A 115,343-nucleotide genomic window follows, 5' to 3' on the forward strand; every position below is an offset into this window, starting at 1 on the left:
ATCACGTGGAAACTCCCTGCCTTTCGGACGCTTGACTATGAACGGGTTGTCGTCCCATTGCCCGTTCTTGGGCTGGATGTCATGCAGTAAGGGGGCTGGGGGTGAGGGCATGAAACATGTTGCCAACCGAATGAACCATTACATATAGCCTAGCGCCAATTAACGAGTTAGCGAATGCCAATGCACACTTGATAGATGAAATACCAGGCGATTGGCTGTGGGCCAATAAGATCATGGGCTGCTTGTTTAAGCTGATCAAAGCCAAGCTCTTGCTCGGTTAGAGTGCCATTTTTAAGATGATAGTGATAGCCGCTGCTCAGAATTAGGTCGATAAAGCGCTGCGCAGCGCCATATTCGCAATGATGCAGCGTCAGTTCTAGCGTATGTTGAAAGAGGCCACTTGCCTGCATCCGCTGGCGATGCTGCTTATCCCAGCCTGGATGGTCTGCTGGGGTGGCGCGACGTTCAATCAGTTGCTCAAAACGCTGATCGACCTGCTGGAAAATCTGATCGAGTTCCCAATGAATCGTTGGCGGCCAATGATAGTCGTAGGCAGCAAAAACACCGCCGGGTCGCAGAATACGGGCAATTTCGGCCAAAGTTGAGTTTGGTTCCATCCAATGTAGGGCTTGGGCACAGGTCACAATATCGGCACTACTCGAATCGATGCCTGTTTGATGGCCAACTCCAGCCTGATAGCTGATGCAGGAATCGGCTGCGAGCTTGCTGATAGCCACGTTGCGCATATCAGCACTCGGCTCGATGCCAATCACCCGCTCAGCACGTTCAGCCCAGATTATCGTTGAGCGCCCAGTACCACAGCCCAAATCCACGACCAACGCTGGGCGAGGCGTATGGCTGAGCTGCGTCAAAAGATCGACAAGGACAACTGGTGCTGTCGGACGAGCTTGATCATAACGGCTCGCTTCATCAACCCAGACTATGCTCGAATCAGTCATTGAAAGCCCTCTTTGAACATTGATCTACGAAGCGCGATTGATTTTGGGCTATCTCGCTAAGTTCCCATTGGATCAGGCCCGATTTTTAACGTAGAGTTTTTTAACCACGAAGCGCACGAAGAGCGCGTAACGTTGAACTTGAGCAATTTCCCCCAAGTACAATAGCCAACAGCCAAGAGCCAAGAGCTTCAGCCTTCGTGATCTTCGCGTTCTTCGCGGTTTCAATTCTTCGTGTCCTTCGTGCGCTTCGTGGATCGGTTTTTTACATCCGTTCGGGAGCGGCGATTGAGAGCAAACTTAGGCCGTTGCGTAAGGCTTGGGCCGTAGCTGCCACGATATGGCCGCGCGCAACCCGCAATTCGGGCGTTTCGGCTTTGAGCACCGAGCATGCATCGTAGAAAGCCGAGAAGGCGCGAGCGGTGGCATACAGCCAATCGGCTACCACAAATGGCGCATAACGTGCAGCTGCTTCTTCAATAATTTGCGGCAAACGGGCTAACTCTTTGAGCAAGCCAGTTTCGGCAGGGTGGCTTAGCAAGCTACCATCGTAGCTGGCGGGCAACTCGCCAAAATCGCGCAAAATCGAGCAGCAGCGGGCATGCATATATTGCAAATAGGGCGAACTATTGCCCTCAAAGGCCAACATGCGATCCCAATCGACGGTGATATTGCGCTTGGTATCTTGGTACAAATCGTTGTACATCACTGCGCCAACCCCAACTTGCTCAGCCACATGATCAATCAAATCGGCGGTAAGTTGGGTTTTACCTTCGCTCATTTTTTGCTCAATCAGCGCCTTGGCCCGGTTGCGGGCTTCATCAAGCAAGGTTTCGAGGTAAATCATATTGCCCTTGCGGGTGGAAAGTGGCTGACCCTGCGCATCAAAGACCGTGCCAAACGAAATATGAATTAATTCAGCATCGGTATAGCCCAAGGCTTTGCTAATGGCAAAAGTTTGGCGAAAATGCAATTCTTGGGGCTGGCCCACGATATAAATCATTGCATCGGGATTATAGGTTTGCTCGCGATATTTGATCGTAGCAATATCGCGGGTAATGTAGAGCGTGCCACCATCGGAGCGCTGAATCAAAAAGGTTGGTAATTTTTTGCCGCGATGGTCGGGCAAATCTTTGACAATAATTGCTTTGCCATCACGCTCAGCAAGCTCGCTCTCGCCTGCATCGCTGATGATTTCATCCAGCATATCTTTGTAAAAACTTTCGCCATGCTGCACATCAAATTGCACGCCCAAGCGATCATAATTGGGCTGATTGGCGGTTTTGGTCAGATCAACCATCCATTGCCACAGCTCAATCGCTTGGGGATCGCCTTGCTCTAATTTGAGCGACCAAGCCCGCGCTTCATCGTCTAAATCAACCTCAGCATCGGGATCATAATCGGCATCATCGGGATTTGCACCCTTCATCAGCAAATTGTAACGTTTGTATTGCTCTTCGATTGCCGCCAAAACGGCTTCGCCTTCGCCTTCGGGCTTGCCAAAGCGAATCGTCGCGGCAATATTAACCCCGAATTGCTTGCCGTAATCGCCCAGGTGATTATCGCGAATCACTTCGTAGCCAAGCCGTTGGTAGAGATTGGCAATTGCTTGGCCGATGATGGTTGAGCGAATATGGCCAACGTGCATGCGTTTGGCGATGTTGGGCGATGAATATTCGACAATCACTTTGCGCTGATTGCCTTTGCTGCTGCTGCCGTAGGTTGCGCCGCCAGCCTGAACATCGGCCAATACGGCTTTGGCAAAAGCTTGGGGATTGAGATTGAAATTAACATATGGGCCAGAAACCGTTGCGCTAGCCACCAAACTATCGGGCGCAAATTGCAGCGCGGCGGCTAATTCTTGGGCAACTTGAGCCGGATTGCTGCCACGGGTTTTGGCAGAACGAAAACATGGCAACGCTAAATCAGCCTGCACGCCAGCAGCTTTGGGAGCGCCTAAATCAATATCGGCAGCGTTAATTAAATTGGTGGCAAGCAAGGCCTCGCGAATGGCTTGCTCGAAGCGAGCAAAGGTATACATTTTTAAAACTCCAATTGGTTAATTGCTAGCGGCAGTATAGCCGAAAAGACCTATTTTAGCCGATCAAAAAGCACCCATCGTCGTCGATGAGTGCGCGCAGAAAAAGCTGCTGGATGCTATCGACTAGACCAAATATTGCTTAAACCAAGCCAGCGTTTCAGCCCACGCTGCTTGGGCAGCCTCTGCATTATACCGCTGACCAGTATCATTATGAAAAGCGTGATTTACGCCAGAATAGATTTCTTTGCGATAGACTTTATTATTCTGCTGCATTGCTGCTTCAACATCGGCCACAGTGCTGGTAATGCGATCATCATCTTCGGCGTAAATCGCCAAGACTGGCGCATTGATTTTGGGAATTTCGCTGCTTGGCACTGGCGGGCCGTAGAAGGGCACGGCGGCTTTTAATTCGGGCATGCCTGCTGCGACCAACCACGTAACCCCGCCGCCAAAGCAAAAACCAACCATACCAACCTTGCTGGTATCGGCAAAAGCTTGGGTTTTGAGATACTCGACCCCAGCCTTGAAATCGGCCACATGGCGCTCTGGTGGCGCACCGCTCAGCAAACCGGGCACGCTATCGGCATCGGTAATGCTGGCCGTGCCACCTTCGCGCGAAAGCAAATCGAGCGCCAAGCCAACATAGCCAGCCTTGGCGACGCGCCGCGCGACATCTTGAATATGTGGCGTAAGCCCACGGTTTTCGTGGCAGACCAACACGACCGGAAACGGGCCAGCACCAACTGGCTGAGCCAAATAGGCCATTAATTGGGCATCGCCGCCAGCAAACTCGACCATTGCCGCTTTGACCGCCGGATCATTTTCGGCAACGCTGTTGGGCACGCTGCCCGTGGTGCTAGCAGTAGTTGGAGTAGCTTCAAGCGCAGCGGCAGCGGTTGCAGTTGGGGCAGTGGTGGGGTTTGGCGCACTCGTCGCAGTTGCAGGCGTAGCGGGATCACCACAGGCAGCCAATAATTGGGTGGCGACCACAAGCCCGGTAATGCCTGCGATCTTCTTCAAGGCCTGTCGCCGCGTCAGCAACCCTTCCTGATAATCTTCGACGAACTCATCAACCAAATACTGTTGTAAATGATTCATCGGGCATCCTCATACACTAAATGCTTGCCATATCTCAGTCTACGCTTGTTTTGGTCCCAACGGATGGCTGCAAAGATGAGGATTTATTAATTTCATTTACTTTTTTAGCATTTAGAAGTTCCCTCACCCCTAACCCCCTCTCCCACTGAACGCGGGCGAGGGGGAGCCGACCGTTTTTCACCATGAATTGTGGTAAAACCACCATGAAAAAGCCCCTCGCTCATCGAATGGGCGAGGGGCTTGGGGTGAGGGGCTATATGACATTTAAATCTGAAAGGTGTTGACAAGCTCGATATTGCGTTCGCGTAGCAGCGTTTCGACTTCGCCTGCTTGGTCGGCATTATCATTATCGATTGCCAAAATCGTTTCGCCATCTTTGAGAGCTTGCTCATAGGAAGCGGCTAAATCGTTGCCAAGGCCAATTTGGCTGAACGCGCCAAGCACACCGCCAGCTGCTGCGCCAGCAACAGTCGAGCCAAGAATCCCCGCGCCCAAGGCAGGCCCGATGCCAGGAATTGCAAATGACATTAAGCCAGCCACAACCCCCACAACGCTACCAGCAGTTACGCCCGCAGCCGCTCCAGCAGCCACATCAGTGCGATCTTTTTCGGCTTCGACGGTTTGTTCCGAGGCATACAACACCCCAATATCATCGGGCTTAACTTGGGCTTGTTGCAATTGGGCCATCAGACCATCAAGCGCGGTGCGATCTGTCAAAATACCCATAACGCGATAGCGGGCCATGATTCAATCTCCTTGTAGTAAAAGCTACGTTCGTTGTTGGCAAGGGCTATGCCATGGCTCAAATGAGCCTGCTTAAATTTGTTATCATGGGTGTATGAAACGTTGTTTATGCGCATGCTGGCTGCTTGTATTGCTTGCCAGCCAACCACAATCGGCTCAGGCTCACGCTCTTGATCAGCTTTTTCAAGATATGCGGGTGCAGGTTCAGCCAACCCAAATTGTGCTGACTGTTCACTTAATCGCTGGCCCATTAATTACGCCACGCTTGTGGGAACAGCTCGACGCTGATAATTCGCATACGCTTGATCAAACAGAAATTGAGCGCTGGTGTACTGAATTTAATCGCAATTTGGAGCTGGGTTTTGATCAACAGCCACTGCAATTAAGCCTTTACGAAATAAGTGAATTTCCGATTAACAAAGCCGATTTTATTGGCTCAAATGCGACGAACCTGACCTGGACAGTTCAAGCGCCGCTTGGCACAATCACGACAGGCGCGCATCAACTCAACCTCAAATCGAATAATTACCACGATATTAGCGTGGTTGATTGGAGCAAAACGCGGGGGCGGGCGGGAATTGTGGCCCAAGAAGCCAGCAGCATGGATTTGCACAGCGCGCAGTTTCCCATTAAATGGCCGAGCGCTTTTCGGAGCGATGGCGCGATTGCCTTGCCAAGCGCCGAACCAACAGCAGCCCAAACCCAACCAAACTCAAGCCTTGTGGCTCGTTTGCAAACTGGCGATAGCTCGTTTGGCTTAATCGCGGCAACGCTTGGGCTAGCCTTTGGCTTTGGGGCGGCCCACGCCTTGCAACCTGGCCATGGCAAAACCTTGGTTGCCGCCTATTTGGTCGGCAGTCGCGGCACAATTCGCCAAGCAACCATGCTTGGGGCAATCGTTACGCTGACGCATACCGCAAGCGTTTTTGCGCTGGGCGGCTTGATGTTGCTGTTCAGTGCCTGGGTTACCCCGGAACGCTTTGTGCCAATTCTCACCTTGATCTCTGGGGTTTTAGTGGCTGGTTTGGGCGTGCGCATGCTCTGGGAACGGGTGCACGCCCTCCGTTCTGGCAACCAAGGCCATGCTCATGGTGGGCTTTTTCACAGCCATGCCGATGGCGCAGCAGGCCATAGCCATGTGAGCAACCGCAAATTGCTGGGCTTGGGCATTTCGGGCGGTTTGGTGCCGTGCCCAGAAGCCTTGGTAATTATGATTGTAGCGGCGACGCTTGGGCGGATTGGCCTTGGCTTTGCCATGATTATTTCGTTTAGCGCAGGCTTGGCAGCAGTATTAATTGGGATTGGGATTGTGCTTGTGACACTTGGCTCACGGTTGATCAAACTGAGCCAGCCAGAAGCGCGCTGGGTGCGTTGGTTGCCAATCGCTAGCGCTGGCGTGGTGACATTGCTTGGGATTGGGCTTATGCTACAAACATTCTAAATTTCTAGCAGGAGCATTGTATGGCGTTGATTGTTGTGGTTGGGGGAGCCGACACTGGGCGCGCTCCGATGGGTGCTGTCTTGTTGCGCCGTTTGTTGCTGGAAACGCACCCAACATGGCAAATTGAATCAGCAGGCGTTTTGGGCCACGATGGCGATACGTGGCAACCAGAGGCCCGCATGGCCTTGGAGCACCTCAATGCCACACCGCCGGCTCACACTGCCCGCTCGCTCAGCCCAGCACTTGCAATGCAGGCCGATTTGTTGCTGGCAGTTGATCGCGGGGTTGGGCGGGCCTTGGAGCTGCAATACCCTGATGGGCGTTGGCAAGCGCTGCCCGATTTGGCCGAATCGGCGCGCGAGGTGCTTGATCCATTTCGCATGACGCTTGATGCATGGCTGATTTATGGCCGTGAGCTTGAGCATCAATTGAAAGTTTCGTTAAGCAAAATTATCGCCTATTGCCAAGGCGAAACGCTTGCGCCAAGCAATGCTCCCGTTAGTGTTGAAGCAGTAACCCAGCCAATCGCCAGCCCTGTCGAGCTTGGCTCCGAGGTGCATCCGGCCTATCGACGCTTGCATATTTTGGCCTTTGGCATTGCAGGCATTCCCGAAGTGGTTGATTGGGCCAAGGCGCGGAATAGTTTACGCGAGGCCATGCAAAGCTTCGCCAATCATCTCGCTGCCAGTGCTGGCCCCAGCGATTTGCGGCCTGCGGCGTTGGCAATGCTGGGCGGGGTTTTGGGCGCTGGCAGCGATCCACTCAGCAGCAATCAATTGGTCATTTTGCGCGAAATTGTTGGGCGGGTGGCCCAAACCCTCGATCCCCAAGATTTGGCTGGTTTAGCAGGAGCAATCGGGCGGTGGCAGAGCTAATTCCGCTAACAATTAATGGCATCGATAGCCAAGCCAGCGTGCAGCTAAGCGCCACCAATTGGAACGAATGGGCGGTGGTTAATTTGGCGTGTCCGGCGCAAGCCAATGTGCGCCATGCTACGCTAGCGATTGGCAACGAGAATTTGGGAGTACCCAATGTTAGCCCATTCGACCCAACTTGGCGCTGGGCATGGCAGCCGCGTGGGCAGGCGGGCACAGTCTATGGCAGCTTGCAGATTGAGTTCGCTGATGGCTCGGTTCAACAGCAAACATTTCAATTTGAGTTGCAACCGCATTTACTTGATGTTGAATTGTGGCAAGCCTTATTGCACGATCTCAGCAAAGTCGCTCGCTCGTTGGCGCTACGGATTGGCAGCCCCAGTTTTGCCCAAGCGGTGATTGTGCCGCTGCTGCCGCATGATTCAAGCCCATTTTTAGAAGCGTTGAATTTAATTAACCAAAGCAGCCAGCAAGCCAGCCAGATTGTGCGCCAGTTGCAACGCCACGCCAAATCGACGCTCGATCAGCAGCAGCAGGCTACTGATTTGGGTGCGGCTCAGCAATTTAAGCTTGATCAATTGGCCCAGCCCAGCGCCAATTATCAAATGCTCGAACCCTATGGCCCGCTGCCAGCCCAAGTGCAGGCTGAGCATGCTCGCGCCTCGTTCGATTTGCCAGAGCATCGCTGGTTGGTTGGCCTGATCGAACAAATTGAACGCCGTTTGCGTCAGTTGCGCCGCCTTGCCGCCGAGCAACGCCAAATTGACTTGAGTGCGCTGCAAACCACAATCGAACAGCGGCTTACAAGCTTGCGTCAATTACGCCAAGCAGCGCCGTTGGCAGGCTTACAAGCGCGCCAGCAGCCAGTCCAAAGCCAATTGATCAATCGTGATCCGCGCTATCGGCCCATTCGTCAATTGGCCCACAGCTTGCACGAACAACCCTTGCTGACCTTGGAAGTTGGCAGTTTGGCGCTGCCTTTGGCCGATGTGCCAAGTTTATATGAACAATGGTGTGCCTTGCAGGTCGCACAGCTACTGGCCCAATTTGGCACGGTTGAAGCCCAACAATTGCTGAATGAGGATTCGCAACGCGAACGCTGGGTGCTGGGGTTGAATCCGACTACGCCATTGTTGAGCGTGCGCATTGGCCCGCAGCTTTGGCATTTGCGCTATCAAGCCCGCTTCACTGCCCAGCCCGATCGTGATGGCTTGTATAGCCTTGATCGCTACCTGCGGATTCCTGATTTGGTGCTGCAAACCACGACCGCGCGCGGCAAACAGCTGTTGGTGCTTGATGCCAAATATCGGCGTGCGCCCGACCAGCGCGTGCCGCAAAGCGCACTCGATGACGTGTATGCCTATCGTGGCAGCCTTGGCTATGCTGGGCAGCCATGTGTGCTCGCCGCTGCGGTGCTCTATCCGCAACAAACGAGCGAAGAATTTGGCCCGATTGCGGCGCTTGGCCTTACACCAAACAATAACGCTCATGTATCGCGCTGGTTGGAGCATTGGCTCAATCAGCTGCATCAATAAAGGAATTAATCATGCCAGTTTATGAATATGTGTGTTCGCAGTGCCAAGGGCGTTTTGCCCGCCTCGTGCGGGGTTTTAGCGATCCCAGCGATTTGCAATGCCCGCGTTGTGCGAGCAAAGCGGTCAGTCGGGCGATTTCACGGGTTGCAGTGGTGCGCAGCGAAGATGCCCGTTTGGATGCAATGGCCGACTCGTCGATGTTCAACGATCTTGATGAAAACGACCCGCGTTCAGTTGCCCGTTGGGCCAAGAAAATGGGCCGCGAGCTTGGCGACGACCTCGGTGGCGATTGGAACGAAATGGTCGATCAGATGATCGACGAAGAAATGGGCGGCGAAGGTGAGGGCAAAACTGGCGGCGCGGCCAGCAACGATTTGGGTTGGGGCTAGGCTATTCCCCTCACCCCCCAGCCCCCTCTCCCACTGAACGCGGGCGAGGGGGAGCATGCGTGGTGCACCAAGAAATTGGGAGAGAACCACGCGGTTAAAGCCCCTCACCCGTTGGACGGGCGAGGGGTTGGGGTGAGGGGATCTTAACAACCTACCCTTGTAAGCCAGCCCCCGCTCCCACGAAAACGTGGGAGCGGGGGAGCAGCGCGTTTTCATCACGATTTCGGCGAAAACCACCAAACCAAAAAGCCCCTCGCCCATTGGATGGGAGAGGGGTTGGGGTGAGGGGATCTTAACAACCTACCCTTGAAAGATCGTCCACACAGCTCGATCGAAGAGGTTGGGGTGAGGGAGCTTCCTCAACTTATTGGCGTTTGATAACGTCTAAATCGCCATGGCAACCTGTGTACATTCCCCCTTCTGGGCTAAGCATGGTATTATTGCCTGAGGATTGGCGGCAGTGCAGTGGGCAGTGTTTCGCCTACAATTACATGACAAGTTAGGTGCTATATGTTTCGACGACTCTTCGGTGGTGAAGAACGCTCCGAACAAGAAATTAAACAAGAAGAAAAAAAGATTGAACAAAGTGTTCAAAAGACCAAAAGTGGCTTTTTTGGTCGTATTACAGCTATGTTCCGCAGCGAAGATCCCATTACCGACGAGCTGTGGGATGAGCTAGAAGAACTGTTGATTGCTGGCGATGTCGGGGCCGAAAACGCCTTGAAAATCGTCGAACGCGTGCGCGAACGCTGCGAAAAGAAGGGCTTGAAGTTTGCCAGCGAAGCCCGTTCGTTGCTCAAAAGCGAGTTGGTCAACCGCCTCGACGTTGATACGCCGCAATACTCCGAGCGCTCAACCAAGCCATATGTGATTTTGGTGGTTGGGGTCAACGGGGTTGGTAAAACCACCTTGATCGCCAAGTTGTCGAATCGCTACAAGGCGATGGGCAAAAATGTCATTTTGGCTGCTGCCGATACCTTCCGCGCCGCCGCAATCGACCAATTGCAACATTGGGCTGATCGGGTTGGCGTGCCGGTGATTAGCCAACAACCAGGCGCAGACCCAGGCGCAGTTGCCTACGATGCCACCCAAGCAACCTACAATCAACAAGCAGATGTCTTGATTATCGATACTGCTGGGCGCTTGCAAAGCAAGCACAACTTGATGAAAGAGCTTGAAAAAATCTCGAACGTGGTCAAAAAGCGCTGGCAATATGCACCCCACGAGGTGCTATTGGTGCTCGATGCTACGACCGGCCAAAACGGCTTGATTCAGGCCCGCGCCTTTACCCAAGCAGCCCAAGTGACCCACTTGGCCTTGACTAAGCTTGATGGCACGGCCAAGGGCGGCATCGCCTTCGCGATTGTCCAAGAAATCGAGCGCCCAATTAAATATATTGGCACTGGCGAAACGATCAACGATTTAGCCTTATTCGATGGTGAATCATTCGTTAATGCGCTCTTCGAGGAGGAATAACATGGCAAAATTGTTATGCCCCGCGTGTAAAAAAGCTCTCAAACTCAGCCCTGTAATGCGGGTTGGTGCACAAGTTGGCTGTGTCAACTGCGATAACGTGCTCAAGATCGTTAGTCGTAATCCTGATAAGATTGAGGTAGTTGCTGAATCAGCAACCCACAATGCTGATAGCAAACCAGAATCCTATGCCTAAGTGGACATTGACTCACATTCGTCAGATGCTCCTGATCGGCCTGTTAGCGCCATTGCTAACAGGCTGTTTGCTGATGGCCGGACGCAATGAGCAAGCGACGATCACCGCCGATCTCGGCTCGCAAAATGTTGAGTTTGTTAGCAGCGATACCAACGGCGAAGCGGTGCTGCAAGCGCTCGATATTGGCTCGCAGCCAATGTTGCTCGATGTGACGTTTAACGCCAAAGTCGATAGCGGCGAATTGGTGATCGAGGTCTTGAGCGGTGAACAGGCCAATGTGGCATTTACGTTGGTGGCTTCAGCAGAGGGCAGCAGCCAGCGTGGCATTGTGATGAGCAATGATGTTGGCGATTTGCAATATCGCGTGAAGTCGACCAACGCGCGCAATGGCAGCTATCGAATCAGCTATCAGCCGCCACCAACACCGACCTTTACGCCAACGCCATCGCCAACCTGGACACCCACGCCAAGCGAAACGCCAACCGTGGAGCCAACAGCGGAGGTTACAGCCACGCCATGATCGCCAATTCACGGATCAAATTAATTGGTTTGGTGGCCTTGGGTGCGTTACTCGGCGCAATTGGGGCCTTTATGGCCTATCAAGCGCGGGCGCTTGCACCCAGCCCTGAGCAACTTAAGCCCTATGTTTGGGCGGTGGTGGCCGTGCCGCTTGGCAGCTTTCTTGGCAGTTTGCTTGGTCAATGGCGCTTGTATCGGCCTTTTGCTGGCTGGTTGGTGCTGACTTATGTGCTCAGTTTGTTTGCTGCTGCCCGCCTCGAACGGATCTTTGTTGGCCAAGAGGCTGCCGTAGCCAATGGCCATGCCAGCTATTTAATTTTAGCGATTATCTTGCAAAGTTTCGGTGCATTGCTGGTAGCATGGCGGTTAAGCGCTGTTGCTCCTGCTGCGCCAACTGCTTAGCGCCCTAAGGAGGCGATGAATTTCATGAAAGGTTTAGTTCTGAGTGGTGGTAAAGGCACACGCCTCCGCCCAATCACCTATACCAGCGCCAAGCAATTAGTGCCGGTTGCCAACAAGCCTGTGCTTTTTCGGGTTATCGAAGCCTTACGCGATGCTAATATCGACGAAATTGGGATTGTGATTGGCGATACTGGCAATGAAGTGCGCAACGCTGTGGGCAATGGCTCACGCTGGGGCGTAAAAATCGAATATATTCCCCAAGAAGCGCCGCTCGGTTTGGCGCATGCGGTCAAAATTAGCCGTCCGTTTATTGGCGACGATAAATTTGCGCTCTTTTTGGGCGATAACTGTATCGAGGGCGGAGTCAGTTCGTTGGTTTCTGGCTTTGCAACCGCCGATTACAACTCGCAAATTGTGCTTAAGCAAGTGGCTAACCCACAGCAATATGGCGTGGCCGAATTGCGCCACGATGGCTCGATTGAGCGCTTGACTGAAAAACCCCGCCAACCACGCTCAGACCTTGCTTTGGTCGGCATTTATATGTTCGACCAGCATATTTGGGAAGCGGTCGAGGCGATTAAGCCTTCGTGGCGCGGCGAGCTTGAAATTACCGATGCAATTCAATGGCTGATCGAGCATAATTACCATGTTCATGCCCACATTCATCAAGGCTGGTGGATCGATACTGGCAAGCGCGCCGATATGCTCGATGCAAATCGCTTGATCCTTGAAGAAATTACGCCGCATGTTTCAGGCTTTGTCGATCGCGATTCGCAATTGGTTGGCAAGGTAACGATTGAAAAAGGCGCGCAAATTATCAATAGCGTCATTCGCGGGCCAGCGATTATTGGCGAAGATACGCGAGTTGTAAACTCATACGTTGGACCGTTTACCTCGATCTATCATCATTGTACGATTGAGGAAAGCGAAATTGAGCACTCGATTGTGTTGGAAAATAGCGAAATTATTCGCCTGCCCAACCGCATCGAAGATAGCTTGATTGGGCGCAACGTCAAGCTGCATACCTCGCCAATGAAGCCCAAAGCCTACCGCCTCATGCTCGGCGATAACTCCGACGTGGGACTTTTGTAAAAGGATGAAGGATGAATTATGAGGGATGAAACGCTGCAATTACTATTTCATAATTCATAATTCTCATGCTCGGCGATAACTCCGACGTGGAACATTTGTAAAAGGATGAATTATGAGGGATGAAACGCTGCAATTACTATTTCATAATTCATAATTCTCATGCTCGGTGATAACTCCGACGTGGAACATTTGTAAAAGGATGAATTATGAGGGATGAAACGCTGCAATTACTATTTCATAATTCATCCTTCATCCCTCATAATTAAACATTATGGCTGATAAATTCCGACAAGCAGAATTACATTATCGACGTGGATTATCACTTGAACATGCGGGGCGCATTGCTGAGGCTGTTGAGGAATATCGACAGGCTTTGCAAGAAAATCCGCAGCTTCGGGCTGCCCATGTGGCTTTGGCAAAATATTATTTACGCAATGGCTTAATGGCCAAAGCTGCCGATGCTTGGCATGCAGTCGTGGCTATCGAGCCAGATTACGAAGGATTAACTAATTATTCCACGGTCTTGATCGAGCTAAAACAATATCACGAAGCACGGCGAATTTTGCGCTTGTGCGTCGATCTGTTTCCGCTTGATACCTTTGTAACCTATGAATTGGCCTATATTGATTTTGCTGAGGGTTTATATCAACAAGCGCTTGATCAATTGCTCGATGTTCGGCCAATTTATAATGATGAATGGGAATTTCACGAACTGATCGGTCGTTGCCAAATTAAGTTGCAGCTGTATGATGCAGCCTTGGCCAGCTTTGGCCGCGCCATTCTGTTAGTCGAGGATGATGAGCAGATCGAGCAGTTGCAAGATTTGGGCAGCGTTGCCCGCCGCCATCAAGAATTTGCCATGGTCAGCAACGAAAAAGATGCTTGGTATGCAACTCACGGCCTAATTTGCCTTGGCAGCAACATTGACGATGGCCTAAATATCAAGCCGCAAGCTGCATTTGCTTGGTCGTTCGCGGCGATTGCCACAACCTTGCAACGCGCAGCAGCCCTGGCCGAAGGCCATATTTGGCGCTGCGACCAAGTACTGGCGCTTGATAGTCAAAGCAAACCGCTGGCCCAAGCCTTGGCTCAGCTTTTACACCGCCCCTATATTCAAAAAATTAGCGACCCCGAAAAAAACACCTTGGTGGTGATGGCTGAATTTAACCAAAGCGCCATGCTTGAGGCAATCGCCGAGCAAATCGATGGGCCGCATAGCATTTTTGCCCTGAGCATGAGCAGCACCCCCGAATTGCTCGATGACGTGCCCGATTTGATTGGCTTGCCGATTCAAAAGCCCAGCCTGCCATGGCCCAGCCAAGCAGCAGCAGTCGCAAACGCCAGCCAAGAACTGCTCGCGGCTCTCGCCCAAACTCAGCCAGAGCCAAATCGCGAACAGCAAGTTGAGTATTATCGCGAGCACCACCGCCTAATTAGCCTGAACGACTAACCGTCAGCAAGGTTATGTCGTCTGCTTGCTCGGCATCGCCCACAAAGGCTTCAATTGCTTGCCAAACACAGGTCAGCAAGGATTGAGCATCGTGGAAATCGCCAGTTTTAAGCACTTTGGTCAAGGCTGCATCATCAAAAACCTCGCCCGCCAGATTAAAGGCCTCAGTCGCGCCATCGGTAAAGCCCAAGAAAAATTCATCGGCAGCAAGGATGGTACTTTTAGCCTTATACGGCAGATCTTCCATAATCCCCAAGGGCAAGCCAGTGCCTTCCAAATAGCGCAACGTACGGCTGGTACGATTGATAATAATCGGCGGATTGTGGCCTGCATTCACATAAGCCAATTCGCCAGTATGTGGGTCGAACGAGGCAAAAAACAGCGTCGTGAACATATTGCTTGCACCGTGTTCACGCGAAATGTAGTTGTTGGTCACGTTGATTGCGGCAATCAATAAGGCCAACGAATCGGGGGCAATCTCAGGCCGCGCGGCCAAAGCTTGAGCGTTCGAGTGCAATAATGAGCGGGTAAGCGCCACAAAGAGCGCTGCTGGCACGCCCTTACCACAAGCATCAGCAACTACCAAGCCAATTTTGTCGCCGCCCAGCTTGATCACATCGTAAAAATCGCCACCAACCTCTAAGGCTCCTTGATTGAAGGCCACAATTTGCCAGTTTTCTGGTTGGGGAATGCTTGGCGGCAAGAAAAAGCGCTGAATATCGCGGGCAATCGCCAACTCGCGCTCAATCCGTTCGAGGCGTAAAAGCTCTTGCTGGGCCGATTTAAGTTCTTCGTAGGCGCTGGCTAGCTCGATATTTTTCTTTTCTAGCCCGCCGAGCATTTGGGCGTTGGCTTGGCGCAGACGGCTAGTGCCACCGCGCAGCAAGGCCATGGCCGTGGTCGGGTTGGCATGCATCAAGGTCACAAACTCAGCCTCGGTGATGCGCAGCAAGGTTGCGGCAGTGCGTGCGCGCACGCTGGCAGCACGAGGGCTATTGTCGATCAAGGCCATCTCGCCCAAAATTGCCCCAGGCCGACAGCGTTCGAGCAAAATGGTTTCGGTCGCCAGCGCCTTGATCACATCAACATCGCCAGCCATCACAATATAGCAATCGTCGCCGCTATCGCCTTCGCTAAACAAGGTTTCGCCTGGCGCTAAACGCACATGTTCGGCGCTTTGAACTAAATTGTGAATTGTGGCTTGATTGACCTCGTGAAATAAAGGCAGTTGCTCCAAAAACTCAACCAATGGTGCAATACTCGCTTCGGTTGAAGCTTTTTTGGTTACGATCAGGGTGTTCCAACCAGTCGCAAGATCGTGCTGGTAGGTGATTGAATCGGCCATTTCGCGCACCAAAAACACGCCCAAGCCACCAACTTGGCGATCGTGAATGTTGGCAAACAAATCAGGCGGATCAGCATCATCAGGGTCGAAGGGATGGCCGCGATCAAGAATTCGAATTGCCAGCTCGCCATTTTCGAGGGTGCTGTGCAATTGCAAGGGGCCACCTTGCTCGGCATAACTATATTTGATGATATTGGTGACAATTTCTTCAATCACTAAGCCCAGCACAAAGGCTTGTTCGCTTGTGAGGGCAAAGTCGGTTTCGATCTCGGTGGTGTAATCGGTGAGGGCTGCGAGGTTTTCCCAACGGGCATCAATCTCAATGCTGCGCGCTTCAGATATAGCCATAGACACACCTTGGATAGCTATCAGCAATAGGCTATCATAAAAAACAGGCCCATACCTGCTGGTTTCAACAGGTATGGCGATTATCGCCCGATGTAGGGCTTTTAGCAAGCAGGATTTTATGCAACAAGGTTTATTCCCTCATCCAACCCAGCTAGACAGGCCAAGGGAGCGAGGAGGCTTTTAGTTAGCTCATGGTTCGCCTCCCTTCCGTCCCTCCACCGGAGGGAAACGCCGGGGGCTTTAATCCCCCAGCACCCCCTAAAATTCATTTCGTGGTAATTGTAACTTTACGGATTCAACCAAGGATGCTCAAAAGAGGGTCGCAATGGTTCAGAACCAGCCAATCATGTCAAAATCACCGAGCCAAAAGATCATCCCCATTCAGGGTGCTAAAACGAGGCGCGGGTTGCTTGGCTTGCTGCTAAGTGGTTGGCCGATTGGTTGCAATTGGCTGCTGGCGCGTTGAGCTTGAAACAATTGCCAGCCATCAGCTTGGGGTGCAAAAAAGTAGAGCACTTGCTCGTTCCAACCAGCCATCAGCGCTTGGTGGGGCAACACTTGGTTTTGGCCTTCTGGGTTGATGATGAGGGCGTTTGACTGTTCAGTGCCGTTGAGTGCCAGCCAATCATCTGCCGCCCAAACACTTTGCTCGCAACTATTGACTGAGAGCGCACTCAATACGCCGTTGCGCCAATAACTTGGTTGATCGTTGTTGCACAGCAGCATGGCTTGGCCAGTTGGGCTTAATGAAACGCGACTAGCATTGATGCCTTCAATTTGCTGCACCTCGCCGCTGCCTTGCCAACGATAAACAGTTGGCACGCCATCACGCGGCTGATCGGCATAAACCAATGTTCCAGCATGAAGCTCTGCATCGATCGCCATGGCCTGAGCCAGCGGCGTAAGCGTACCAGTGCTGGCATCAAACAGGATGAAACTGGCACGTCCTTCTGGCTGGCTATTAAATTGAGTAATTAATTGTTGGTCAAGCCAGCCAACAACTTGCGCACCCACCGCCAACGGATCGGCAGTAATCGGCGTGAAGCTTGCATCGGCAAAGCGATAGACATACACAGTTGGATTGCCCCAGCCACCGCCAGTGCCAAAGCTGCTGGCCGAAGCAAAGGCCAAATAGTCGCTATTGGGCGATAACACCAGATAGACTTCTAAATCAGGGGTGTTGGTCAAGCGTTGGGCTGCGCCAGTTGCCACATCAACCGCATATAGATCAACCTGATCTTCGTGGGCCGAAGCCAAGAACAGGGTTTTGCCATCGCGTGACCACACTGGAGCGTTATCAGTCAAGGCACTTTGGCGGCCCAAGATTGGCGTTTGATCAGCTGCCACAGCAGGCAGCAAATTAAGCAAACGGCGCGGATTTTGCTCATCAACCCCAACAAGCCACAACTCTGCCAGCTCAAGTTGCTCGGTTTTGGGCTGGCTGTCGTTGACGATAATAATCGCCAATTGCTTGCCATCGGGCGAAGCTGACCATGGCAAATAGGTATTGGGTTGGGTTGGATTAGCTAATTGATAGGTGGTGCCGGCCAAACTGATGGCCCCAATACTGCCATCAGCAGGCAGGTCAAAAATAACTGAGCCAGTGCTAATTGCTGGCTCGGCAGTATAATCGGCAATCGTTGCGGTTGGGCGTTCGGGCAATGAGCTAGCGGGTAGGGCTTGGCTCGGCATTGGGCTTGGTTGGGTCGCAGGTTGGGTGGCACAAGCAGCCAGAAATAGCCCCAACCCAAGGATTTGGGCGAGTAGTCGCATCGGTCGTTCCTCCTCAATTGGTTGGGTAATACGTCTATTGTAGCCAAAATCGCCCAAATTACCCTGATGATCGATTGAAAATTGGCTGATACTTCGCCTACAATACCAAGAGCAATCGATGTAACGATCAAGGAGTGTGTATGGCTTCACATCTGGTCAATGGGGTTCATTACTACTACGAAGAGCGTGGCACTGGCGATCAAGTAATTTTCTTCGGCCATGGCTTAATGTATCACTGGCGAATTTTCGAGCCGCAAATGGAATATTTCGCCGCCAAAGGCTATCGCTGTATCGCGATCGATTGGCGCGGCCAAGGGCAAACTGAGGGCGGCGGCACGCCCGACGACTATTCAATGTATCGTTTGGGCGATGATGCCTATCAATTGTTGAGCGATTTGGGCATCAAGCAGGTGCATTGGGTCGGGGTTTCGATGGGCGGCATGATTGGCCTGCGGCTCTATCCCAAACATCCCGAACTTTTTCTCTCGTTGAGCCTGATCGATTCATCAGCTGGCGATGCGCCCGAATTGCTCGATGCCTATCGCCAAATGGCCGATGGCTATATCGCCTATGGCTTGATTGAACCCTTGAAAGAGGGCTTGGATGCAGTGTTTTATACCAGCAAAATGGCCGAGCGCCACCCGCAAGTGCAGAGCTATTGGCATGCCTATTGGACAAATGCCGACCGCGAATCGCTGTATAAAGCAATTATTCCCGTGATCGAGCGCGACGATGTGACCAATACCATCAGCCAAATTAGCGTGCCAACCCTGATTGTGGTTGGGGTTGAGGATATGTCTACGCCGCCAGCCAAAAGCGAAATCATGCAGCAATTGATTCCGAATGCCCAATTGCGCTATATCGACGATGCCAGCCATATGTCGGTCTTGGAGCGCCCAGAAGCGATCACCGCAGCACTCGCTGAATTTATTGGCTAAAAAAGCGAAGGCCACAAACCTTGACGCTTTGTGGCCTTCGTTTTAATTTAAGCGTTTAAAATCGTCTGCATCCATGGCAGATGCTCGGCATAATGGTCACAGGTATCACCAACAATCCAACCAATAATTGGCGCATCGTTGGTTGAGCCAGCTTGAAACTCACGATGGGGGCGCAACAAATCCTGATCGCTCAACTGAGCAATCCGCGCGACAAGGGCTTCGTGGTTGGCTGCGAGGGTGGCATAAACCTCGGCAAGCGGTAAATCGTGGTGGCGTTGGTACAGAACCTGGTTAACTGTCTCGAAGCCTTGTTGCCACACTGCTTCGTCAATATCGATGCTACCCCAGCGCGATTCTGCATTTATCAACCCTAGGATGCTTTTTTCCCAGAGCGCAATATGAATTGCATGATCTTTGATCGTCCAGCCTGCTGCATCGGCTGGTTCGGTCATTTGCTCGGGGCTTAAACCAGCCAAAAATGTTTGCAGTTCTTGCCAATTAGCAGCGATGCGGGCTTGTAATTGTTTCGCCGTTAGCGGAGCTTGAACCTCAGATTGGCTCATCGTTCCTTCCTTCCAATAAAGCACTTATAGGCGATTAGCGCGAATCTACCAAGCAGTGGATTCGCCTTGAGCCTAGCTAGCGGGCTAAAATATCGCGCATCCAGGCTTCATGTTCAGGGTAGTGCTCGAAGGTGTTGCCAACCATCCAGCCAATAATTGGGTCATTGTTGGTTGAGCCAGCTTGAAACTCATGATGGGGGCGCAGCAAATCGCGATCGCTAAATTCAGCAATTCGCGCCACGACTGCTTGGTGGTTTGTTTCGAGGGTTTTGTACACTTCATCAATCGATAGATCTTGGTAGCGTTGTTGCAGAATGCGGTTAATCGCATCAGAACCTTGTTGCCAAACCGCTTCGTCGATGCCGAAGCTAGCAGCGCGTGACTCTGAATTCAACAAGGCCAACAGGCTGTTTTCCCACAGCGCAATGTGAATTGCATGATCTTTGATCGTCCAGCCTTGGGCATCGGTCGGGCCGCTCAGTTGTTCGGGGGTTAATTCACGCAGAAATACCTGGAATGCTTGCCAAGCAGCGGCGATCCGTGCTTGGAGATTGGCCACCGTGATCTCAGCTTGATCGTCAATTTGGCTCATCGTTCATTCCTTCCAAATAAACACCACTCTTAAGCTTAAATTAAGCATACCAGCATTTGGCTTAATTACCTCATTCTCGAGCACGAATAAGCTAAACGAGAAGGATGAACTATGAAGGATGAATTATGAAGGATGAAGGTTTAGGCTATCGGGGTACTGGCTCATTGGGTTGGCAACCAGGTGCATGCCCTCACCCCAACCCCTCTCCCACGTGGCGGGCGAGGGGCTTTAATGTTGTGGTTTTTGTGCAATGCGTCGGTAAAAACCGGTGCTCCCCTCGCCCGCGTTGAGTGGGAGAGGGGCTAGGGGGTGAGGGAATAATGCTTATAGCCAAAAGCCCATAGCCCATAGCCCCATCTTCGTGCTCTTTGTGCTCTTCGCGGTTCCGATCCTTCGTGATCTTCGTGCTCTTCGTGGATCAAACAGTGATCTTCGAGCCAGCCAAATCAGTGTATGATAGATTACCTATTATCGAGGTGGAACAGCGAGCATGTGGGATTCGATCGTTCAGGCATTCAATAGTGCAGTTACCCAACTTGAGGCCAATGTGTATTGGCTAACCTTGAGCTATTTGTTCTTAAGCGAGTTTGGCGCACCGCTGCCGATTCCGGGCAATTTTGTGTTGGTTGCAAGTGGCTACTTGCTTGGCCGCCAAAACGAGATTCCAATTTTGCTGATGGCGCTGGCAATTTTGGCCTTAGTGCCAGGTGCAACCACTATGTTTTGGATTGGGCGACGCGGCGGTTTGCCCTTGCTCAATCGGATTGGCCCAAAAATCGGCTTATCCCAACGCCGCCGCGATCGGATTGTTGGTTGGCTTGAGCGCAGAGCAGTGCTTGGGCTGATTATGATTCGGGTCTTGCCAACCTTTCGCTTAGGCACAACCATCATTCCTGGAGCGCTCGGCATGCCATGGCCCCGCTATGCGCTTGGCATGGGCTGCGGCTTAGTCGCATGGGTCATAACCTATATGGGTTTGGGCTATGCAATCGGGCTATTAAGTTAATTTTTGGGCGTTCCGGCGCTCTTGTGGAGTACGACACTGCTATGAAGAGACTATTGACCCTAGGATTATTGGCTGTTTTGCTCACAGCATGTAGCCTCGGCTCCACACCAACTCCAACCAGCGAGCCAACCACGCCACCAATTCAGGTTCCCCAAGGTGGAACCCTAACGATTCGCACGGCCCAAGATATTGCAACTTTGCACCCGTGGAAGCCAACAACCCACGCCGAGGCCCAAATGCTTGGCTTGCTCTATCGCGGCCTCACCAAGCTCGATCAGGATTTGGCTCCGCAGCCAGATGTTGCCAGCAGTTGGCAAAGCGATAGCATCGGTCAAACGTTGACCATGACCTTGCGCAGCGATATTCGTTGGCACGACGATACGCCATTAACTGCCGCCGACGCAGCGTGGACAATTAGCGCAATGCAAAGCATTAGCCCAACCACGCCATTGTTGGTCGATCTTCAGGGCTTAGTGAGCGCTGTAACTGCGCCCGATACAACAACCTTAGTTATTACGTTGCGCGAGCCATATGCGCCGTTACTCTCGGCTTTGAGCATGCCGATTTTGCCCAAGCACCTGTTTGGCCAATTAAGCCCAGTTGAGCTTGATCAACTTAATCTTTTAACGCAGCCAATTGGCAGTGGCCCGTTTATGTTCGAGGAACGCACAGCAGGCTCGGCAATTAGCCTGATTCGCAATAATCAGTATGTCGATGGCGTGCCCTATCTCGATCGAGTGGCGTTTGTGGTTGCGCCCGATGCCGAAGTTGCCCGCGATGCTGTGCGCGATGGCGATTTGCTGGCGGCGGAATTGCCATGGGAGCAAAGTCAGGGCTTGGGTTCGGCGGTCAACGCAGGCAATTATCCTGAAAACGGCTTTTATTATTTGGCCTTCAATATGCGCGAAGGCCGTATTTTTAGCGACATGCGGGTGCGCCAAGCCTTGGCATTAAGCCTTGATCTGAACACAATTGTCGAAACAGCAGGCCCTTCAGCCCAAGCAATTTTGAGCGATCATTTGCCCGGCACATGGGTTGCACCAACTGGCGAATTGCCCAGCCGCAACCTCGATAAAGCCCGCGAATTGCTCGACCAAGCTGGCTGGGTGCTACCCGAAGGCGCAACAATTCGCGCCTCGAATGGGATTACGCTTTCGATGGCGTTGTATGTGCGCGGCGACGATCAACGCCGGATTGAGGTTGCCGAACGGATTGCCGCTGCCGCCAGCCCAATTGGCTTTAATCTGGTGGTTACGCCAGCAGATTTCGAGAGCGTGATTCGCTCGAAATTGGTTACGCCCTTCGATTTTGATTTGGCCTTGATGAGTTGGGGCAATAGTCGGGTTGGGGGCGCGCCATCGTACACCGCCTATGATCCTGATAATTTTTCGCTGTTTCATTCGAGCCAAATTTATCAAGGCGTTGCCGACGGACGGCCAGGCTTACGCAATTATGGCGCGTTTCGCAACCCCAGTTTTGATAGTTTATCGACTGCCGCGCGCGCAATCTACGACACTGAGCGCCGCCGCGAACTCTATCAACAAACCAATGCCATCATTCAAAGCGAATATCCCTATGTGTTTCTGTGGGCCGATCGCATGCCCGTGGCTTTGGCCAAAAATGTGCGTTCAACCCAAGGCGAAATTCGCCTGAACACGGCCAATTGGCTCTACAACGTGCAACATTGGTATCTTGAGCAATAATAATGGATGCTGCAATCGCCACATTCAGCAACCAACTAATCGCCAGCGCGCTGGCTGCGGTCGAGCCACAGCCAGCAGTTTTAAAGGCTTTGGATTGGGATGGTACGCAACTGCGCTGTGGCGCTTGGCAGTGGTCTGGCACAGGCCGAATCATTGTGCTGGGCGCTGGCAAGGCAGGTGCGCCAATGGCCGCCGCCGTCGAACAATTGCTTGGCAATCGCATCGCTGCTGGTTTGGTGGTGGTCAAAGATGCACATCGTGGTAATGTTGCGCTTAATCATATCGAACTGCTTGAATCCAGCCACCCAACGCCTGATCAACGCGGGCTGAAGGCAGCGCAACAGGTCGAACGTTTGCTCAAGCAAGCCCAAGCAGATGATTTGGTGCTGGCGCTGATTTCGGGCGGTGCGTCGGCGCTCTTGCCAGCACCAGCAGGCAACATTAGCCTAGCCGATTTACAACAGCTAACCCAGCTATTGCTCGCTTGCGGCGCGCCAATCGAGCACATCAATTTGGTGCGCAAGCATTGCGATCGCTTGAAGGGCGGGCAATTTGCGGCCTTGGCCCAACCGGCGAGCCTGTTGAGCATGGTTATTTCCGATGTGGTTGGCTCGCCGTTGAGCAGCATTGCCTCAGGCTTGAGTGTGCCCGATTCCGGCAGTTTTGCTGAGGCATGGGCCATGCTCGAACACTATCAATTGCAACAGCATGTGGCGGCGAGCATTCGCGACTATCTGCAAGCTGGCATTCGCGGGGTGGTTCCAGCTCATCCCAATGGCAGCGAGCCATGGTGGCCAAGGGTGCAAACCTCGATTGTGGCGCGCAACGAAACGGCCCAAGCGGCGGTCAAGCAATTGGCTCAAGCTCAAGGCTGGCAGGTCATTCACGATCAGCAGCCGATTATTGACGAAGCCCAAGAGGTTGGGGCAGCGCTGGGCCAACGCTTGCGCCACCTAGCTGCATCGGCCCAACAACCAACACTCTACCTTGCTGGCGGCGAAACCACAGTTAATTTGGCTGGCATTCAAGCCCACGCACGCGGCGGGCGCAACGCCGAATTAGCGCTCGCAGCAGCCTTAGCGCTCGACGGCTGCCCAAATTGCCAACTAATTGCCTTGGCAACCGATGGCGGCGATGGCTCAAGCCCAGCCGCCGGAGCAATTGCCAATGGTCAAAGCATCGCCCAAGCGCGCAGATTGGGGCTTGAGCCACAAGCTTTTTTGGCCAACCACGATAGCTATGGCTTTTGGCAAGCGCTAGGCAGCGCAATCGACATTGGGCCAACCCTGACCAACGTTAACGATCTGGTTATTGGTTTGGTCTGGTAGCTACAACACTGCCAAGGCTTGGGCCAAATCGGCAATCAAATCGTCGCGGTGTTCCAAGCCGACTGAGAGCCGCAACAAGGCTGGCGAGGTTGGCGAGTCGGGGCCTTCGAGCGTGGCGCGATGTTCGATTAAGCTTTCGGGGCCGCCAAGGCTAGTCGCACGCGTCCATAATTGCACTTGAGCCGCCACCGCAAGCGCTTCAGCAGCCCCGCCAATCACCTCGAACGAGACCATGCCGCCCATCAAGAGCATTTGGCGTTGGGCCAATTCAAATTGGGGATGACTCTTCAAGCCAGGATAATGCACAACCTGCACCTTCGGATGCTGCTCCAACCACTCGGCCACGGCCAAAGCATTGGCACAATGGCCTTGCAACCGATAGGCCAAGCTTTGCATGCCGCGCAAAATCAGCCAACACTCAAATGGCGAGGGCACGGCTCCGGCCAGCACATGAATTTGCTTAATTTTTTGCCACCATGACGTGGCAATTTTGGTAATTAATGCCCCGCCCAGCACATCGCTATGGCCGCCAAGATATTTGGTGGTTGAATGTAGCACCAAATCCACGCCCAAATCGAAGGGCCGCTGGCCAAGTGGCGTGGCCCACGTATTATCGCAAACTACCAAGGCTCCAGCAGCGTGGGCCAAACTGCTGACCGCCGCTAAATCGGTGAGCCGCAAGCTTGGGTTGGATGGCGTTTCGAGCCAAACCAAAGCCGGAGCTGGCTCCAGCGCTGCTTGCACCGCCGCCAAGTCGGTCATATCAACAAATTGAGTATCGAGGTGGGCAAAAACTTGACGCGCCAAGTTGGCAGTGCCGTTGTAGCAATCGCGGGGCAGCAACAAGCGCTGGCCAGGAGCCAAATGTTGCAACACCGCCGCTGTGGCTGCCGAGCCAGAGGCAAAGGCCGCTGCTTCAACGCCACCTTCAAGCGCAGCCAACGCTTGCTCCAAGGCTTGGCGGGTAGGGTTGCCAAAACGAGTGTATAAAAAACCATGCGGCAAACTACCATCAGCCGCTCGTTCGAAGGTGCTGGCCAGATGAATTGGCGGCGTTACAGCACTGGTCGCAGCATCAACGCTACGACCAGCATGAATCAACAATGTTTCAGGTTTCATAGTTTTCTCAGCGCAAAGGAATAACCGGAACAGCGGTCGGCGCAACTGGCTCGATATAGTTTGGCTCGCTATCTTGGAAGTAGAGGGCGCGGCCTAACAAGCCAATTTTGACCGTTTGATTGGGATCGTTGGGGTGTAACTCAAGCCGCCCGCGCTCGAAATATTGCACCGTGTGCACCGTGCGATCTTCGGGCAACACTTCTTGCAATTCTTCGCTAATTGGCCAGCCAAGCAAATCGATGCCGCCATTGGCTTCCCAAAATTCAAGGAACAAGCCACGCAAGCCTTGCTGGGTCGCTTCGCTATAACGCAAGCCAGGCCGATTGGCGAAAAATTGTTGGTTGGGAAAATCGCGATTTTTGGTAAACTCAACCCCAACCCGCCCAGGCTGCACCTCGTATTTGGTCCCTTGATGCTCAGGCCACCATTCAAGCCGCGCGCGCTCAAACCATTGGAACTGACGGCCATTCTCCTCAAGCAAGCCACTAATTGGCCGCCCAAAAATTGGCTCGCCGCCGTTTTTAACCCAATATGGCAAAAAGAGCGGGTCGATCTCAGCGGCATAACTTGGCAAGGAATTTAATCCATCAACCCCATAAAAACGTTGGCCTTCGAGCGCTGCCGCTTCATTATCCAACGAACGATTGGATTGCAATTGCACGCTGTTGAGCAAGGGTTGCAAGGTTGGTTGAGCGTTATTATTGCCGCCAAAAAGATTAAACAGATTGATGTTATTGCCGCTTGCCAGCAATAAAACCAAGAAAATAATTAAGATAATTGCCACCCCAAAGCCCAAGGCTTGCGCGGTCATGCCTTGGGGAGCAACCGCCTCGTCCTCTTGAATAATCGCCGAAGGCACCTCTTCCGGTTCGGGATCTGGCTCAAGATCGTTCTCAAATTCCAGCACATCGGTTGGGGGAGTGCGGTCGCTCATGGGCAATTCCTCATGCTTGATGTTTAGCCCGCAAACGCTCGGCTAAATCGGCAAATGCTGCGTGATCGGTTGGGTTTGGTCGCCATAATTTCACAATTCCATCGCCTTCCCAGCGTGGAATCACATGGACATGATAGTAAAACACTTCTTGCCCAGAGGCTGGACGCGAATTTTGCAACACATTGATGCCAGCAGGATTGAGCGTTTGCAACAATAATTGAGCAACAGTTTGCACCATTCGCGCCACGGCTGCCACATCTTCTGGCGTAGTATCGAAAATATCGGTGCCAAAGCGCTTGGGAATAACCAAGGTATGGCCTTGCGAGGCAGGATTAATATCTAAAAATGCCAACGTTCGATCATCTTCGGCCACTTTATGGCAGGGCAACTCGCCACGCACGATTTTGCTAAATACGTCATCCATCCAATCAGCCTCCAAAACTACGCTTCATTCTTGATTCCTAGTTTTGCTAATTTTTGTTGGCGCAAGCCGAGCACTGCCTCAACATCCCAGGTGTTGATGACTTGCTGGTTGCTGACCCCGCCCCGGCGTGCAGTTACAACTCCATAAAAAAGATTGTTGAAGCCAGCCGTGGCGTGGGCATCGGTATTGATGCTGATGTTACAGCCTGCTGCCAGCGCTGCCCGCACATGCACCGCATCGAGATCAAGCCGCTCTGGGCCTGCATTCACTTCCAAGACCGTGCCGGTTGCTGCTGCCGCCGCAATAATTTGCGCCATATCGTAATCGGCTCCAGCGCGGCCATTCAAAATGCGGCCAGTTGGGTGGCCAATGATCGTCACATAAGGATTATTGATTGCGCGCAGCATGCGGGCGGTCGATTCGGCGCGGGCTTGGCGCAACGCCACATGCGGCGAGGCCACGACTAAATCTAATTTGGCAAGCACCTCGTCGGGCAAGGCCAAGCTACCATCGGGCAAAATATCGACTTCGCAGCTTTGCAACAAGCGAAAATCATGGCCTTCGGCGGCTAATTGCTGGTTCAGCTCATCGATTTCGGCCCGTTGGGCCAGCAAGCGCTCGCCATCAAGCCCGCCAGTTACGCCCAAATAGGCGCTATGATCAGCGACCGCCATATAGCGATAGCCTTTGGCAATGCCCGCCAGCACCATTTCACGCAGGCTTGCGCCGCCATCGCTCCAAGTTGTATGCCAATGGACATCGCTGATGATCGCGCTTTGTTCCAGCAGCGTTGGCAATTGCTTGGCTTGAGCAAGCGCAATTTCGCCCCAGCCTTCGCGCAATTCAGGCGTGATCCAATCCAAACCTAATGCTTGATAGAGTGCCGCTTCATCGGCAAAAGCTGGCAAATTGCTTGGGTCAAGTTGCCAATTCTGCGCCTCAGCCAATTGGTTCAGGTCGGCAACATGGTTGGCTGAGCCAGTCCAATAGACCAAGGCACTGCCCCATTGGTTTGGCTCAACCGCCACAACCCATGCATTCATGCCATTGTGCAGCAAGAGTTGGATACCATGGGCGCTGGGCGTGGCTTGGGCAACTTGGGGCAATGCGCCAATTGCGGCGTAGGTTGCAGCCGCATCAAGTGTTGCCACCACAAAATTCAAATCGCCAACGCTGGCCTGATAGCGGCGGGTTGAGCCAACGACTTGGGCAGCGCTAACGCTCGGCAATTCGGCCAAAGCAGCGCTCAATTCTTCGGCGACTGGCACGGCATCGACCAAACGTAAGCGCAGCACTTGGTTTTGCAATGCTTCAAGGGCACTTAGCACCTTGGCCGCGCTTTTGGCCCCAAAGCCCTTGATTTTGGCCAAGCGCCCATCTTGGGCTGCCGAGAACAAGGCCTCAAGATCCTGAATCCCTTCATCGCGAAAGAGGCGGGCAGCGGTTTTGGGGCCAATTTCGGGCACGCGCAAAATCTGCAACAAGCCAGGCGGCACTTTCTCCAAGAGCTGATCGGCCAAGGCTGAATGGCCATGATCGAGCAATTCGCCAATGATTGCGGCGCTAGCCTCGCCAATATTCGGCAGGCTGGTTAACGAGCCTTGTTCGCGCAGGCTGGCAAGGCTGGTGGTTTGGGCGGCAAGTGTATCGCTGGCGCGGCGATAGGCCGCCAACCGAAAACGATTTTCGCCGATCACTTCCAACGCATCGGCAATATCGGCAAAGACTTGGGCAATTGCTTGGTTGCTAAGCATAGTTCGGCTGTGCTCACGCTGAAAAAAAGAAAAAGAGCAGGAGTAGATCAAAACGTTGTTTGATTATAGCATGGTCACCTCAGGCTGAGACGTTCGATTATGGCATAGCTTTCGGCCAAGGGGTTGATGATCACCACCCTTCCGTCCCGCCTCAAGGCGGGAGACACAGGGGGTTTTCATCCCCCTGTACCCCCTAAAGGACGTGATTTGGCAAGTAGGCATCCATTGATGAACCAACCATGCACTGGTTCGAACCAGAGAGCCAGGAATAACCAAACGAACTTCCCCGCTGGGCAACTGCTGGAATCCAATTTCGGGCAACTTGCCCAATTGAGCAACGCGAATTTTTGGCCATTTTGCCCTATAATGAACAAACTCAACTGGGCTATCATGCACAGTGGCTAGGTGTCAGTGAAGGAGCATTCAGGCTATGCCAGTCACAAAAGAAGAAATTTTAGAAAAAATTGCTGAACAACGAGTCCAGTTTATTAATCTCCAATTTACTGACATTGTTGGGATTATTAAAAATGTGACGATTCCTGTTTCGCAAATTCACCAAGCCCTCGACCACGGCGTGTGGTTCGATGGTTCGTCGATCGAAGGCTTTGCCCGCATTGCTGAAAGCGATATGTATTTGGTGCCCGACCTCAACACCTACGCGGTGATTCCGTGGGAAAGCACCGGCGATTATATTACGGCGCGCTTTATTTGCGATGTGTTTACGCCCGATGACCAACCATTTGCTGGCGACCCGCGCCATGTGCTCAAACGAACCTTAGCTCAAGCAGCAGAATTGGGCTTTATCTACAACACTGGGCCAGAATTAGAGTTTTTCTTGTTTAAGCCTGGGCCAAACGGCGAGTTAGTGCCAATTCCGCACGATGCTGCTGGTTATTTTGATGTTTCAACCGATTATGCAACCCACATTCGCCGCCAGATGGTTGCTTCGTTGCAAACCTTTGGGATTAAAGTTGAGGCCAGCCATCACGAGGTGGCAATTGGCCAGCATGAAATTGATTTTGAGTATGGCGATGCCTTAACTATGGCCGACCATACGGTGACATTTCGCACGGTGTTGAAGGCAATTGCCCAATTGAACGGCCTGCATGCCACTTTTATGCCCAAACCAATTGCTGGTATCAACGGGTCGGGCATGCACGTGCACCAGAGTTTGTCATCGATCGTGACGGGGCGCAACGAGTTCCATGATCATGAAACCAACAATTTATCGGTGTTGGCGCAGCATTTTACCGCTGGCTTGCTCGACCACGCTTTGGGCATGACCGCCGTGCTTGCGCCGTTGGTTAATTCGTACAAGCGGTTGGTGCCTGGCTACGAAGCGCCAATTTATGTCAGCTGGGGCCGCACCAATCGCTCGGCGCTTGTGCGCATTCCACGCATCAGCGCAGGCCGCTCGAACCAAGCAACCCGCATCGAATTGCGCTGCCCAGATCCATCGGCCAACCCCTATTTGGCCTTCTCGGTCATGTTGGCGGCAGGTTTAGATGGGATTAAACGCAAGCTCATGCCACCACCCTCAGCCGAAGAAGATCTGTATCATGTTGACCCGATAGCGCGGGGCTTGAAAACCTTGCCCGTCTCGCTGGGCGAGGCCTTGGAAGAATTAAAGCGCGATAGTGTGATTCAAGAAGCCTTGGGCGAGCACATTTATGAGCGCTATATCGAGGCCAAAACCCAAGAATGGGATGCCTACCGCCGCCACGTCTCGCAATGGGAGCTTGACCGCTACCTGCCAATTTATTAGCAGTTGGGGGTTGGTTGTTAGGGTCGGGGATTGGTTTATTGTTAACCGCGAAGAGCGCGAAGAACACGAAGGACGAGGCTATGGGCTTTTGGCTATCGAAACGATTGATGAAATTTTCAACGAATCCCCGATTGTCAAAAGCCTATAGCCTCGTCCGCTCTGCGCCTCTGCGTTTATACCTTCAACCGGAATCCTTGTGTTCTCTACTCTCTATTCTTAGTTACTCTTCATCCCTCATAATTCATCCTTCATAATTCATCCTTCATCCCTAATGTTCTATGCTCTATGTTCTTGGGTTACTCTTCCTCGTCGAATACGCCGCTGAGTTTGCCGACGGCCCCGCCATGTTCGCGGCGGCTGGCCTCGCCAAATTGCTCGCGCCGAAAGACGATTTGGCCTTCGAGCATGGTCAACATTACTTGGCCACGCATTTCTTGGCCCATCAAGGGAGTATTTTTGCCCTTTGAAGCCAACGACTCTGGCGTAACCCTCCAAAGCGCCGCAGGATCAAAAATCGTCAGCGTTGCAGGATCGTCTGGCCCCAACGAAATTGGCAGCACATCGATAATCGCCGCTGGGCCAATCGTCATGCGTGCAATCAATTCGACAATATCGATCTGCATGGTTTGCACCAAGGTCAACACCATCGGCAAGGCCAGTTCCAAGCCTGTGTAGCCTGGGGCGGCAAAGCCATATTCGCATTCTTTATCAACGTGGGTATGCGGGGCGTGGTCGGTTGCGACGGCATCGATTGTTCCATCGCGCAAGCCTGCAATCAAGGCGGCCACGTCTTCGCTGGCGCGCAACGGTGGGCTAACGCGGGTGCGGGTGTCGTAGGGCGCTAATTGCGACGGATCGTAAGGGCCTTTGCCATCCCATGGCTCCATATTGCCGAGCACCCAGCGATCGGTCATGGTCAGGTGGTGCGGCGTGACTTCGGCGGTTACGCGCACGCCGCGCGCCTTGGCAGCCCGAATCAATTCTACGCCGCCGGCAGTGCTAACGTGGCAAATATGCAAGCGTCCGCCAGTTTCTTCGGCCAAGGCAATATCACGGGCGATCATCACTTCTTCGCCAGCAGCAGGCCAACCGCTCAAGCCCAAACGAGTTGCAACCGCGCCCTCGTTCATCGGCGCGCCGCGCACAATGCTCAAATCTTCGCAGTGGTTCATCACCGGGCGGCCAGTCATTTTGCTATACAGCAATGCTTGGCGCATGATGTGAGCATCCCAAACTGGCGAACCATCATCACTAAAGCCATGTGCGCCAGCTTCGGCCAACTCGATCAGTGGTGCAAGCACCTTGCCTTCGCGGCCAAGGGTTACCGCGCCGATTGGCAGCACATGAATTGGCCCATGGCGGGCGGCAATATCAAATTGTTGGCGAATCAGCGGAGCCGAATCGAGCGCAGGATTGGTGTTGGGCATTGGGCAAATCGTCGTATAGCCGCCACGCACCGCCGCATCCATGCCGGTGGCAATCGTTTCTTTGCCCTCGAAGCCTGGTTCGCGCAAGTGGGTGTGAATATCGATAAAGCCAGGGGTCACAAAACAGCCAGAGGCATCGATAAACTCAACATCATCGCCATACGAATCGGGAGCCATGGCCAACTCGATGACCTCGCGCACCCGATTGTTTTCCAGCACCAAATCCCCGACGGTCGCAGTTTTGCGGGCTGGATCGATGATACAGCCGTTTTTGATCACAATCCGTGACATGTAGAACTCCACTGATTGGGCGCTTATTCGTTTGGCGTACCGCTGCCCATTTTATCGCGGGCCTCGTTGCGACTTAGAATTTCGCCACTTGATTCTTGCGATTTTTCGCCTAGCCAGCCAAGCCAGACCAAGCCACCATTGAAGGCTAGCCCAAACAAGAGCATAAACCAACTTGGCAATGGCCCGACGGCAGCCCGATCATACACCTCAGCAAACGATCGGGCAATTGTCGGATGGATGCCAACTTTGGTGACCCAACTCAAAGCCAAGAGGGCAAAAATCCACACATAATTGCGCCGCAAGCGCCGACTCATGGCTTCGATGACGCTGATGTTAAAGTGCGGCTCCATTAAATCTTGGGCCAAGAGTTCGCGCCAATGCGGCCCGCCGCTATCGCTATCTGGCTCGGGCGCAAGCATATCGGCGAAGAATTCGGTTTCCATCACCCGCACCCGCGTACGCCACAAATCGTAAAAGCGATAGCGCCGCGCCTCGATAAACAAGAAAAACATAATCAACAGCGAATTAAGCAGAATCATCACCGGGGTATTGCTGGCGCTGCTGAAGGCAAACGAAAGCGTCGCCCCAGTTGTCAGCACTGCCCAATTGGTCGTGCCATCGAGCCGCACCCGCCAGGTGTTGGCACGCGACAATTCGCCGCGATACAAGTGAACCAAGGCGGTGTTAAATTCGTTTGGCGTGAGTGGTCGGGTAATCGGCAGCGGCGCACGGGGCATTGGTGCGGCTGTGGTAACCCGTGGGCCACGCATGCTTGGTGGCTCCGTCGGGCTGGGCGGAATAAAGGTTGGGCGTTGCATAGCCAGTACCTTTTTGCATAAGAACATAGAACAAAGAGCATAGAACAACGTTTGGCTATGCTCTTTTTGCTCGGCGGATCAATAATCAATCCTCTGATCGCTATGTTCTATGTTCTATGCTCTTTGTTCTTCTAATAACGATCAAGAATTTTTGAAAGTTCGTAGAGCTTGGCATCAAGCACTTTGGGATTTGCCAGCACTTCATCATAGGGCGTGACGGTTAATTTGCGTGATTGCACGCCAACCAAACCGCCGTTCTTGCCAGATAGCAAAAACTCGACCGCGCCCGACCCAAGCCGCGTCGCCAAGGTACGATCAAAGGCCGATGGCGAGCCGCCGCGCTGAATATGGCCCAAAATTGTGGCCCGCGTGCGGAAGCTAAAGCTAAAGCCGCTTTCCTCTGCATCGATCTGGTTAATTTGGTCTTGGATGGTTTGGGCGTTTAGGTGCGCGCCTTCAGCAGCCACAATCACACAGTTGGTTTTGCCTTTGCGAAACGAACGCTTGATCACTTCGACCACATCTTCAATCGTTGTATCGGGAATTTCGGGAATTAAGATCGCCTCAGCGCCGCCAGCCAAGCCGCCCATCAAGGCCAAATAGCCAGAGTGGCGACCCATAGTTTCGATGATAAAAGCGCGTTGGTGCGATGAAGCAGTATCTTTAATTTTATCGATCGCTTCAAGCACCGTGTTGAGCGCCGTATCTGCGCCGATGCTCATATCGGTGCCATACATATCGTTATCGATCGTGCCTGGCAAGCAGATGGTTGGCAAGCCATGTTCGGCGGTCAGAGCAGCGGCCCCGCGCAACGAACCATCGCCGCCAATCACCACCAAGCCTTCGATCCCATGCCAACGTAAATTCTCAATTGCTTTTTCGCGACCTGCGGGAGTCATAAATTCGGGCGAGCGAGCGGTGAGCAGCATCGTGCCGCCACGTTGAATAATCCCGCCCACATCTTTATATTCAAGTCGCCGCATATCATTTTGAATCAGGCCAGCATAGCCTCGATACACGCCAAACACTTCACAGCCTGCATGGAGCGCAGTCCGCGTTACAGCACGGATTGCGGGATTCATTCCTGGGGAGTCGCCACCACTGGTTAAAACGGCAATGCGATGCATGATCAAACCTCATTGAAGTTATTATGCTTGAAGCGGCGACATTGCCGTCGATGGCAGCCTTGCCATGCAGTTCAAAACACTTTTCGTAAAATCCACCAGACCAAGATCACACTCGCCACCAGAAACCCCAGAAAACCTAGCCCACTTACTGGAACGACAATGACGATTGAAGTTCGCCGGATTACAACCCACAAAACAATTGCGATTGCTACCCACAGGAGTAGCCGATTGGTTGACGATTTTCGCATATGTGCCTCGGCCTTGGTGCGCCCCATTATACCAAGAAGCGACTATTTCGGTGCTAATTGATTTCAGGGGTATCATGGCATTGTTCAATCCAAATAGCAAGCATTTTCGTAGGGATGGGTTAGAACAAAGAACATAGAACATAGAGCATAGACGAGCTACATTTTTTTAACGCAGAGGCGCAGAAATGGGAAGCTATAGGATGATGACTATTTGTAATGGTACATCAGGTTAACCACCGCCTGATCCCCTCACCCCAACCCCTCTCCCACGTGGCGGGCGAGGGGCTTTAATCCCGTGGGTCTGCCACACGGTGTGGTGAAAACGGGTGCTCCCCCTCGCCCGCGTTTTCGTGGGAGAGGGGGCTGGGGGGGTGAGGGAACGCGGTTGCCAATCCAATGAACCATTACAGCTATTGCCTAGCGGAACGATTTTTAGGATTTTTATGACCTATAGCCCAAAGCCCATAGCCATCTTTCCCTCTGCGCCTCTGCGTTAAATTTTGGACTTCTGATATTTTTTGATTTTTGACTTTTGCTTTCTGACTTTTACAAAGGGGTTTTCGCATGGAATCGTCGCTTGATCGTTCGCAGCCGCGCTCGGCCCAAACCGCGCTCTGGCTTGGGATTGTGTTTAGTTTTGCTTTTACGGCGCTAATTTGGTGGGCAGGCCAGCGCTTGCACGCCATCGAAAAGCTGCCAGACCAAGGCGCAAGCTGGTATTATTGGCAATTGCCCAATCCAACGCTGTGGTCGCGGGTTACCGCGTGGGGCGGCTATTTATTGCATCAAGTGACGATTTGGGCCGCAATTTATTATGCCCAAACCCGGGTTAAAAAATATACCAACGGCTTGCAAGCAATCAATTGGTTTGCCCTTGGCGCAAATGCGCTGTTTATTGTGTTGCACTTTATTCAGACCCATTTTTGGTATGATGGCCTAGCCCAAGATGTTTCGATCTTCAGCTCGCAAGGCTCAGTAATTGTCATGCTGGTCTGGATTTTGTTGATGGAAAATAGCCGCCGCGGCTTGTTTATGGGCAAACGTGCGCCAATTAGCAAAGAAATTGGCCGTGCTGCCCGTCAATATCATGGCTATGTCTTCTCGTGGGCAGCTATTTACACCTTCTGGTATCACCCAATGGAAACCAGCAGTGGCCACTTGGTGGGCTTCGTGTATATGTTCTTCCTGTTGCTCCAAGGCAGCCTGTTTCTGACCCGCATTCACGTCAATCGCTGGTGGATGTTGACTCAAGAGGTGATGGTGTTGTTTCACGGCGCGATGGTGGCCTTCGTGCAAGCTGGCCCAACTGGCTTCTGGCCAATGTTCTTCTTTGGCTTCTTCGGCATTTTCGTCATTACCCAAATGCATGGCTTGGGCTTGAGCAAAGCTTGGCGCTGGCTGCTTGGTGGCGCTTATCTCGCCTTAGTTATCGGCATTTACACGTGGCGCGGCTGGAACAAAATCGATGAAATTGTGCGTATTCCAGTGATTGAATATGCCTTAGTTGCCGTATTGGCGTTGTTGATTTGGCTCGTGCTGCAAGCTGCCAAGCTCTTTACCCGCCGCAAAGCCGTTTTAGTTAGCGACGAACAAAGAGCATAGAACATAGAGCATAGAGGAAAATTTAACGCAGCGGCCCAGAGCACCAAAGGATGAAGGATGAGGGATGAAGGATGAACTTGATCCATGGGTGGCTAAAACAGCTTCGCGATCTTCGTGCCCTTCGTGGTTTCATTCTTCGTGCGCTTCGTGGATCACAATAAACTGACCGGATCGACATCGATCGTCCAGCCGGCGGGAATTTTCAAAGCGTGTAATAAATCGGTTGGGTCGGGCAAACGCACCAAAATATGCCAGCGATACAAATCGCGCACTTTTTGCAAAAAGGCAGGCGACGGCCCAATAATCGCCCAATCGCGGATGCGCCGTCGCTCTAGCTCCTCGCGTAGCTGCGTATCGAATTCGCGCACCACCCGCTCAACGGTTTTGCTCGATGGCGATTGGGTCATAAAGCGAATCAGGCGGCTAAATGGCGGGTAGTGGGCTGTGCGGCGAAAGGCAATTTCTTCGCGATAAAATTGGCGATAATCGTGCTGCGCCGCTGCCTGAATTGCATAATGTTCAGGATTATAACTTTGGATAATTACCTGTCCACCACCAGCCCGCCGTCCAGCCCGCCCAGCCACTTGGGCCAATAATTGAAAGGTGCGCTCGCCCGAGCGAAAATCGGGCAAATTCAAGGCCGTATCGGCGGTAATGACCCCAACCAAGGTCACCAACGGCAAATCAAAACCTTTGGCAACCATCTGGGTTCCCACCAAAATATCGGCTTCGTGCTGGGTAAATTGGTTGAGCAAGGCTTCGTGCGAGCCTTTGCGCCCAGTCACATCGCGATCCCAGCGCATTACCCTCGCTTCAGGATAGAGCAATTTGACTTCTTCGACCACTCGTTGCGTGCCAACCCCAAAATCGCGAATGCGGGTGCTAAAACAGCTTGGGCAGTTGCGCGGAACCCAATCGACGTGGCCACAATAATGGCAGCGCAACGTCGGCGGCGCATTCGGCTCGCCCTCGGTTCCGTGCACCGCCAACGCTACGGCGCAACGCGGGCACTGAATCGTCGTGCCACAATCACGGCACATTACAAACGAAGCGATGCCGCGCCGATTCAAAAATAAAATGGTTTGTTCGCGTTTTTCCAGCGTGCGCTGAATCGCGCTTTGCAACGGGCGGCTAAACATCGACCTCACGCCGGCCTTGAGTTCGCTGCGCATATCGACGATCTGCACTGGCGGCATGGGAATCGGATCAGCTTTGGTTACACCCGCTACGGTTTTGCGCCCAACCCGTTCGTGCAATTCCAGCACTTCGTATTTGTTGATTTGCACGGCGTAGGCACTTTCTAATGATGGAGTGGCGCTGCCCAAAATCAGCACAGCGCCAGCCAATTCTGCCAACTTCACCGCCAAATCGCGGGCGTGATAATAGGGCGTGGCTTCGTGTTTAAACGAATGCTCGTGCTCTTCGTCAACAATAATTAATTGCAATTTACCCAGCGGCGACCAAATTGCCGAACGCGAGCCAATCGCCACTTGGGCAGCGCCACGTCGCAAGCGCCGCCATTCGTCGTAGCGCTCGCCAACGCTCAGTTCCGAGTGCAGCACCGCCAATTGCTCGGGAAAGCGCGCCGCAAACCGCCGCACCAATTGCGTGGTTAGGGCAATTTCTGGCACCAACACCAAAGCTTGGCCACCATTGCGCAAGGCACGGCCAATCGCCCGCAAATAGAGCTCGGTTTTGCCGCTGCCAGTTACGCCATGCAACAAGATTGGTTTGGCCTTACCAGTTCGCGCCGCCAAATCTTGAGCTTCGACAATTTGCCGCCAACCCCGTTCTTGCTCAAGCGTCAGTTCTGGCGGAAACTCCAACGGTGGAATGCGGCCAAGCAGCGGGTCGCGCCGCACTTCAACTTGCTCAAGCTGAATCAAATTACGCAAGGCCAAGCTGCGTAGATGGCTCAAGGTTGCGCCAACATCACGTAACTCTGGCAACAGCACCGTTTCGCCATCAAGCGCTTGCTCCAAAATTGCTTGATAAATTGCCGCCAAACGGGGTGCTTTGCTCAATTCGGCCAAGGCTTCAGCGGGGTTGATGCTGGTTGATTGCACGCTCCATTCGCGTTTTGGTTTGGCCGCTGGCCGCGAAACCAAACTGCCCAGCGCAATCAAGCCTCGTTCATGGAGTTCGGTATAACTGCGACGCAGATCAGCGTCCGAGCCACGCAAATCGACTCGCAGCTGGCGTTCGCTTTGCTCGCCAACTCGCCGCAGATGAAACAAAATCGCCCGTTCGCGCTCATCGAGCACGCCAAGCTCAATCTTCTGGCCTTGCTCGGTTGGCCGCCACGTGCGCTCAATTTCTTGCTTCACGCCAGGCGGCATAGTCAATTGCACCGCCTCCCACAGGCGCACCGCTTGGGTTTGGCTAAACCATTGAGCCAAGGCCAATTGAGCGGGCGCGGCAATCGCTTCGGGGTCGGCGTGTTCAAGAATATCGCGTACCACAAAGCCTTGGGGCCGTTGGGTCATAAATTCTAAAACGACACCCTGCACCCGCCGCGGCCCAAGCGGAACCCACACCAACGCTCCAACGCTCAACGGTCGGAGTTGCGGCGGCACAGCATAGGTCAAAATCGCCTCAGGATTATCGGGCAAATAGGCATTGAGAGCAACGTGGGCATACATAGCAGTGGGCTTGCTTCCTTCACACAAAACAGCGCAAATCTATCATAGCACATCCTTGCTAGCCCAAATTTAATTAAGGATGAAGGATGAATTATGAGGGATGAAAACAAAAGTCAAAAGTCAAAAGTCAGAAGTCAAAAAGTGATCAGGAGTCAGTTGTCAGGGGCTAGGGATCAGGCTGTAAGAACAGAGAGATTAGGGATTGGGCTTTTAGCTATTGGAACATCATCAAGCAAATCTGTGGCAATCTGTGGCTAAAAGATGATTATTCGTGAAATTCGTGGAATTCGTGGCTAAAAAACATTCTTCGCGCTCTTCGCGTTCTTCGCGGTTTCGTCTTTCGTGGATCACGTGCTTAACGCAGAGGCGCAGAGCAACGATGGCTGTAGGCTTTGGGCTAGCGGAGTTTTGTTTGAAATACGCTAATTATTCCCATAGCCAATAGACTAGAGCCTATAGCCACATCCCCTCTTGTGCGCTTAATTCAGTCATGAGGCGGTACAATCAACTTGGATTAATTGGCATAATTGGAGCGATCAAGGAGGAAGTAATGCTCGACGATCAAACACAGATTCGCCAATTGGTAACAACATGGATCGAAGCAACCGAAGCCGGCGACGTAAGCAAAATCTTGCCTTTGTTGGATGATGAGGTGATTTTTTTGGTCGCAGGCCAAGCCCCAATGCGCGGCAAACAGGCCTTCGCCGCCGCTTCAGCAGGCTTAAGCCAATTCAAACTCAAGATCTCGTTTGAAATTCAAGAGATTAAACTTAATGGCAAATGGGCCACCTGCTGGAACCAACTGCGGGTGCAGATTCAGCCAGCCAATGGTCAAGCGCCAATCATTCGGGCAGGCGATAGCTTTTCGTTGTGGCAAAAGCATGCCCATGGTTGGCTCTTGCTGCGCGATGCGAATATGCTCCAAACATTAAAAGAGGATTGACCATGTACATCCCCAAACATTTTGCCGAGCCACGCCGCGAAGTATTGCACGAATTAATCCAGCGCCAACCCTTGGCAACAATTATTACCCTCAATCAAAACGGCATCAACGCCAATCACATTCCGCTCTATCTCGACCCGCAGGCTGGCGAGTTTGGCACGCTCTACGGCCATGTGGCGCGTGCTAATAGCATCTGGCAGGAACATACTTCGCAACACGAAATCTTGGCAATTTTCCATGGCACCGATAGCTACATCACGCCAAGTTGGTATGCTAGCAAAGCCCAAACTGGCAAGGTTGTGCCAACTTGGAATTATGCTGTGGCCCATGCCTATGGCCCTTTACAAGTCATCGACGATCCACAATGGCTGCGCCAACAACTCGAACAGCTGACCAAGCACAATGAAGCTTCATTTGAACATCAATGGCAAGTTGACGATGCGCCGCACGAATATACCGAAGCCTTGCTCAAGGCGATTGTTGGCATCGCGATTCCAATCAGCCGCTTGCTGGGCAAATGGAAGGTTAGCCAAAATCAGCCTCATGCCAATCAACAAAGCGTGATTGCAGGCTTAGAGGCCAGCAACGAACCCACGGCATCGGCAATGATTGAGCTGATCAAACAACGTCAATCATCGTGACGCTGCGCTAGGCTGATTAATGTAAGCTGCTGTGGACTGTTAGACCATTGCTTGAGGCTACTTAGCAGATTAATTCGTGCTTGATTCATTGACCCACTGCGCTTTTGAGCACTTGGGTCTTTAATGTAGAATTCTTTTTACCAAGGAGTATGACTATGCCTCAACGCGTATGGCTCCGCCGCTGGGCAAAATTCCAAGCACTCGGCTTGTCCGCCGCAATCTTAGCCGCCTGTGGTACGAGCACACCCGAAGATCGCACAATTGCCCTCGCAACTGTTCCACCAACTGCAACCGCCACAACCGCACCAACCGATGTGCCTGCAACCGCCACAACCGCCGCTGCAACCAGCGTGCCCAGCGTGCCACCCAAAACCATAACCGTCGAGCCAACTCCAAGCCCAACCTTTACCCCAGAACAAGCCGAACTCGAACGCCGCTTTCGGGCGGCGGTTAGCGATGCAGAAATTGCCGAAGCCAGCGAAATTTCCGATCAACTGACAATTATCGATGCCAATAATAGCAACCTTGTGCGCGATGAAGCCACAGGTCGGGTGTTGGTTGCAACCTGGACCTCGTGGAATGGCTATGATGGCTTGGTCGGCCAAGAAACCACAACGACCCGCGAAACATGGGTCAGCGTCGTGCCCGAAATGCAAAATTTCTGCAAAGCCTATACCGCAACCGCTGATGTGCCATTGACCCTGCGCTTGGAGCAATTGCTCGGCTTGCCCGCCAATAATGGCAAAAATCGGATTGTTCACTTGTGGGTTCCGACCGAAGATCTCTTTCGCCCAAGCCCTGACCCAGAAATTACTGATAGCGTTGCTCAACTAGAAATGCCTGAAGCAAGTGCATTTCCATCGCAACAAGATTATGAATTTAGCCGCGATTGGTTCAATCTTCAGCGCAGCCTCTCGTATGATGCCAAAAATGGCTATCCTTGGACCCGCCTTGGCTATACCTATGATTGGGGCAATCCAGAGAGTGAGGTTGGGTTGAGCGAGTTTGTTGTTTGGGCCAAAACAACCGTCAAAGTGGAGAGTGTTACCCAGAACGAGGCCTATTGCCAGCCCTAATTTCCAGCCAAGCCCGCCGTTGGATCAGCCCAACCCGATCCAACGGCGGATTTAAGTTTAGACAGCTACATCGCGGCGCTCAAACAGTTTGACCGCAGCAAAACCACAGAGCACAATCACGCTGCCCAAGACCAAAAATGGCAAATAGTGAAAGCCATGTTTGAGCGGTTGGTTGTAATCGGCATAATAGAATGGCGAAAGTTTTTGCAACGGCACGAGCCAATCGATCACGCTGGCCAGCGAATTCGCAAAATAGCCAATTACTGCCAAAATCGTGGCCACCGCCATGCTCAAGGCCCGCTTGCCTGTTGCCGCGCCAATCAGCAAGGCGATTGCCCCAAAGCACAGCGCCATCAAGCTCATGTTGAATGAGGCTGCGCCAAGTTCGCTAGCGCCAATTTGCATATCCAGCAGCAGCACACCAAGCCACAAGCTGAGCCACGTAATCAGGCCCATCGCCAACGAGAGTACGCACAGAGCAGCAAAGCTTTGCCAAACAATCGTTGAACGCCGAATAGGATGGGCCAAAATCAGGTCGAGCGTGCGGGCTTCTTCCTCGCCAGCAATCACCCGCGAGCCAAGCCCGATTGTAAAAATCATGACGATCAGCGGCAGCATAAAGCCAAATAAGCGGCCTTGAATATAGCCTGCTGGCGTGGTCAAATTGGCAACATCGGTTACCCCAAACGCCGCCAACATCTCCTTGGGCATGGCTTCCATAGCTTTGGCAAGCTGCTGGCTGGTTTCTGGGTTGTTCATCGCTGGGTAAAAGCCAATCAACACAGCCACTAACATGATAATGCCCAAGCCCCACCACAGCAGCGAGCGCCGCCGTTCGTAGATGGTTTTGCTAAAAATATTACGCAACATCGCTCACCTCGCCTTTGTAGTAAGCCAAGAAAATATCTTCCAAATCGGTGGCTTGGCTGACTAAATCGCGCAATTCAAATTGGGCTGCGGTTTTGATCAACTGGTCAATCGAGCCAGTTACCGCGCAATGCACCTGGTTACCAAGCACTTGCAAATCGTCGATATTCGGAATATGGGCAAACGCACTAGGCTCAACTGGCTGAGCAAAATAGAGATCAAGTGTGCGCCGTGCCCGCGCCTTGAGCGCTTTGACGGTATCAATTGCCAATAATTTACCAGCGCGAATAATTCCGACCCGATCGCAAATATGCTCAACTTCCGACATCACATGCGACGAGAGAAAAACCGTGCGCCCAGAATTTTTGGCTTCGAGCACCAATTGATAAAAGGTTTGTTGCACCAACGGATCAAGCCCGCTCGTCGGTTCATCGAGAATTAACAGCTCTGGCTGGCCCATAAATGCTTGCACCAAACCAACTTTTTGCTTATTGCCCTTGGATAAGCTGCGAATTGGCCGTTTTAAATCCAGCTCAAGGCGCTCGGCCAGTTGTTTGATTGCCATTTGGCTGACATTACCACGCAGCTGGGCAAAATACTCCAGCATTTCTCGGCCCGTCATTTTCTCATACATCACCAATTCGCCAGGCAAATAGCTAATTTTTTGGTGAATCGCCAGCGAATCGCGCTGCGAATCAAGGCCAAAAATCTGTGCACTGCCGCTGGTTGGCCGAATAAAATCCAAAATCGTTCGAATGGTCGTGGTTTTGCCTGCACCGTTTGGCCCCAAATAGCCAAATACTTCCCCTTGCACCACCTGCAAATTTAAGTCATCAATGCCGCGATTTTTGCCATAGGTTTTGCAAAGGTTCGTGGTTTGAACAACCGTGGTCATGGTCATTCCTTTCGTTCGTTGCGCCATTTTTCAATCAGCAACGGTAATTCACGCTCAAAAAAAGCATACAGATCGTGCATTTCGCGCAGCCGTGCGCCCTCGTGACCCTCAGGATCGCTTAATAACGCCAAGCCTTGGTTTGCCAGCTCGCGAAACGCCCCAACCGCTTGAAATTGTTGGGCCAGCAAATCGGCCCATGTGCCTTCGCGAATCTCAAAATAATCGCGTCGTTCGCCTGGAATTGTAGTTTTGTTGATCAGGCCAATGTGCAGCAACCAGCGGGTCATGGTGCTAATCGAGCCTTTGCTAGCGTTCAACACCTGCGCCAGCTCAGTTGCATTTTGCTGCGGCGGATCGCAAACCAATAACCAGCCCATAATTCGACCAGCCATGCGCGGAATACCCCCAGCTTTTTCGTAAAAAACCGCAATCCGTTCTGCATAGGCCAAACGTGCTTGTACATTATCCATAGCGCTACTCGATTCTGTTCAGTACTGATTGAATAGAATCTAGCACGTTCAGTAAGTTCAGTCAATACTGAACTGATTGAATATGATACGTGGTCTAAAACAAAAGGTTGCAAACTACTTGACGAAGCGCAAACGATTTGATAATTTAGCAATTGTGCAATCGTTTATGTGAGGCCTCGATTATGCATGACCATAATCACGACGGAATTAATCCGGCCATGGTTGAGCGTGGGCGGCAAATGCTCCACGACGACGAGAGCTATTTTTTGATGGCCGAAACCTTTCGGGCCTTGGCTGATTCGACGCGAGTAAAAATTGTTGGTTGTTTGCTGGAACAAGAGCTGTGTACCGCTGATCTGGCGGCGATTCTAAATTATTCCGAGTCGGCGGTTTCGCAACATTTGCGCGTGCTCCGCCAATTACGCTTGGTCAAGCAACGCCGCGAGGGCAAATTGGTTTTTTATAGCCTCGACGACGACCATGTGCGGGTGCTGGTGCTGGTTTGTCTGAATCATATTCGCCATGGCTCAACCACAGATCCATCGGTTGCGCCAATTTTAGCTGTGTTGGAGGAAGAACGATGAGCGGACATCACGACCACGGACATCATCACCATCATAGCGTGCCCGCCGATGCTGGTGGCCGCCTGATTTTGGCCTTAGTCATTACCTTTGGCTTTGTTGGGGTTGAAATTGTGGCTGGTTTGTGGGCCAATAGTTTGGCACTGCTCACCGACGCTGCCCACAACGCCAGCGATGTGCTGGCCTTGCTGCTTAGCTGGATTGCGCTGTGGCTCACGCGCCGTCCTGCTCACGCCCGCAAAACGTTTGGCTACCATCGCGCTGGCATTTTGGCAGCCTTCGTCAATTCGTTGACCTTGGTTGGCATCGCCTTGGGTATTGGCTGGGAGGCGATCGAGCGCTTGCAAAACCCGCTAGAAGTTGATGCGCCGATTATGATTGGGGTTTCGTTGATTGCGGTGTTGGTCAATGCTGGCACAGCGTGGCTGGTGTATCGGGGCAGCGAAAACGACCTCAATCTGCGCAGCGCTTTTGTGCACTTGATGGGCGATGTGCTCTCAACGATTGGCGCAACGATTGCCGGAGCAATCATCTTCTTTACCAATTGGCGCTGGCTTGATCCGCTAGTTTCGGTGTTGATTGCAGGCTTTATCATCTGGCATGCTTGGCAAATTCTGCGCGATTCGATTGATGTGTTGTTGGAAGCAACGCCACGCGATATTGATGTCGACAAAGTGGTTAGCGATTTGCAAACCATTCCTGGGGTACAGGCGATTCACGATTTGCATATTTGGAGCATCACTGCCAGCATGCGCGCGCTCTCGGCTCACGTTGTGACCAACCAACAAGATCCACAGCGCAGCCCACAATTGATTAACGCAATCAATGAGCTACTTTGCCATAGCTACAACATTGGCCATGCCACCCTGCAACTTGAATGTTCGTGCAACACAACCCAACTCTATTGCACGCTGACTGAGCAACACCAACATTGAAAGGATGAAGGATGAAATAAAAGCAAATTGAAAAGGATGAAGGAAAAGCAAAGGGCAAAAGCTTAAAATCAAATTTGGCTCTAGGCTACAGGCTTTTGGCTATAGAAACCACGAAGAACACGAAGGGGAATGAGGCTCTTGACTATGCGCTTTTGGTCTTCATTCCTCATAATTCATAATTCATCCTTCATCCTTTTTTTCATTCCTCATAATTCATCCTTCATAATTCATCCTTTCTAGAAAGTGCTACAATGCACGCCAATTGATTTTTTGCTAACAGGGATGGAATCGAGGCCATGACACAAAGCGAACAAGAAGCGATTATTGCCCAGAGTGATACATTTTTGTTGCCGCTCTACAAACGAGCCAAACTCGCTTTAGTCGGTGGCGAAGGCGCATGGTTGCATGCCGCCGATGGACGGCGTTTGTTGGATGGCACCGCTGGAATTGCGGTCAATGCCTTGGGTTATGGCGATGCCGAAGTTGTGGCGGCGATTCAGCAGGCAGCAACTGGTTTGTTGCACACATCGAACCTCTATTACACGGCCTCGGTCGCCGAATTGGCTCAACGCCTAGTCGATTTGACTCCGTGGGCCAGCAAAGCTTTTTTCTGTAATTCTGGCACTGAAGCCATCGAAGCCAGCCTGAAATTTGCCCGCCGCTATACCCATAATCAACGGCCTGAGCAACAAACTGGTTTTGTGGCCTTTCACGATTCGTTTCATGGCCGTTCGATGGGCGCGTTGTCGGTCACCTCACGCGAGGCCTACCGCACACCGTTTAATCCCTTGATTCCAGGCGTGCGTTTTATCGGCCTTGAATGCGACCAAGCGACGCTCGAAGCAACGATTGATAGCAGCGTTGCCGCCGTGATTGTTGAGCCAATTCAAGGCGAAGGCGGCATTCGGCCAATCAGCCCTGAGTTTGCGCAAGCCCTGCGCCGCCGTTGCGATCAGGTCGATGCAATTTTGATTTTCGATGAGATTCAATGTGGCATGGGTCGCACTGGCGATGTTTGGGCGCACGAAGCCTTGGGCATGGCTCCCGATATTATGGCGCTGGCCAAGCCGCTTGGTGGTGGCTTACCAATTGGCGCGGTTTTGGTCAACGAACGGGTCGCCAAAGCGTTAAATTATGGTGATCATGGCACGACCTTTGGTGGCAATCCCTTTATTTGTGCCGTTGCCAATGTGGTTTTGCAAAAGCTGACCCATCCAACCATGCTTGATCATGTGCGCTCGGTGGGGGCCGAATTGGGCGCTGGCCTGCGCGATTTGGGCGAACGGTTCGATGTGATTAGTGCTGTGCGTGGGCGGGGCTTGATTTGGGGCGTAGAATTCAAAGGCCCAACCGCTGCCCAAATTACCGATGCCGCCTTCGACCAAGGCTTGTTGTTGGTTGGTTCTGGCAACGATGTGGTGCGGGTTATTCCGCCGTTGGTGCTCGGCCACAACGATGCCGAGGAATTAGTTACCCGCTTGGGCGATGCAATTAGCCAAGTTGTGAGCTAAAAAAATAGACCCCTCACCCCAACCCCTCTCCCACACGGGGTGCGAGGGGCTTTTATCTCGTGGTTCTCTTCCAATTCCTTGGTGAAACACGGATACTCCCCCTCGCCCGCGTTCAGTGGGCGAGGGGGTTGGGGGGTTGGGGGGTTGAGGGAACCTAAACTAGAAAATTTCCTGCAAGGCCACCATTTGCTCGCGCGATGGGCCGACCGAAATCATGCCCAAGCGCACGCCAACCAATTGGCTTAAACGGCGCACATAGCGTTGGGCAGCTTCGGGCAACTCATCAAGGGTGCGAGCATCGCTGGTATTGGTTTTCCAGCCTGGATATTCTTCGTAAATTGGTTCGACTTGGCTCAGCACCGAAATCGACGATGGGAACGAATCAAGCTCGGTGTCGTTCCAGCGATAGCCAATACAAATCTTCAGCGTCTCAACATCATCAAGCACATCGAGCTTGGTCAGCGCGATTGAGCTAATGCCGTTGATTTCGGCAGCGTAGCGAGCAGCCACTGCATCGAACCAACCAACCCGCCGAGGCCGACCGGTGGTTGTGCCAAATTCTTGGCCAGCTTGACGAATATGCTCGCCAAGATCGTCGGTTAATTCGGTTGGGAAGGGGCCACCACCAACGCGAGTTGTATAGGCTTTGTAAATTCCCACCACGCCATTCAAGCGCATTGGCGGAATTCCAGCGCCTTGGCAAGCGCCTGCTGAGCCAGTTGCGGTTGAAGTCACATAGGGGAATGTGCCATAATCAACATCCAACAAGGCACCCTGATTGCCCTCGATCAAAATTGGAATATCGCGGCGCAAGGCATCTTGCACCATGCCATGGATTGGCACGATATGGGATTCGAGTTGGCGGCCAAACTCCAAATATTGCAAATACATATCGTGCAACGAGGCGCTTGGCTGAGCGCTATACATTTTGTTCAGCACGCGACCTTTGTATTCTAAGACGCTGGTTAGGCGGCTGAGCAAGGTTTCTTCGTGCAACAAATCGCCCATGCGAATGCCCATCCGCGAAGCTTTATCAACATAGGCAGGGCCAATGCCGCGTTTGGTAGTGCCAATTTCGTTTGCGCCACGATCTTTTTCTTCGAGCGCATCGAGCGAAACGTGATAGGGCATCACGACATGAGCGCGATCGCTGATATACAATTGATCAAGCGAAACATTGGCCTCGCGCAAGGCTTGAAGTTCCTTCAACAAGACCGCAGGATCGATCACCGTGCCTGCGCCGATAATATTGACCACATTGGCATCGAAAATTCCGGCGGGCGTGAGGTGCAATTTAAATGTGCCAAGATGGTTGATCACGGTATGGCCGGCGTTCGAGCCACCGGCAGCGCGAATAACCAATTTGGCTTTGGTTGCCAATAAATCGACAACACGACCTTTGCCCTCGTCGCCCCATTGAGCGCCAAGAACTGCAACGACTGGCATATGTATCACCTTTTCTGTAAGAGGAGCAAATACCGTGGTTATGGGCGACCGAGCAAACGCAAACGGAATAACGCCCAAACCGTCAAAAAGCCATATTTGGGGTGCATTTTCTTGCCCTCTTCATAGGTACGCCCCAAGTATGTAATTGGCACTTCAAAAATTCGCTCACCCTGCATCAGAACCTTCGCCGTTATTTCTGCCTCAATCCGAAAATCGCTAGAAACCAAGTTCATCGAGCGCATAATATCGGTGCGCATGACCTTGTAGCAGGTTTCCATATCGGAGATCCAACAGTTGAACAGCAAATTGGTTAAAAAGGTGAGACCTTTGTTGCCAATAGCATTCCAAAAATACATGCCGGTATGCCGACCCATAAAGCGCGAACCAAACGCAACATTCACCAACCCAGCTTCAATTGGTTTGATCAATTCATAAAAATCTTGGGGGTCATATTCGAGGTCGGCATCTTGAATTACAACAATCTCGCCAGTTGCGTGGGTAAGGGCTGTGCGAATGGCAGCGCCCTTACCGCGATTGTGGCTATGCCGCACAACTTGCATGTGTGGGTAGATGGTCGTTAATTGTTGTAAGACCTCATAGGTAGCGTCTTGCGAACAATCGTCGACGGCGATCCATTGCATTGGAATGGTAATTTGCGCCAAGCGCTCTAGCATTTTTGCAATCGTTGCTGCTTCATTGTAGCAAGGAATTAACACAGATAAAAGCATCATTTTTTCCTAAAAATCCCCAAGCAGCAATGCAACTAGAACACAAACAACACAATTACAATCAAAATAGCCAAAATGGCAATTGCCGCTCCCAAGAATTTAAGTTGTTCGGTTTGGCGTTGTTTGGCAATAATCACGCGACATTCTGGGCAGTAGGGTACATCGGGCAAGGTTGCACTTAACAGGGAAGGGGTTTTAAAAGCTGCTTGCACCAACTCTTTGAAGGTAATCAAAGGTTGCGCCATGCGCACGTCATCGGGCGTAAGCTGTCGTTGACAGCGGGTACATACAACAGGTGATTCGGCACTCATGGCGCATCCTTTACAATTTACAATGAACGAACGTAGCGCTCGATTCGTTCTAAAGCGGTTTCAATATTATCCATGCTGGTTGCGTAGCACATACGCACGAAGCCCGCGCCGCTTGGCCCAAAGGCATCGCCTGGAACAACCGCAACTTTTTCATTATAAAGTAAGCCTTCAACAAAGGCTTCACTGGTTAGCCCCAAACTGCTAACTTGGGGGAAAACGTAAAACGCGCCTTGTGGTTCGAAGGTTGGCAGGCCAATTTGGCGCAACCCAGCCACAATCACTTGGCGACGGCGATCGTATTCGCTGACCATGCGTTGCACATCTTCTTCGCCAGTTTGCAAGGCTGCCAAACCAGCATATTGGGCAACCGTTGGCGCAGACATAATAGCGTATTGATGGATTTTGCGCACGGCATTGGCAATCTCTGCTGAGGCCGCCAACCAACCCAAGCGCCAGCCAGTCATGGCATAGGCCTTCGAGAAGCCACCAAGCAAAATTGTGCGCTCGCGCATGCCAGGCAATTGAGCAAAACTGGTGTGCTCAACTCCATACACCAAACGATCGTAAATCTCATCGGAAAATACCAAAAGATCGTATTGTTCGGCCAATGCAGCAATATCCAACAAGCGTTCGCGGCTCATTACCGCACCAGTTGGATTATTGGGATAGCCAATTAAAATCGCTTTGGTTTTGGGCGTAATTGCCGCCTCGATTGCCTCGCGAGTTACTTGAAACTCTTGCTCAACCGAAGTGCTGACATACACCGGAAACCCGCCAGCAAAGACCACACTTGGGCCATAGGCCACAAAACATGGCTCAGGAATAATCACTTCATCGCCAGGATCGATGGTTGCCAGCATAGCATTTTGCAAGGCTTCGCTAACCCCAACCGTAATCAACAACTCATTCTCAGGATCATAATTGATTCCATAGAGCTGATTGAGATGTTTTTGCAATTCTTGGCGCAGCTCAATCGTCCCCGAGTTTGAGGTATACGCAGTTTTGCCTTGCTGCAACGAACGAATCCCCGCTTGGGTAATCGTGTAGGGCGTGACAAAATCTGGCTCGCCGATTCCGAGCGAAATCACATTCTCCATTGTGGCAGCAATATCAAAAAACCGCCGTATCCCTGATGGTGGAACGCTCTGCACCCTTGCAGAAAGTCGCTCACGCGTCATGGCTGCCTCCTTGGCTGCTTGATTTGGCTTGCTGGTCTATGATACCACAGCCATTTTGCAAAAAAACATCCCCCTGAATCGCCGCAGCAATCCAGGGGGAAATGATTGGGCGAGCCAATCAAACGCTTATTGAGCAGCGGCTTTGATCACGATGACCAAAATGCCATCGCCCATGCTCATGCTCGCGCGGTCGAGAGTCATCACGACCAAGGCTTCGCCAGCGCTCATGTTGGTGTAGGTCAAGGTTTGTGAACCAGCCATGCCGGTGCTATCGCCAGCAGGCATAGCCATCCAACCAGCTGCTTCCAATTCGCTATCATAGAAGCTTTTGATTTCTGCGGGGGTAGCAGTTGAAATGTATGCTGCTTTGCCCAAGACATTGGTATCGCCAGCGCTGCCAGCAAAACCTTTTTCAAAGCTTTCCATGAAGGTATCGGTCAAAGCATCGTCACCAGCTTTGTATTCTTCGCTGCTTGGTGGAGCTGGAATATCGCTCAAGTCGCCAGCTGGAAGTGGGTCGCTGCCGCCGGTTTCAGCAGTAGCGTCAGGCATGGTGCTGCCACCGCCACCCAAACGACCAACAGTGGTGAAGATGATTGATTGGTTCATGCTGCTATCAACGGTTGAAAGATCCAACACGCCAATCATCGCAACCGTGGTTGGTGAGCTTGCGCTTGGGTAAACCAACACTTTACCAAAGTTTTGGTCTTGAACTTGGCCCTTGCCCCAACCGTAGTTTGCCATTTCACCTTCGTAGAAATCCACCATGGTTTGAGGAACTTCTTCGGTGATGTAGTAGGTCAATGGTTCGAGATCCAAGCCAGTTTGTTTTTCTTGGTTTTCGAATTCACCTTCCATACCACCAATAGCTGCATCAATAATGGTGTTTTCACCTTTGACGTATGGCTCGCTTTGGGGTGGAGCTGGAATTTCAGCTGCATCCATTGAAGGGCTGCCAGTATCGCGGGTTGGTTCAACCATAGCTTCAGCTGTTGCGGTTGGAGCCGTGGTTGCGGTTGGAGCTGTGGTTGCAGTTGGAGCCGTGGTTGCGGTTGGAGCGGCAGTGCTGCCACAAGCGCTTAATGCTAGGGCAATTAAAATTGCGCTAATCGTCCGTTTTGACATGAGGGTCAATCCTCCTAAATAAAATCTGTTGTCGGCATTCCTACTGCCAAGAGGGTTCCTACTTAGCAATGATCGCGCCACCCATTCTCCAAACTCTCAAATCACAAACGTGCTCTACCAAAAACTGTGTGGTAATAATCACAAGCTTTGATACGCTGCTATCACTACAAAGGTTACAACCAAGCCAAAATCTGGCAATCTGCGACACAAAGCCCTCAGCCTAAGCAATTGCTCAACACTGAGGGCCAGCGTAAACCTCGCAGCTTTGGAACCTTATTTGACGGTCGTGCCAGTCGTGATAACCAGAATCCCAGTGCCGCCTGCCATACTCATATCAATCATATTAATCGCAGCTACATTGTTATCTGCTTGAAAATTGACTGATGTGGTATCTGGAATCGATGGTGATTCGATGGTTTTCCAACCACGATTGGTCATCTCAGTGGTATAGAAATTCTTGATTTCTTCCGCGCTTGCGGTTGACATATAGAATTTGTTGGTTGTGCTCGTTCCGCTGCTTGCCATGCTTTGGCTGAAGCTATCAACCATAATATCAAGCGTTGGATCTTGGCCTTTTTGATATTCGCTGCTGCTTGGCGGCGCAGGAATGGTTGTATCGCTAACACCACCACCACAGCCAACTAAGCTAACCATCAATACGACGAGTAATACATACCCAAAAAACCGTTGCATTCGACCATCCTCCTAGTAAGTGTTTATTGTTACGCCATGATGACGTATCAATTTTGCAAACCGTTCCTTAAAAGTTAGTCCAATTGCTTGGCACACTGTTTTTGGTTGTTAAGGCACATCAATTGCGCTACTGGTGCAAAGTTGACGAACGCATCATACACGCCTTGTCAACCCCTGAAGCAAAGGATGAAGGATGAAGGGACGAGGCTATAGACTATAGGCTATAGGCTTTTTGCTCTCGGAACAATTAATCTGTGGTTAAACGCTTAGCTTCGGCAACCCCAACCAATCCCCGCTAGCCCATAGCCCGCAGCCAATAGCCATTTCCCTTTCGTGTCCTTCGTGGATCAAACGTTCGCATGCTTCGTGATTAAACGCCTGAAAACGTTAACGCTTGGCCTCTTGCAATCACCTGCGATATGCCGCATACTGCATAGTACCGAAATATCAATCTACTCTAGTTCGAGGAGGACGAAGGCGACAATTTGGATTATTGCTGCTGCGTCGATCACCAGCCTGCAATAGTAGCGCCGCAAGGCCCGATTGAAGCCGATAGAACCCATGGACCCTGCATCTAGTTTGGAGCTGCTTGGGCTGGCGATGTGTCTCATTATTGTGAGTGTCGCCTCAGCAGCCGAAGCAGCGCTCTCTACTATCTCACGCCATCGAATGAATACGCTGTTGGAAAACGGCGAACGCCGGGCCAACGTGGCTATGCGCCTGTTGGAAGACCCCTATCATCTACGCATCGGCACACTCTTGCTGAGCACGGTTGGCACAATTGGCGCAACCGCGTTGCTCTTGACGTTTGTTGCCAATCGCACTGGCTGGCAGCAAGCCACGTTTCTCTTGGGCTTTCTGTTGGTCTGGCTCACAATTGGCACAACCTTGCCCAAAACCCTCGCCACCGCCTACCCCGATAGCATGGTGCTTTGGACGGTTCGTCCACTGCGAATTTTGCTCTGGCTCGTCGCACCCATGCAATGGCTGCTGCGCCAAATCGCCCGCCCAATTGGCCTCGTCACTGGCCAAAACGCCAACCTCGTCACCGAAGAAGAACTTAAATTAATGGTCAACGTCGGCGAAGAAGAGGGCGTGATCGAAGCTGAAGAACGCGATATGATTGCGGGTATTTTTGAATTTAGCGATACCGCCGTGCGCGAAGTGATGGTGCCACGGATCGATATTGTGGGCTTGGCCGCCAGCGCCAGCATGGAAGAAGCGCTCAATTTGTTTATTAGCGCTGGCCATTCGCGCTTGCCAATCTACGACGATTCAATTGACCAAGTGCTCGGAGTGTTGTACGCTAAAGATCTGTTTCCGCTGTTGCGCGATGGGCTACGTGATGTGCCCTTGCGCTCATTGGTACGCCAGCCCTATTTTGTGCCCGAATCACTGAAGGTTGACGATTTGATGCGGGCTTTGCAAAGCCGCAAAGTGCATATGGCCATTATTGTCGATGAATATGGCAGCACTGCGGGCTTGGTGACAATCGAGGATTTGCTGGAAGAGATCGTTGGCGAAATTCAGGATGAGTTCGATAGCGAAGAAGCGCCAATTCAACAGCTTAGCCCCACGGAATGGCTGTTCGATAGTCGGGTCTCGATTGATGAAGTCAACGATGCTACAGGCTTAACCCTAATCAATGACGATGTAGATAGCCTCGGTGGCTTCGTTTTGGCCCTGCTTGGCTCGATGCCCAATGTCGGCGATGTGGTGCATGTCGATGACACAACGATTGAAGTTGTGACGATTCAAGGTTTGCGCCCGCAACGCCTCCACTTAAGCTTAGCCACTGCCGAACCCGAAGTAGCCGAGGTTGGGAGCAATACCGATGATGGTTGACTACCAAATGCTCTTGGAGAACGCCAAGAGCGCCCGCGAACGAGCTTATACTCCATACTCACGTTTCAAAGTTGGCGCGGCAGTGCTGACAGCCAGCGGACGCATCTTCCATGGCTGTAATATCGAAAATGCTGCATACCCTGTTTGTTTGTGCGCTGAACGCTCGGCGCTTGCTGCCGCTTGGAGCGCTGGCGAAACTGAATTTGTAGCCATAGCCGTGGTAGCCGATACGCCTGGACCAGTCGCGCCCTGTGGCATGTGCCGCCAATTTATGTTCGAGCTAGCTCCCGATATGCCAGTGCTGTTGGCAAACTTGGCCGATCAAACTCAGCCTACCACGCCACGCGAGCTGTTGCCCGGCGGTTTTTCACGCGAAAGTTTAACCGCCAACGATTAAACTAATTTTCAAAATAATGCTTGCTCCAGCCCCTGTTGAATTCAAAAACAGGGGCTTTTGAATGGCCCAAAATTGGCTCTTGACTTAGAGTGCGCGCAAATGTTTAGAATCCTAGCAACGAGAATATTTAGCTAGGAGATACCCGCATGTTAAAGCGAACTATCGGCAAAAGTGGCATCGAAGTTAGCGCTTTGGGCTTGGGCTGTTGGGCAATCGGTGGCCCCTTCAACCATAATGGCAATCCTGCGGGCTGGGGCCAAGTCGACGATGCAGAATCAATTCGGGCAATTCATGCAGCGCTTGAGCTGGGAGTCAATTTTCTTGACACAGCAAACGTCTATGGCTGTGGCCACAGCGAAGAAGTGATTGCCCAAGCCATCGCAGGCCGTCGCGATCAGCTTGTTTTGGCAACCAAATTCGGCAATAGCTGGGCCGAGGGCAGCAACGATGCCTTTGAGCAAATACCGATTAGCGCTACAGAAATTCGCCAACAACTTGAAGCGAGCCTCAAACGGCTCAACACCGATTATGTCGATTTGTTGCAACTGCACTTGTGGGGCTATCCGATCGAAGATGCTGCCGCAGTGCGCGATACGCTCGAAAGCTTGGTCAGCGAGGGCAAGATTCGTGGCTATGGCTGGAGCACCGATCGGCTTGAGGCGGTTCAGCTTTTTGCCGAAGGCCCAAATTGTATCGCCGTGCAGCAACAATTGAATTTGTTGCATGGCCATAGCACTGGTGAGAGCGATGCAATTATTGCTTTTTGCGAAGCTCACAACTTGGCCAGCATCAATCGTGCACCATTGGCCATGGGCTTGTTGACTGGCAAATTTACCCCAAGCACCAGCTTTAGCAGCGACGATGTGCGTAGCAAAGTCGAATGGTTTGAAGGTTTTCAGGCCGGCAAACCAAACCCAGAATGGCTCAAAAAGCTCGAAGCCCTGCGCGAAGTGCTCACCAGCGAAGGCCGCACGCTAACCCAAGGCGCGTTGGCGTGGTTGTGGGGTCGCAGTAGCCAAACCTTGCCGATTCCAGGTTTTCGCACCGTGGCCCAAGCCAGCGAAAACGCCAAAGCACTGCAATTTGGGCCATTAACCGCCAGCCAAATGCAGCAAATCGATAGAATTTTGCAACGCTAAATGTGAGCCACGAAGGGCACGAAGGCTGGAAACCGCGAAGATCGCGAAGAACATTTTTTAGCTACGAATTGCACGAAAATGAGGCTTTTGGCTATGGGCTATCGGAAGATTTGGAGGTATCTCATAATTCCGATAGCTGTAGTGGTTCATTGGATTGTCAACCATGTTCCCTCACCCCCCAGCCCCCGCTCCCACGAAAACGCGGGCGAGGGGGAGAACCCGTTTTTACCAAGGAATTGCCGCAGAATCACGGCATTATAGCCCCTCGCCCGTCCGACGGGCGAGGGGTTGGGGTGAGGGGATCTGCCGATTACCCATCTTATTGCACTCATGTTGCACCCCAACCATTCCACATCTGCTATACTGACAAGGCGAATGCTTGGTGAGGATTATGCAACGCTTTAACCCCAAACGCTATTTTGATTTACGCAATCGCCTGCAAAGCGATCAGCAACGCCTCTGGGCTTTGTTCAGCACATTAATCGTCAGTTTGTGCCTAACCACGTTGGTGCTCCGGATTGCTCCGTCGCCCACGAAAACCGGCCAGCTGATTTTTCGGCCTGTTGATTCGGTCTCCGAGGACGACCTCAACCAAGCAGAACAACCGCCACCAACCTTGCCTCCAGCCGTCGAGCCACAAAATGCAGTCGAAGCCAGTTCGATTTTGCCACGTGCCGCCGAGCCGCCAACTTTAATCGATGATATTCGCTTTACATCCGAGCAAAATCTGACTGTTGAGAATATTCAGACGCTCTTGGATGCGCAGCCAGGTACGCTCAAAGCTGCGCTGCTGACAGTTGGCGATCGCAATTTATCGTTGGCTGAGGTTGTGGTTGGCCAATCGTACCTCTATAGTTTGAATCCCAAATTGTTATTGGCGTTGCTGGAGTTTCAACAAGGCTTATTGACCAACCCAACGCCCAACCCCGATCAACTCGATTGGGCCATGAAATATCAGGGCGAAAATGAAAACTGGCGTGGTTTGCATGGCCAAATTCGCTGGGCTGCGCGTGAGTTACGCCGTGGGGTGCGCGATTTTGCCTATGTGACCGAATTACAATATCGCGATAAAGATGTCAAAGGCCCAATTCCCGCTGGCTTAAACCCCAGTTCGTATGCGGTTGTGCGTTTGCTGGCCCAAACCATGACTCCCGAAGAATTAGCCAAAGTGCTGAGCGATGGCAGTTTTGTCGCAACCTATAGCAAGTTTTTTGAAGATCCACGCCAAACTTTGGGCCAAGTGCCTGCGCCAGCCACGCCATTTTTGCGCTGGCCGCTGCGCAACGTCACCTATATCACCTCGTTTTTCGATCACGAGTATCCCTTTTTAACGCCCAACCAATCGTTGGTCAGTTGGTGGGGTCGGCGTGAAACCCAAATTTCCTACGATGGCCACGATGGCTGGGATTATGGTGCACGACCGCCAGAGGCTGTGGTTGCTGCCGCCGATGGCACAATCGTCTGGGCCAGCAATTCCGATGATGGCTGTGGTGTGCCTGCCAAAGGCGTGGTCATCGATCATGGCAATGGCTATCGCACGCTCTATTGGCATCTCAGCGAAATTTCGGTCGAAGTTGGCCAAGCCATTAAAAGTGGTGAACAATTGGGCATCGTTGGCTCAACCGGCTGTGCAATTGGCCCGCACTTGCACTTCCAAACCCAATATCTTGGCCGCAATACCGACCCCTATGGTTGGTGCTCAAGCGAACCCGATCCCTGGAGCAGCTATCCAGTTGGCACAGCGTCGCGCTGGCTGTGGGCCGATCGTCCGAATCCTTGCGATTTGGGCCAAACGATTGCGGTTCGGCCAACCGACGCAGGCTTTAGCCGCACTGAGGGCAATTGGCAAACCGCGCCAATTGGCGCTGGCGCAGAAACGCTCTGGATTACCTCGCAGATTCCGGTGATCAATACCGATACGCTGACCGACACGATTTCGGATTTAACTGGCGTTGCCACCCCGCAGCCCACGCCGAACCAACCGCCAAGCACGGCAACTTGGCAAACCAGCCTGCCGAGTGCTGGCCGCTACCGCGTGCTAACCTACATTCCCTACTACTACAACGGCCACGACGATGCAGTAACGGCGCATTATGTGGTCGAGCACGCAGAGGGCCGCAGCGATGTGGTGGTCAATCAGTATGTTTTTGCCAACGAATGGGCTGATCTTGGGACCTATACATTTGACCCAAACAAGCCCGCCAAGGTCGAGCTGAGCAATGAAACCACCATGGCCGACCAAGGCATCTGGGTTGGCACGACGGTTTGGTTGCCATCAGATTGACATTTCATCGCAATAATGATACATTATATCAATATATGGTCGTGCTGTGCGCGGCCACTTTTTTGCCTATTTTATAATGATATATAGTATCAATATGCCAAAGATAACGCCAAATTATGCTTTACCAAAGCCTGTGCAGCACGCAGGACGACCATTATTCGAGCAACAATGTTGGTGTTGGGGCCACGATGTGCGGCGCGGTGCAGGCAATTTGCTGCTGGAATATGGGGCGGAGCGCAGCCGCATGCCTGCTGAGCAGCGTGGCAGTAGTAATTATCGCTTTCAACTTGGCAACGGGGCAACGCTTGATTTATGGGGGTGGGGCTTGTGGTATGGCGATGGCTATGCAGGAAGCCTGTTTTTGCGCCGCGACAAGCTGCAAATTGGCTTGATCGATCGGGTCGCACCGCTGTGCAATGTTTGGTCGCTGAGTGCAGTGCCGCCAGTGCGCATGCCCGCCAATTTGAACGAATGGCTACGCATGACCAGCCTGCTTTGTCATTGCTGCACGTGGATTGCAAGCTATGAGCAATGGGTCATTGCCCATGCTGGATTAAATTATCGCCAGAATTGCCTCACCGATTGGAACAAACGCGCTTTGCCCGCCCACGAGATGGCTGAGCGCTGGCAACAACTCCACGAGTTAATTGTTGCCAGCCAAGCAACGTCAAGCCCAGTGCTAGCTTAGGCTTGTTCGGCTAACCATTGGGCTGCTTGTAAAGTATTTTGCAATAACATCATATTGGTAACTGGGCCGGTGCCACCTGGCACTGGGGTGATTGCGCTGGCAACTTCGCTGGCGCTGGCCCAATCGACATCACCAACCACTTGACCTTCGGCCACTTCGTTGATGCCAAAATCGAGCACCACCGCACCTGGTTTGAGCATTGCGCCTGTTACCAAGCCAGCCTTGCCAACCGCTGCCGCCACAAGATCGCCTTGACGAATAACTTCGGCCAAATTGGCAGTCCGCGAGTGGCAAATCGTCACGGTGGCATGGCGCGCCAGCAACAATTGGGCAAGCGGTTTGCCCACCACATTCGAGCGCCCAACCACTACTGCATGCTTGCCAGCCAAACTAATTTGATAGCGATCAAGCAAGGCCATGCCACCAGCAGGCGTGTTTGGCACCAAGGCAGGCAAGCCTTGAGCTAAACGGCCAGCATTGGTTGGGTGCAAGCCATCAACATCCTTTTGTGGATTAAGCGCGGCAACTGCTCCATCAGCAGAGAGCTGGCTGGGCAACGGCATTTGAATAATAATGCCGTGAATGCTGGAATCGTTGCTGGCTTGCTGAATTGCTGCTTCTAAGGTCGCTTGATCACAGGTTTCGGGCAGAAGTTGCAGTGCAAAGCCAAAGCCAACTCCTTCACACGAGCGGCGAATTGAACGCACATACCAATCGGAAGCAGCATTGCCCGCCACCTGAACCACGACCAATTGGGGCGCATAGCCAGTGCGAGCCTTGAATTCAGCCGCTTGCTGGCTGATTTGAGCCTTCAATTCTTTCGCTAATACGCGACCATCAAGCAAAAGCGCTGTCATAACATCCTTTACGTAAAAAAGCGGAGCTTATGCTCCGCCAAAGTTAGAAAACAAATTTTAGGCTTGCAGTTGTTGGTTGACCAAGGCCATTATTGCCTCGGTATCCTCGTGCAAGGTAGCGGTGAGTTTAGCAACCTCGGCCCGCGTTTCGCGCACATAAAACTGATCTTCAAGCGAATTCAGGTTGATTTCGACGTTGAGCAAGGCGCTCCGCACCGCAGCTTGGGCCAAAAGCACTGCCACGCCAACATCGCTGACCGCAGCCGAATTGCCTTTTTGGGCGGCTGGGCTACACAGCGGCAAAATTGCAGCGGCAGCTTGGGCCGTGCGCAATGGCACATCGGTGGCAATTCTGGTTGCTGCTTGAATCGCATCGCGGCGAATTGCAATATCGGCGCTGGTTTCGCGCGGCAATTTATAGGCCACACTCAAGCGACGAAATGCCTCAACATCAGCCTCGGCCAATTCTTGCAACTCGCGGCGCAACGATTCTGAGCGATCCATCAAGGCCCGAATTTCATCCTCGACCTCGGCGTATTTCTTCTTACCAAGCGTCAGTGAACAAACCATTGAAATCAAGCCTGCGGCCATTGCCCCAGACACGGCTGCAACGCTCCCGCCGCCAGGCACTGGCTCTTTGGTTGCAAGCTGATCCAAAAATTCGGTGATTGGCACCTGTAATAGGGTCATAACGACCTCCTTGGTGTTGAATCAAGTTCATGCTGATCGTACCACATCTCGGCAGCTGTGCGGTTGTTTGCTGCACCATGCGTAGCCGCCTAAAGTGGCCCAAACTTGATCATATACAGCAACACACCAAGGCATAAATAGGTGCCATAGGCGATATAGAGCGTGCCTTCGCCGCGGATTTGGCGCACCACCAAAATCCCAAGCGAGGCAAGCCCCGCCAAGCCCATGCCATACATAAGCACTGTGCCAAGATAGCCCCAACCAACCGCTGCGCCAATCAAAAAAGCTAAATACACATCGCCCAAACCAAACGGCGCATCAGCATCGGGATAAAGCAGAATCGAGCCAGCAAAAAAGAGCAAAAACAAAAGCCCAGCAATCAAGGCCCCAATCAGCGAAGCTTTGAAGCTAATGGTTAGAAACGCCGAGCCAATTAATGCGACAATCGTTGCAATCAGCACCAATAGCACATCAATTAGGCGCACTTTCCAATCGACGGCTCCAATGACAATAAAAACCAGGCTCATTGCATACCAATAGATGCCCCGCAACGAAAGCCCATAATCGCGATAACAAATCCATGCCATCAGCCCACTCATCGCCGCAACCAGCAACCCAACCCATGTTGGCCCGCCAAGCAAGGGATGGCGCGGGGTCGGCAACGGGTTGGCAGCTTTGGGGTCAGTGGCGATTTGGGTAATCCAAGGGTTTAATCCAAAGCCAATCGCAATCCCAACCACAATCACAAGTGCTAACAACATAGGCTGATTATCCTTGTAGGGCCGCTAGGGCAGCGGTACGCATCACTGCTAGCGGTGCAGGCTGATTAAACCAGAGGCTAAATGCTAAGCCAGCTTGGCGTACCAACATATCAAGCCCATCGCAATGGGCCGCGCCAATTGCTGCTGCCCCTTTTAGCAAGGGCGTTTGGCGATAGACCGTATCGTACACCAAAAGCTTGGCGTGTAATAGGCCTAAATCAAGCGGTGCAGGATCAGTATCCTTCCAACCAAGCGAGGTTACATTGATCAACAGGCTCGCCTTGGCTAAACAATCTGCAACGTGAGGATCAGTGGCTGCTAGCGCTTGTTCGTGGGGCAAAACCAAGGCTTGGGCACTGCTGAGCGTGCGGTTGATCAGGCTAATCTGTTGGCAACCAGCGTTGCGCAAGGCCCAAAGTGCTGCCCGTGCCGCCCCACCAGCGCCCAAAATCACCGCCCGTTGGCTAGCTAAATCGATTCCAGCAGCTTGGAGCGAGGCTTGGAGCGCGGGCGCATCGGTGTTGTGGCCAGTCAAACTGCCATCGGCTTCGCGCACGATGGTATTCACTGCACCAAGTTCTTGGGCGATAGCGAGCGTGCGATCAAGTAAGGGGGCAATTGCGACTTTATGCGGCAAGGTTACATTTGCGCCCAGCATACCCTCGGCACGCAGGCTTTGCACGCGGGCGGGCAACTCGGCGGCTGGCGTGTGCCAACGTACATACTGTTGATTAATAGCAAGCGCCTGCAATGCAGCATTGTGCATTGCAGGCGAAAGGCTATGGGCGACCGGATCGCCAATGATGCCAAGGGCAGCTATTTGGGACACGCCAAAAACTCTTCTTGAAATTGCAAAAATTCGCTATAGTCGTTGGTGAAATTGTGGGTTGGCCGTTCGCCAGCAGCAACACATTTGGTTACAAAATAGGTCACATCCTCATCTGCTGGCGCAGCAGCTGCTTGCAAGGCAAACAAACCAGGTGTGCTAATTGGGCCTGGTGGTAAGCCAGGATTGACCCGCGTGTTGTAGGGGCCTTCGGCACTATTAATTTGCTGCACTGTCAGCTGATCGAGTTTTGGCCACCAGTTGCCCGGCTCGCCCAAGATATATTGAACCGTGGGATCTGCGCCAAGTTGGTTGCCGGCAAACTCTGGCTTCAGCCGATTCCAGAAGGCGGCGGCAATCCGCGGCATTTCTTCGTTGTTGCTCGCTTCGCGCTGCACAATTGAAGCCATTGTTACCACTTCGTGGACAGAGCGGCCAGTTGTGGCGCTGCTCAATGGCGAATCGGCCCAGCGAATTGCGAACGTATCGAGCATTTTGCGCACAATATCTTCGCTGCTTGCATCGGAGAAAATGTCATAGGTATCGGGGAAGAGATAGCCTTCTAAGCTGGCGCTATCGGGCAAACTTGCCAAAAAGCTATAATCGGCCTTGAATTGCGCGCCATTGCGGGCCACGCTCAAGAAATCATCGGCGCTAACCACGCCAGTCGATTCGATGACGTTGGCAATTTCTTCAATCCGCAAGCCTTCGGGCACGGTAAAGCGCACCGCCGTGCGCACTTCAGGCGCAACCCGAAACATTTCCAAAATTTGGTTGATGGTCATGTTGGGGCTGATTTTGTAAGTGCCCGGGTACAACTCTGTTTCAGCGTTGCGTATATCGGCGAAAACGCGGAAGACAATTGCACGGCGAACCAAGCCTTCAGATTCTAGATTGCTGCTAATGACAGCCAAACTTTCGTTTGGAGCAATCGTAAAATTTTTGGCGACATCGCTATCGCCAGCAGGCGTGGTTAACTCACGCAGGAACAATGTTGCAACACAAGCGACCACGAGTGCGCCAATGGTGGCAACAATCAACAAAGCTCGAATTAAACGTCTCACAAGCATCCCTTATTATCTATGGTAGCGTTGGCATATGCCAACAATCGGTCGATCGCAAACGGCAAAACCTTGGCTATTATAGCCTTGCGTTATCTATTTGACAACAACTCCTCCTTTCTTAACAATCGTTTATCCCATCCTCATGAGCTAAAACCTTAGGCAAGCAATCTGCAATAGCATCACCTCTAGGGGTGAGATAGAAGTCGTCTTAACGAACGGGACTGACGCTTGTTTATACGACTGCCCAACAACCCCAAGTGTTGCTATACTAGCTAGTATTCTTTTTGGATTCGTTGCTGGCTTGTGGCCAGTTAGGTTGCGTTTGGCTGGTTGGTATGCCTTATCAAGATATATTCCATGATTGAGTTTAGGCTCAGATTAATGCTTGCTAGTTATTCGATCAGCTTGTGAGTTGCTTAAATAGCTAGCTACACATTGACATGACTTAAGGCCTGAGTCATAATAGTTCTACCGACATACCAACCAATCATCGCAGGATGGTGTTTTATGCAATGGAGCATGCGGCTACGTTCGCTCTGCATTCCTGCTCTATTGACGTTCATGATCGCTGGTTTATTTGCGCTCATGGCTCGTCAACCGCACGCTAGTTTCGCTCAGGATAGCGAAGGTTCGCCTCCCGATTGCCCTGGCTTAGGCGATCTTGGTGCTTGGTTCAGCGCCGAAAACGAAGTTGTTATTATCAATCGTTCGAGTGTTTGTACCTATGAAGTTGGCACGGCTGTGTATCAAAAATTCGATGCCGTAACCGATCATCAGGTGCTCTTTGCCTCGCAAAGCGACCAATTGCCCCCCAATACCCAACGCACGTATCGTCAAACATTAACCACCTGCGCTGGCCAAATGAGCGCCTTCTTCGGGCAAGTTTTGCCAAACCTGATGAACCAGCGCTACCACGAACGCTTGTTAGCATCCAATCATTATGGCGGCACCAATTATTGTTTGCGCAACTGCGATTCGGGCCGTTTGCTTGGTTGGGTTGGTGTAAGCCAAAACGCAGTCTTACAACATTCAGCCAGAATCGGCATGAAAATCACTGGCGCGCCACCATGGCAAATTGAATTTCGCCTGACCGGCCCAATGACCAAAACCCACATCGAGCAGATCGATCCGTATCTGTTCACGGGCAATACGTGGAATTTAAGCACAGTGCCTGCTGGCGATTACACGCTGAAAGCCTCGTATATGGCCAACCAAGGTATCCGCTGCGATAGCAAAACGATTCAATTTAAGGTCGCGAGTGCACCGTTGCCAACGCCTACGCCATCACCAACTCCCACGCCAGTGCCGGTCTATCGGGCGCGGATTGTGCTCAATTCACTGGTGATTTGGGATGCGAATCGTGGCGATCAGCTGCATAATTTTGATGGGTTTGTACGGCCTGGCGATACCATTTCGTATACCCTCGCCATCCAAAATACTGGCAACATGCCCTTGAGCAATGTTCAAATCGTCGATCCCTTCTCAAGCGCTACCAGTTTTAGTGGGCTAAGTTGGCCAGCGCCACAAATTCAGCCAAGCCCCAATGGCTCAGGCCCGATTGGCTGGCAAATTCCGCTCTTGCAACCAAACCAACGAATTAATGTAACCTTCCAAGTGATCGTCAAAGAATCGATTCGCGGAACCTATACCCAAATTATCAATAATGCGAGCTTCTCGAGCAACGAAACTGGCCAGCAGTGGAGCAACACAACTGAGCATATTTACAATCCAGATTTTGATCGATAAGTTGGGGATCAGTTTTTGGGGCTTGGGGATCGGAAACTGTAACCACGAAGGACGCGAAGAACACGAAGGTTAAAATAGCAGCACAATAACCCCTCTCCCACTTTGAGTATGGGAGAGGGGCTTTTTAATCGTGCGTTTTGCTTGTCAACGAACGCGGAAAGGTGATAGTTTGGCTATGATGAGGGCAAGCTTTGGGTCTGAGGAAATACAACAATCCACAAAATAAATATTTGGGTGTGCTGGGGGCTGAAAACCCCCGGCGTTTCCCTCCTGGGGAGGGTCGGAAGGGTGGCGATCTCTGCATATCGTGTGATTCAAGCGCAAGCCAAAAAGCAAATCATTGATTCTTGCTGCTTTATATTAACGACTAAATGCCGGATCAGCTTGTGTCTCGCGCATAAAAACCATTGCCAAGCCAACCACGCCCCAAAACAGCGTGCCCATATGCGGAAACTCGATATTGAAGAAATAGTGATCGAGCACACCAACCGCGAGCGCTGCCAAAATCGCTGCCTGCAAGCCAATAATTGCATCGCCAACCGAACGCTCGCTGCGGCGGATGGCTTGGGTTGTGAGCACCATAAAGGCAATTGCCGTCAAAATGTATAAACCTAAACCAACCAAGCCCATGCGCGAGCCAAGCGCCAAATACACGCTACTCACGCCAGTCGTCAGGTCGATATTTGGGGCACGGCCAAAGCCCACCCCAAACACAGGATACTCGCGCATAATCGCGATTGCATTGCGAAACTCGGCCAAGCGCATTTGGTTGGCTTGATCTTTAAACTGAATGCCTTCAACAATCCGCTCGACAAAATCGCCGCCCTTGCCCAAGCCCACAATGGCGATTGCGCCAGCAATGCCCCCAGCACCAATCAGCCACCACAATTGGCGATAGCGCACAGTTGCCAGAAACAGCCCTGCAATCGCAAAACCGCCGAGCGCCGCCCGTGACGAGGTTAAAAAGACCGCTAAACCAAAACTTGCGGTAATCAGCCATAACCATTTGCGGCCCAAAACAGGGCGCTGAGCCAAAGCTTGACCAAGCGCAATTGCCCCTAGCAAGGCCATCATCCCGCCAAAGCCGTTGGGGTCGATCGAAGTCCCAATCGCCCGCTCAAATCCATTCGGCTCGTCTTCGACATAGCGCAAGACGCGACCACTTGCAGGGTAGCCAATTGGCGCAAGCGCGGTCAAAAAGCGCAGTGCTAAGCCATCGGGGGCGAAGCGCAGGCCGATGCCAAGAAGCGCCGCCGCCCACCCAGCCAGAATCAGCAAGCGCAGCCACCAACGAGCTTGTTCAAGCGAATCGAGGGCATTTTGCACACCCCAAAACAAACAAATGCCAAGCAGCAATTTGAAATAATTATGCAGCAGCAGGCTATCGGGCGCAGCATTCGAGCCAATGATAAACGAGAAAAACGAGCTACCAAGCAGCAAAATAACCCATGGGGCGAGGCTACCCCAGCGCCAGCTGCGTTCGGGATCAACCAAATTGCGCACGACCAGCATTGCATAGAGCGCCAACAAACCTAGTTCAAGCAAGGCAGGAGTTAAGCCAACTTTGAAGGGCAAGGTACCAAAGGGCAACAGCGTGGCAACCAAAACAGTCGCTGTCAGAATCGAATGCACCGAACGAGCAAACCATGCCCCAACCAGCAAGCCGAGTACGCCTGCGACAACCAAAAAGCCTGGCACAAACGCGGCAATCGCGCCTAGGCCAACGCCAAGCAGCGTACCGCCGAAAATCAAACCAAGCTCACGTCGTCGATGCTGATCGAATGCTGCAAACATGCCAGTAATACCTTTTATAAATGGGGTAGTTTTGATCCACGAAGGACACGAAGAGCACGAAGAATGAACAGGCTATAGGCTATAGGTGTAATGGTACATGCGGTTAACCACCGCCTCATCCCCTCACCCCAACCCCTCTCCCACGTGGCGGGCGAGGGGCTTTAACGCCGTGGTTCTACCGCAATACGTCGGTAAAAACCAGCGCTCCCCTCGCCCGCGTTCAGTGGGAGAGGGGCTGGGGGTGAGGGCATGTCCTTGGTTGCCAAGCCAATGAACCAGTACATATAGGCTATAGGCTATTGATGTTTTGTTTCCACCTACTTTCCGATAGCCAATAGTCCATAGCCATGCTTTCTCTGCGCCTCTGCGTTATAACTTTTTGACTTTCCTTCATCCCTCATCCTTCATCCTTCATCCTTCATCCTTTTCTCTGTTCTCTATTCTGCTACGCTACCATAGATCGTGGTGCGCTGCCAAGCCTAATGGCCAATTATTGCACAATTGTAACAGAGCGACAGGTGGCTAAAATAAAAAAAGCGCCAGCAGGCCACCTGCACATGGCACACTAGCGTTACCCAAGAGCAAAAAAAGGGGGCCAGAACCGATTCTGGCCCGCGAACGGTCGTTCGGAGGTCGGCAGCCTTATACGAAATGGGCCAACTCGTTAGCGGTACGCTTCATGTCTAAGAAGATCAGGCCAAGCTTTGCCCGGCTTTGCGCCAAGGCGGTTAGCACTGCATCTTCACCGATTGAAATCAGAATAACGTAGCCTTCTTCACCTTGTACGAAGACGAGGTTAAGTGCGCCACGCCGAAGCTCGCCAGCGATTCGTTCGCCCAGAGACAACATCGCGGCACTCATAGCAGACACACGATCTTCTTCCACATCGTTCGGAAGATTCGAGGCCATGATGAGACCATCAACGCTGACGACCGCCGAGGCTTCGATGTCAGGCGTATTCATCTGCAGTGCCTTGAGATGCCGCACCATCTCTTCGGTTCTGGTTGCCATGCAACTCCTCCTTAGGCCGTAGGCCGGCGTGGAATCTATAATGAATGACTTGCTTGGAACGATCAGCCTTCAGCGGGTTGGCCGTCTGCGCCATTCTACTACATCTTTTGCCAAATATCAACTACAGATCCCACTATAACGGGCTAATTTAGCCCTTGCTTGTCAAGCGGTTCGCTGTAATATGCTGGGTTGGCTACTCGCTCCGTAGCAGGCGATCGGCGTTCGCGATACTTTCTTCCAAGGGTGCGCCATTTAAGCTATTACGCACCAAAGCGATCAGGATGTCCCATCCGTTGTTGAAGCGGAGGGTGGTGGGCCAAGCGCTTGCGCGACTAACTGCCAGCTGAAGTTGTGGGTAGAGTGGGTCGCTACTGGCTAAGTCGTTACGCACACTTGGGATATCAGCGGCTTGAAAAGCCGTTTGCGCTTTCATCTCCACAAGAAACCGCATCACGTCAAGCGCGGCGTTTTGCTGTTGCTCGGTGCTGCGTGGGCTGATCACAAGCACACTGCTCCGAACAAAGGGTTGCGGTTCTTGGCCGGTTTGGCTCAGGCGTGGCAATGGTTGCACGCCAACGTTCTCCCCCCACAATTGACGATAGGTGCTGATTTGATCGGCCCAGTCAATCGTCATGATCGCACTGTTTTGGCTCACACTGCGAGCTATCAGTCGATGATCATCACGGGCTAACAAGCTTGGATCTTGGGCTAATGCGTCGACCCAGGTTAGCCACTGTAATGTTGGGGTATAGCTTTGTGTCCCCAGAACCACCGCCCCAGTCTCATCGAAGATTGCGCCCCCGAAGGCTGGAAGGTAGGGTTGGGTAAAGTATAGCGATAAATTATACGCTAATCCGTACTGTCCTTGATCATCGCTAAACCCGCGAGCGATTTCAAGCCATTCAGCGGTGCTTTGTGGCGGTGTGCTTACAAAGTTTGCCCGATTATAGTACAGCACAGGTAGATTAAGCGTCAATGGCAAGCCATATAATTTTTCGCCATAACGGGCACCATCGAGCGCCGCTGGCACGATTGGCTCAAGGTTAACCTTACGCAGCCGTTCCGTCAGATCAATAATCAGTTGTTGATCTGCTAGTTCGCCTACCCAACGATTTTCGTTAAGCCAGATTAGGTCTGGTGGTGTGCCTTCAAGCAGTGCCGCCCGATAATCGTGCAGAAGGTTTGGCCCACGATTGACAATTTGAATCACAACGTTTGGATGTGCCCGTTGGTATTCTAACAGCAATCGCGTGAAAAGTTCACTCCGTTGGCCATCTGCTCCATGCCAAATTACCAGTTGCGTGCGGGTCAGAGGATTAGCGGTAGCCCCCGGGGTTAACAACGTGTTATCATAGCTTGTTGCGCTACAACCAACAATGAAAATCCCAATCATCAAAAGGCTAAAATACCGCCATACTGCCCTCATGGGTGTATCCCGTTCTTTCGTTAATTGCGTTTTATCTGATTATAAAGGCATAAAACGCCAACGAATCATCAAAAGTATACCATGCTCAGGCGTTACTGACAAGCTGACCTAGCTGGCTAGGCTCGGGCACATTCCACTACTTGACTTTGAGCGCACTCAAAGGTGTAGACTGCCTGCATTGGTTTATGATCTATTGCTGGAGGCAGGAATGAAACAACGGTCACTAGGCAGCCAAGGACTCACAGTTAATCCAATTGGCTTAGGTTGTATGGGTATGTCGGAGTTTTATGGCCCAACCGACGAGGCCGAATCGCTGGCAACCATCGATCTGGCCTTGGAATTGGGCGTGAATTTCTTCGATACCGCCGATATGTATGGGCCTTTTACCAATGAGCAGCTGGTTGGCAAGGCGTTCAAAGGTCGCCGCGATCAGGTTATTCTCGCAACCAAATTTGGTATTCAACGCGGCCCCGATAACCAACGCTCAATCAATGGCCGCCCTGAATATGTTAAAGCCGCCTGCGATGCTTCGCTGCAACGCTTGGGCGTTGATCATATTGATCTCTATTATCAGCATCGGGTTGATGCCAATGTGCCTATCGAGGAAACGGTTGGGGCAATGGCCGAGTTGGTACAAGCTGGCAAAGTGCGCTACATCGGTTTATCCGAAGCCGATGCCCCAACGATTCGCCGCGCACACCAAGTTCACCCCATTAGCGCCTTGCAAACCGAATATTCGCTCTGGTCGCGCGAGCCAGAAATTGAAATTTTGGCGACAACGCGCGAGTTGGGCATTGGCTTTGTGGCCTATAGCCCGCTTGGGCGTGGCTTCCTAACCGGCCAATTTCGCAGCGTCGATGATTTTGCCGCCGATGATTATCGTCGCTACTCACCACGCTTCCAAGGCGAAAATTTTCAACGTAACTTGAGCTTAGTAGAACATATTGAGCAACTGGCCAGCCAAAAAGGCATCACACCAGCGCAATTGGCCTTGGCTTGGGTCTTGGCCAAAGGCGATGATATTGTGCCGATTCCAGGCACCAAGCGTCGCCGCTACCTCGAAGAAAATATGGCTGCCTTGAATGTTGAACTTAGCGCCGCCGAGCTGGCCGCCATTGATGCGGTGTTGCCAATCGATGCTGCGGTTGGCACACGCTACTAGTCATTGATTTCCTCACCCCCTCGACCACGAAAACGCGGGCGAGGGGGAGCACCCGTTTTCACCATCAATCATGCAAAACCACAGGGTTAAAGCCCCTCGCCCGCGCCACGGGATCGGGCGAGGGGTGAGGGAACCACGCTTGCCCATAAACCACCTCTCTACAAGCCTCGCGGCACACTTCTGGCTTGCGAACACCTGCTATAATGGGAACCGACCTCTGCAACATGTCCCGCATGTTCCGCACAGAAGGAGCATCTATGCCAAAACAAGGTGCATTTACGTTTGTCTTACATAGCCACTTGCCCTATTGTCGCAAAGCTGGCCGCTGGCCTCACGGTGAAGAATGGCTTCACGAGGCCGCTTCCGAGACGTATATTCCACTGCTCAATGCGCTGACTGATCTGATCAACGATGGGGTTACTCCTCGCTTGACGATTGGGATTACGCCAATTCTGACCGAACAATTGGCCGACCCAACGATTTTGCACAATTTCGAAGAGTATCTCGACGAAAAGATTGTTGCAGCTCAAGCTGATATTGATCGGCTGGCCGATGTGCAGGCCGTTTGGGAAGCCGCCCAACGTGCTGAAACAGAGCCAGAGCCAGAGCCGGAGTCAACGCCACTGCTTTCGAGCGAAGAGCTTGAAAGCTTAATTACCAAAAACGATGCCCTGCTTTCTTCAACTGCTGGTGATTCGCCAGCCCCTCTCCATGCAGGCTTGTTGAGCGCCACCACTGTTGCTAGCGCCGACGTTGCGGAAATTGATGAAGTTGTTGATGCTGATGTTGAGGCAGAACTTGACATTGAGCCAGAGCCTGAAGAACCTGCTGCCCTAGAGCAACCAGATCCCCACAAGGCCTATTTGGCTCAGTGGTATCGCGATTGGTATAGCATGATCAAGCGCTCGTTTATCGAACGCTACAACCGCGATATTGTCGGAGCCTTCCGCCAATTGCAAGATGCTGGCTATATCGAAATTATCACTTGTGGCGCAACCCATGGCTACTTGCCGTTGGTGAGCCGCGATTCAACGATTTATGCCCAAATTGCGGTTGCAGTGCAAAGCTACGAGCGCCATTATGGCCGCAAACCCAAGGCGATTTGGCTGCCAGAGTGCGCCTATCGCCCAGCCTACTACCCTGAAGATCGCAGCGAAACCGAGCGCAAACCAGGGGTCGAAGAATTTCTCGAAGCTCAAGGCATCGAGTGCTTCTTCGTCGAAACCACCACCATCGAGGGTGGCGCACCATTGGATAAAGCCGAGGGCAAAATTCTTGGCCCATATGGCGATACGCTGCGCAAATATGTTGTGCCAGTTACCCGCGAAGTGCCGCCAACTGGCAATAGCACGCTTCAGCCCTATTTGGTTGGCTTGAGCGATAAAGTTGCTGCGATTGGTCGCCATCACAAAACTGGCTTGCAGGTGTGGTCGGCAGAATGGGGCTACCCAGGCGATGCCAACTATCGCGAGTTCCATCGCAAAGATAGCGAAAGCGGCATGCAATATTGGCGCATCACTGGGCCAAAAGTCGATCTTGGCTTTAAAGATTACTATCATCCCGATTGGATTAACGACAAAATTCATGCCCACGCCGATCACTTCACCAATTTGGTGCATCAGGTCATCAGCGAATATCGTGGCCAAACTGGGCGCTATGGCCTGATTTCATCAAACTACGACACCGAATTGTTCGGCCACTGGTGGTTTGAAGGGGTCGATTGGATGCGCGAAGTGCTGCGGCGCTTGGCTGCCAATCCCGATATTGATCTGACCACGGCTTCAGAATATATTGCCAATAATCCACCGCGTGAATCGTTGAACCTGCCCGAAAGCTCGTGGGGTTCCAATGGCACGCATCAAACCTGGCTCAATCCCGAAACCGAGTGGATGTGGCCAATTATTCATGCGGCAGAAAAACGCATGGAGGGTTTAGTCGCAGCCTATCCCCAAACTGATGGCGATTTGGCTGAGGCCTTGGCCCAAACAGCCCGCGAATTGCTGCTGTTGCAATCGAGCGATTGGCCTTTCTTGGTCACAACTGGTCAAGCCCAAGATTACGCCACCAAGCGCTTTAACGAGCATGTCGATCGGTTTAGCCAATTGGCTGATGCAATTGAGGCTAATGATCTTGGCTTAATGCGCGAACTCACCGCCAGTTTCAACGACCTTGATAATCCATTCCCAACGATTGATTATCATGTGTTTGCTGCTCGCGAGGGTTTGGTCGCCTAAACCCGCAAACCCATGGCGGGGTTTAATCGCTACGCCATGGGTTTTGCCCCGCAATCAACTCTTTTTGAATCGCTGAATCAGCTTTGATTTGGCGATTCTATTAGTAATTTAGGCCTATGAAAGTACTTGTGCTTGGCAACAATGGCGCAGCCCATGCCTACGTTTGGAAGTTGTTCAATAGCCAGCGAATTGATAGTTTGGCCACCATACCTGGCAATGGTGGTACAAGTTTGCTTGTGCCAAATGCAGAGCCATTTGAAAGTATGACCGAGCTGGCAAAGTGGGCCTACGATGAGCATTTTCAGGTCATTGTGCCAGCAGAGGGCAGTTATCTGAGCAATGGCGTGGCCGATGCAGCGCTCATGTATAAAATTCCGGTCTGTGGGCCGCCCAAACAAGCGGCAGTGCTTGAACGCTCACGTTTGTGGCTCAAAGAATTTCTCAATCGGCATCAAATTCCAACCTCAACTGGCCGCGCCTTGGGTGATTTAGCAACTGCTGAGCGTTACGTTGCCTCGCAACCACTGCCGATTGTGCTCTGGGGCGATTATCCTTCCGAATACGATGGGGCATACACTGATCGCGCTGAAGCACTGGCTGCCTTGGCTGGGATTTTTGCCTTGCCGCCACGCCCAGGTCATTATCGCGGCGTGGTCATTGAGCAACCAGCACTTGGCCCAACCGTCGCGCTTTCAGCCCTAACCGATGGCACAACCTTGATTCCAATGCAAGCGGTGCGAATCTACGATCGGCTTGATGATAACGATCAAGGCTGGGCTGCTGAAGGCATGGGCGCGCATACCACGCCCAGCGGTATCCTCAAGCAAATTGGCGATTATCTGAGTGCCACCATTTTGGAGCCAATTCGGGCGGCGTTGCTGCGCGATAAACTGCCGTGGTGGGGTATTTTGGGTGTCGATTGTGCAATTACCGCACGCGGGCCACAAGTCTTGCGCATTCGCACAACGCTGAGCGATCCCGAGGCCCAAGTGCTTTTGCCCTTGCTCGAAGACGATTTGTTTCCGCTCCTGGTTGCGGCCAATAATCGCAGTTTGCTCAATGTGCCAGCGCTGCGTTGGCGACCAGAAGCCAGCGTTGGCGTGACCATCGTGGCAAGCGGCTATCCCCATAGTTTTAGCACCGGCATGGCAATTGATGGCATCGCCGAGCTGGAGCCTGGCATTGTGGCGTTTCAAAATGAAACTGCCAATCCCAATGGCTTGCGTTATGTTTCCGAAGAAATGCATATGCCCGAAAAGCGCAGCTTGTTGAGCGGGGTTAGCAGTGCGCTGAGCGATGCGATGTTAGTCCGTTCAATGGGCGGCAATCACCTTTCTTCAAAGGCTGGCCGCATTGTAACGGTGACGGCGCAAGCAGCGAATTTGGCGGAAGCGCATGCCAAAGCCTATCGCAATCTCAAACGCCTACGAATCCCATCATCGACTTATCGCAACGATATTGGCCTGCGTGAACTCTAGAAAATCGGTCTTTAGTCGCTAGGCGTGGCGAAACAGCGCGCGTATGCTGCGTTTAATCTACAAGTTGAGGGAAGTTGAATATGTATCTGCTGCGCACCATTGGATTGGGGCTGTTATTAATCGTGCTTGCTGGCTGTTCGCTCAATGCCGAACCACTGTCAATCCAAGAAGCCTACGATCAAGGCTTAATCGATTTGGAATTTAAAAACTCCGGGACTGCTGGTGGAGTCCTGATGATGATAGTCACTGGCAAAACTGATCGCTCGATTCGGATCACGATTCCTGCTGGCCAAATTTTGGACAATCAAACCGATTATCACGAAGATATGGTCTTGATTGCCTATGAAGGTCGGCTTGATACCCCCGAAGATACGTATATCCAAGCAAAGTCGCTGATTACAAAACAGGCTACCGCTCGCTATGGCGTTATCGAAGCCTACAGCCTTGAATTGTATGCTGAGCCAGGCGCTGAAACTGATACCTATGCGTTTGATGGTTTTGTTGATGCGGAATTGCAACGCCTCGTTGACCATTTGTCCATGCAAAGCAGCGAAGAATTTGTAGGCAAACAATTGGCAATTTGGGCCTTGACCGATAATCCCGATCACGATACTGCTTCAGAGATTATGCAATTTAACGAGCATGATTTGGCTCAGGCCCGCACGTTTTTGCTGGCTGCCAAATTTGATCCGACCGATTATCGTCTGTTTCAAGAGTAAACAAAACCCCCGCCATTTTTACAATGGCGGGGGTTTTTGGTTATGCGCGCTAAATTTAGGCGGCTGGTGGTTGATCGCCAACCGATTGCAAGAGAATTTCGGCTACGTCTTTGCGGCCAAGGGTTTCTGATTGGTTGGTGTTCTTGGCAGCGTCCTCGAACATCACCATACAGAAGGGGCAGCCCATTGCCACGGTATCGGGCTTTTCGGTTTGCAATTGTTCAAGCCGAATCACATTGACGTGTTTATCGCCCCATCCTTCGAGCCAGGCGTTACCGCCACCGCCACCACAGCACATCGCCTTTTCGCGATTGCGTGGGCCAGCCTCGACCAACTCCAAGCCAGGAATGCTGGTAAGCACATTGCGTGGCTCTTCGTAAATATCGTTGTAGCGGCCAATGTAACATGGGTCGTGATAGACGACTTTTTCATTGACTGGTACGGTTGGATTGAGCTTGCCAGCTTCGACCAAATCGTTCAAGAATTCGGTATGGTGCACCACTTCGTAATCCACGCCTGCTTTGCCGCCAAATTGCGGATACTCATTTTTGACAGTGTTGTAGCAGTGGGCGCAGGTGGTGACGATCTTCTTGAATTTGTATTGGCCCATGGTTTCGATGTTGGTGTTGGCTTGTTGTTCGTACAACAATTCCTCGCCCATGCGGCGGGCTGGGTCGCCAGTACAGGTTTCTTCATCGCCAAGGATGGCAAAATCAACGCCTGCTTTTTGCATCAACTGCACCATTGCGCGGGCGGTTTTCTTCGAGCGATCATCATACGATGGCGCACAACCAACCCAATACAAGACCTCGGCTTCTTCTTTTTCGGCCAAGGTTGGCACTTCGAGGCCATCGGCCCAAGCGGTACGCTGGCGCTGAGGCAATTTCCATGGGTTGCCGTTGCGCTCGATGCCTTGCAGCACCGTTTTGACCCCTGATGGAATTTCGCCCATCACCATGGTCAAGTTGCGGCGGAAATCGATAATGTCATCGACATGCTCAATCGTCGCAGGGCACTCGGTCATACAAGCGCGACAGGTGGTACAAGCCCAGAGTTCGTTTTCGGTAACGATGCCTTGCTCATACAATGGCAAGGTTTCGGGCGTGCCTTCGAGCAATTCGATTTTTACGCCATTGCTAACGGTTGGCGCGGCGGCGGTTGCGCCAGCCGGCTGGAGCATCATCACCGTGCCATCGCGTTTGAGCACAGGGCCGCCGTGCATCAAATCGCTCATCTTGGTAATCAGCCATTTGGGCGAAAGATCGGAGCCAGAGGCGAAGGCCGGACAATTATCTTGGCAGCGGCCACAGCGCATACAGGCATCGAAGTCCATGCGGCGCTTCCATGAGAAGTCGCTGAGGCTGGTAATGCCCAATTTTGGCTCATCTTTTTCCAGTTCCTCTTCCATGTTTGGAATGCGATCGAGCGCACCTTTGGGGTCGCGATCGCGGAACAAGGTGTTGAGCGGAGTATAGAAAATGTGGCGGAATTTGGTAAAGGGAATCGAGCCAACGAAGGCAAAAACCACCGCCATATGGCTCAGCCAGAGCACGCGGTGAATCCACAAGGCAACTTGGCTATGAATGATCGTACCATCGGCGGCGCGTTCGACCCCGAGGCCAATAGCGCGGGCAACTGATGCGCCAGGATAGCCGAAGATTGCCCATTTGGCCCAACCTTGCTCGTAGACAATCGCGGTGACGGCGTTTGCGCCTTCGCCAACAGTCATCGTTTGGTTGGCCAAGCGCAGAATTTCAATCAAATAACCGCCAACCACGATGAAAATCATCGACCAAAGCACCCATGCATCGGTACCGCGATTATCCAAGCGGGTTGGTTTGGTTTTATAGCGTCGCCACAACGCCCAGAGCAAACCAGCAAAAAAGACCACACCCATGACATCGAGAATCAGCTCGTAATACTGATAAAAGCCACCAGTTAAAATCTTGCCTTGCTCTTCACCTGCAATCGGAATGGTGAAGTCGGCTTCAGCGGCAATAATATCGGTGCCGATAAACAGCGCCAAAAAGCCGTAGAAGATAAAGGTGTGCATGATGCCTGGTGTGCGATCGCGTAAGACGCGCTTCTGCCCAAAAACCTCGGTTGTCGTTGACCACAAGCGACTGGCAAAATTGGTCGAGCGCACTGTTGCATGGCCGCGTCGCCACAACAGAATGTCTTGATACATCTTGTAGAACATCGTGCCAATGGCAGCGATCGCAAACAAGTACAACACATACTCAACCGCATGCGGTAAGTTCCAGTAAATCTCGCGAACGGCGATAACTTGGCTGTTGAATAAGATTTCGTGCATGGGCGTTCCTCATCGAACTGGTTGAACACGGTGTGGGTCTATTGTATTACAAAAGAGGATATGCCGAGTTTAGCACGCATGACATCATGCGTCAAACGTTTTCGTGGGGATCGGGGGTTGGGTGTTAGGGGTCGGGGATTAGATTTTATGCCCTCATCCCAACCCTGCTCCCGTGGACAGGCGAGGGGCTTTAAAGCTCTGGTTCTCTCCCAATTCCTTAGTGAACCACAGATGCTCCCCCTCGCCCGCGTTTTCGTGGGCGAGGGGGTTGGGGGTGAGGGAATTTTCAACGCTGAAGATTAATTCGATCTAGCGAGATTATTGGTTAATTGCGGCTAATTCGGCCCTAAGGCTGAACCTTTTATTAAATGGATGAGTACTATACACAATACCTCAACGCTCATCCTCAGGGCCAATTGGAGACCAGACCTATGAGCCGACTTATCCTACGCAAACTTGGGTTGTTGATCGTGTTAGTGCCGGTATTGCATTTGTTCGGGGCGTGGTATGCCTATAAGTATATAGGTTATTTTAACCCACCAAAATTAGTTATTACTACGTTTGAAAATGGCTATAGCGAAGATTATGAGTACGATACGCAACCATTTATGACCCGTTATCGCGAAACACTCGGCGCAATGGCTAATGGCGATCTTGGCCGAATTGATCGTGATCGAACTAAAATCAGCGCCTATATGGATGATTTTGTTATTCGTTCGGCCAAATTGTTGGGTTTGGCATTTCTTATGACGATTGTTTTAGGTTTAGGCATGTGTTTGCTGGCGATTTCGCCTCGCACTGGACGCATCTCACCAGGTATGGTTAGCGTGTTTACGCTTGGCAATGCAATTCCTGGTTTTTTCTTAGGCTCACTCTTGATTCTAGCTTTGTTGTATGTCAAACGCATAGGCTGGACGAATCAATTATTGCTGCCAGTTCAGGGCTATAGCACAGCGAAACATATGATTTTGCCAGCGCTCATTTTGGCGTTGCGCCCAGCTTTTTATATTGCCTCGATTGGCGCAAGCTTGCTCGAAAACGAATTTCAACAAGATTATGTGCGCTTTGCCAAAAGTAAAGGCTTGCGCTGGCGCACAATTGTGCGTCGCCATGCGATTCCGAATGTTGCGCCTGCGGTTTTTGCTAGCTTAGGCCGTGGCTTGCAAATGGCGGTTGGGAGTTTGGTGTTGGTCGAAGCCTTGTTCGATTGGCGCGGTATTGGCTGGATGTTGTTCAATACGCTGACCAATGAAAAAGCAATAACCTTCTTTAATCCGCTGATTTTGGGCTTGTTGTTGGCGATGATGGGCGCTGTATTAATTGCAGTTGATTTGTTGGCCTCGGTGTTGAGCCTTTGGATCAATCCAATTGGGCGGCATGCTAGTGTGGGGAGAGGCTAAATGAAAAATCTGCCATTAACCTTGGGTTTGTTGATTACTGGATTTATGCTGCTGATCGCTATTTTTGGCCCCAGCCTAGCACCGCATGATCCGCTGGCCGAAAATCGTTCGTTTCGCTATGAAGGCAAATTTTATGGTGGCCCGCCACGCGAAACCTTGCCGCCGTTTGTGCACCCTGAACACCCCTTGGGCTTCGACGATATTAGCCGCGATTTGCTGAGCCGCTTATTGTGGGCGGTGCGGCCAACCTTGATTTTATGTGTGATTATTGCGAGTGTGCGCTTGGTGCTTGGCATGGCAATTGGTGGCATTACCGGTTTTTTTGGCCAACGGGTCGCATGGTTGCTCGATACGCTTATGAGCATTACCAGCGCCATTCCAATTTTGATTATTGCCTTGGGCTATTTGATCTGGACGAACGGTACAGCGCTGGTGATTTATCAAGGCACTACGCCGATGGTTGCTAATAAAGCTGGCATCAGCGCCTTTCTGATTGCCTTATGTTTAACTGGTTGGGTCAATAGCGCAAGTGTCATTCAAGGCCATGTCCAGAAGGTTTTGCAGGCCCAGTATTTAGAAAGCGCGCTTGCGATTGGCCTTAACCGCTGGCAAATTGCCTATCGTTATATTTTGCCCCAAATGCTGCCACTCTTGCCAATGTTGCTGGCCAGCGAATTAACCGCTGTTACCTTGATTGTGGCCGAGCTTGGCTATTTGGGCTATTTCATCGGCGGTAGTTATGTCTATAGCGATTTTACTAAAGATGTTCCCTTGCCCGATATTGTCAAACAAAAAGCCAGCCAGCCCGAACTAGGCCAGATGCTTTCGGATTTCTTTGGCCAATATAGCCGCTCGCCATGGGTCTCGGTGTTTGCTGGCATTTTGATGGTGTTGCTGTTGATTGGCTTTACGCTCACCAGCGAAGGCTTGCGCCGCCAGTTGGATATTACGCGGCCTCGGCGTTGGAATTGGCGCGGCCTGTTTCAGCGCAAACCAAGCAAACCCAACAAAACCAAGCTCAATCAAACAGCCTAGAGCTTTGCTATCGCCAATCATTTTTTGCTGTCGCTCACCTGTTCCAACACAGCGCCGGAACGGGTACAATAGAGCCAGCAAGATTGACATCAATCACGGTTTTTGACCGTCATGTAAGGACTAGATCAATGACTCACCCGCTGCTGATTGGGCTGAATGCTCAACAACAACGCGCAGTCCAAGCGATTCATGGGCCAGTGTTGGTGCTGGCTGGCCCAGGCTCAGGCAAGACCCGCGTGCTCACTCATCGTATTGCCTATTTGATTAATGAAGTTGGCGTGCGCCCCTATAACATTTTGGCGGTGACCTTTACCAACAAGGCTGCCCGCGAAATGCGCGAACGGCTTAGCAATTTAATTGGCGAAAGCCGCGCCCACGATGTGATGATGGGCACGTTCCACTCGATTTGTGCCCGTTGGCTGCGGCGCGATATTCAGCACTTGCAACGCGCCAACGATTTCGTGGTCTACGATGCAGACGATCAGCAACGGGTGATGAAGCAAATTTTGCGCGAATTGGATTTAAGCGAGAAGCAATATAATCCGCGTTCGATCCACGCCCGCATTTCTGCCGCCAAAAACGAATTAATTGGGGTAGCCGAATTTGCCCGTAGCGTCAGTAGCTATTTCGATGAAATTGTGTTGCGTTGTTATGAGCGCTACGAAAAACAATTATTCGCCAATAATGCGCTCGATTTTGATGATTTGCTGCTCAAAACGGTTAATTTGTTTGAATATCATCCCGAGGTGCTGGCCCGTTATGCTGAGCGCTACGTTCATGTGATGGTCGACGAAGTGCAAGATACCAATCGAGTGCAATTTTCGTTGGTCAATCACGTTGGCGCTGGCCATAACAACTACTTTTTAATTGGCGATATTCAGCAATCAATTTACGCTTGGCGCGGCGCGCGCTTGGCCAATGTGCGCGAATTTGAAGAAGCGCATCCCGATGTGCAAATTATTCCCCTTGAGCAAAATTACCGCTCCACCCAACCAATTCTCGATGTGGCCCAATCGATCATCGATGCAGCCCACGATCGCCGTCATACCACCAAAATCTGGACCGATCAGCAGGATGGCGAGCTGGTTTCGCTGGTTGAGGCCTACGATCACAACGAAGAAGCCCGCTGGGTTGCCGACGAAATTATGCGCATTCGCGGGCGCGATGGTCGTTCGCTCGACGATTTTGCCGTGATGTATCGCACCAATGCCCAATCGCGGGCCTTTGAAGAAGCCATGATTAGCCGCAGCTTGCGCTATAAATTGGTCGGCGGCACGCGCTTCTACGAGCGCAAAGAAATTAAAGATATTGTGGCCTATCTGCGGATTATCCATAACCCGCATGATGAGGTTAGTTTGTTGCGGGTGATTAACGTGCCAGGCCGTAGCATTGGTGATCGCACTCAGCAAGAGTTGCTGCAATGGGCGCGCAATCTCGATATTTCAATTTGGGATGCGCTTGAGTTGTTAGTTACCAACGAGGCCCAAAATCCACCAATCGGTGGCCGGGCGCGCAACGCCGTCGAGCAATTTCAAAAATTGGTAGCTGGGCTACGCGATTTGCGCCACGATTTAATGCTTGGCGAATTGATTCAACGTTTGCTTGAGCGTGTGCCATTCCAAGAGTTGTTGGTGGCCGAGTATGGCGAGGAAGAAGGCGCTGAACGCTGGGAAAATATTCTCGAATTGCAAAACGTCAGTATGGAATATTTGGCCTTGCCAACCGAAGATCAATTGCCGCGCTTTTTAGAAGAAGTGGCCTTGGTCAGCGATGTTGATAGCCTTGACACCAGCAAAGCTCGCGAACCAGGCGTAACCTTGATTACCTTGCACCAAGCCAAAGGTCTTGAGTATCCGGTGGTCTTTTTGGCTGGGCTAGAAGAAGGCTTGTTGCCGCACGGACGCTCGATTGACGACCCTGAGAGCATCGAAGAAGAACGCCGCTTGTTGTATGTTGGCACGACTCGGGCCAAACAACGGCTGTATATGCTCTATGCCTTCAAACGCGCCACGTGGGGCCGCACCGATCTGACCATTCCTTCGCGCTTTTTGGGCGATATTCCCAAAGATTTGCTGCAACGTACGCCAACCCGTGAAGTTAAGCAAATGCCAGTGCATGCTGCGACTCAATGGCAAAGCAACACGCCGCAACGCACGCGGGGAGCACAACCAAGCTCAAGCAGCATGTGGAGTGGCGCAAGTGGGCCAGCCCGCCCCAAACGCCCAGAACGAGAGCCAAGCGCCGCCAGTTATAGCGCTGGCGATAAAGTGCGCCATGCCAATTTTGGCGAGGGCGTTGTCGTCAGCAGTAAAATGGTTGGCGACGACGAAGAAGTCACAGTGGCCTTTCCTGGCAAAGGCGTGAAAAAACTGTTAGCTGCCTTCGCCAAACTCGAACGAGTCTAGGAGGATGCGATGAATCAAGCAACATGGGATGCGGTTGATAACTATATTTCCGATTCATTAGTTCAGGCTGATCCGGTTTTGGAATCAGCCTTGCAAGCGAGCGCTGAGGCAGGCTTGCCGCCAATCAATGTTGCGCCCAACCAAGGCAAATTGCTACACATGTTTGCCATGATGTGTGGTGCGAAACGCATTTTAGAAATTGGCACGCTGGGCGGCTATAGCTCAATTTGGTTGGCGCGGGCGCTACCTGCCGATGGCAAATTGATTACGCTGGAATATGAGCCGCATCACGCCGAGGTTGCCAAGGCCAATCTTGCCAAGGCTGGCTTGAGCGATAAGGTCGAGGTACGGGTTGGCGCGGCCTTAGCTAGCTTGGCTCAATTGGCTGATGAGGGTATTGAGCCATTCGACCTGATTTTTATTGATGCAGATAAGCCGAATAATCCCCATTATTTGGCTTGGGCGCTCAAATTTGCCCATGTTGGCACAGTAATTATTGGCGATAACGTAGTGCGCAATGGGGCAGTCACTAATTCAAGCGATCCTGATCCAGCAATTCAAGGCACACGCCAATTATTTGCTGATTTGGCCTCAAATCCCAAGCTCACCGCTACTGCACTGCAAACCGTTGGCAGCAAAGGCTACGATGGCTTTGCAATTGCAATTGTGCAGCAGCTCTGAGATTCCCTCACCCCCCAGCCCCCTCTCCCACTGCACGCGGGCGACGGGGAGCCAACTGTTTTTCACCAAAAAATTGGGGAGAACCACCGTCTTAAAGCCCCTCGCCCAGCGGATGGGAGAGGGGTTGGGGTGAGGAGACTCTACCCAACAATTCTTAAAAGCTACAAGAAATATCTATCACAACCTTGATTAAGTATAGATAATGCCTATGTTAAACCAAGGGTCTCTCTAGTTGCAGGAACAGCAGGCGGCGAGTACCATAGTAGGCAGAGCTAGAAACGAGAAATTGTTCTAGAACCAGCATGTCCTGATGCTTGGGTATTAACGAATTAGTGCCTAGAGAGGTTGCGATGACGCACAAACGCCAAGATGATTTCGGAGCCAAAGCCACATTGACCGTCGGTGATCGGTCGTTGGTCTACTATCGGCTCAACAAACTCGAAGAAGATGGAATTGCCGCCGTATCCAAACTGCCATTCTCAATTAAAGTGTTGTTGGAAGCTATGCTGCGCAACAACGATGGTTTTGCCGTAACCAAACAAGATGTTGAGAATATGGCGCGCTGGAACGCCGCCAGCCCCGAAAAAATTGAAGTTCCGTTTAAGCCAGCCCGCGTAATTTTGCAAGACTTCACCGGCGTTCCAGCCGTGGTCGACTTGGCTGCAATGCGCGCTGCAATGGCTCAACAAGGTGGCGATCCACAACGGATTAATCCACTGGTGCCAGTCGATTTGGTCATCGACCACTCGGTGCAAATCGATCAATTCGGCTCGAAAATGGCCTTGTTCTTCAATGCAGAGCGCGAATTTGAACGCAACGCTGAACGCTATGAGTTTTTGAAATGGGGCCAACAAGCCTTCGATAACTTCAGCGTCGTGCCACCAGAAACTGGGATTGTGCACCAAGTCAACCTTGAATATTTGGCAAAAGTGGTTCAAGTATTTACTGAAGAAGGCGAATTGGTCGCCTTGCCCGATTCATTGGTCGGTACCGACTCGCATACCACGATGATCAACGGCCTTGGTGTGGTTGGTTGGGGCGTTGGCGGGATCGAAGCCGAAGCAGTTATGCTTGGTCAGCCAATCTACATGTTGCTGCCAGAAGTTATTGGCTTCAAAGTGACTGGCCAATTGCCTGAAGGCGCGACCGCAACCGACTTGGCCTTGACCGTGACTGAATTGCTGCGCAAAAAAGGTGTGGTCGGCAAATTCGTCGAATTCTACGGCCCTGGTGTGGCGAATATGGCCTTGTCAGACCGTGCAACGATTGCCAACATGGCTCCAGAATATGGCGCAACCATGGGCTTCTTCCCCGTCGACCAAGAAACAATTCACTTCTTGCGCAACACGGGCCGCTCTGATGAATTGGCCAATTTGGTCGAAGCCTACAGCAAAGCCCAAGGCTTGTTCCTCGATGCCAACTCACCAGAAGCAGAATACACCGACACCGTGCATTTGGATCTTTCGACGATTGTGCCAAGCGTCGCTGGCCCCAAGCGCCCGCAAGATCGGGTCGAATTGCCAAATACCAAGGCTTCGTTCCAAAAATCGTTGACCGCGCCAATTGCCGAGCGTGGTTTTGCCTTGTCAACTGAGAAGGCTGAAAGCACCGCTACCGTGCAAAATAATGGCCACTCGGCCAAAATTGGTCACGGCGCAGTCGTTATCGCTTCGATCACTAGCTGTACCAACACCTCGAACCCTTCGGTGATGTTGGGTGCTGGCTTGTTGGCCAAAAAAGCTGTTGAAAAAGGCTTGACCGTTGCCCCATACGTCAAAACCAGTTTGGCCCCTGGCTCACGCGTAGTTTCAAGCTACCTCGAACAAGCAGAATTGATCGAGCCGCTCGAAGCGCTTGGCTTCCACATCGTTGGCTACGGCTGTACAACTTGTATCGGAAACAGCGGGCCACTGCCAGAGCCAGTTGCCGCCGCCGTGCAAGAAGGCGAATTGGTTGCCGCCGCCGTGTTGAGCGGTAACCGCAACTTCGAAGGTCGGATCAATCCCTTGGTCAAGGCCGCCTACTTGGCCTCGCCACCATTGGTTGTCGCCTACGCTTTGGCTGGCACAATGAACCTCGATTTGGCCACCGAGCCATTGGGCAACGACAAAGAAGGCAATCCGGTCTACTTGCGCGATATTTGGCCAAGCCAAAGCGAAATTCAAGAAACCGTGCGCAAAGCCATCAAGCCAGAAATGTTTACCCAACAATATGGCAATGTCTTTGCTGGCAGCGATGCTTGGAAGCGGGTGCAAGCGCCAACTGGCGACATCTATGCTTGGAGCAACGACTCAACCTACATCCAACACCCACCATTCTTCCAAGATTTGCAGCCAGAGCCAGCGCCAATCGGCGACATCAATGGCGCACGGGTTTTGGCCTTGTTGGGCGATTCCGTAACCACCGACCACATCTCGCCAGCAGGTTCAATCGCCAAAAACAGCCCAGCTGCTAAATATTTGATTGAAAATGGCGTTGATCCCCAAGATTTCAACTCGTATGGCGCACGTCGTGGCAACCACGAAGTGATGATGCGCGGCACATTTGCTAACATCCGCCTGAAAAACTTGTTGTTGAATGGGGTTGAAGGCGGCTATACGCTCTACTTCCCAACCGGCGAACAGCAATCAATCTACGATGCCTCGATGGCTTATCAAGCCAGTGGCACGCCGTTGGTGATTTTGGCTGGCAAGGAATACGGCACTGGTAGCTCACGCGATTGGGCCGCCAAAGGCACGTATCTCTTGGGCGTAAAAGTGGTCATTGCCGAAAGCTACGAACGGATTCACCGCTCGAACTTGGTCGGCATGGGCGTGTTGCCATTGCAATACCGCGCTGGCGAATCGGCTACGAGCCTTGGCTTGAAGGGCAACGAAACCTTCTCAGTCGAAGGCATCAACGACGATTTGCAAGCTCGCTCAGAGTTGACCGTGCGCGCCGTTCGCCCAGATGGCAGCGAACTCAGCTTCCAAGCAGTGGTGCGGATCGATACGCCAGTTGAAGTTGAATACTACAAGAATGGTGGGATTCTCCACACCGTTCTGCGCCAATTGGCCAAAACCGCCTAATAGATAAAATCAACAATCCCCATGCTGTTTTCGGGCAGCATGGGGATTTGTTGTATTGAGGCTATCGGCTTTTGATCCACGAAGGACACGAAGCGCACGAAGGATTGGAACCGCGAAGAACGCGAAGATCGCGAAGGACGTTTTAGCCACAGATTGCCACAGATTGGCTCAGGTAATTTCTCAAAGCCCAAACTCCGATCCCCAACCCCTGATCCCTACTCCTATGCTCTATGTTCTATGTTCTATGCTCTTCCTAGCCTGTATTTTTCAAGCCCGCAGCAATCCCGTTGATGCTGAGCAGAATTGCATCCTCAAGGTCGCCATGTTCAAGCCCGTCGGGATCGGTGCGCAACCGCCGCAGCAGTTCGATTTGGACGAAACTTAATGGATCAACATACGGGTTGCGCTGTTTAATTGAGTGCTGCAAAATTGGGTTGGTATCCAGCAACTCGCTAATTTGGGCAACCTCACAAATCCATTTAACCGTGCGATCATACTCGGCTTTGATCAGGCCAAAGATCTCGGTGGCGAGGGCTTGGTCGGGCACAAGCAAAGCATATTGGGCTGCAATATCCATATCGGCCTTGGATAAAATCATTTGGGCGTTATCAAGCATCGTGCGAAAGAATGGCCAATCGTTATACATGCCTTGCAGCGTGATCAAACCATTGGCATCTGCCTGAATTAAATGCTCCAAGGCACTACCCAAGCCGTACCAACCAGGCAAGGTATGCCGACTTTGCATCCAACTGAAAACCCACGGAATCGCCCGCAAATCTTCAATCCGATCGCTGGCTTTGCGGCTGGCTGGCCGTGAGCCAATATTCAGGCGACTAATTTCGGTAATCGGCGTAGCATTGCGAAAATATTCCAAGAAATGTGGATGATCATAGACCAAGCCACGATAGACTTTGCGCGAAACCTGCGCCAAGCTGCTCATGGCTGCTTGCCATTCTGGGCTGATATGGGCAATGCTCACGCCCAGCGACGAGCGCAAAACGGCGTTGATAATCTGCTCCTGATGGCGATAGGCGGTTTCTGGCTCGGCGTAGCGGTCGCTAATGACCTCGCCTTGTTCAGTGATTTTGATGCGCCCGCCAACGGTGCCTGGTGGTTGGCCCAAAATTGCCCGATTGGCTGGCCCGCCGCCACGCCCAACCGCGCCGCCGCGACCATGGAACAAACGCATTGCTACCCGATGGCGGAAACAGGTTTCGGCCAAGGCAACTTGGGCCAGATACAGCGCCCAGTGCGCATCGGCAAAGCCGCCATCTTTGTTGGAATCGCTGTAGCCCAACATAATTTCTTGCACATCGTTGCGCAACACCAAATGTTGGCGATAGGCTTCGCTCGAAAGTAATGTGTGCATAATCTCCGGCGCAGCGATCAAATCGGCTCCGGTTTCAAATAAGGGCACGATATTCAGCCAACTATGCTCGCCTGGCTGATAAATACCAGCTTCACGGGCCAGCAACAGCACCGCCAAAATATCGCTTGGGCCTTCGGTCATCGAAATAATGTAAGTTTCGATCGCCTCTGCATTCAAATCGGAGAGCACCGCCCGAATTGTGCGGAAGGTTTCGATAATCTCTACGGTTTCGGGGCTGTAATACAAGTGAGTTGGAATCAAAGGCCGATTATTGGCTAGCTCACGCTCCAAAATCGCAGTGCGTTCAGCTTGGCTGAGGCTGGCATAATCGTCGCAAATGCCTGCATATTCAAAAATTTCGCTCAGGGCGCTGGTGTGGCGGCTGCTATGTTGGCGAATATCGAGCGTGGCGGTGTGCAAACCAAACACTTTGGCCGCGCACTGCACATCGCGCAAAAAGCCATCGGCGACCGAAGCCGCGCCATTGGTGCGCAAACTATATTCCATGGTCGCCAAATCGTTGAGATATTCGTTGGCGTTGGCATACCAAGTGCCCTCTGTTGGGCGATGACCGCCGCGTGCCCAATCTGGCTCGTAGCGCTCAACATAGGCCAGCGTGGCGTGCAGTTTGGCGTGAATATAGGAGCATTTTTGGCGATATGGCTCGTGCGGATTGCGCCGCTCCAGCACTTGCGCCAATTCGGGGAATAATGGTGCGTCGTGAACTAAGGCTTGAGCCAATTCTTCGCTGATTGGCACTTGGCGCGACGATTGGCTTAAACGATGGCTCAAGCGCTCGACCGCGTGAATATGCTCGCGCAACGAACGGCCCATCAATAATTTAAGCGTTTCAACCGTGACCGATGGAATCACAAACGGATTGCCATCGCGATCGCCGCCAACCCACGAGCCAAAACGCAAAAATGCTGGCAAGTGCCAATCGTGCTCAGGGTAGATGCGGCGTAACGATGCTTCGGTGTCGCGATAGAGCTGCGGAATCATATCAAACAATGATTCTTCAAAGTAATAGAGATTATTCTTCACTTCGTCGATCACAGTTGGCTTGATAATTCGCACTTCATCGCTTTGCCACAGCGCTACAATCTCCTCGCGAATCGATTCGAGCAAGCGTTCGCGTTGGCGTTGAAACGTAGTTTCAGCAGTTAATTGGCGCGCTGCTTCGGCGATGCGATGATGCTTTTTAAGCGTCGTGCGGCGTTTGGCTTCGGTTGGATGCGCCGTAAAGACTGGCCGAATCTCGGCATGATCAAGCAAATCTTGGACTTGCTGGGCGGTAATGCCACGATCGCGCAGCTCTTGCAAGGCCAACTCGACCGATTCTGAGCGCGGCGAATCGCCGTTTTGGCGGTCGCGTTCGGCCAGCACGCGCAGGCGTTCGACACTTTCGGCCAAGTTTACTAAGCCAAAATAATGGGTAAAGGCTTTGATTAGCCCCATGAGTTGGGCGACTGGCAATTGGCCAACCAACTCGGTGAGCGCATGAGTCTCATGCAGTTTGCCATCGCTTCGGCGTTGCTTGGTGCGTTGGCGCACATCTTCTTCAAGCTCAAACGCTGACACCCCATCTTGGGCCACAATCACATCGCCAAGCACATTCCCCAAGGAATGGATTAGCATAGAAAGCGGCGTGCGGTCGGTTTCAGGTGTATACATCGCCACACTCCAAACCATAGCGGCACGCTGGCCGCAGCCTAATCACAATAGCGCCGCACCACCTGCATCAAATCGTCGATCGCGATTGGCTTTTCGAGGTAGCCAACCGTATAGGGGAGCGGCGCAAGCTCTTCGTATACATAGGTCGAAATCATCACCACCGGAATCGCGCTGAGGCTTGGCTCGGTTTGCAATGCTTGCAGAAATTCATCTGACGACATGTAGGGCAACACACGATCAAGCAATATCAGGCGCGGCGGTGGGCTGGATTGTAGGTATTTTAACCCATCCACGGCAGTTGTATAGGTTGCCACGTGGTAGCCTTCATCGCGAATGATATGCGCAAGCATATCGCGCACCGTCGCACTATCTTCAATGATTACGATTTGGGCGCTCTGAGGCGTTGCTCTTAACATATTGGCGCTCCTTGCCATCCTACCCGAGTTTGCTGCAACTCAGAATTTCGACTAAATACGATATGATGTAGTAGTACAATACTGGCTATACGATAGCATATTGCGGCGAGCGGGTTGTTGGCTTGCATAGCCGAGCGATTCAGCAAACATTGGTCTGTGATCGGTATCGGCCATAGTAGGCAGTTTAGAGGGGATTAAGGTACTTTAACCATTTCCCCCCAAAGTCGTGCTTGCGTGGGGTGATTTTTGGCCCCTATAATTAAGCTAGATGATTTTGTGAATTTAGCAATACTTGTTGCAACGGCAATATACGAAGGGATGTGAGGCATGCGATTTTTACTGGATGCGCGTTCGTATGACGAAATGAAAGCTCGAAATGATCATACACCCGACTGCTACGTGCGTCCGGGCGAATATTTGCATCATATGTATGTCGATGGCATCAAGTATGCCGTCGCACGGGCGCTCTACGATTGCTTGAAGGAAGCGCGCGAGCAAAATGATTACGAAGCTACCCGCCACTTAAATATGCACAAACAACAGCTCGATGCCTTGGTCGCCGAGGCCCAAGCTAATGGCAAATTGAGCGGCGCGCGGGTTTTAGGGGGGGATATACCCAACGACGATGGCTCAGCCCCATCGGGGAATAGCTATCACCCCAAAGTACCAACCACCATCGAAGAAACTGGCCTGAATCGAACGCAAATTCAGGACCAATTGCTGCGGGTCATTTATAATCGCTCACGGGTCACCGGCATGGAGTTGGCCCAAGAAGTACGCTTATTCTATAGCGTGCTCGATCCGGTGATTACCCAAATGCGCAACTCGGAATATATCGATATTGCTGGCCAACGCGGCTTTGGCGATACCAACTATGAATATGTTTTGACTCCACGTGGCTCACAGGCCGCTGAAGATGCCATGAAGAAAAGCAATTATAGCGGCCCTGCTCCTGTGCCATTTGAGCAGTTTCTCGAATCGGTCAAAGCTCAAACGATCAAAAATATGGTCATTACGCGGCGCAATATTCGCAAAGCCTTCAGCGATTTGATTATCACCGACCAAGTGTTGAATGAAGTTGGGCCTGCGGTCAACTCTGGCGCGTCGATCTTCTTGTTTGGCTACCCCGGCAATGGCAAAACCAGTATCGCCGAGCGCATTACCCGCTTGATGGGCGATGATATTTTCGTGCCCTATGCGATTGATGCCGATGGCCAAATTATCAAGGTTTACGATAGCATCGTGCATACTTTGGTCGATAAAGATGTCAACGTCGGCACATCAGATTATGATTTGCGCTGGGCCAAAATCAAACGCCCGGTGGTGGTGGTTGGGGGCGAATTGACCCTCGAAGCACTCGATTTGACCTTCAACGAAACTGGTCGCTTTTACGAAGCGCCGTTCCAAATGAAGGCCAACGGTGGCATTTTCTTGATCGACGACTTTGGTCGCCAACAATGTCGCCCGATGGACTTGCTCAACCGCTGGATTGTGCCGCTCGAAAAACGCTACGATTATTTGACCACAATCACTGGCCAAAAAATCGAAGTTCCATTTGATGAGTTGCTGATCTTTTCGACCAACCTTGACCCCAGCCAAGTTGCTGACGAAGCCTTCTTGCGCCGGATTAAATTTAAAATCGAGGTCCGTGACCCCGATGAAGCCCAATGGCGGCAAATTTGGTCGTTGGTCTGTAAAGGCCGTAAGATCAACCTTGATCCCAAGGGCTTAGATTATTTGGTCGAAAAATGGTACAAGCCCGAAGAACGCCCCTTCCGCATGTGCCAACCACGCGATATTCTCGATCAGATGATTAGCATCGCCAAATATAATATGGAACAAGTGACCTTCAATCCCGATTTGATCGATGCTGCCTGTGGAACCTACTTTGTCAGCAAAGAAGCCAAAAACTTCGGTGCCAAAGTGCGCCTCGATTAATTATTTTCAGCCAAGCATATTCAAGCAGCCTGTTCAATGCAATAGGCTGTTTTTATTTAAATCAACCAAACATAATCAATTTAGGAGCCAGCTATTTTATTAGGATTATGTCAAAAAAATTGAGCGCCTTTAATAAAATCATTGACAAGCTTTTTATACTAGTTTACGAGGCGAGGTAGTAGTTGTAGTTTACGTTATAGTCCGCTACACCTGGCTAGCAATAGCTAGTGGCATTGATTAATGCCTATTGGAGTTCACAATGGTACGCAAACGGATCGTCGGCAGAAACATCGGCTTTTGTTTAATCTTAATTGGGTTATTACTCAATCTTGCAACCGCCCAAGCCCAGCGCCCCAGCCTTGCAAGCAGCAGCTTGAGCGCCCCCAATCCAACGCTTAGTCACAATCTCGCCAAGCTGCATCCAGCCCCATTAACGACCAGCAGCGTGATTACTGGCACATGGAATCCCACTCTTCAGAACAATCTTGAGATTCCAGGAACGATCAGCAAATTATATGTCGATGAACATGATCGGCTGTATGTAACTGGTGGTTTCAAATATCTGAATGGTCAGCAATTCAATGGCCTTGCCTCGTGGAATGGCACTGCATGGCAAGGCTATGGCTTGCAGCCCAATGATGCTGGGGCCATTCGCGCCATGACGACCTACCACGATCAATTAATTGTTGGGGGTGGCTTTCGCCAATTTAGCGGCCAGACCATGAATGGCATCGCTCGCTGGAATGGCACAGCCTTTGAAGCGTTTGGCACGGGCTTTAGTGGCACCAGCGATTTCTATGATTATTCGAATATCGCCAAAGTGCATGATCTTGATGTGGTCAGCGATACCTTGTATGTTAGCGGCAATTTTTCAGGCTTTAACGATTTAGTGGTTAATTCATTGCTGGCATGGCAACCAACTGGCTATCGCAACGTTGCCAATATCGATAGCTCGCTCTATCAATTTGCGGCGACTGATGAGGCGGTTGTGGTTTCTGGCGAAGTGCTGTCGATTGATAACACGGCAATTGATTATTTTGCCCGCTGGCAACAAGGCGTTTGGCACAATCTCCCAATGCCTCAGTACATTTATCCCGCCCAAGAAACCCATGTTTTGAGCAATACCTTCTATATTCGCCAGCCAATCTACGATCAAGGGGTCAAAACCAAAATCTACCATTGGGCAGCCAACAATTGGCTTGCTGATCCATCATTGATCACTGGTTCGGCGCTTGATTTAGTGGAATGGAATAGCCAAGCCTATGCAGCAACTAATAGCCAACTTTGGCAACGCAGCAATGCTGGCTGGAACAGTGTCAATCTGCCCATGCAAATTGGCGCTATTAATGCGATTGAAGCCAGTAGCAATGGCATCTACCTTGCTGGCGATTTCACGCTCAACGGCCAAGCAAGCCAATTGGTCTTTTGGGATGGCGCGAATCTCACCAATTTAGCCACCACCACGAGCCATCGCTGGGTTAATGATCTTGGCAATCTTCAAGGCTCGCCATTGGTGGGTTTTGGGCAAATAACCAAAACCAATCTGCAATTCTGGAATGGTACAGCCTGGCAAACCTTGGGTAATGCACCCTATGATGCCCGCTTGTTAACCACCGATGCCCAGCATACCTACTTGGTTGCCAGTAGTCCATTTACCACGACCTCGAGCGTTGCCAGTGCGATTTGGCAATATGCCCCAAATGGCAGCCTCACTGCGCCAGTCGTTCTCAAGCCGCAATCAGTTACCTGGTCGATCTCAGGCACGCAAGTTTTGGCCAGCATGTACTCAGGCACGATCAATAGCCAACCAATTACTGGCGCGGTCGCGATTGATGGCAACCACTGGCAGCAACTTACCGATCAGTATAATTTTGGCCCAATTTATGCTGCCAATCAAAAATTGTATACTGTACGCTCTGAAGCCGATCGTGGTTCGTGGCTGGTATATATTTCCGAGTGGAATGGCACAACGTGGCAAGAAGTGACTGCGTGGCAGCAATTTGATAATCGCCCTAGTTTTGAAATTGTGGCTTGGCGTGATGGCCTGTATTTGCTCTACAACAACGAATTACGCCGCTTCGATTTTGCCAGCCAAGAGCTAGTTACGCTGGCAACCTTCAACGATGTGCCCAGAGTCTTGCGTAGTGTTGATGACGACTATTTGTATGTCGCAGGCGAATTTAGCGCCGTCGATGGGCAAACAGTCGGCCCGATTGCCCGCTGGGATGGTACCAACTGGCAAGGCTTTGAGCATGTACCGAATGGCTCAATTTATGAACTAGCAGCAACCGCCGAGAATGTGCATATTGCAGGCAGCTTTACCCACGTTGGTGCAACCCCATCATTAGGCATTGCCAGCTTTGCAATTAATGACGTTCCTGCTAGCCCAAGCTATCGCCAATTTATTCCCCAAGCAAGCAAGTGAACTACCACGCCCACAAGGGGCGTGGCTTCTGCCTTCAACGACAGCTACCAGCGTTTCGCTGGATTTACACCATCTCGAGCAGCGTTTTGGCTTTCCGTCGTCCCAACGGCAAGCAGGCGTATTCCTTCATACAAGATGTTGATCGCGGCGTTGATATCGCGATCATGAGTCATGCTACACGTGGGACATGTCCACACGCGGTCAGCCAGCTTCAAGGCATTCTTGGAATGACAGAAGTGGCACGTTTTCGATGAGGCGTAGAACCGCCCAACCTTAACAACTCGTCGTCCGTGCCATTCCGCTTTATCGTGCAGCATTTGCATGAAGGTACTCAGGGCGGCATCGCTGAATGATTTGGCCAGCTTGGTTCTCGCAAGGCCTTTGATATTCAGATCTTCGATGCACACCACGTCGAATTGTCGAACGATCCGCAACGCATGCTTATGCAGCCAATCGGCGCGTTGGTTACTGATTTTCTTATGAAGTCGGGCAACGCGCTTTTTTGCTTTCAAGCGGTTGTTGCTGCCCTTTTGGGCGCGTGAGAGTTTCCGCTGAGCGCGGGCAAGGTTCTTCTGGTTGCGGCGGTAGAACTTGGGGGGTGCTGTTTTCTCGCCCGTTGACAGCGTGGTGAAGGATTCAAGCCCGACATCAATGCCCACAAGTCGATCAGCTGTTGGTTGCACATCAGGGAGGTCGATATGACAGACGAAAATGACCCACCACGCGCCTGTGGCATCCTGTTTGATTGTTGCACCCTTCGCTATCCCCATCAGTGGGCGATGAATGATTGCCTGCATATGCCCGATTTTTGGGACGCTAATGGTGCGTTCATCGACTACTGCCACACCTTGCGGGAAGCGGAGACTGTGCGGTGTGATTTTGCGAGATTTGAAGCGCGGATACTTCGCCCGTTTGGCAAAAAAGTGAGTGAAGGAGGTTTCTAAATCCATCAGCGCTTGCTGCAAGGGTTGCGAATGGCAATCACGCAAAAATGCCGTTTTGGGCTGACGTTTCAGATCAACCAACATCGCCGCAAGCCGTTGATAGCTCAGTCTTTGACCCGTTGCTTGGTAGTGAGTTTGCTTGCAGTGCAGCGCCCAATTCCAGACGAAGCGTCGGCAACCCGCCCACTGTACCAAGGTGGTTTGTTGGTCAGTGGTAGGATACAGTCGATACTTAAAGCAACGGGTCAGCGTTCGCATGATTAGGCTTCCTTTTGGTTGGCACGCTCCATCACGCCAGTGTGTTTGTCGCTGGCGTGACGAAAACAATCAACCGATAATCAATTAGGAATTGAATGCGGTAAAGGTGGATTGGATACTGGCGAGTGCAGCAGCGTATCCTGCTTCATAGCCAGTTTGACGGGCTTCATATTGCAGGCTGATGACGGCTTTGGATTCCATCTCTCGCATCAATTGCTTGATCGCTTGTTCCCGTAACACATCGTGATCAAGGTCGTCAGTCGTGATATTTTTCGCTTATTTGCCAATACAATACCACTAAGTCGTACAATAGTCAATATATAGAGTATTAAAACCAATAATGTAGTATTTTTGCACAAAAAATTATACTATATTAAGCTGTTGCTATGAAAGTTAAAAGCTACCTCCGTGTCCTTGTGGCACAAAAAGAAGTCAAAGAAGATCGCAAGTTGGGGATACGAGTTATCACGGCAGAATCTGGTGCAAGCCGTAGTGCTGTTGAACGACTACTTAACAACACTATTAAGAATGTGCCGCTTGATGACTTGGGGAGAATTTGTACATGGCTCCCATGTACCGTCGGAGAATTATTAGTCCTAGAGGATGAATAGAATCTCCTCGCACTGCTACGAACAGCCGAGGGCATGGCTACACCGAACCAAGGAAGGCAGAGCGACGGCTCGTATACCCGATAATAGCCGTTTGTTTTGACTGCATAGAATAGTGTATGTTTCATGCAGTCAAAATAATCGAATCCCGCATGATTGATACTCACGTGGTAGCCTGCTCTTGCTCTCTTTAATTGCTCTTCTAAGCGTTGACTAGCCGCCCACGCCCGTTTAATGATAAATGGGCGTGGATTAGCTTCGATCAAGCCTCGTTAAGCTGTTGGCGAATGTGCAGCAGATACTTGGTGAGCCAATCGTGCTCAGCCTGAATCATGGTTTCGCTATAATCAAACAGGCCTTGGATATGCCAAACTTCGGTTGGCGCTTCGGCGCGGCGTTGCTGCACGCGCTCAATTTGCGCGCGTAATTCAGCGCAATAGTGCTCTAAGGCGTTGATAATATCGTTAAGCTCAAGCAATGGAAAATTGGCCATGGCTAAGAGCAACGATGAATAGCGTTGTTGGGGCATGCTCAACATCGCTTGCAAACTCTCTTGCAATGCAGCCCTACCACTTGGTAGAATGTTATAAACCATTCGCGAAGGCCGCCCATCGCCTTGCGAGGTTTCGCCCGCCACCAATTGAGCTTGCTCAAGCTTTTTGAGCAAATAATAAATCGACGAAAACGCTATTTCCGTCCATAAGCGCATCCCCCGCGCCTGAATAATTTGTTCGAGCTCATAGCCATAGCGTGGCTGCTCCGCCAACAAGCTTAAAATCGCCGCTTCAGCCTGAGTCAACTTTTTCATAGCACATATATCCTAGAAGTAGAATAATCTACTTCTAGAGTATTAAACTATCATGGTCTTGTCAAGGTGAATTCATGGGGGAAGCTTTGCAAGGATGAGGGATGAAGGATGAAGGCTGAAGGCAAAGAATATAAATGTAATAGTTCATTGGATGGGCAACGAGAGGCATCCCCTCACCCCAACCCCTCTCCCGTGGCGCGGGCGAGGGGCTTTAATCCCGTGGTTCTTGCGCAATTCGTTGGTTAACGACAGATGCCCCCCTCGCCCGCGTCCAGTGGGAGAGGGGCTGGGGGGTGAGGGATCAGGAGAAACATTATCCCAAAAATCTGTGCAATTCGTGGCTAAAAAACGCGCTCTTCGATCTCAGCTCCCTATGTTCTATGCTCTATGTTCTATGTTCTTCCTCCTCAGCTCCCTATGTTCTATGCTCTATGTTCTATGTTCTTGGTCTAGGGTAAATCGCGATTCGCCAGCACCAACAACTGCTCGGTCAAATCGGCAAGCCGCGAGTCGATCGTTTCTGGGCGAATAGTGAGATCATCGCGCAGATAATTAATTTGATCGTTGAGACCTTGGATTGCGGCGCGGACTTCATCGCTGACCAGTGGAAAGGCTGCATCCAAATCGGCTTGGGCCAAATCGAGTTGGGCTTCGACATTGCCAGTTTGCAGGTTTCTATGGGCGATGCGGGCATTTTGAATGCGGATAGTGGCGCGCAGCAAATGCAAACTACCAGCAGTAAACTCCAAATCGCGGCGCAGAGTTACCAATTCCAAAGAAATTGTATCCTCGGGAAAGACGATAATCGTTGGAGTGGCGGGCATTGGGGACGGCGCAGGGGCGGGCAGCACCTCGGTGGCAGCGGCCTTGAGCACCGTTGGGGTAACAATTTGAATGACAGGTTGTTGGGCGGGAGGATCTGGTTGCAGGGCGAGCGCAACTAAACCGCCTAGGAAGGCGGCCAGCAGCAAAGGCAACGTCGCCCGCAACACAGCGACAAGTTGTTGCTGAGAGGGGCGACGTAACATAACTTACTTTTGTTGCTCCATCTGGTTGGCCAACAGCAAGGCCGAGGCAACTTCGCGCATCGACTTGCGGGTATTCATGCTCAATTGCTGAATCTTGCGGAAAGCCTCAGATTCTTTCAGCCCTTGAGAATCCATCAACATGCCCTTGGCACGTTCGATAATCTTGCGAGTTTCGAGCGTTTCCTTCAGGTCGCCGACTTGTTGTTCGAGGGTCAGGAACTCTTCAAAACGGGCGCGGGCAATTTCGAGTGCTGGCATCAAATCGCTATCGCGAAAGGGCTTGCTGAGATACCCCACAACACCAGCGTCGCGGGCGCGCTCGACCAACTCTTTGTCGCTGTGGGCAGTCAAGAGCAAGACCGGGGCAATTTTCTCTTCAGTCAGCACTTTGGCTGCCTGGATACCATCCAGTTTGGGCATTTTGATGTCCATCACCACTACGTCTGGGCGTAGTTCGCGGGCAAGGTTGATAACGCTCACGCCATCACCAGCTTCCCCAACGACAAGATAGCCGAGGCCAACTAACGTTTCACGCAGATTCATGCGAATCAGCGATTCGTCATCGGCGATGACAATGCGTGTCTGTGGCATACGGTTTCCTCCGGGTGCATAATCGGTCATCGTAGCGTCGATGAATGTACGCAAGTATAGCATGCTGCGGTATTCAGGGCAAGCAACCATAATGAGTAAATTGGCCTATCTAATGGGCTAAAATGTTCCACAGCGCATACTGCTTATGGTATAATCGGGGGTAACGATTGTAGCTTCGCTAGGATTAAGGAGCGTGCAATGCAAAAAATCGAGTTCATTGCTGAGGTCGCTGAACGCACCGGCATTTCTAAAAAAGAGGCACGCCGCGTTGTCGATGCTATGTTGGATGTGGTCAGCGAGCGCTTGCAAGCTGGCGAAAAAGTTGTCCTGACTGGGTTCGGTACCTTTGAAGTTCGCGAGCGCCAAGCTCGCCAAGGGGTCAACCCAAAAACGCGCGAACGGATGACAATCGAAGCTACAAAAACGCCTGGCTTTTCGGCCAGTAATAGCTTGAAACTGTTGGTTCGCCAAGGCAAGTCTGAGTAGCTCACAGCGTAGCCGATGTTGCTTTGAGCGACCGCCAATTGCTTGCGGTCGCTTTCTTGTGTTATAACCCTAGGGTGATAATGTTTTCACGATTCTTTAGTCGAAAGGGGTCTCACGTGGCCGCAAAACAATGGAAGTCAGCGCCAGCGATGTCGATTGACACCACGAAACACTATGTCGTCACTATGGAAACAACCAAAGGGAACATCACCATCGAGTTGTATCCAGAATATGCACCCAAAACGGTCAATAATTTTGTGTTTTTGATCAACGAAGGGTTCTATGATGGCGTGGTCTTTCACCGCGTGATCTCAAACTTTATGGTTCAAGGTGGCGATCCAACTGGCACCGGCACCGGTGGCCCAGGCTATCGCTTCGAAGATGAGTTCAAAGGTAATCCACTCAAGCACGAAACCGGCGTGCTTTCAATGGCCAATGCAGGCCCAGGCACCAATGGCTCACAATTCTTCATCACCCACGGCCCACAACCTCACCTCGATGGCCGCCATACCGTGTTTGGTAAGGTCACCGAAGGTCAAGATGTGGTCAACGCCATTCGCCAAGGCGATAGCATGACCAAAGTAACTGTCAGCTAAATTGGGCTTTGGCTCAGCCCCTTGTTCTCAGCGGAACGAGGGGTTTTTGTTTTTTAACCACGAAGAACACGAAGCACCACGAAGATCAATTTAGCGATTCTTTGCGATCTTCGCGGTTAACAAGCAATTAGGAGGAGTGTATGATGAGCAAAGCAACGCCGATTCCGATAACGATTTTGACTGGCTTTTTGGGCGCAGGCAAAACCACCGTGCTCAACCGTTTGCTCACAGCCCAGCATGGCCTCAAAATCGCGGTGCTGGTCAACGATTTTGGCGCAATCAATATCGATGCCCAATTAGTCGTTGGGGTTGAGGCTAACGAAATTGTGAATCTGGCGAATGGCTGTATTTGCTGCACAATTCGCGAGGATTTGCTGAGCACTACCCTCGAATTGCTCGAACGCCCCGATCGTCCAGATTATATTATCGTCGAGGCCAGCGGGGTTTCCGACCCAGTTTCAGTTGCCTTAACCTTCCGCTTGCCAGCCTTGCGCTCATTAATTAGCCTCGCTGCAATCGTGGCGGTCGTCGATGCAGAGCGCATTCAGGAACAGCGCCAGCAAATCGTCCAAGTCGGCGATCAAATTGCCGCCGCCGATATTATAGTGGTCAACAAAATCGATTTAATTGATCCTGCCCAACAGCAACGAGTGATCAATTGGATTCAAGCAATCGTGCCACGCGCCCGCATCTTGACTGCTGAATATGGCGTTGTGCCAATCGATCTGCTGCTTGGCATTGGCCAATATCAGATTGATTTACTCGCTGATCGCCATGAATTTGCGCATCAGCACGACCAAGATTGGCAAACCTGGCATTACCAAACTGCGAATCCGTTTAGCATGAGCAGCCTACAACACGCCTTTCAACAGCTGCCAAACTCAATTTTTCGTGCTAAAGGCATTGTCTATTTGGCCGAAGCGCCTGAGCGCCAAGCAATTGTTCAGTTAGCAGGCAAACGGGCGAGTTTGCAACTCGGCGAGCCTTGGGGTGCAACCCCGCCGCACAGCAAAATTGTGGTCATTGGTCGCAGCCAGAGCTTTGATTCAGCCCAATTAACTGCCCAATTTGATGCCTGCTTGGCTCAGCCCACCCACGAACTGCGCGAAGAAATTCTGACTGTGGCCGAATGGCGACGCAAGTATCAAAACCAATAATTCAAAAACTAATCAATTTAGTCTTTACAAACAATCCAAAGACTACTATCATTAGGCTTATAAACTAATTGAATTAGTCTTGAGGTTGGTTATGAAAACAGCAAGTTTGGCGAAGCAATTATTACATGTTGAAGGCTTGGGTTTATTATTGATTGCGATTTTGGGCTATGCCTGGCAAGGTTTTAGTTGGTGGCAATTTGGCCTCGCCTTGTTTGCGCCCGATCTGGCGATGCTGGGCTATCTGTGGGGGCCAAAAGTCGGCAGCATTTGCTACAATCTTGCTCATGTTACGCTTGTGCCATTGAGCTTTTTGGCACTTTGGGTGGTCAACGATTGGAGCGTGGGGCTGCAAATTGGCTTGATCTGGTTGGCGCATATTGGGCTTGATCGTATGCTCGGCTATGGGCTAAAATACCCAACTCAGTTTAAAGATACCCATTTGGGGCGCGTTTAAGAGGAATTTGTATGGCCTATCCTGCCCAAACCGATTACCCAACAATTATTGCTACTGCTCAACGATTAATCGAACGTGATGGAGTTGAGCAATTGGCATTAGCCAGCTTGGCAAGCGAGTTGGGCATCAAAGCACCATCGTTATATCGCTATGTTACCAATAAAACCGCTTTGCTCAAAGGCATTGTGACAATCACGATTCAGCAATTGTTTGAGACCTATAGTCAGGCCTTGAATACCAGTGCTGACGATCCACAAAACCAAATGCTCGCAATTTGCCATGGCCATCGCCAATTTGCCCATGCCCAGCCCAAAAATTATGCTCTGGCCTTTACTGCTGCCAGCGCCGAACAACGCGCCGATCCAGCAAGCTTGGTCGCAATGGTGCTGCCAGTGCAGGCCATCATGGCCCAAATTAGTGGCCAAGAGCATTCGCTGAGCGCTTTGCGCGGCATGCTGGGGCTAATTCATGGCTTTATCTTGCTTGAACTCAATCAACAACTTCAACGCGGCGGCGATTTAAGCGCAGCCTTTGATTTTGCAGTGCGCAGCTATTTGGCTGGTGTGGCCACGTTGGCAAGCGCCTAAAGAATAACCAAAAAGAAAATCAACATGCCAATCAAAAAAAATAAAAGAATAAATAATGAGCTGTTGTTCCACAAGAACTCTAGCCTAGCCTCCCTGCTGAGATAGCCTTCATGCGCTCTGCGGTTGCGAGGCTGGTTGCGCTTAATATCTTGCTCGGTTAATTGAATATCGCTGGCTTTGACGCGATCACGTTTCAAATAGGCTCCGATTTCATCCATCGAAACCTGCTCAGAAAGCTGTTGCGCCACATCAGCCAAGGCTTCTGGCTCACGTTCAGGTACTAAATTACGCTCTGGCGTTGGCTGATGCTTTGGCGTTGGCCGTGGATTGATCATTGGATGTAAATCAGCGCGCAGCGAACGAATTTCACTGCGTAAAGCCTGAACTTCTTCTTCTAAACTTGCGATCCGTTTATGAAAATACAAATCAGACATATTAAATCTCCAAATCTAATACCATCAGACTACGGTACGTTGCATGGAGGCGTGGAGTTGCTATAATGCGCGCAGCAACGAAGCTGATGAGCAATGGTGCTATTTAACATTCCCACTGCGGAGGCTTTTGGTATGAAGAAGATTCCTGTTGGTGTGCTAGGCGCAACAGGGATGGTTGGACAACGCTTTTTGAGCTTGTTGATCGATCACCCCTATTTTGAAGTAACGGTCGTTGCAGCTTCGGAGCGTTCGGCTGGTAAGACCTTGGCCGAAGCTGGCCGCTGGATGATCGGTGGCGAAATGCCTAGCCAATTTGCCAAGATGACCGTCCAGCCAGTTGATCAGGTTGGTGATGTTGGCCTAGTGTTCAGTGCCTTGCCCAGTGATGCTGCTGGCCCGACCGAAATTGCTTGGGCCAAGGCTGGAGCCTTGGTGTTCTCGAATGCTGGCGCTCATCGCCGCGATCCACTCGTGCCGCTGTTAGTTCCCGAAGTCAACCCCGACCATGTTAATTTGTTGGAGCTGCAACGCCAACATTATGGTTGGAGCGGCGGCATTTTGACCAACCCCAACTGCACCACCACTCACGCGGTGTTGCCAATGCGGGCTTTGCACGATGCCTTTGGCCTAAGCAAAGTCTTGTTAGTCAGTATGCAAGCAATCTCAGGTGCTGGCTACCCAGGCGTGCCAAGCCTTGATATTATTGATAATGTTGTGCCGCTAATCAAAGGTGAAGAAGAGAAAGTTGAGTGGGAGCCACGCAAATTGTTGGGCACACTTGGCGCGCAGGGCATCGAAGAAGCCCAAATCACTATCAGCGCCCACTGTAATCGGGTGGCCGTTATCGATGGCCATACCGAATGTTTATCATTGGCCTTCGAGCGCCCACCAGCAGACGAAGCAGAATTAATTGCAGCCTTGCGCGAATTCAAGGCCGAACCGCAAACCCTCAATTTACCGAGTGCTCCTGCGCACCCCATTTTGGTCACCGATTTGGCCGATGGCCCACAGCCTCGCCGCGATCGCGATGCAGAACGCGGCATGGCGACAACCGTTGGCCGCGTCCGCCGCTGCCCAATTCTCGATTATAAATTAGTCTTGTTGGGCCACAATACCTTGCGGGGAGCCGCTGGAGGTTCGTTGCTCAATGCAGAATTAATGGTCGCCAAAGGCCTAATCAAAGCCTAAAATAAATCGCGCACGCCATCGAGGTGAGTGATGGCGTGCGCGATTTGATTAAATAGTATTGATCACCACGATGATCAGCCCGATCAGCATAAATACGCCGCCAACAGAGCGAAAGGTCTGGTGCAGCCGTTGGGTAAACACCATATCAGTGCCACGCCGCGCATCGCTATAGAACCATTGCTCACGAAATTGGCGCGAAACCAAGAGAATTCCACCAAAGAGAATCAATAACACTGCAAAGAGAACCATCAACACACCCCTCATAAAACTGGATATCTAGCTGTATCGTATCATATCAAACTTAGTTAATCATTGACCTATTCAGGCTAAATAGATAAGAATTTGATTAATATCTATAGCTCATTAGTCATCAAGCCGCTAGTACCATAGCCACAGCCTCGCTAGGATGGCAGCCTAGCAGCATGTGTTCCAAGAGCCTAAAATACAAAAAAGCCACCCGTAGGTGACCTTAACCCGCAAGAATCGCTTATCGATTAAATTAACGTCGTCGCCACCAACTTTGCTTTTGGGGCTGAATAAAATATGGCTCAGCCTGAGGAATTTGCGCATCAGAAAGCAACAAATGCGGTAATTCTTCGACCATGCGACGGGCACGCTGCTCGCCAATTAATTTGCTAGCAACGGTAAATGCTTCGTGCATTGCAGGAGCACGTGCGCCAGTTGGGGCATGCGCATCGCTGGCAATAATTTGGGCCAAATTGTGATAGACCATTTGGGTTGTAATATCTTGCAAACGTTGGCCGTGCCAACCAACCAAGCTGGCAGCGGTAATTTGCACCACTACGCCACGCTCAATTAATGGAATCAAAAGATTAGGATTATCTTGGAAGACGCGAGTGCGCTCGGGATGAGCCAAAATCACCCGATGGCCTGCCAGTTGTAAATCGAAAATTGAGCGCTGCAAATGCTCAATCACAATATGGGCTGGCGTTTCCAACAAAACAGCGCGACTGGTGCCATAGCCCAATAAATCGCCTTGGCGCAAACGCTCGCTCAAATCGCTGGCAACCACAATTTCCGTGCCTAAAACGACTTGCAAGCCTAATTTTGCGCGTTGCAAATATTCGCGCAACTGCACCACCAAATCGCGCAAGCGCGAAGGCAAATAGAGCCGCGATTGGGTTGAGCCAGGCCCGTGTGGCGTAGCAGCCACACATGTCACACCTTCGGCAACTAAGGCGCGGGCAATTGCTAACGAACCACTCCAATCGGTGGGGCCATCATCAATTCCAGGCAGAATATGACAGTGTAAATCGTACATAGAGTGCGCCTTGTTTTAGTTTCAAACTAGACCAAGCAAGTATACCACTACGCCATCGCCCCATAGGAGTGAATTAGGGGGGACGATACGGAGTAGTAATTAACAAATTTAACTAATCTCTATAGGTGATGGATTATACCGCCATAGACCTAAAAGTCAACGGATTATGTTTGGTTACTAGGGCTGCTTTAACAGAAAGTACTATCCAAGACAGGAAAAAAAGCCTTGTACTTGACGAACAAGTGTGCTATACTGCCTTGCAGTGGCGACGCGAAGTCTGCCGCACTTTTTCGTAAGCAAGAGTATCTACAAGGAGTCCGAGTAATGGCAATCTCACCCGAAAAAGAAAAGGCCCTCGCCGCCGCCCTCAGTCAGATCGACCGTCAATTTGGTAAAGGCGCAATTATGCGCATGAGCGATCAACGCTTGTCGATCGAAGCCATTCCAACTGGTTCGATCGCCCTTGACTTAGCGCTTGGGGTTGGCGGGATTCCACGGGGTCGGGTGATTGAAATTTATGGTCCAGAAAGCTCAGGTAAAACAACCCTGACCCAACATATTGTTGCCGAAACCCAAAAAATGGGTGGTGTTGCAGCCTTTATCGATGCTGAACACGCCTTCGACCCCGTTTATGCAGCCAATTGTGGTGTCAACGTTGAAGATCTGTTGGTCTCACAACCTGACACTGGCGAACAAGCACTCGAAATTTGTGAAACCTTGGTGCGCTCAGGCGCAATCGACGTGATTGTGGTTGACTCAGTAGCAGCGCTTGTGCCACGCGCCGAAATTGAAGGCGACATGGGCGATTCACACGTTGGTTTGCAAGCTCGTTTGATGTCACAAGCGTTGCGTAAGCTCTCTGGCGCAGTTGCCAAATCACGCACAGCCTTGATTTTTATCAACCAATTGCGGATGAAAATCGGCGTGATGTTCGGCAACCCCGAAACGACAACCGGCGGTAATGCCTTGAAATTCTATGCCTCAGTCCGCTTAGATATTCGCAAAATTGAGAGCATCAAGCAAGGCCAAGATGTGATTGGCGCGCGCGCGCGGGTCAAAGTGGTCAAAAATAAAGTTGCACCACCATTCCGCCAAGCTGAATTCGATATTATGTACAACGAAGGCATCTCGCGCGAAGGTAATATTGTCGACGTTGGCGTAACCATGGAAATTCTGCGCAAAAGCGGGGCTTGGTTCTACCTTGGCGACGATCGCTTGGGCCAAGGCCGCGAAAATGCCAAACAGTTTCTCAAAGATAATCCAGCCTTAGCTGATGAAGTTGAAAAGATGATTCGGGCCGCCTCACCAGGCGCGCCAACCGCGAAAGTAATTGTCGGTGCTGCTGCTGCCAATGGCGGCGCTGCCCCAGCCGACGATGGCGATGGCATTTTCGACGACGAATAATCAGCTTAGCCAATTAATAGCAAGCGGGCGTAGCATTGGTTTGCTACGCCTTTTTGTTTGAGGAATTGCCATGCCAACTGGAACAATTACCCAACTAGAACTGCAACAGCACGATCGCGAACGGGTTAATTTGTATATTGATTCGGTTTTTGCCTTGGGCATTAGCCTACGCACGCTCGAACACCAAGGACTCTACAAAGGCAAAGTGCTGAGCGAGAGCGATTGGCAAGCAATTGCCCAAGCAGAAGAGGTCGATAAAGCCTATAACGCGGCCTTAGTTTTTCTAGCGGCTCGCCCACGCTCAAGCCAAGAAATTCGCACGCGCTTGCGCAAACGTGAGTTTCCCGATGAGCATATTGATCTCGCGATTGAAAAACTCGCCCAAATTGGCTTGGTTAACGATGCCGCTTTTGCCCGCTTTTGGGTCGAAAATCGCCAACAACATCGGCCCCGCGGCGCACGGGCAATTCAAGCTGAGCTTAGCCAAAAAGGCGTACAGCGCGATTTGATTAGCGAAGTGTTGAACGAGCTAACCGACCAAGATGAAGAGCAAGAACGAGCGTTTAGCGTCGCTCGCTCAGCGTTGCGGCGCTATGCCAACGAGCCAACCAAAATGGCGTTTAGTCGCAAAATGGCAGGCCTCTTGCAACGCCGTGGCTTTGGCTTCGATACGATCAAGCCAGTGCTTGACCAACTTTGGCAGGAGCTTCAAAACAACACCGAACCAGATGAAATCGATTAAGCTGCACGGCGCACATGCGGTTGAAGCAGCGGCTGCATGGCTTTTTCGAGGGTCAGATAATTTTTAACCATGTTGGCTTGCAAATTCAAGTTAACCAATGCGGTTGCTACTTCTGGGCGCAAACCAACCAAAATGGTTTGTGTGCCCAGCAATTGCGACGCTTTGGCAATTTGGATAATTGTTTCAGCAACAACTTGGTCAATTAATGAAACTCCAGTTATATCTAAAATAATGGTATGGGCATTCACCCGCTCAATCGCAGCAAAAATATCGTTTTTCAAAATCTGAGCATGATCAGCAGCCATTTCGCCAATTAATGGAGCAATTAATACGCGTGGTAGCACCGGAATAACCGGAATATTGAGTTGCGCAACAATGGTTTGGCTAATTTGCAGTTCATCGAGCGCTTGTTGCAACACATGTTCACGCTGAGCAATCTCATCTAAAGCTTGCTGTAAACTTTGATTGCGCTCAACAACTTTTTGCTCCAATAAATTATGGAGCTGTTGCGCTTCATCCTCGCGTTGTAATAAATTATAAATCTCCATATGCAAGCTGCTACCAAAACGCTCAACTAATAAGGCTTGGCTAATAATCCCAATTGTTAGGGTTACAAAAATAACCCAAAAATTTTCAATCATGTCGATTGGTTTTAACATACCAGAATATTCGAGTATTCCAACCAATGCAACAATTGCAATTGAAATTACTGCATTAATAATTAACACTTTACGATTATTGAGCAAGGCACTGATAATTAACGGAATTGTAAAGAAAACAAAGCCATAGGTGCTATTTTCACGTAAAATCCCAACCACAGCATAGCCAAGCAATAACATCAATTGAATGCTGCCACTCACAATCATCGCAGCCCGCTGCAAGGCATTATGTCGTACTTGATGCAGCGCAATCGCCGAGCCAATGCCCATAATTGAATAGGCTCCCATCGCCATTAACAGTTGTTTGAAGGTATCAGCGGTTGCAGGAAAAATGATGAAAATAAGCGCAGAACTGATCACGCCAAAGACCGCAATCACAAACAAGCCAAGCACAATCGATTGAAATGCCCGAGCTTGGCGACGCTCGATTAGTTTCTGTTGTGGTAATTGATCAAGCAATATCCGCCAGCGCTTGCGCATACGCCATCCCCTCTGCTAATTCAATACAAGTCGTTGATTGATTAACGATAAAACTGCCTGTTCAAGGTTGGCGAAGGTCTGAATCGATGGAAATTTAATGTGCAATGCAATCAGGGTTTCAGCTACCTCAGGCCGCAAACCGACCAAAATTGTCCGCACCTCAAGAAAGCGCACGGTGCTGGCAATATGCAGCAGCGCTTTGCCAATAAAAGTATCGATTGTCGTCACACCAGTCACATCAAGAATAATCGTATGCGCTTTGTTGGCTTCGATTGCATTGAAAATATTCTCGGCAAAGGCCTCAGCCCGTTCGCCAGAAACCTCGCCAACCAAAGGTATAACCAAAATTCGTGGCAAGATTGGCAAGGCTGGCGCACTGAGTTGGGTAAAAATTTGTTTGCTATGCTGGAGCGTATCGAGGGTATGCTGTAAATCGAGTTCACGCTGTTCAAGCTCATTTAGGGCTTGGCGCAAACTGGTGGTGCGCTCATTGACTGATGTTTCAAGCGAATCGCGCAATTGGCTCAGGCTGGCTTCGCGATCCAAGGCTTCGTGCAAGGTCGTGCGGAGATTACTGCCAAAGCGATCAACAATCACTGCCTGCAAAATCGTCAGCAAGGTAAAAGTGCCAACAATTGCTTGCAGATTGATTGGTAGCAGCAATTTGCCAGCCCAACCCTGTGATTCGGCCCAGCCAATCAGCCCAAAAATCGCTAGCGTCAGGCCCGTCATGCCAAAAACCACGCGCCGACTGCTCAACAGGCCAGCTAAAACGATCGGCATCGAAAATGAAACCAGCGTAAAGCCCACCGCTTGGGTATACACGCCAATCGCCCAAAACGAAATTAATAACTGAATCAGGAAATTACTTAATAAAATCAAAATAGCTTGTTGCAAGGCATTGCATCGAATGCGCCAAAGCACCAACAATGAACTCAATCCCAACACGCTATAACAAACGACTGCCAGCAGCAATTGGTTCGCGGAGCCACTGGTCAGCGGTGCAGTGACAACCCCAATCGCTGAAACGAGGATAAGCGTCAGCACCATATGTTGAAGCAACAGCGCTTGGCGACGTTCGACCACATGTTGTTGTGGCAAGCGCTCAAGCCATGCCCGCAATCGCATAACCATAAGGGGGATTCCTTAGCTATCTAGATTCGCTTTATTATCCCCCCACTGTCAACTATTTGCCTTGTTGATCGTCCTGTTTTAACCTACCCCGTAGAGGGGATATTCTGGTTAATCAACTCGCAGCACAAGTGAGGATTTCATGCCATTCGTCAGCTTGGGGCTTTGCTGAATTCCGGCCAGATCGCAGGCATCAAGCACTGCCCGATACGCAGCTTTAAACAACGTTTGAATATCATAGCTTTGACCAGCGATCAGCTGTTCGATCAATTTGGCAGTAAACAACGAATTGGCTTCGCCAGGCAAAATGTAGGATTGTTCGTTATCATTACAGCCCGCCAAAAGCATTTGATTGCTAGGAATTGAATCGGTAGCAGTGCGCAGCGGAAGTGCAGCCGATCCAATAATCTGCTTAACCAAGCCATTTGGCAATTCTTTGGCGATCAAGCCAGCAGGAGCCATGGCCGCAGAGCCGCTATGACAGGCATCGAGCACAACCAACAAAGGCGCTTTTTCACGAATTGGCGTAAGCCATGCCCGCAACTCATCATCGCGCACGAAGCTGCTTAGGCCCTGCTCCAAGCCACATTCATAGGGGCATAAAAATTCTTCTTTGCCATCATCCTCGTCGCCATTATCGTCGTCGAAGCTCGCGCCATGGCCTGAATAATAAAAAATCGCCAGATCATCAGCTGTTACTGTTGCGGCTAACCATTCCAACGCAGCCTGAAGGTTTGCTTTGGTTGCCTGCTCATCGAACAATACCTGCTCAAGCAGCGGCTGGTTGCTCAAAGGACGCAGCGCATTCAAAAACGCTTGGACATCATCACGGCAGGTTGGCAGGGTCGGAATCGCCGGATTGGCATAGACACTGATCCCAACCGCCACCACCAGCAAACGCTTTGGCATAGTTTGCTCCTTCATCGTTTTCCAATTGGAATAAAGGCTGCCCAATAAAATGGATGGGCCAAATGCGGCTTATCCGGCTGAGCAATCACTTGTTGCTTAGCCTTAGTCAAAATTGCCGCTTTATCGGCGTTTGGTTGCTGGCCGAGCAAGCCAAAATAGGCTGTAACCAAATCCATCGTTGCCAAAACATCGACCGACCACAAGCTCGCAATAATCGTGGGACTGCCACGATACATGAGCGCCTGAGTGAGGCTATTGATGCCCTCGCCGCGCGAAATTAAGCCCAAGCCAGCTTGGCAGGCTGCCAAAAAAATCAATTCGGTCTGCGGCAACTGTAGTTCAAATAGATCATGAATCGCCAAAAAGCCATCTTGGCCGCTGTGATCGCTGCTGCCATCGGGGGCCGCCAAATTAAAGACCAAGCCCGAAAATTGGGGATATTTATCGTTGAACACGCCATGGCCAGCAAAAATAATGTAGCGCATAGTCTGCTCGTTTAAAATGCGTTTGAAATTAGCTTCGTTCGATTGCAATTCGGCCTGTGCTGGGGTGTGATCTGCTTGCCACGCAGTGAGTTGCACGGTGGGGCCATGCTGCGCTAATTCTGCCAAAACAGTGCTGAGCACGCTGGTTTGGCTCAAATCGCTATAACTCAGCATCAATTCTTGGGCATAGATATGGCCAGGATAAACACTTGGCACATTGGTCTGATAATTAATATTGTAAACACCCAAGGCTACGTGTTCTGCCTGCGGCGTTGTTTGTTGCTGAAGTTGCAGCCAAAGGCTAATCGACTGAGCGCTGGAAATGCTGGCGTGATTCAGCCAATAAAATGGCAGCAAATCGTGGCAAATTTGCTCTGGCGTGGCCTGATCAGGCGCAGTTTGGCGATAGGTCGCCGGATCAAGTGGCTGCTGATTGGCAGCAAGCGGTTCATCGAAAAACAGCAAATCAAAGGGCAAGTAATATAAAATCCCATCAGGAATGATGATAATGTGCTTGCCCCGCAGTTGCTCCTTCAACCCCGCCGCCCAAAGCTCAGCAAACAATAATTGAACCACCGCGCGATTGGCGCGCACAAACTCTGGCCAACGCGCCGCGCCACGCTGCACATACCAAATCAAACGAGCCACCGCATACTCAATTTTGGCGCGGCATGCTAGCTCAAACGCCTGCAATTGCTGACTATCTGCGTACAACAGATAGCTCCATTCGCTGCCAATTGTAAAGCTCAAAATAACCGTGTTTGGGCGTTGAGCCAAGGCGGTTTGGACAGCTGGCCAGTTTGCTAATTGCGGTTGTAAGCCGTGATCTTGGTTTTGCAAGGCTTGGGCAATGCTGCTTTGCAAGGCTTGCCAAGCGCCAAAAGCAGCTTGTTGGTCGGCCAATAATGCCACGAGATCAGCGCTGGCAGGTTGTTGCAACGCCAAACGAATTGCCATGCTGCGGGCGGAAATCGCTGCGGCGAGGGCTGCTCGTTGTTGTTTCAATTCGGGGCTAAGTTCACGCTCACGCTCAATCTGGCTGGCTGCCAATAATTGTTCAAAGCCATGGCCACGCAAACTTTCGCTCAGTTCTAGCAAGCGGCGACGGTCGGTTGCATGCTTGAAATGAAAATGCATAGCGCATTCAAAGACCTGAAATTTATCTTGTAGCGCTGCCATTTGCCAATCACTTTGCTGCACATTTTCACGCAGCAGTTGCACCAATTCGCAAGCATTGGCATAGGCTTGCTGGGCCTTGGGCAGGTCGTTGAGCGCTTCATGGGCGCGGGCAATCGTCAACCAAACTCGCCAACCAGCCTCAGGAATCAAAATTCCACGCATTTGGGCTTGTTTGAGCGCTGCTTGCGGCTTTAGCTCGCTCAGGCCAAGCGCTTGCAAGCAATTTTGGGCTGTGCTCAAGGCAGCGGTGGGCTGGCCCAGCAACAATTGTACTTCGCTGATGTTGGCAAATAATCCTGCTTGCAAGACCCGATCAGGAGTTGTTTGATTGAGCGTCGCCAGTGCCTTTTGCAATAAATGCAGAGCTTGTTGATAAAGCTGATCTGCTGGCCCCAAATCGTGCAAACTGCCCGCTAAATTGGGCGAGAACCAGCCAGCCTCACGCACTAAATTGGCTTGCAACCAAGCGATATTAGCCTGATTGGCAAGAATCAAACTGCGATAGGAAACCAAATTTGGGGCTTGCTCGGCCAAAGCCAAGGCTTCTGCATAAGCTTGTTCTGCTTGGGCCAAGGCTTGACGATGTTTGGTATATTTCAGCCCCAACCATGCTTCTGGCGGTTGATCGCCACGCAACAACACTTGCTCAGTTTTGTCGTAGCTAATGTAGCCGCGATGATCGAGCAAATTATTGCGCACAAAAGCAATATTGCCGCGATTAATTGCCGCCAAACATTGGCCTTCGTGGTCGTCGGCTGCCAAAAGATGGGCAATGCGCGCATAGCAACGCTCAGCAGCAGTATAATCGCCAAGCATCATCAAACTATTGCCTTGCCATTGCGCCAACAAGCCAACAAAAGCCCGATTTTGGCGCGAATGGCTGGCAAAGTGTTGCTCGTCGAGCAAGGCTTGGCTAGCGGCAATGCTTGAGCCAAAGCAGTGTTGGGCCAATTCAGGCTGGCCTAGCCCAAAAGCCAATTCGCCACGCAAGGCTTCAAGCAACAAACCCAACGGAGCAGGGCAATGCGGAATCTGGCTGAGCAGCTGTTGGGCTTGCGTTGGCTGAAATACTTGTTGTGCTGTCCATGCGAGCCACCATTGCAGCACCGCTTGCTGGCGCTTGCCAAACTGAGCATCAACCACAAGCCCTGCCAGCAAGGCTTGCCAAACCAATTTAAGTTCATTCAGGGTCTGCGTTGCGGGGGTAGCAAAGCGCAAGATATTTGGCATTGGCACATTGACTGCTGGCAAAGGCAGGCCGCGCTGCTGGCTAGGCGTTGGGCCAGCATCATCATCAGGCCCAGCTTCAGCAGGCGTTAAGGCCATAATTGCTTGGTGTAGCGCTTGGAGCAAGGCACGATCAGGCGGGTTGTGTAGTTGGTAAGCCAGCAAAACCGCCTCAAGCATCGCGCGTAAATCATCGATTAAGGCTGGTTTTAATTGATTGTCGAGCCATGGCACAAGCTCGTGCGCAGCTTGGGGATGGGCTGCCCGCGCCCGATTAAATGTTTCAATAATGCCAGCATAATCAGCTAATTGGCGTTGCAGCAAAATCAAGCTCATCGCGGCTTCAAGCTCGTTATTGCTGGCCAAGGCTTGGATAATCGGCTGCCAAAGCGCTATAATGTTGCCAAAAAGCGCGTGCGCATGCAGCTCGCAGGCATACAATTCGGCCTCATCGGCCACGCACATCGTCCAGCTTGCAGAGCGCGGATCGTTGCTGACGCTGCTACAAAACGCGCGAATTGCTTGGATTTGTTTGGCGCTTAGGGTTGGTTGGTTGGCTTGCCAAAGGTTGGGGAGTTGCAGAGGCAGGTTGGTTTGCTGCTGATTCAATTCGCAATACTGCTGAACATTGCCATGCCACAAGGCGAGTTGCTTGGCGCTAGCAATAATGCATTGGCTAAACCCCTGATCAGGCCAGCAATTGGCCTCAGCTTGCTGCTGCAACCCAGCAAATACTGCTGGAATCCAATCGAATACCACCAGTTGCAAGGCTTGATGCAGCGCTTCGCCTTGTTGGTATTGCGCGGTTAAGCGTTGTTTTGCCAGCCATTCGGTCAACCAGACTGTGGTCATCCCAGCCTCCAAGCGCAGTGTTGGCAGCATTTTAGCAAATTGCTGCGCAAAATACGAGCAACCATGCCAAATTTTGGCTTTTTGTGGCTCTAGCTGTTCAATGTGCCAAGGAGCAATCTATGCAACAGTTGTGGCAACATTGGCAGCAATTGGCCAGCTGGCAACGCTGGCTAGCGCGAATCATTGGCCTTAGTGGCATCGTCGTGGCTTGGCAAGCATGGCTTTATCGTGGCGATGGCAATCTGCACCTATTTGTGCCCGCCATTGCTGGCAATAGCGTGTTGGTTCAAACACCCAACGCCAAGCAAATTGTGATCGATGGCAGCACCGATCCAATCGCGATTATGGCGCTTATGGGCGAGCGCTTGCCTTTTTGGCAACGCCAGATTGATCTTTTAGTGTTGACCAGCAGTGAGCCAGAGCAATTAAGCGGCGCTTTGGCCTTGGCACGTAGTTATCAGATTGGCATCTTGCTGGCCCCGCCGTTCGAGCATGATCCTGTGGCTGCTGAGCTAGCCCAAGCCTTGAAGCAGCAACAGAGCCGCGTGGTCTTTATCGAAGCGGGCCAAACATTAACGATCGACCATGTGCAGGTAACGGTTTTGGCAGCGCCCCAAGCCCAATCGCAAGCAATTATCGAGCTTAGTTTTGGCTCATGGCACAGCTTGATTGGCCTGAATCCAAGCGATCGGGTTGCCAAGCAATTACCTTTGGATAAACTCAAATGCCAAGTTTTAATTTGGCCATGGTCGCGGGGCGATGATCGGTTGCTGGCCAATAGCTGTGGCGCGCAAGCCCTAATTTATAGCCAAGGCCAGCCAGAACAACAAGATCCGCGCAGCTATTTTGCCCGTGGCAGCCAAGAGCGGCGCTTACTCCACGAAAAGCTCGATGGCTCAGTTCACATTCGCAGCGATGGCCAACGCATGTGGTTGCAAACCCATGCCCAACCTTAACATGCTAAAATAAGCCGCATCGCCACACCCAAGGAGGCCAGTATGCGCAAAAAAGTTGCCCGTGCTTTATTCAACGATCAGCAGGATGAGACAACAAGCCCACCCAAGCTGATTCGTTTTGGCAGCACGCAAAGCGATCAATGTAGTTTATATGATGCTCCCGCCAAATTCGAGCAATGTTTGGGCTGCGAGTATCGGCGTGGCAGCAAAGGGCTGGGTATTCTCTGCGGCCATCGCTTTGGGCTTGATCCCACTTATATCAACGGCATTTTGACCCAAATTCGTGATGATGAGATTCTGCCGCTCTAACGTTGAGCTGCGGGCGTTGGCCGACTTATGCTGAGCACAAACCAAATCACGCCAATAATAATTGCGGTGTAGGCAATTGAATAAACTAAGCCCAATGGTTGGGCAAATGGAATCGATTTGAAGATAATTAAATTGCTGAGCAGCAAGTAGACTAAAGTATTGGCCCCAATTGGTTGCAAGATGCGCACAAACCATGAGCTGCGCGCGAGCAAACTGGCAAGGCTAAACCAGAGCAAGGCCGCCGCCAAACCGCCAACAATCCAATGCCAACTGGGCGGAAAGCGATTAAATGGTTGTTGTTCCAGCGAGCGCCAAACCAGCCAAGCAAAACCAAGCCCGCCTAAGAGCCACGTTGGCCATGAGCCACGCCATTGTTGCTGAGCGAAGAGCATGCCTAAGAAGAAAATTGGGCTATATTGCAAGGCCGGAAACGGATAGGCTAGCGGTGGATTTGTGCCAACCAATAAACTTAATGGCACCGAAGTGACCTTGGCATAGGGAAAAAACGTTGTGCCAAGCAACGCCACAATCAAGCCCAACATCAGCCATGGACGTTGGAGCAGCCAACGTAACGGCGTGCGAGCCAGCATTGCAACGCTGAGCAAAATCGCAAAGCTAATCAAAAACTCGCAATACATCGGCAATTTTTGAAATGTAATCAGATCAACGAAGCGGGGCCATGTCAGCGGTTGGTTTTCTATCAACAACAGCGACATCAAACCAGAAACATAGTAGGCAACAACTAACTTAATAATTGTGCTGAGCATTTGGCGATACCGTGGTTGATCGTTGAGGTAGGCAAAGCGTGCAGTGTAGCCAAAACAAAAGACAAAGCCCGCAAACGAGCTAGCATCGCCAATAAATTCGCCTAATTGAACTTGTTTCCATTGGCGATCAGCACTAAATTTAATCACATGGGCCAGAATCATACCCCAAACCAGCAAACCCTTCATCACATCGATGCTATAGTTGCGCGGGCGGGCAGTAGCTACGGGCTGCGCCATGGTCACTCCTTGGATATTCAATCAAGCCAAAAGCTTGTCCAAGAGTACCACGGTTTAAATAATTAACGAATCACACCGCGGCGGATGGCAATTTCAACCAACCACAAGCCTAAAGCCAAGGCGATGAGCCACGGCCACCATTGAATTGTGCTTACTTGGCTGGCCACTTGAATACTTGGGGCAATTTGCTGCAACGTGCCAAGCTGGCCGCGACCAAGGCTGGTCAATTGTTGCAACAGCGCTGGATTGGCCGAAACCGCCCATTCTCGATTGTAGGGTTGAATCATGCCTGCTTGGCTTTCAAGCCGATTTTGGCTTTGCTCTAAGGCTGCCAAAATATGATACGCCCCAGTTTGGGGAACCTCGGCTACAGCTTGATAGCGGCCTGGAGCAATCTGCGGAGCACGCAAAACTTGTTCGCTGCCATCGGGAGCCAGCACGCGCAAGCCCACATCGGCTAAATCGTAGAGTTCGCCTGTTTCGGCTTGGGCATCAAGGGTAATAATTGCTTGGTTTTGTTCTAGCTCGCTGCTAATTCGCAAATCACCACGGGCAGGATTGGGGTAAGTGGCAGCAATGATTTGGGCCATCGTATTGCCCCAATTTGGCCACTGCCGCCATGGTGAAGTCCAGCGTTCGCCGCCATCGGAGGTAAAGGCACTCGCTCGCCCAAGCCCATATTGCCACGTTGCCAGCAGAATATCGCCCTCGCTGGTGGTGAGCAATTGCTCAGCCTCTGGCTTCGGCGTAACTGCGACATAGCCACCAAATGGTGGAATTTCGCCAAGGTTAAGGCCGCGAATCGCTGGGTGTGGCGTGACCAGATTTGGCTGAAACTGGCCTTCAGTTAATGGATTTTCGCGGGCAATTTCTGCTTCTTGCAGCGTTAGGCGCGGAATATCATCGGGCCTTGAGGCAAAGTGATACCGCCCAGCGCCAAGCTTGGCCAATGATTCGAGCAAAACAGTATCGGCATCGCCACCAATCGCAATTGTCGAAAGCGTGATGCCTTGCGCCCGCAATGGAGCAATGAGGGATTCATATGAGCTTTCGCCGCCAGAGCGCCCATCGGTCAACAGCACAGCGTGGCGAACTTTGCCAGTTTGCTGGGCCAAACCGCCTAAACCAACATCGAGAGCCTCATAAATATTCGTGCCACCACCAGCACTCAAGCCAGCAATGCTATTTTGAATTTCGCTGAGCTGCAAGCCTTGGCCAACCTTGGTGAAATTGACTGTCCAATCATTGGTATCGTCGAAGGCAAGCACGCCAATCGTATCGTCGGCTCCCAAGGAATCGGTGGCAGCAATCGCGGCGGCCTTAGCAAGGCTAAATTTATCTTTGCCATACTCGCCGAGCATACTTGCCGAGCGATCGAGAA

At 51.6% G+C, this 115,343-nt stretch carries 99 protein-coding genes (1 of these 99 running past the window's edge); 50 read left to right on the forward strand and 49 right to left on the reverse strand.

Annotated elements, in window-relative coordinates:
* Positions 1–167: 167 nt before the first annotated feature.
* The 4 genes from JOD20_RS09090 to JOD20_RS09105 form a co-directional block, all read right to left on the reverse strand.
* The gene (locus tag JOD20_RS09090) at positions 168–959 is read right to left on the reverse strand and encodes a class I SAM-dependent methyltransferase (protein ID WP_204754966.1); all 792 of its coding nucleotides are present in this window, start codon (positions 957–959) and stop codon (positions 168–170) included.
* A 262-nt stretch (positions 960–1,221) separates the two neighbouring features.
* Positions 1,222–2,997 (reverse strand): arginine--tRNA ligase, encoded by a 1,776-nt coding sequence (gene argS / locus JOD20_RS09095; RefSeq protein WP_204754967.1) that lies wholly within the window; start codon positions 2,995–2,997, stop codon positions 1,222–1,224.
* A 123-nt stretch (positions 2,998–3,120) separates the two neighbouring features.
* Positions 3,121–4,095, reverse strand: coding sequence for a dienelactone hydrolase family protein (locus tag JOD20_RS09100; RefSeq protein WP_204754968.1), 975 nt, complete (start codon positions 4,093–4,095; stop codon positions 3,121–3,123).
* A gap of 264 nt (positions 4,096–4,359) precedes the next feature.
* Positions 4,360–4,839, reverse strand: coding sequence for a hypothetical protein (locus JOD20_RS09105; RefSeq protein WP_204754969.1), 480 nt, complete (start codon positions 4,837–4,839; stop codon positions 4,360–4,362).
* A 94-nt stretch (positions 4,840–4,933) separates the two neighbouring features.
* Between JOD20_RS09105 and JOD20_RS09110 the strand changes: the two genes are divergently transcribed.
* From JOD20_RS09110 to JOD20_RS09155, 10 genes are all read left to right on the forward strand, one after another.
* Complete coding sequence (locus tag JOD20_RS09110) at positions 4,934–6,280, forward strand: nickel/cobalt transporter (RefSeq protein ID WP_204754970.1); 1,347 nt, start codon at positions 4,934–4,936, stop codon at positions 6,278–6,280.
* A 20-nt stretch (positions 6,281–6,300) separates the two neighbouring features.
* A complete protein-coding gene (locus JOD20_RS09115) occupies positions 6,301–7,155 on the forward strand; it encodes an arsenate-mycothiol transferase ArsC (protein WP_204754971.1) in 855 nt (284 codons plus the stop codon).
* Positions 7,143–8,690, forward strand: a complete 1,548-nt coding sequence (locus JOD20_RS09120) for a DUF2357 domain-containing protein (RefSeq protein ID WP_204754972.1) — start codon at positions 7,143–7,145, stop codon at positions 8,688–8,690. Before JOD20_RS09115 ends, JOD20_RS09120 begins: the two co-directional genes overlap by 13 nt.
* Positions 8,691–8,701: 11 nt before the next feature.
* Complete coding sequence (locus tag JOD20_RS09125; RefSeq protein WP_204754973.1) at positions 8,702–9,079, forward strand: FmdB family zinc ribbon protein; 378 nt, start codon at positions 8,702–8,704, stop codon at positions 9,077–9,079.
* A 510-nt stretch (positions 9,080–9,589) separates the two neighbouring features.
* Positions 9,590–10,555: a signal recognition particle-docking protein FtsY gene (gene ftsY, locus JOD20_RS09130; RefSeq protein ID WP_054535606.1), complete on the forward strand. Its 966-nt coding sequence runs from the start codon at positions 9,590–9,592 to the stop codon at positions 10,553–10,555.
* Between the two features lies 1 nt (position 10,556).
* A complete protein-coding gene (locus JOD20_RS09135) occupies positions 10,557–10,748 on the forward strand; it encodes a hypothetical protein (protein WP_204754974.1) in 192 nt (63 codons plus the stop codon).
* Complete coding sequence (locus JOD20_RS09140; protein WP_204754975.1) at positions 10,741–11,268, forward strand: hypothetical protein; 528 nt, start codon at positions 10,741–10,743, stop codon at positions 11,266–11,268. The genes JOD20_RS09135 and JOD20_RS09140 overlap by 8 nt, the downstream gene beginning before the upstream one ends.
* Positions 11,265–11,669, forward strand: a complete 405-nt coding sequence (locus tag JOD20_RS09145) for a hypothetical protein (protein WP_204754976.1) — start codon at positions 11,265–11,267, stop codon at positions 11,667–11,669. The genes JOD20_RS09140 and JOD20_RS09145 overlap by 4 nt, the downstream gene beginning before the upstream one ends.
* Positions 11,670–11,693: 24 nt before the next feature.
* Entirely contained in the window at positions 11,694–12,761 is a 1,068-nt protein-coding gene (locus tag JOD20_RS09150; RefSeq protein ID WP_204754977.1) for a glucose-1-phosphate thymidylyltransferase, read from the forward strand.
* A 271-nt stretch (positions 12,762–13,032) separates the two neighbouring features.
* Entirely contained in the window at positions 13,033–14,211 is a 1,179-nt protein-coding gene (locus tag JOD20_RS09155) for a tetratricopeptide repeat protein (RefSeq protein ID WP_204754978.1), read from the forward strand.
* Here the strand turns inward: JOD20_RS09155 and JOD20_RS09160 are convergent.
* Together JOD20_RS09160 and JOD20_RS09165 are read right to left on the reverse strand one after the other, a co-directional pair.
* The gene (locus JOD20_RS09160; protein WP_204754979.1) at positions 14,195–15,904 is read right to left on the reverse strand and encodes a SpoIIE family protein phosphatase; all 1,710 of its coding nucleotides are present in this window, start codon (positions 15,902–15,904) and stop codon (positions 14,195–14,197) included. The two genes, JOD20_RS09155 and JOD20_RS09160, sit on opposite strands and share 17 nt — an antisense overlap.
* Before the next feature lie 381 nt (positions 15,905–16,285).
* On the reverse strand, positions 16,286–17,677 hold the full coding sequence (locus tag JOD20_RS09165; protein ID WP_204754980.1) for a TolB family protein: 1,392 nt from the start codon (positions 17,675–17,677) through the stop codon (positions 16,286–16,288).
* A 140-nt stretch (positions 17,678–17,817) separates the two neighbouring features.
* Here JOD20_RS09165 and JOD20_RS09170 point away from each other — a divergent pair, with 140 nt between their 5' ends.
* Positions 17,818–18,615, forward strand: a complete 798-nt coding sequence (locus JOD20_RS09170) for an alpha/beta fold hydrolase (protein ID WP_204754981.1) — start codon at positions 17,818–17,820, stop codon at positions 18,613–18,615.
* A gap of 47 nt (positions 18,616–18,662) precedes the next feature.
* Here the strand turns inward: JOD20_RS09170 and JOD20_RS09175 are convergent, their stop codons facing one another.
* Both JOD20_RS09175 and JOD20_RS09180 read right to left on the reverse strand, forming a co-directional pair.
* Positions 18,663–19,178 carry a DinB family protein gene (locus JOD20_RS09175; protein WP_204754982.1) on the reverse strand — a complete coding sequence of 172 codons (516 nt, stop codon included), beginning with the start codon at positions 19,176–19,178 and terminating at the stop codon, positions 18,663–18,665.
* Positions 19,179–19,254: 76 nt separating this feature from the next.
* Entirely contained in the window at positions 19,255–19,770 is a 516-nt protein-coding gene (locus JOD20_RS09180; protein WP_204754983.1) for a DinB family protein, read from the reverse strand.
* A gap of 490 nt (positions 19,771–20,260) precedes the next feature.
* On the opposite strand from JOD20_RS09180, the gene JOD20_RS09185 reads away from it, so the two are divergent.
* The 3 genes from JOD20_RS09185 to JOD20_RS09195 are packed head-to-tail and all read left to right on the forward strand — an operon-like array spanning position 20,261 to position 23,807.
* Entirely contained in the window at positions 20,261–20,776 is a 516-nt protein-coding gene (locus tag JOD20_RS09185; protein WP_204754984.1) for a DedA family protein, read from the forward strand.
* 41 nt (positions 20,777–20,817) lie between these two features.
* On the forward strand, positions 20,818–22,479 hold the full coding sequence (locus tag JOD20_RS09190) for a peptide ABC transporter substrate-binding protein (protein ID WP_204754985.1): 1,662 nt from the start codon (positions 20,818–20,820) through the stop codon (positions 22,477–22,479).
* Between the two features lie 2 nt (positions 22,480–22,481).
* Positions 22,482–23,807, forward strand: coding sequence for a glycerate kinase type-2 family protein (locus JOD20_RS09195; protein ID WP_204754986.1), 1,326 nt, complete (start codon positions 22,482–22,484; stop codon positions 23,805–23,807).
* Here JOD20_RS09195 and JOD20_RS09200 read toward each other — a convergent pair whose 3' ends face one another.
* The 4 genes from JOD20_RS09200 to polX are packed head-to-tail and all read right to left on the reverse strand — an operon-like array spanning position 23,808 to position 28,038.
* Positions 23,808–24,926 (reverse strand): trans-sulfuration enzyme family protein, encoded by a 1,119-nt coding sequence (locus JOD20_RS09200; RefSeq protein ID WP_204754987.1) that lies wholly within the window; start codon positions 24,924–24,926, stop codon positions 23,808–23,810.
* A 7-nt stretch (positions 24,927–24,933) separates the two neighbouring features.
* Positions 24,934–25,860 (reverse strand): hypothetical protein, encoded by a 927-nt coding sequence (locus tag JOD20_RS09205; protein WP_204754988.1) that lies wholly within the window; start codon positions 25,858–25,860, stop codon positions 24,934–24,936.
* A 10-nt stretch (positions 25,861–25,870) separates the two neighbouring features.
* Positions 25,871–26,284: an HIT family protein gene (locus JOD20_RS09210; RefSeq protein WP_204754989.1), complete on the reverse strand. Its 414-nt coding sequence runs from the start codon at positions 26,282–26,284 to the stop codon at positions 25,871–25,873.
* Positions 26,285–26,301: 17 nt separating this feature from the next.
* Positions 26,302–28,038 carry a DNA polymerase/3'-5' exonuclease PolX gene (gene polX / locus JOD20_RS09215; protein WP_204754990.1) on the reverse strand — a complete coding sequence of 579 codons (1,737 nt, stop codon included), beginning with the start codon at positions 28,036–28,038 and terminating at the stop codon, positions 26,302–26,304.
* Between the two features lie 430 nt (positions 28,039–28,468).
* Between polX and JOD20_RS09220 the strand changes: the two genes are divergently transcribed.
* Complete coding sequence (locus JOD20_RS09220; RefSeq protein WP_204754991.1) at positions 28,469–29,803, forward strand: glutamine synthetase family protein; 1,335 nt, start codon at positions 28,469–28,471, stop codon at positions 29,801–29,803.
* Between the two features lie 296 nt (positions 29,804–30,099).
* Here the strand turns inward: JOD20_RS09220 and JOD20_RS09225 are convergent, their stop codons facing one another.
* The 3 genes from JOD20_RS09225 to pfkA all read right to left on the reverse strand — a co-directional run bounded on the left by JOD20_RS09225 (position 30,100) and on the right by pfkA (position 33,466).
* Positions 30,100–31,521, reverse strand: coding sequence for a dihydroorotase (locus JOD20_RS09225; RefSeq protein WP_204754992.1), 1,422 nt, complete (start codon positions 31,519–31,521; stop codon positions 30,100–30,102).
* Between the two features lie 23 nt (positions 31,522–31,544).
* Positions 31,545–32,339, reverse strand: coding sequence for a DUF2270 domain-containing protein (locus tag JOD20_RS09230; protein WP_204754993.1), 795 nt, complete (start codon positions 32,337–32,339; stop codon positions 31,545–31,547).
* 131 nt (positions 32,340–32,470) lie between these two features.
* Positions 32,471–33,466 (reverse strand): 6-phosphofructokinase, encoded by a 996-nt coding sequence (gene pfkA / locus JOD20_RS09235; RefSeq protein ID WP_054535627.1) that lies wholly within the window; start codon positions 33,464–33,466, stop codon positions 32,471–32,473.
* Positions 33,467–34,278: 812 nt separating this feature from the next.
* On the opposite strand from pfkA, the gene JOD20_RS09240 reads away from it, so the two are divergent.
* The gene (locus JOD20_RS09240) at positions 34,279–35,316 is read left to right on the forward strand and encodes a hypothetical protein (protein WP_204754994.1); all 1,038 of its coding nucleotides are present in this window, start codon (positions 34,279–34,281) and stop codon (positions 35,314–35,316) included.
* 152 nt (positions 35,317–35,468) lie between these two features.
* Here the strand turns inward: JOD20_RS09240 and priA are convergent, their stop codons facing one another.
* Positions 35,469–37,958 carry a replication restart helicase PriA gene (gene priA / locus JOD20_RS09245; RefSeq protein WP_204754995.1) on the reverse strand — a complete coding sequence of 830 codons (2,490 nt, stop codon included), beginning with the start codon at positions 37,956–37,958 and terminating at the stop codon, positions 35,469–35,471.
* A gap of 550 nt (positions 37,959–38,508) precedes the next feature.
* Between priA and JOD20_RS09250 the strand changes: the two genes are divergently transcribed.
* The 3 genes from JOD20_RS09250 to JOD20_RS09260 all read left to right on the forward strand — a co-directional run bounded on the left by JOD20_RS09250 (position 38,509) and on the right by JOD20_RS09260 (position 40,618).
* Positions 38,509–38,901 carry a YybH family protein gene (locus JOD20_RS09250; protein WP_204754996.1) on the forward strand — a complete coding sequence of 131 codons (393 nt, stop codon included), beginning with the start codon at positions 38,509–38,511 and terminating at the stop codon, positions 38,899–38,901.
* A gap of 2 nt (positions 38,902–38,903) precedes the next feature.
* A complete protein-coding gene (locus tag JOD20_RS09255; protein WP_204754997.1) occupies positions 38,904–39,542 on the forward strand; it encodes an FMN-binding negative transcriptional regulator in 639 nt (212 codons plus the stop codon).
* A gap of 155 nt (positions 39,543–39,697) precedes the next feature.
* Positions 39,698–40,618 carry a PDDEXK family nuclease gene (locus JOD20_RS09260; RefSeq protein ID WP_204754998.1) on the forward strand — a complete coding sequence of 307 codons (921 nt, stop codon included), beginning with the start codon at positions 39,698–39,700 and terminating at the stop codon, positions 40,616–40,618.
* A gap of 57 nt (positions 40,619–40,675) precedes the next feature.
* Here the strand turns inward: JOD20_RS09260 and JOD20_RS09265 are convergent, their stop codons facing one another.
* Genes JOD20_RS09265 through JOD20_RS09275 form a run of 3 tightly spaced genes read right to left on the reverse strand, consistent with a single transcriptional unit; the run spans position 40,676 to position 42,850 of the window.
* On the reverse strand, positions 40,676–41,488 hold the full coding sequence (locus JOD20_RS09265) for an ABC transporter permease subunit (RefSeq protein WP_204754999.1): 813 nt from the start codon (positions 41,486–41,488) through the stop codon (positions 40,676–40,678).
* Positions 41,478–42,380 (reverse strand): ABC transporter ATP-binding protein, encoded by a 903-nt coding sequence (locus tag JOD20_RS09270; protein WP_204755000.1) that lies wholly within the window; start codon positions 42,378–42,380, stop codon positions 41,478–41,480. Before JOD20_RS09270 ends, JOD20_RS09265 begins: the two co-directional genes overlap by 11 nt.
* Positions 42,381–42,382: 2 nt before the next feature.
* Entirely contained in the window at positions 42,383–42,850 is a 468-nt protein-coding gene (locus tag JOD20_RS09275) for a GbsR/MarR family transcriptional regulator (protein ID WP_204755001.1), read from the reverse strand.
* Positions 42,851–43,032: 182 nt separating this feature from the next.
* Between JOD20_RS09275 and JOD20_RS09280 the strand changes: the two genes are divergently transcribed.
* The 3 genes from JOD20_RS09280 (at position 43,033) to JOD20_RS09290 (ending at position 45,877) form a co-directional block, all read left to right on the forward strand.
* The gene (locus JOD20_RS09280) at positions 43,033–43,434 is read left to right on the forward strand and encodes an ArsR/SmtB family transcription factor (RefSeq protein ID WP_204755002.1); all 402 of its coding nucleotides are present in this window, start codon (positions 43,033–43,035) and stop codon (positions 43,432–43,434) included.
* Complete coding sequence (locus JOD20_RS09285; RefSeq protein WP_204755003.1) at positions 43,431–44,366, forward strand: cation diffusion facilitator family transporter; 936 nt, start codon at positions 43,431–43,433, stop codon at positions 44,364–44,366. Before JOD20_RS09280 ends, JOD20_RS09285 begins: the two co-directional genes overlap by 4 nt.
* Positions 44,367–44,662: 296 nt before the next feature.
* Positions 44,663–45,877, forward strand: a complete 1,215-nt coding sequence (locus JOD20_RS09290) for an aspartate aminotransferase family protein (protein WP_204755004.1) — start codon at positions 44,663–44,665, stop codon at positions 45,875–45,877.
* 159 nt (positions 45,878–46,036) lie between these two features.
* On the opposite strand, the gene JOD20_RS09295 is transcribed toward JOD20_RS09290, so the two are convergent.
* The 6 genes from JOD20_RS09295 to JOD20_RS09320 all read right to left on the reverse strand — a co-directional run bounded on the left by JOD20_RS09295 (position 46,037) and on the right by JOD20_RS09320 (position 51,358).
* Positions 46,037–47,323 (reverse strand): adenylosuccinate synthase, encoded by a 1,287-nt coding sequence (locus JOD20_RS09295; protein WP_204755005.1) that lies wholly within the window; start codon positions 47,321–47,323, stop codon positions 46,037–46,039.
* 38 nt (positions 47,324–47,361) lie between these two features.
* Positions 47,362–48,054, reverse strand: a complete 693-nt coding sequence (locus JOD20_RS09300) for a glycosyltransferase family 2 protein (protein WP_204755006.1) — start codon at positions 48,052–48,054, stop codon at positions 47,362–47,364.
* A gap of 32 nt (positions 48,055–48,086) precedes the next feature.
* Positions 48,087–48,362, reverse strand: coding sequence for a hypothetical protein (locus JOD20_RS09305; protein WP_204755007.1), 276 nt, complete (start codon positions 48,360–48,362; stop codon positions 48,087–48,089).
* A gap of 17 nt (positions 48,363–48,379) precedes the next feature.
* Entirely contained in the window at positions 48,380–49,540 is a 1,161-nt protein-coding gene (locus JOD20_RS09310; protein ID WP_204755008.1) for an aminotransferase class I/II-fold pyridoxal phosphate-dependent enzyme, read from the reverse strand.
* A 126-nt stretch (positions 49,541–49,666) separates the two neighbouring features.
* A complete protein-coding gene (locus JOD20_RS09315; RefSeq protein ID WP_204755009.1) occupies positions 49,667–50,665 on the reverse strand; it encodes a hypothetical protein in 999 nt (332 codons plus the stop codon).
* Between the two features lie 273 nt (positions 50,666–50,938).
* Complete coding sequence (locus tag JOD20_RS09320; RefSeq protein WP_204755010.1) at positions 50,939–51,358, reverse strand: hypothetical protein; 420 nt, start codon at positions 51,356–51,358, stop codon at positions 50,939–50,941.
* A 561-nt stretch (positions 51,359–51,919) separates the two neighbouring features.
* Between JOD20_RS09320 and JOD20_RS09325 the strand changes: the two genes are divergently transcribed.
* The 5 genes from JOD20_RS09325 (at position 51,920) to JOD20_RS09345 (ending at position 57,711) form a co-directional block, all read left to right on the forward strand.
* Positions 51,920–53,203: a hemolysin family protein gene (locus tag JOD20_RS09325; protein WP_204755011.1), complete on the forward strand. Its 1,284-nt coding sequence runs from the start codon at positions 51,920–51,922 to the stop codon at positions 53,201–53,203.
* Positions 53,193–53,600 (forward strand): cytidine deaminase, encoded by a 408-nt coding sequence (gene cdd, locus JOD20_RS09330; RefSeq protein ID WP_110514203.1) that lies wholly within the window; start codon positions 53,193–53,195, stop codon positions 53,598–53,600. The genes JOD20_RS09325 and cdd overlap by 11 nt, the downstream gene beginning before the upstream one ends.
* A 146-nt stretch (positions 53,601–53,746) precedes the next feature.
* On the forward strand, positions 53,747–54,739 hold the full coding sequence (locus tag JOD20_RS09335) for an aldo/keto reductase (protein WP_204755012.1): 993 nt from the start codon (positions 53,747–53,749) through the stop codon (positions 54,737–54,739).
* Between the two features lie 391 nt (positions 54,740–55,130).
* On the forward strand, positions 55,131–57,023 hold the full coding sequence (locus tag JOD20_RS09340) for a peptidoglycan DD-metalloendopeptidase family protein (protein WP_204755013.1): 1,893 nt from the start codon (positions 55,131–55,133) through the stop codon (positions 57,021–57,023).
* Positions 57,024–57,117: 94 nt separating this feature from the next.
* Positions 57,118–57,711 carry a hypothetical protein gene (locus JOD20_RS09345; RefSeq protein ID WP_204755014.1) on the forward strand — a complete coding sequence of 198 codons (594 nt, stop codon included), beginning with the start codon at positions 57,118–57,120 and terminating at the stop codon, positions 57,709–57,711.
* Here JOD20_RS09345 and JOD20_RS09350 read toward each other — a convergent pair.
* The 5 genes from JOD20_RS09350 to mltG form a co-directional block, all read right to left on the reverse strand.
* A complete protein-coding gene (locus tag JOD20_RS09350) occupies positions 57,708–58,568 on the reverse strand; it encodes a bifunctional 5,10-methylenetetrahydrofolate dehydrogenase/5,10-methenyltetrahydrofolate cyclohydrolase (protein ID WP_204755015.1) in 861 nt (286 codons plus the stop codon). The genes JOD20_RS09345 and JOD20_RS09350 overlap by 4 nt on opposite strands.
* A 57-nt stretch (positions 58,569–58,625) precedes the next feature.
* Positions 58,626–59,258, reverse strand: a complete 633-nt coding sequence (locus JOD20_RS09355; RefSeq protein ID WP_204755016.1) for a cyclodeaminase/cyclohydrolase family protein — start codon at positions 59,256–59,258, stop codon at positions 58,626–58,628.
* An 89-nt stretch (positions 59,259–59,347) separates the two neighbouring features.
* Entirely contained in the window at positions 59,348–60,019 is a 672-nt protein-coding gene (locus tag JOD20_RS09360; protein ID WP_204755017.1) for an A24 family peptidase, read from the reverse strand.
* 7 nt (positions 60,020–60,026) lie between these two features.
* Positions 60,027–60,848 carry a shikimate dehydrogenase gene (aroE, locus tag JOD20_RS09365; RefSeq protein ID WP_204755018.1) on the reverse strand — a complete coding sequence of 274 codons (822 nt, stop codon included), beginning with the start codon at positions 60,846–60,848 and terminating at the stop codon, positions 60,027–60,029.
* Positions 60,836–61,909 carry an endolytic transglycosylase MltG gene (mltG, locus tag JOD20_RS09370; RefSeq protein WP_204755019.1) on the reverse strand — a complete coding sequence of 358 codons (1,074 nt, stop codon included), beginning with the start codon at positions 61,907–61,909 and terminating at the stop codon, positions 60,836–60,838. Before mltG ends, aroE begins: the two co-directional genes overlap by 13 nt.
* Before the next feature lie 507 nt (positions 61,910–62,416).
* Here mltG and JOD20_RS09375 point away from each other — a divergent pair.
* Positions 62,417–63,655: a DUF7507 domain-containing protein gene (locus JOD20_RS09375; protein ID WP_204755020.1), complete on the forward strand. Its 1,239-nt coding sequence runs from the start codon at positions 62,417–62,419 to the stop codon at positions 63,653–63,655.
* 360 nt (positions 63,656–64,015) lie between these two features.
* On the opposite strand, the gene JOD20_RS09380 is transcribed toward JOD20_RS09375, so the two are convergent.
* The 3 genes from JOD20_RS09380 to JOD20_RS09390 form a co-directional block, all read right to left on the reverse strand.
* Entirely contained in the window at positions 64,016–65,449 is a 1,434-nt protein-coding gene (locus JOD20_RS09380) for an O-antigen ligase family protein (RefSeq protein WP_204755021.1), read from the reverse strand.
* Positions 65,450–66,091: 642 nt separating this feature from the next.
* The gene (locus tag JOD20_RS09385) at positions 66,092–66,460 is read right to left on the reverse strand and encodes a roadblock/LC7 domain-containing protein (RefSeq protein WP_054535499.1); all 369 of its coding nucleotides are present in this window, start codon (positions 66,458–66,460) and stop codon (positions 66,092–66,094) included.
* Between the two features lie 193 nt (positions 66,461–66,653).
* On the reverse strand, positions 66,654–67,886 hold the full coding sequence (locus tag JOD20_RS09390; protein ID WP_204755022.1) for a sugar ABC transporter substrate-binding protein: 1,233 nt from the start codon (positions 67,884–67,886) through the stop codon (positions 66,654–66,656).
* Between the two features lie 208 nt (positions 67,887–68,094).
* On the opposite strand from JOD20_RS09390, the gene JOD20_RS09395 reads away from it, so the two are divergent.
* The 4 genes from JOD20_RS09395 (at position 68,095) to JOD20_RS09410 (ending at position 73,479) form a co-directional block, all read left to right on the forward strand.
* Positions 68,095–69,048, forward strand: coding sequence for an aldo/keto reductase (locus tag JOD20_RS09395; RefSeq protein WP_204755023.1), 954 nt, complete (start codon positions 68,095–68,097; stop codon positions 69,046–69,048).
* 257 nt (positions 69,049–69,305) lie between these two features.
* A complete protein-coding gene (locus JOD20_RS09400) occupies positions 69,306–71,282 on the forward strand; it encodes a 1,4-alpha-glucan branching protein domain-containing protein (protein WP_204755024.1) in 1,977 nt (658 codons plus the stop codon).
* A gap of 116 nt (positions 71,283–71,398) precedes the next feature.
* Positions 71,399–72,760, forward strand: a complete 1,362-nt coding sequence (locus JOD20_RS09405) for a phosphoribosylamine--glycine ligase (protein ID WP_204755025.1) — start codon at positions 71,399–71,401, stop codon at positions 72,758–72,760.
* 80 nt (positions 72,761–72,840) lie between these two features.
* Positions 72,841–73,479, forward strand: a complete 639-nt coding sequence (locus JOD20_RS09410; protein WP_204755026.1) for a hypothetical protein — start codon at positions 72,841–72,843, stop codon at positions 73,477–73,479.
* A gap of 55 nt (positions 73,480–73,534) precedes the next feature.
* Here JOD20_RS09410 and JOD20_RS09415 read toward each other — a convergent pair whose 3' ends face one another.
* On the reverse strand, positions 73,535–75,793 hold the full coding sequence (locus tag JOD20_RS09415; protein ID WP_204755027.1) for a (Fe-S)-binding protein: 2,259 nt from the start codon (positions 75,791–75,793) through the stop codon (positions 73,535–73,537).
* A 431-nt stretch (positions 75,794–76,224) separates the two neighbouring features.
* On the opposite strand from JOD20_RS09415, the gene JOD20_RS09420 reads away from it, so the two are divergent.
* The 5 genes from JOD20_RS09420 (at position 76,225) to acnA (ending at position 84,382) form a co-directional block, all read left to right on the forward strand.
* A complete protein-coding gene (locus JOD20_RS09420) occupies positions 76,225–77,193 on the forward strand; it encodes an ABC transporter permease subunit (RefSeq protein ID WP_204755028.1) in 969 nt (322 codons plus the stop codon).
* Positions 77,194–78,228, forward strand: a complete 1,035-nt coding sequence (locus JOD20_RS09425) for an ABC transporter permease (protein ID WP_204755029.1) — start codon at positions 77,194–77,196, stop codon at positions 78,226–78,228.
* Positions 78,229–78,356: 128 nt separating this feature from the next.
* Positions 78,357–80,633 (forward strand): ATP-dependent helicase, encoded by a 2,277-nt coding sequence (locus JOD20_RS09430; RefSeq protein WP_204755030.1) that lies wholly within the window; start codon positions 78,357–78,359, stop codon positions 80,631–80,633.
* A gap of 9 nt (positions 80,634–80,642) precedes the next feature.
* On the forward strand, positions 80,643–81,314 hold the full coding sequence (locus tag JOD20_RS09435; RefSeq protein ID WP_204755031.1) for an O-methyltransferase: 672 nt from the start codon (positions 80,643–80,645) through the stop codon (positions 81,312–81,314).
* Between the two features lie 350 nt (positions 81,315–81,664).
* Entirely contained in the window at positions 81,665–84,382 is a 2,718-nt protein-coding gene (acnA, locus tag JOD20_RS09440) for an aconitate hydratase AcnA (protein ID WP_204755032.1), read from the forward strand.
* A gap of 253 nt (positions 84,383–84,635) precedes the next feature.
* Here the strand turns inward: acnA and ppc are convergent, their stop codons facing one another.
* Both ppc and JOD20_RS09450 read right to left on the reverse strand, forming a co-directional pair.
* Positions 84,636–87,425: a phosphoenolpyruvate carboxylase gene (gene ppc, locus JOD20_RS09445; protein ID WP_204755033.1), complete on the reverse strand. Its 2,790-nt coding sequence runs from the start codon at positions 87,423–87,425 to the stop codon at positions 84,636–84,638.
* A 38-nt stretch (positions 87,426–87,463) separates the two neighbouring features.
* A complete protein-coding gene (locus JOD20_RS09450) occupies positions 87,464–87,841 on the reverse strand; it encodes a response regulator (RefSeq protein ID WP_204755034.1) in 378 nt (125 codons plus the stop codon).
* Between the two features lie 327 nt (positions 87,842–88,168).
* Between JOD20_RS09450 and JOD20_RS09455 the strand changes: the two genes are divergently transcribed.
* Together JOD20_RS09455 and JOD20_RS09460 are read left to right on the forward strand one after the other, a co-directional pair.
* Positions 88,169–89,779: an ATP-binding protein gene (locus JOD20_RS09455; protein WP_204755035.1), complete on the forward strand. Its 1,611-nt coding sequence runs from the start codon at positions 88,169–88,171 to the stop codon at positions 89,777–89,779.
* A gap of 259 nt (positions 89,780–90,038) precedes the next feature.
* The gene (locus JOD20_RS09460) at positions 90,039–92,204 is read left to right on the forward strand and encodes a hypothetical protein (protein ID WP_204755036.1); all 2,166 of its coding nucleotides are present in this window, start codon (positions 90,039–90,041) and stop codon (positions 92,202–92,204) included.
* A gap of 44 nt (positions 92,205–92,248) precedes the next feature.
* Here JOD20_RS09460 and JOD20_RS09465 read toward each other — a convergent pair whose 3' ends face one another.
* Complete coding sequence (locus JOD20_RS09465; protein WP_204755037.1) at positions 92,249–93,406, reverse strand: RNA-guided endonuclease InsQ/TnpB family protein; 1,158 nt, start codon at positions 93,404–93,406, stop codon at positions 92,249–92,251.
* A gap of 386 nt (positions 93,407–93,792) precedes the next feature.
* Here JOD20_RS09465 and JOD20_RS26985 point away from each other — a divergent pair, with 386 nt between their 5' ends.
* The gene (locus JOD20_RS26985; protein ID WP_204755038.1) at positions 93,793–94,017 is read left to right on the forward strand and encodes a helix-turn-helix domain-containing protein; all 225 of its coding nucleotides are present in this window, start codon (positions 93,793–93,795) and stop codon (positions 94,015–94,017) included.
* 259 nt (positions 94,018–94,276) lie between these two features.
* Here the strand turns inward: JOD20_RS26985 and JOD20_RS09475 are convergent, their stop codons facing one another.
* The 3 genes from JOD20_RS09475 to JOD20_RS09485 all read right to left on the reverse strand — a co-directional run bounded on the left by JOD20_RS09475 (position 94,277) and on the right by JOD20_RS09485 (position 96,441).
* Positions 94,277–94,822: a PadR family transcriptional regulator gene (locus JOD20_RS09475; protein ID WP_204755039.1), complete on the reverse strand. Its 546-nt coding sequence runs from the start codon at positions 94,820–94,822 to the stop codon at positions 94,277–94,279.
* Between the two features lie 449 nt (positions 94,823–95,271).
* Positions 95,272–95,850 carry a hypothetical protein gene (locus JOD20_RS09480; protein ID WP_204755040.1) on the reverse strand — a complete coding sequence of 193 codons (579 nt, stop codon included), beginning with the start codon at positions 95,848–95,850 and terminating at the stop codon, positions 95,272–95,274.
* Between the two features lie 3 nt (positions 95,851–95,853).
* Complete coding sequence (locus JOD20_RS09485; RefSeq protein ID WP_012191727.1) at positions 95,854–96,441, reverse strand: ANTAR domain-containing response regulator; 588 nt, start codon at positions 96,439–96,441, stop codon at positions 95,854–95,856.
* A 198-nt stretch (positions 96,442–96,639) separates the two neighbouring features.
* Between JOD20_RS09485 and JOD20_RS09490 the strand changes: the two genes are divergently transcribed.
* The 5 genes from JOD20_RS09490 to JOD20_RS09510 all read left to right on the forward strand — a co-directional run bounded on the left by JOD20_RS09490 (position 96,640) and on the right by JOD20_RS09510 (position 99,721).
* Positions 96,640–96,927 carry an HU family DNA-binding protein gene (locus JOD20_RS09490; RefSeq protein ID WP_054535488.1) on the forward strand — a complete coding sequence of 96 codons (288 nt, stop codon included), beginning with the start codon at positions 96,640–96,642 and terminating at the stop codon, positions 96,925–96,927.
* Between the two features lie 149 nt (positions 96,928–97,076).
* Positions 97,077–97,523, forward strand: a complete 447-nt coding sequence (locus JOD20_RS09495; RefSeq protein ID WP_382294578.1) for a peptidylprolyl isomerase — start codon at positions 97,077–97,079, stop codon at positions 97,521–97,523.
* 140 nt (positions 97,524–97,663) lie between these two features.
* Positions 97,664–98,680: a CobW family GTP-binding protein gene (locus JOD20_RS09500; RefSeq protein WP_239583798.1), complete on the forward strand. Its 1,017-nt coding sequence runs from the start codon at positions 97,664–97,666 to the stop codon at positions 98,678–98,680.
* 91 nt (positions 98,681–98,771) lie between these two features.
* Positions 98,772–99,134: a DUF4260 domain-containing protein gene (locus tag JOD20_RS09505; RefSeq protein WP_204755042.1), complete on the forward strand. Its 363-nt coding sequence runs from the start codon at positions 98,772–98,774 to the stop codon at positions 99,132–99,134.
* Positions 99,135–99,145: 11 nt separating this feature from the next.
* Positions 99,146–99,721, forward strand: a complete 576-nt coding sequence (locus JOD20_RS09510; RefSeq protein WP_204755043.1) for a TetR/AcrR family transcriptional regulator — start codon at positions 99,146–99,148, stop codon at positions 99,719–99,721.
* On the opposite strand, the gene JOD20_RS09515 is transcribed toward JOD20_RS09510, so the two are convergent.
* Positions 99,718–100,155, reverse strand: coding sequence for a hypothetical protein (locus JOD20_RS09515; RefSeq protein ID WP_204755044.1), 438 nt, complete (start codon positions 100,153–100,155; stop codon positions 99,718–99,720). The two genes, JOD20_RS09510 and JOD20_RS09515, sit on opposite strands and share 4 nt — an antisense overlap.
* 132 nt (positions 100,156–100,287) lie before the next feature.
* Between JOD20_RS09515 and asd the strand changes: the two genes are divergently transcribed.
* Positions 100,288–101,343: an aspartate-semialdehyde dehydrogenase gene (asd, locus tag JOD20_RS09520; protein WP_204755045.1), complete on the forward strand. Its 1,056-nt coding sequence runs from the start codon at positions 100,288–100,290 to the stop codon at positions 101,341–101,343.
* A gap of 48 nt (positions 101,344–101,391) precedes the next feature.
* Here asd and JOD20_RS09525 read toward each other — a convergent pair whose 3' ends face one another.
* Both JOD20_RS09525 and JOD20_RS09530 read right to left on the reverse strand, forming a co-directional pair.
* Entirely contained in the window at positions 101,392–101,592 is a 201-nt protein-coding gene (locus JOD20_RS09525) for a hypothetical protein (protein ID WP_204755046.1), read from the reverse strand.
* Between the two features lie 250 nt (positions 101,593–101,842).
* The gene (locus JOD20_RS09530; protein ID WP_054535480.1) at positions 101,843–102,625 is read right to left on the reverse strand and encodes a tyrosine-protein phosphatase; all 783 of its coding nucleotides are present in this window, start codon (positions 102,623–102,625) and stop codon (positions 101,843–101,845) included.
* A 324-nt stretch (positions 102,626–102,949) separates the two neighbouring features.
* Here JOD20_RS09530 and recA point away from each other — a divergent pair, with 324 nt between their 5' ends.
* The gene (gene recA, locus JOD20_RS09535) at positions 102,950–104,029 is read left to right on the forward strand and encodes a recombinase RecA (protein ID WP_054535479.1); all 1,080 of its coding nucleotides are present in this window, start codon (positions 102,950–102,952) and stop codon (positions 104,027–104,029) included.
* 70 nt (positions 104,030–104,099) lie between these two features.
* Complete coding sequence (locus tag JOD20_RS09540) at positions 104,100–104,771, forward strand: RecX family transcriptional regulator (RefSeq protein ID WP_204755047.1); 672 nt, start codon at positions 104,100–104,102, stop codon at positions 104,769–104,771.
* Here the strand turns inward: JOD20_RS09540 and JOD20_RS09545 are convergent.
* The 4 genes from JOD20_RS09545 to JOD20_RS09560 all read right to left on the reverse strand — a co-directional run bounded on the left by JOD20_RS09545 (position 104,768) and on the right by JOD20_RS09560 (position 111,693).
* Positions 104,768–105,910 carry an STAS domain-containing protein gene (locus JOD20_RS09545; RefSeq protein WP_204755048.1) on the reverse strand — a complete coding sequence of 381 codons (1,143 nt, stop codon included), beginning with the start codon at positions 105,908–105,910 and terminating at the stop codon, positions 104,768–104,770. The genes JOD20_RS09540 and JOD20_RS09545 overlap by 4 nt on opposite strands.
* A gap of 15 nt (positions 105,911–105,925) precedes the next feature.
* The gene (locus JOD20_RS09550) at positions 105,926–107,044 is read right to left on the reverse strand and encodes an STAS domain-containing protein (protein ID WP_204755049.1); all 1,119 of its coding nucleotides are present in this window, start codon (positions 107,042–107,044) and stop codon (positions 105,926–105,928) included.
* Between the two features lie 108 nt (positions 107,045–107,152).
* Positions 107,153–107,950: a caspase family protein gene (locus JOD20_RS09555; RefSeq protein WP_204755050.1), complete on the reverse strand. Its 798-nt coding sequence runs from the start codon at positions 107,948–107,950 to the stop codon at positions 107,153–107,155.
* 11 nt (positions 107,951–107,961) lie between these two features.
* A complete protein-coding gene (locus JOD20_RS09560) occupies positions 107,962–111,693 on the reverse strand; it encodes a CHAT domain-containing protein (protein WP_204755051.1) in 3,732 nt (1,243 codons plus the stop codon).
* Between the two features lie 119 nt (positions 111,694–111,812).
* Between JOD20_RS09560 and JOD20_RS09565 the strand changes: the two genes are divergently transcribed.
* Complete coding sequence (locus tag JOD20_RS09565) at positions 111,813–112,649, forward strand: ComEC/Rec2 family competence protein (RefSeq protein ID WP_204755052.1); 837 nt, start codon at positions 111,813–111,815, stop codon at positions 112,647–112,649.
* A 42-nt stretch (positions 112,650–112,691) separates the two neighbouring features.
* On the forward strand, positions 112,692–112,958 hold the full coding sequence (locus JOD20_RS09570) for a hypothetical protein (RefSeq protein WP_204755053.1): 267 nt from the start codon (positions 112,692–112,694) through the stop codon (positions 112,956–112,958).
* Here JOD20_RS09570 and JOD20_RS09575 read toward each other — a convergent pair.
* Together JOD20_RS09575 and JOD20_RS09580 are read right to left on the reverse strand one after the other, a co-directional pair.
* Entirely contained in the window at positions 112,955–113,962 is a 1,008-nt protein-coding gene (locus JOD20_RS09575) for an acyltransferase family protein (protein ID WP_204755054.1), read from the reverse strand. The two genes, JOD20_RS09570 and JOD20_RS09575, sit on opposite strands and share 4 nt — an antisense overlap.
* Before the next feature lie 62 nt (positions 113,963–114,024).
* A protein-coding gene (locus JOD20_RS09580) for a VWA domain-containing protein (protein ID WP_204755055.1) crosses the window boundary here: on the reverse strand, positions 114,025–115,343 show its 3' portion. It continues 1,168 nt past the right edge of the window; 1,319 of the gene's 2,487 nt are visible here — the last part of the coding sequence; the start codon falls outside the window, past its right edge — the gene reads right to left on this strand; it ends in the stop codon at positions 114,025–114,027.

This window comes from Herpetosiphon giganteus (assembly GCF_016907925.1).
Taxonomy (GTDB): domain Bacteria; phylum Chloroflexota; class Chloroflexia; order Chloroflexales; family Herpetosiphonaceae; genus Herpetosiphon; species Herpetosiphon giganteus.

Bases quoted from the DNA above. Each gene is read 5' to 3' on its own strand.
- JOD20_RS09090 (WP_204754966.1), bottom strand. From the start codon at position 959: ATGACTGATTCGAGCATAGTCTGGGTTGATGAAGCGAGCCGTTATGAT.
- argS (WP_204754967.1), bottom strand. From the start codon at position 2,997: ATGTATACCTTTGCTCGCTTCGAGCAAGCCATTCGCGAGGCCTTGCTT.
- JOD20_RS09100 (WP_204754968.1), bottom strand. From the start codon at position 4,095: ATGAATCATTTACAACAGTATTTGGTTGATGAGTTCGTCGAAGATTAT.
- JOD20_RS09105 (WP_204754969.1), bottom strand. From the start codon at position 4,839: ATGGCCCGCTATCGCGTTATGGGTATTTTGACAGATCGCACCGCGCTT.
- JOD20_RS09110 (WP_204754970.1), top strand. From the start codon at position 4,934: ATGAAACGTTGTTTATGCGCATGCTGGCTGCTTGTATTGCTTGCCAGC.
- JOD20_RS09115 (WP_204754971.1), top strand. From the start codon at position 6,301: ATGGCGTTGATTGTTGTGGTTGGGGGAGCCGACACTGGGCGCGCTCCG.
- JOD20_RS09125 (WP_204754973.1), top strand. From the start codon at position 8,702: ATGCCAGTTTATGAATATGTGTGTTCGCAGTGCCAAGGGCGTTTTGCC.
- ftsY (WP_054535606.1), top strand. From the start codon at position 9,590: ATGTTTCGACGACTCTTCGGTGGTGAAGAACGCTCCGAACAAGAAATT.
- JOD20_RS09135 (WP_204754974.1), top strand. From the start codon at position 10,557: ATGGCAAAATTGTTATGCCCCGCGTGTAAAAAAGCTCTCAAACTCAGC.
- JOD20_RS09140 (WP_204754975.1), top strand. From the start codon at position 10,741: ATGCCTAAGTGGACATTGACTCACATTCGTCAGATGCTCCTGATCGGC.
- JOD20_RS09145 (WP_204754976.1), top strand. From the start codon at position 11,265: ATGATCGCCAATTCACGGATCAAATTAATTGGTTTGGTGGCCTTGGGT.
- JOD20_RS09150 (WP_204754977.1), top strand. From the start codon at position 11,694: ATGAAAGGTTTAGTTCTGAGTGGTGGTAAAGGCACACGCCTCCGCCCA.
- JOD20_RS09155 (WP_204754978.1), top strand. From the start codon at position 13,033: ATGGCTGATAAATTCCGACAAGCAGAATTACATTATCGACGTGGATTA.
- JOD20_RS09160 (WP_204754979.1), bottom strand. From the start codon at position 15,904: ATGGCTATATCTGAAGCGCGCAGCATTGAGATTGATGCCCGTTGGGAA.
- JOD20_RS09165 (WP_204754980.1), bottom strand. From the start codon at position 17,677: ATGCGACTACTCGCCCAAATCCTTGGGTTGGGGCTATTTCTGGCTGCT.
- JOD20_RS09170 (WP_204754981.1), top strand. From the start codon at position 17,818: ATGGCTTCACATCTGGTCAATGGGGTTCATTACTACTACGAAGAGCGT.
- JOD20_RS09175 (WP_204754982.1), bottom strand. From the start codon at position 19,178: ATGAGCCAATCTGAGGTTCAAGCTCCGCTAACGGCGAAACAATTACAA.
- JOD20_RS09180 (WP_204754983.1), bottom strand. From the start codon at position 19,770: ATGAGCCAAATTGACGATCAAGCTGAGATCACGGTGGCCAATCTCCAA.
- JOD20_RS09185 (WP_204754984.1), top strand. From the start codon at position 20,261: ATGTGGGATTCGATCGTTCAGGCATTCAATAGTGCAGTTACCCAACTT.
- JOD20_RS09190 (WP_204754985.1), top strand. From the start codon at position 20,818: ATGAAGAGACTATTGACCCTAGGATTATTGGCTGTTTTGCTCACAGCA.
- JOD20_RS09195 (WP_204754986.1), top strand. From the start codon at position 22,482: ATGGATGCTGCAATCGCCACATTCAGCAACCAACTAATCGCCAGCGCG.
- JOD20_RS09200 (WP_204754987.1), bottom strand. From the start codon at position 24,926: ATGAAACCTGAAACATTGTTGATTCATGCTGGTCGTAGCGTTGATGCT.
- JOD20_RS09205 (WP_204754988.1), bottom strand. From the start codon at position 25,860: ATGAGCGACCGCACTCCCCCAACCGATGTGCTGGAATTTGAGAACGAT.
- JOD20_RS09210 (WP_204754989.1), bottom strand. From the start codon at position 26,284: ATGGATGACGTATTTAGCAAAATCGTGCGTGGCGAGTTGCCCTGCCAT.
- polX (WP_204754990.1), bottom strand. From the start codon at position 28,038: ATGCTTAGCAACCAAGCAATTGCCCAAGTCTTTGCCGATATTGCCGAT.
- JOD20_RS09220 (WP_204754991.1), top strand. From the start codon at position 28,469: ATGCCAGTCACAAAAGAAGAAATTTTAGAAAAAATTGCTGAACAACGA.
- JOD20_RS09225 (WP_204754992.1), bottom strand. From the start codon at position 31,521: ATGTCACGGATTGTGATCAAAAACGGCTGTATCATCGATCCAGCCCGC.
- JOD20_RS09230 (WP_204754993.1), bottom strand. From the start codon at position 32,339: ATGCAACGCCCAACCTTTATTCCGCCCAGCCCGACGGAGCCACCAAGC.
- pfkA (WP_054535627.1), bottom strand. From the start codon at position 33,466: ATGCATCGCATTGCCGTTTTAACCAGTGGTGGCGACTCCCCAGGAATG.
- JOD20_RS09240 (WP_204754994.1), top strand. From the start codon at position 34,279: ATGGAATCGTCGCTTGATCGTTCGCAGCCGCGCTCGGCCCAAACCGCG.
- priA (WP_204754995.1), bottom strand. From the start codon at position 37,958: ATGTATGCCCACGTTGCTCTCAATGCCTATTTGCCCGATAATCCTGAG.
- JOD20_RS09250 (WP_204754996.1), top strand. From the start codon at position 38,509: ATGCTCGACGATCAAACACAGATTCGCCAATTGGTAACAACATGGATC.
- JOD20_RS09255 (WP_204754997.1), top strand. From the start codon at position 38,904: ATGTACATCCCCAAACATTTTGCCGAGCCACGCCGCGAAGTATTGCAC.
- JOD20_RS09260 (WP_204754998.1), top strand. From the start codon at position 39,698: ATGCCTCAACGCGTATGGCTCCGCCGCTGGGCAAAATTCCAAGCACTC.
- JOD20_RS09265 (WP_204754999.1), bottom strand. From the start codon at position 41,488: ATGTTGCGTAATATTTTTAGCAAAACCATCTACGAACGGCGGCGCTCG.
- JOD20_RS09270 (WP_204755000.1), bottom strand. From the start codon at position 42,380: ATGACCACGGTTGTTCAAACCACGAACCTTTGCAAAACCTATGGCAAA.
- JOD20_RS09275 (WP_204755001.1), bottom strand. From the start codon at position 42,850: ATGGATAATGTACAAGCACGTTTGGCCTATGCAGAACGGATTGCGGTT.
- JOD20_RS09280 (WP_204755002.1), top strand. From the start codon at position 43,033: ATGCATGACCATAATCACGACGGAATTAATCCGGCCATGGTTGAGCGT.
- JOD20_RS09285 (WP_204755003.1), top strand. From the start codon at position 43,431: ATGAGCGGACATCACGACCACGGACATCATCACCATCATAGCGTGCCC.
- JOD20_RS09290 (WP_204755004.1), top strand. From the start codon at position 44,663: ATGACACAAAGCGAACAAGAAGCGATTATTGCCCAGAGTGATACATTT.
- JOD20_RS09295 (WP_204755005.1), bottom strand. From the start codon at position 47,323: ATGCCAGTCGTTGCAGTTCTTGGCGCTCAATGGGGCGACGAGGGCAAA.
- JOD20_RS09300 (WP_204755006.1), bottom strand. From the start codon at position 48,054: ATGATGCTTTTATCTGTGTTAATTCCTTGCTACAATGAAGCAGCAACG.
- JOD20_RS09305 (WP_204755007.1), bottom strand. From the start codon at position 48,362: ATGAGTGCCGAATCACCTGTTGTATGTACCCGCTGTCAACGACAGCTT.
- JOD20_RS09310 (WP_204755008.1), bottom strand. From the start codon at position 49,540: ATGACGCGTGAGCGACTTTCTGCAAGGGTGCAGAGCGTTCCACCATCA.
- JOD20_RS09315 (WP_204755009.1), bottom strand. From the start codon at position 50,665: ATGTCAAAACGGACGATTAGCGCAATTTTAATTGCCCTAGCATTAAGC.
- JOD20_RS09320 (WP_204755010.1), bottom strand. From the start codon at position 51,358: ATGCAACGGTTTTTTGGGTATGTATTACTCGTCGTATTGATGGTTAGC.
- JOD20_RS09325 (WP_204755011.1), top strand. From the start codon at position 51,920: ATGGACCCTGCATCTAGTTTGGAGCTGCTTGGGCTGGCGATGTGTCTC.
- cdd (WP_110514203.1), top strand. From the start codon at position 53,193: ATGATGGTTGACTACCAAATGCTCTTGGAGAACGCCAAGAGCGCCCGC.
- JOD20_RS09335 (WP_204755012.1), top strand. From the start codon at position 53,747: ATGTTAAAGCGAACTATCGGCAAAAGTGGCATCGAAGTTAGCGCTTTG.
- JOD20_RS09340 (WP_204755013.1), top strand. From the start codon at position 55,131: ATGCAACGCTTTAACCCCAAACGCTATTTTGATTTACGCAATCGCCTG.
- JOD20_RS09345 (WP_204755014.1), top strand. From the start codon at position 57,118: ATGCCAAAGATAACGCCAAATTATGCTTTACCAAAGCCTGTGCAGCAC.
- JOD20_RS09350 (WP_204755015.1), bottom strand. From the start codon at position 58,568: ATGACAGCGCTTTTGCTTGATGGTCGCGTATTAGCGAAAGAATTGAAG.
- JOD20_RS09355 (WP_204755016.1), bottom strand. From the start codon at position 59,258: ATGACCCTATTACAGGTGCCAATCACCGAATTTTTGGATCAGCTTGCA.
- JOD20_RS09360 (WP_204755017.1), bottom strand. From the start codon at position 60,019: ATGTTGTTAGCACTTGTGATTGTGGTTGGGATTGCGATTGGCTTTGGA.
- JOD20_RS09375 (WP_204755020.1), top strand. From the start codon at position 62,417: ATGCAATGGAGCATGCGGCTACGTTCGCTCTGCATTCCTGCTCTATTG.
- JOD20_RS09380 (WP_204755021.1), bottom strand. From the start codon at position 65,449: ATGTTTGCAGCATTCGATCAGCATCGACGACGTGAGCTTGGTTTGATT.
- JOD20_RS09385 (WP_054535499.1), bottom strand. From the start codon at position 66,460: ATGGCAACCAGAACCGAAGAGATGGTGCGGCATCTCAAGGCACTGCAG.
- JOD20_RS09390 (WP_204755022.1), bottom strand. From the start codon at position 67,886: ATGAGGGCAGTATGGCGGTATTTTAGCCTTTTGATGATTGGGATTTTC.
- JOD20_RS09395 (WP_204755023.1), top strand. From the start codon at position 68,095: ATGAAACAACGGTCACTAGGCAGCCAAGGACTCACAGTTAATCCAATT.
- JOD20_RS09400 (WP_204755024.1), top strand. From the start codon at position 69,306: ATGCCAAAACAAGGTGCATTTACGTTTGTCTTACATAGCCACTTGCCC.
- JOD20_RS09405 (WP_204755025.1), top strand. From the start codon at position 71,399: ATGAAAGTACTTGTGCTTGGCAACAATGGCGCAGCCCATGCCTACGTT.
- JOD20_RS09410 (WP_204755026.1), top strand. From the start codon at position 72,841: ATGTATCTGCTGCGCACCATTGGATTGGGGCTGTTATTAATCGTGCTT.
- JOD20_RS09415 (WP_204755027.1), bottom strand. From the start codon at position 75,793: ATGCACGAAATCTTATTCAACAGCCAAGTTATCGCCGTTCGCGAGATT.
- JOD20_RS09420 (WP_204755028.1), top strand. From the start codon at position 76,225: ATGAGCCGACTTATCCTACGCAAACTTGGGTTGTTGATCGTGTTAGTG.
- JOD20_RS09425 (WP_204755029.1), top strand. From the start codon at position 77,194: ATGAAAAATCTGCCATTAACCTTGGGTTTGTTGATTACTGGATTTATG.
- JOD20_RS09430 (WP_204755030.1), top strand. From the start codon at position 78,357: ATGACTCACCCGCTGCTGATTGGGCTGAATGCTCAACAACAACGCGCA.
- JOD20_RS09435 (WP_204755031.1), top strand. From the start codon at position 80,643: ATGAATCAAGCAACATGGGATGCGGTTGATAACTATATTTCCGATTCA.
- acnA (WP_204755032.1), top strand. From the start codon at position 81,665: ATGACGCACAAACGCCAAGATGATTTCGGAGCCAAAGCCACATTGACC.
- ppc (WP_204755033.1), bottom strand. From the start codon at position 87,425: ATGTATACACCTGAAACCGACCGCACGCCGCTTTCTATGCTAATCCAT.
- JOD20_RS09450 (WP_204755034.1), bottom strand. From the start codon at position 87,841: ATGTTAAGAGCAACGCCTCAGAGCGCCCAAATCGTAATCATTGAAGAT.
- JOD20_RS09455 (WP_204755035.1), top strand. From the start codon at position 88,169: ATGCGATTTTTACTGGATGCGCGTTCGTATGACGAAATGAAAGCTCGA.
- JOD20_RS09460 (WP_204755036.1), top strand. From the start codon at position 90,039: ATGGTACGCAAACGGATCGTCGGCAGAAACATCGGCTTTTGTTTAATC.
- JOD20_RS09465 (WP_204755037.1), bottom strand. From the start codon at position 93,406: ATGCGAACGCTGACCCGTTGCTTTAAGTATCGACTGTATCCTACCACT.
- JOD20_RS26985 (WP_204755038.1), top strand. From the start codon at position 93,793: ATGAAAGTTAAAAGCTACCTCCGTGTCCTTGTGGCACAAAAAGAAGTC.
- JOD20_RS09475 (WP_204755039.1), bottom strand. From the start codon at position 94,822: ATGAAAAAGTTGACTCAGGCTGAAGCGGCGATTTTAAGCTTGTTGGCG.
- JOD20_RS09480 (WP_204755040.1), bottom strand. From the start codon at position 95,850: ATGTTACGTCGCCCCTCTCAGCAACAACTTGTCGCTGTGTTGCGGGCG.
- JOD20_RS09485 (WP_012191727.1), bottom strand. From the start codon at position 96,441: ATGCCACAGACACGCATTGTCATCGCCGATGACGAATCGCTGATTCGC.
- JOD20_RS09490 (WP_054535488.1), top strand. From the start codon at position 96,640: ATGCAAAAAATCGAGTTCATTGCTGAGGTCGCTGAACGCACCGGCATT.
- JOD20_RS09495 (WP_382294578.1), top strand. From the start codon at position 97,077: ATGTCGATTGACACCACGAAACACTATGTCGTCACTATGGAAACAACC.
- JOD20_RS09500 (WP_239583798.1), top strand. From the start codon at position 97,664: ATGATGAGCAAAGCAACGCCGATTCCGATAACGATTTTGACTGGCTTT.
- JOD20_RS09505 (WP_204755042.1), top strand. From the start codon at position 98,772: ATGAAAACAGCAAGTTTGGCGAAGCAATTATTACATGTTGAAGGCTTG.
- JOD20_RS09510 (WP_204755043.1), top strand. From the start codon at position 99,146: ATGGCCTATCCTGCCCAAACCGATTACCCAACAATTATTGCTACTGCT.
- JOD20_RS09515 (WP_204755044.1), bottom strand. From the start codon at position 100,155: ATGTCTGATTTGTATTTTCATAAACGGATCGCAAGTTTAGAAGAAGAA.
- asd (WP_204755045.1), top strand. From the start codon at position 100,288: ATGAAGAAGATTCCTGTTGGTGTGCTAGGCGCAACAGGGATGGTTGGA.
- JOD20_RS09525 (WP_204755046.1), bottom strand. From the start codon at position 101,592: ATGGTTCTCTTTGCAGTGTTATTGATTCTCTTTGGTGGAATTCTCTTG.
- JOD20_RS09530 (WP_054535480.1), bottom strand. From the start codon at position 102,625: ATGTACGATTTACACTGTCATATTCTGCCTGGAATTGATGATGGCCCC.
- recA (WP_054535479.1), top strand. From the start codon at position 102,950: ATGGCAATCTCACCCGAAAAAGAAAAGGCCCTCGCCGCCGCCCTCAGT.
- JOD20_RS09540 (WP_204755047.1), top strand. From the start codon at position 104,100: ATGCCAACTGGAACAATTACCCAACTAGAACTGCAACAGCACGATCGC.
- JOD20_RS09545 (WP_204755048.1), bottom strand. From the start codon at position 105,910: ATGCGCAAGCGCTGGCGGATATTGCTTGATCAATTACCACAACAGAAA.
- JOD20_RS09550 (WP_204755049.1), bottom strand. From the start codon at position 107,044: ATGGTTATGCGATTGCGGGCATGGCTTGAGCGCTTGCCACAACAACAT.
- JOD20_RS09555 (WP_204755050.1), bottom strand. From the start codon at position 107,950: ATGCCAAAGCGTTTGCTGGTGGTGGCGGTTGGGATCAGTGTCTATGCC.
- JOD20_RS09560 (WP_204755051.1), bottom strand. From the start codon at position 111,693: ATGACCACAGTCTGGTTGACCGAATGGCTGGCAAAACAACGCTTAACC.
- JOD20_RS09565 (WP_204755052.1), top strand. From the start codon at position 111,813: ATGCAACAGTTGTGGCAACATTGGCAGCAATTGGCCAGCTGGCAACGC.
- JOD20_RS09570 (WP_204755053.1), top strand. From the start codon at position 112,692: ATGCGCAAAAAAGTTGCCCGTGCTTTATTCAACGATCAGCAGGATGAG.
- JOD20_RS09575 (WP_204755054.1), bottom strand. From the start codon at position 113,962: ATGGCGCAGCCCGTAGCTACTGCCCGCCCGCGCAACTATAGCATCGAT.